The organism is Achromobacter sp. MUI-25009338 (assembly GCF_057359325.1).
This window is the reverse complement of record NZ_CM170627.1, coordinates 110,976-221,850: the sequence shown is the minus strand read 5'-3', so window position 1 is coordinate 221,850 and position 110,875 is coordinate 110,976. Positions and strand designations below refer to the sequence as shown.

Annotated in this window: 105 protein-coding genes and 2 tRNA genes (1 of these 107 running past the window's edge); 72 read left to right on the top strand and 35 right to left on the bottom strand. The window is 66.8% G+C overall.

Annotated elements, in window-relative coordinates; translation table 11 throughout:
* Window positions 1–54: 54 nt before the first annotated feature.
* From AC1IQ6_RS01040 to AC1IQ6_RS01025, 4 genes are read left to right on the top strand one after another with little or no spacing between them, the layout of a single operon-like run.
* The gene (locus tag AC1IQ6_RS01040; RefSeq protein ID WP_485865663.1) at window positions 55–972 is read left to right on the top strand and encodes a phosphoribosyltransferase-like protein; all 918 of its coding nucleotides are present in this window, start codon (window positions 55–57) and stop codon (window positions 970–972) included.
* A gap of 2 nt (window positions 973–974) precedes the next feature.
* Window positions 975–2,852: an ORC-CDC6 family AAA ATPase gene (locus AC1IQ6_RS01035; protein WP_485865662.1), complete on the top strand. Its 1,878-nt coding sequence runs from the start codon at window positions 975–977 to the stop codon at window positions 2,850–2,852.
* Window positions 2,845–3,816, top strand: a complete 972-nt coding sequence (locus AC1IQ6_RS01030; protein ID WP_485865661.1) for a hypothetical protein — start codon at window positions 2,845–2,847, stop codon at window positions 3,814–3,816. Before AC1IQ6_RS01035 ends, AC1IQ6_RS01030 begins: the two co-directional genes overlap by 8 nt.
* Window positions 3,816–4,889 (top strand): methyltransferase, encoded by a 1,074-nt coding sequence (locus AC1IQ6_RS01025; protein ID WP_485865660.1) that lies wholly within the window; start codon window positions 3,816–3,818, stop codon window positions 4,887–4,889. The genes AC1IQ6_RS01030 and AC1IQ6_RS01025 overlap by 1 nt, the downstream gene beginning before the upstream one ends.
* A 466-nt stretch (window positions 4,890–5,355) precedes the next feature.
* Here AC1IQ6_RS01025 and glmS read toward each other — a convergent pair whose 3' ends face one another.
* Window positions 5,356–7,188 carry a glutamine--fructose-6-phosphate transaminase (isomerizing) gene (gene glmS / locus AC1IQ6_RS01020; protein WP_102773081.1) on the bottom strand — a complete coding sequence of 611 codons (1,833 nt, stop codon included), beginning with the start codon at window positions 7,186–7,188 and terminating at the stop codon, window positions 5,356–5,358.
* Window positions 7,189–7,339: 151 nt separating this feature from the next.
* Here glmS and AC1IQ6_RS01015 point away from each other — a divergent pair, with 151 nt between their 5' ends.
* Window positions 7,340–7,828: an Lrp/AsnC family transcriptional regulator gene (locus AC1IQ6_RS01015; RefSeq protein ID WP_102773080.1), complete on the top strand. Its 489-nt coding sequence runs from the start codon at window positions 7,340–7,342 to the stop codon at window positions 7,826–7,828.
* Window positions 7,829–7,837: 9 nt separating this feature from the next.
* Here AC1IQ6_RS01015 and AC1IQ6_RS01010 read toward each other — a convergent pair whose 3' ends face one another.
* From AC1IQ6_RS01010 to AC1IQ6_RS00985, 6 genes are all read right to left on the bottom strand, one after another.
* Complete coding sequence (locus tag AC1IQ6_RS01010; protein WP_102773079.1) at window positions 7,838–8,896, bottom strand: glycosyltransferase family 4 protein; 1,059 nt, start codon at window positions 8,894–8,896, stop codon at window positions 7,838–7,840.
* Window positions 8,893–10,215: a UDP-glucose dehydrogenase family protein gene (locus AC1IQ6_RS01005; protein WP_485865659.1), complete on the bottom strand. Its 1,323-nt coding sequence runs from the start codon at window positions 10,213–10,215 to the stop codon at window positions 8,893–8,895. Before AC1IQ6_RS01005 ends, AC1IQ6_RS01010 begins: the two co-directional genes overlap by 4 nt.
* Before the next feature lie 91 nt (window positions 10,216–10,306).
* Entirely contained in the window at window positions 10,307–11,686 is a 1,380-nt protein-coding gene (locus AC1IQ6_RS01000) for an MFS transporter (protein WP_102773077.1), read from the bottom strand.
* On the bottom strand, window positions 11,686–13,059 hold the full coding sequence (gene glmU, locus AC1IQ6_RS00995; protein WP_102773076.1) for a bifunctional UDP-N-acetylglucosamine diphosphorylase/glucosamine-1-phosphate N-acetyltransferase GlmU: 1,374 nt from the start codon (window positions 13,057–13,059) through the stop codon (window positions 11,686–11,688). The genes AC1IQ6_RS01000 and glmU overlap by 1 nt, the downstream gene beginning before the upstream one ends.
* Window positions 13,060–13,126: 67 nt before the next feature.
* A complete protein-coding gene (locus tag AC1IQ6_RS00990; RefSeq protein WP_102773075.1) occupies window positions 13,127–13,861 on the bottom strand; it encodes a PhaM family polyhydroxyalkanoate granule multifunctional regulatory protein in 735 nt (244 codons plus the stop codon).
* Window positions 13,862–13,903: 42 nt separating this feature from the next.
* Window positions 13,904–14,569, bottom strand: a complete 666-nt coding sequence (locus tag AC1IQ6_RS00985; RefSeq protein WP_485865658.1) for an outer membrane lipoprotein — start codon at window positions 14,567–14,569, stop codon at window positions 13,904–13,906.
* A 132-nt stretch (window positions 14,570–14,701) separates the two neighbouring features.
* Here AC1IQ6_RS00985 and AC1IQ6_RS00980 point away from each other — a divergent pair, with 132 nt between their 5' ends.
* Entirely contained in the window at window positions 14,702–14,920 is a 219-nt protein-coding gene (locus AC1IQ6_RS00980) for a DUF3717 domain-containing protein (RefSeq protein ID WP_111826183.1), read from the top strand.
* Here AC1IQ6_RS00980 and AC1IQ6_RS00975 read toward each other — a convergent pair whose 3' ends face one another.
* The 5 genes from AC1IQ6_RS00975 to AC1IQ6_RS00955 form a co-directional block, all read right to left on the bottom strand.
* Entirely contained in the window at window positions 14,921–15,526 is a 606-nt protein-coding gene (locus AC1IQ6_RS00975) for an SCO family protein (protein ID WP_485865657.1), read from the bottom strand.
* Window positions 15,527–15,543: 17 nt separating this feature from the next.
* Complete coding sequence (gene cyoE, locus AC1IQ6_RS00970; protein WP_102773071.1) at window positions 15,544–16,437, bottom strand: heme o synthase; 894 nt, start codon at window positions 16,435–16,437, stop codon at window positions 15,544–15,546.
* Window positions 16,438–16,450: 13 nt separating this feature from the next.
* Window positions 16,451–17,491, bottom strand: coding sequence for a COX15/CtaA family protein (locus AC1IQ6_RS00965; RefSeq protein WP_479730783.1), 1,041 nt, complete (start codon window positions 17,489–17,491; stop codon window positions 16,451–16,453).
* A 161-nt stretch (window positions 17,492–17,652) separates the two neighbouring features.
* Complete coding sequence (locus AC1IQ6_RS00960) at window positions 17,653–18,228, bottom strand: SCO family protein (protein ID WP_102773516.1); 576 nt, start codon at window positions 18,226–18,228, stop codon at window positions 17,653–17,655.
* 57 nt (window positions 18,229–18,285) lie between these two features.
* Window positions 18,286–19,095, bottom strand: coding sequence for an SURF1 family protein (locus AC1IQ6_RS00955; protein ID WP_111826185.1), 810 nt, complete (start codon window positions 19,093–19,095; stop codon window positions 18,286–18,288).
* Window positions 19,096–19,131: 36 nt separating this feature from the next.
* On the opposite strand from AC1IQ6_RS00955, the gene AC1IQ6_RS00950 reads away from it, so the two are divergent.
* Window positions 19,132–19,332: a twin transmembrane helix small protein gene (locus AC1IQ6_RS00950; RefSeq protein ID WP_102773069.1), complete on the top strand. Its 201-nt coding sequence runs from the start codon at window positions 19,132–19,134 to the stop codon at window positions 19,330–19,332.
* A gap of 174 nt (window positions 19,333–19,506) precedes the next feature.
* Here AC1IQ6_RS00950 and AC1IQ6_RS00945 read toward each other — a convergent pair whose 3' ends face one another.
* The 5 genes from AC1IQ6_RS00945 to coxB form a co-directional block, all read right to left on the bottom strand.
* Window positions 19,507–20,382 carry a cytochrome c oxidase subunit 3 gene (locus tag AC1IQ6_RS00945; protein WP_102773068.1) on the bottom strand — a complete coding sequence of 292 codons (876 nt, stop codon included), beginning with the start codon at window positions 20,380–20,382 and terminating at the stop codon, window positions 19,507–19,509.
* A 38-nt stretch (window positions 20,383–20,420) separates the two neighbouring features.
* Window positions 20,421–20,645, bottom strand: a complete 225-nt coding sequence (locus AC1IQ6_RS00940; RefSeq protein ID WP_102773067.1) for a DUF2970 domain-containing protein — start codon at window positions 20,643–20,645, stop codon at window positions 20,421–20,423.
* Between the two features lie 8 nt (window positions 20,646–20,653).
* Window positions 20,654–20,779 carry a cytochrome oxidase small assembly protein gene (locus AC1IQ6_RS00935; protein ID WP_209165517.1) on the bottom strand — a complete coding sequence of 42 codons (126 nt, stop codon included), beginning with the start codon at window positions 20,777–20,779 and terminating at the stop codon, window positions 20,654–20,656.
* Window positions 20,780–20,808: 29 nt separating this feature from the next.
* Complete coding sequence (gene ctaD, locus AC1IQ6_RS00930; protein WP_102773066.1) at window positions 20,809–22,416, bottom strand: cytochrome c oxidase subunit I; 1,608 nt, start codon at window positions 22,414–22,416, stop codon at window positions 20,809–20,811.
* A 104-nt stretch (window positions 22,417–22,520) separates the two neighbouring features.
* Window positions 22,521–23,678, bottom strand: a complete 1,158-nt coding sequence (coxB, locus tag AC1IQ6_RS00925; RefSeq protein WP_102773065.1) for a cytochrome c oxidase subunit II — start codon at window positions 23,676–23,678, stop codon at window positions 22,521–22,523.
* 290 nt (window positions 23,679–23,968) lie between these two features.
* Between coxB and AC1IQ6_RS00920 the strand changes: the two genes are divergently transcribed.
* The gene (locus tag AC1IQ6_RS00920) at window positions 23,969–24,781 is read left to right on the top strand and encodes an NUDIX hydrolase (protein WP_102773064.1); all 813 of its coding nucleotides are present in this window, start codon (window positions 23,969–23,971) and stop codon (window positions 24,779–24,781) included.
* A 6-nt stretch (window positions 24,782–24,787) separates the two neighbouring features.
* Here the strand turns inward: AC1IQ6_RS00920 and AC1IQ6_RS00915 are convergent, their stop codons facing one another.
* Window positions 24,788–27,439: a cation:proton antiporter gene (locus AC1IQ6_RS00915; RefSeq protein WP_102773063.1), complete on the bottom strand. Its 2,652-nt coding sequence runs from the start codon at window positions 27,437–27,439 to the stop codon at window positions 24,788–24,790.
* A 234-nt stretch (window positions 27,440–27,673) separates the two neighbouring features.
* On the opposite strand from AC1IQ6_RS00915, the gene AC1IQ6_RS00910 reads away from it, so the two are divergent.
* Window positions 27,674–28,468, top strand: coding sequence for a phosphodiesterase (locus tag AC1IQ6_RS00910; protein WP_479731772.1), 795 nt, complete (start codon window positions 27,674–27,676; stop codon window positions 28,466–28,468).
* Window positions 28,469–28,744: 276 nt separating this feature from the next.
* Here AC1IQ6_RS00910 and rpoH read toward each other — a convergent pair whose 3' ends face one another.
* The 3 genes from rpoH to fghA form a co-directional block, all read right to left on the bottom strand.
* Window positions 28,745–29,629, bottom strand: a complete 885-nt coding sequence (rpoH, locus tag AC1IQ6_RS00905) for an RNA polymerase sigma factor RpoH (protein WP_102773061.1) — start codon at window positions 29,627–29,629, stop codon at window positions 28,745–28,747.
* Window positions 29,630–29,840: 211 nt separating this feature from the next.
* The gene (locus AC1IQ6_RS00900) at window positions 29,841–30,530 is read right to left on the bottom strand and encodes a hypothetical protein (RefSeq protein ID WP_102773060.1); all 690 of its coding nucleotides are present in this window, start codon (window positions 30,528–30,530) and stop codon (window positions 29,841–29,843) included.
* A gap of 63 nt (window positions 30,531–30,593) precedes the next feature.
* Entirely contained in the window at window positions 30,594–31,460 is an 867-nt protein-coding gene (gene fghA, locus AC1IQ6_RS00895; RefSeq protein ID WP_485865656.1) for an S-formylglutathione hydrolase, read from the bottom strand.
* 233 nt (window positions 31,461–31,693) lie between these two features.
* Here fghA and AC1IQ6_RS00890 point away from each other — a divergent pair, with 233 nt between their 5' ends.
* The 4 genes from AC1IQ6_RS00890 to AC1IQ6_RS00875 all read left to right on the top strand — a co-directional run bounded on the left by AC1IQ6_RS00890 (window position 31,694) and on the right by AC1IQ6_RS00875 (window position 39,860).
* Window positions 31,694–32,437 (top strand): hypothetical protein, encoded by a 744-nt coding sequence (locus AC1IQ6_RS00890; protein ID WP_111826189.1) that lies wholly within the window; start codon window positions 31,694–31,696, stop codon window positions 32,435–32,437.
* A 380-nt stretch (window positions 32,438–32,817) separates the two neighbouring features.
* Window positions 32,818–37,557, top strand: a complete 4,740-nt coding sequence (locus AC1IQ6_RS00885; RefSeq protein ID WP_111826190.1) for a glutamate synthase-related protein — start codon at window positions 32,818–32,820, stop codon at window positions 37,555–37,557.
* An 8-nt stretch (window positions 37,558–37,565) separates the two neighbouring features.
* Complete coding sequence (locus tag AC1IQ6_RS00880) at window positions 37,566–39,032, top strand: glutamate synthase subunit beta (RefSeq protein ID WP_102773053.1); 1,467 nt, start codon at window positions 37,566–37,568, stop codon at window positions 39,030–39,032.
* 189 nt (window positions 39,033–39,221) lie between these two features.
* Window positions 39,222–39,860 carry an OmpW/AlkL family protein gene (locus tag AC1IQ6_RS00875; protein WP_485865655.1) on the top strand — a complete coding sequence of 213 codons (639 nt, stop codon included), beginning with the start codon at window positions 39,222–39,224 and terminating at the stop codon, window positions 39,858–39,860.
* Here AC1IQ6_RS00875 and AC1IQ6_RS00870 read toward each other — a convergent pair.
* Entirely contained in the window at window positions 39,848–40,726 is an 879-nt protein-coding gene (locus AC1IQ6_RS00870; RefSeq protein ID WP_111826192.1) for a LysR family transcriptional regulator, read from the bottom strand. The two genes, AC1IQ6_RS00875 and AC1IQ6_RS00870, sit on opposite strands and share 13 nt — an antisense overlap.
* 65 nt (window positions 40,727–40,791) lie before the next feature.
* Here AC1IQ6_RS00870 and AC1IQ6_RS00865 point away from each other — a divergent pair, with 65 nt between their 5' ends.
* From AC1IQ6_RS00865 to AC1IQ6_RS00740, 26 genes are all read left to right on the top strand, one after another.
* Window positions 40,792–42,036, top strand: coding sequence for a YbfB/YjiJ family MFS transporter (locus AC1IQ6_RS00865; protein WP_485865654.1), 1,245 nt, complete (start codon window positions 40,792–40,794; stop codon window positions 42,034–42,036).
* Window positions 42,033–43,010, top strand: coding sequence for a Bug family tripartite tricarboxylate transporter substrate binding protein (locus AC1IQ6_RS00860; RefSeq protein WP_111826194.1), 978 nt, complete (start codon window positions 42,033–42,035; stop codon window positions 43,008–43,010). The genes AC1IQ6_RS00865 and AC1IQ6_RS00860 overlap by 4 nt, the downstream gene beginning before the upstream one ends.
* Before the next feature lie 18 nt (window positions 43,011–43,028).
* Window positions 43,029–44,090, top strand: coding sequence for an NAD(P)H-dependent flavin oxidoreductase (locus tag AC1IQ6_RS00855; protein ID WP_485865653.1), 1,062 nt, complete (start codon window positions 43,029–43,031; stop codon window positions 44,088–44,090).
* Window positions 44,091–44,335: 245 nt separating this feature from the next.
* Window positions 44,336–45,172: an ABC transporter ATP-binding protein gene (locus AC1IQ6_RS00850; protein ID WP_102773040.1), complete on the top strand. Its 837-nt coding sequence runs from the start codon at window positions 44,336–44,338 to the stop codon at window positions 45,170–45,172.
* A complete protein-coding gene (gene mlaE / locus AC1IQ6_RS00845) occupies window positions 45,169–45,957 on the top strand; it encodes a lipid asymmetry maintenance ABC transporter permease subunit MlaE (protein ID WP_102773038.1) in 789 nt (262 codons plus the stop codon). Before AC1IQ6_RS00850 ends, mlaE begins: the two co-directional genes overlap by 4 nt.
* A gap of 12 nt (window positions 45,958–45,969) precedes the next feature.
* Complete coding sequence (mlaD, locus tag AC1IQ6_RS00840; RefSeq protein ID WP_102773037.1) at window positions 45,970–46,467, top strand: outer membrane lipid asymmetry maintenance protein MlaD; 498 nt, start codon at window positions 45,970–45,972, stop codon at window positions 46,465–46,467.
* 79 nt (window positions 46,468–46,546) lie between these two features.
* On the top strand, window positions 46,547–47,359 hold the full coding sequence (locus tag AC1IQ6_RS00835; RefSeq protein ID WP_102773036.1) for an MlaA family lipoprotein: 813 nt from the start codon (window positions 46,547–46,549) through the stop codon (window positions 47,357–47,359).
* A gap of 40 nt (window positions 47,360–47,399) precedes the next feature.
* A complete protein-coding gene (locus AC1IQ6_RS00830) occupies window positions 47,400–48,026 on the top strand; it encodes an MlaC/ttg2D family ABC transporter substrate-binding protein (RefSeq protein WP_102773035.1) in 627 nt (208 codons plus the stop codon).
* A gap of 168 nt (window positions 48,027–48,194) precedes the next feature.
* Window positions 48,195–49,001, top strand: coding sequence for an ABC transporter ATP-binding protein (locus AC1IQ6_RS00825; RefSeq protein WP_102773034.1), 807 nt, complete (start codon window positions 48,195–48,197; stop codon window positions 48,999–49,001).
* Complete coding sequence (locus AC1IQ6_RS00820) at window positions 48,998–49,810, top strand: ABC transporter permease (protein ID WP_485865652.1); 813 nt, start codon at window positions 48,998–49,000, stop codon at window positions 49,808–49,810. The genes AC1IQ6_RS00825 and AC1IQ6_RS00820 overlap by 4 nt, the downstream gene beginning before the upstream one ends.
* A gap of 5 nt (window positions 49,811–49,815) precedes the next feature.
* Window positions 49,816–50,061 (top strand): BolA family protein, encoded by a 246-nt coding sequence (locus AC1IQ6_RS00815; protein ID WP_059376809.1) that lies wholly within the window; start codon window positions 49,816–49,818, stop codon window positions 50,059–50,061.
* Entirely contained in the window at window positions 50,061–51,329 is a 1,269-nt protein-coding gene (gene murA, locus AC1IQ6_RS00810) for a UDP-N-acetylglucosamine 1-carboxyvinyltransferase (RefSeq protein WP_111826195.1), read from the top strand. The genes AC1IQ6_RS00815 and murA overlap by 1 nt, the downstream gene beginning before the upstream one ends.
* Window positions 51,326–52,000 carry an ATP phosphoribosyltransferase gene (gene hisG / locus AC1IQ6_RS00805; protein WP_102773029.1) on the top strand — a complete coding sequence of 225 codons (675 nt, stop codon included), beginning with the start codon at window positions 51,326–51,328 and terminating at the stop codon, window positions 51,998–52,000. The genes murA and hisG overlap by 4 nt, the downstream gene beginning before the upstream one ends.
* A gap of 54 nt (window positions 52,001–52,054) precedes the next feature.
* A complete protein-coding gene (gene hisD / locus AC1IQ6_RS00800; protein ID WP_209165512.1) occupies window positions 52,055–53,359 on the top strand; it encodes a histidinol dehydrogenase in 1,305 nt (434 codons plus the stop codon).
* A complete protein-coding gene (hisC, locus tag AC1IQ6_RS00795; RefSeq protein ID WP_111826197.1) occupies window positions 53,356–54,456 on the top strand; it encodes a histidinol-phosphate transaminase in 1,101 nt (366 codons plus the stop codon). The genes hisD and hisC overlap by 4 nt, the downstream gene beginning before the upstream one ends.
* Window position 54,457: 1 nt before the next feature.
* The gene (gene hisB / locus AC1IQ6_RS00790) at window positions 54,458–55,045 is read left to right on the top strand and encodes an imidazoleglycerol-phosphate dehydratase HisB (protein ID WP_102773026.1); all 588 of its coding nucleotides are present in this window, start codon (window positions 54,458–54,460) and stop codon (window positions 55,043–55,045) included.
* Between the two features lie 32 nt (window positions 55,046–55,077).
* Window positions 55,078–55,776, top strand: a complete 699-nt coding sequence (locus AC1IQ6_RS00785; protein WP_102773025.1) for an imidazole glycerol phosphate synthase subunit HisH — start codon at window positions 55,078–55,080, stop codon at window positions 55,774–55,776.
* Between the two features lie 55 nt (window positions 55,777–55,831).
* Window positions 55,832–56,572: a 1-(5-phosphoribosyl)-5-[(5-phosphoribosylamino)methylideneamino]imidazole-4-carboxamide isomerase gene (gene hisA / locus AC1IQ6_RS00780; protein ID WP_102773024.1), complete on the top strand. Its 741-nt coding sequence runs from the start codon at window positions 55,832–55,834 to the stop codon at window positions 56,570–56,572.
* Window positions 56,569–57,372, top strand: coding sequence for an imidazole glycerol phosphate synthase subunit HisF (hisF, locus tag AC1IQ6_RS00775; RefSeq protein WP_102773023.1), 804 nt, complete (start codon window positions 56,569–56,571; stop codon window positions 57,370–57,372). The genes hisA and hisF overlap by 4 nt, the downstream gene beginning before the upstream one ends.
* Before the next feature lie 120 nt (window positions 57,373–57,492).
* Complete coding sequence (gene hisI, locus AC1IQ6_RS00770) at window positions 57,493–57,897, top strand: phosphoribosyl-AMP cyclohydrolase (protein ID WP_102773022.1); 405 nt, start codon at window positions 57,493–57,495, stop codon at window positions 57,895–57,897.
* Entirely contained in the window at window positions 57,894–58,244 is a 351-nt protein-coding gene (locus AC1IQ6_RS00765; RefSeq protein ID WP_102773021.1) for a phosphoribosyl-ATP diphosphatase, read from the top strand. Before hisI ends, AC1IQ6_RS00765 begins: the two co-directional genes overlap by 4 nt.
* Before the next feature lie 18 nt (window positions 58,245–58,262).
* Window positions 58,263–58,631: a histidine triad nucleotide-binding protein gene (locus tag AC1IQ6_RS00760; protein WP_102773020.1), complete on the top strand. Its 369-nt coding sequence runs from the start codon at window positions 58,263–58,265 to the stop codon at window positions 58,629–58,631.
* 14 nt (window positions 58,632–58,645) lie between these two features.
* Complete coding sequence (gene tatA / locus AC1IQ6_RS00755) at window positions 58,646–58,873, top strand: Sec-independent protein translocase subunit TatA (protein WP_102773019.1); 228 nt, start codon at window positions 58,646–58,648, stop codon at window positions 58,871–58,873.
* A 72-nt stretch (window positions 58,874–58,945) separates the two neighbouring features.
* Window positions 58,946–59,443 carry a Sec-independent protein translocase protein TatB gene (tatB, locus tag AC1IQ6_RS00750; RefSeq protein ID WP_102773018.1) on the top strand — a complete coding sequence of 166 codons (498 nt, stop codon included), beginning with the start codon at window positions 58,946–58,948 and terminating at the stop codon, window positions 59,441–59,443.
* On the top strand, window positions 59,440–60,231 hold the full coding sequence (gene tatC, locus AC1IQ6_RS00745; protein WP_102773017.1) for a twin-arginine translocase subunit TatC: 792 nt from the start codon (window positions 59,440–59,442) through the stop codon (window positions 60,229–60,231). Before tatB ends, tatC begins: the two co-directional genes overlap by 4 nt.
* Window positions 60,232–60,307: 76 nt before the next feature.
* A complete protein-coding gene (locus AC1IQ6_RS00740; RefSeq protein ID WP_479730772.1) occupies window positions 60,308–60,673 on the top strand; it encodes a helix-turn-helix transcriptional regulator in 366 nt (121 codons plus the stop codon).
* On the opposite strand, the gene AC1IQ6_RS00735 is transcribed toward AC1IQ6_RS00740, so the two are convergent.
* Window positions 60,670–61,830 (bottom strand): trypsin-like peptidase domain-containing protein, encoded by a 1,161-nt coding sequence (locus AC1IQ6_RS00735; protein ID WP_102773015.1) that lies wholly within the window; start codon window positions 61,828–61,830, stop codon window positions 60,670–60,672. The genes AC1IQ6_RS00740 and AC1IQ6_RS00735 overlap by 4 nt on opposite strands.
* Before the next feature lie 19 nt (window positions 61,831–61,849).
* On the opposite strand from AC1IQ6_RS00735, the gene AC1IQ6_RS00730 reads away from it, so the two are divergent.
* Entirely contained in the window at window positions 61,850–62,626 is a 777-nt protein-coding gene (locus AC1IQ6_RS00730; protein ID WP_102773014.1) for a Nif3-like dinuclear metal center hexameric protein, read from the top strand.
* A gap of 85 nt (window positions 62,627–62,711) precedes the next feature.
* On the opposite strand, the gene mscL is transcribed toward AC1IQ6_RS00730, so the two are convergent.
* Entirely contained in the window at window positions 62,712–63,158 is a 447-nt protein-coding gene (mscL, locus tag AC1IQ6_RS00725) for a large conductance mechanosensitive channel protein MscL (RefSeq protein ID WP_102773013.1), read from the bottom strand.
* Window positions 63,159–63,298: 140 nt separating this feature from the next.
* Here mscL and petA point away from each other — a divergent pair, with 140 nt between their 5' ends.
* The 9 genes from petA to AC1IQ6_RS00680 all read left to right on the top strand — a co-directional run bounded on the left by petA (window position 63,299) and on the right by AC1IQ6_RS00680 (window position 70,027).
* On the top strand, window positions 63,299–63,940 hold the full coding sequence (gene petA / locus AC1IQ6_RS00720; protein WP_102773012.1) for a ubiquinol-cytochrome c reductase iron-sulfur subunit: 642 nt from the start codon (window positions 63,299–63,301) through the stop codon (window positions 63,938–63,940).
* 70 nt (window positions 63,941–64,010) lie between these two features.
* The gene (locus tag AC1IQ6_RS00715; protein WP_102773011.1) at window positions 64,011–65,399 is read left to right on the top strand and encodes a cytochrome b; all 1,389 of its coding nucleotides are present in this window, start codon (window positions 64,011–64,013) and stop codon (window positions 65,397–65,399) included.
* A 23-nt stretch (window positions 65,400–65,422) separates the two neighbouring features.
* Complete coding sequence (locus AC1IQ6_RS00710) at window positions 65,423–66,274, top strand: cytochrome c1 (protein ID WP_102773010.1); 852 nt, start codon at window positions 65,423–65,425, stop codon at window positions 66,272–66,274.
* Window positions 66,275–66,428: 154 nt separating this feature from the next.
* Complete coding sequence (locus AC1IQ6_RS00705; RefSeq protein WP_006216817.1) at window positions 66,429–67,040, top strand: glutathione S-transferase N-terminal domain-containing protein; 612 nt, start codon at window positions 66,429–66,431, stop codon at window positions 67,038–67,040.
* A 12-nt stretch (window positions 67,041–67,052) separates the two neighbouring features.
* Window positions 67,053–67,502, top strand: a complete 450-nt coding sequence (locus tag AC1IQ6_RS00700; protein ID WP_102773009.1) for a ClpXP protease specificity-enhancing factor — start codon at window positions 67,053–67,055, stop codon at window positions 67,500–67,502.
* A 77-nt stretch (window positions 67,503–67,579) separates the two neighbouring features.
* Window positions 67,580–67,655, top strand: a tRNA-Thr gene (locus AC1IQ6_RS00695).
* Between the two features lie 208 nt (window positions 67,656–67,863).
* A complete protein-coding gene (locus AC1IQ6_RS00690; RefSeq protein WP_258231402.1) occupies window positions 67,864–68,622 on the top strand; it encodes a GAF domain-containing protein in 759 nt (252 codons plus the stop codon).
* 1 nt (window position 68,623) lies between these two features.
* Complete coding sequence (locus AC1IQ6_RS00685; RefSeq protein WP_111826202.1) at window positions 68,624–68,830, top strand: sulfatase; 207 nt, start codon at window positions 68,624–68,626, stop codon at window positions 68,828–68,830.
* Window positions 68,831–69,001: 171 nt separating this feature from the next.
* Complete coding sequence (locus AC1IQ6_RS00680) at window positions 69,002–70,027, top strand: ABC transporter substrate-binding protein (RefSeq protein WP_485865651.1); 1,026 nt, start codon at window positions 69,002–69,004, stop codon at window positions 70,025–70,027.
* 6 nt (window positions 70,028–70,033) lie between these two features.
* Here the strand turns inward: AC1IQ6_RS00680 and AC1IQ6_RS00675 are convergent, their stop codons facing one another.
* The 3 genes from AC1IQ6_RS00675 to AC1IQ6_RS00665 all read right to left on the bottom strand — a co-directional run bounded on the left by AC1IQ6_RS00675 (window position 70,034) and on the right by AC1IQ6_RS00665 (window position 75,630).
* Window positions 70,034–71,512: a surface lipoprotein assembly modifier gene (locus AC1IQ6_RS00675; RefSeq protein WP_485865650.1), complete on the bottom strand. Its 1,479-nt coding sequence runs from the start codon at window positions 71,510–71,512 to the stop codon at window positions 70,034–70,036.
* Between the two features lie 134 nt (window positions 71,513–71,646).
* A complete protein-coding gene (locus tag AC1IQ6_RS00670; protein WP_111826205.1) occupies window positions 71,647–72,534 on the bottom strand; it encodes a Slam-dependent surface lipoprotein in 888 nt (295 codons plus the stop codon).
* 63 nt (window positions 72,535–72,597) lie between these two features.
* Complete coding sequence (locus tag AC1IQ6_RS00665) at window positions 72,598–75,630, bottom strand: TonB-dependent receptor domain-containing protein (protein WP_485865649.1); 3,033 nt, start codon at window positions 75,628–75,630, stop codon at window positions 72,598–72,600.
* Between the two features lie 338 nt (window positions 75,631–75,968).
* On the opposite strand from AC1IQ6_RS00665, the gene AC1IQ6_RS00660 reads away from it, so the two are divergent.
* From AC1IQ6_RS00660 to AC1IQ6_RS00650, 3 genes are read left to right on the top strand one after another with little or no spacing between them, the layout of a single operon-like run.
* Window positions 75,969–76,760, top strand: coding sequence for an ABC transporter permease (locus tag AC1IQ6_RS00660; RefSeq protein ID WP_485865648.1), 792 nt, complete (start codon window positions 75,969–75,971; stop codon window positions 76,758–76,760).
* The gene (locus AC1IQ6_RS00655; protein ID WP_485865647.1) at window positions 76,757–77,536 is read left to right on the top strand and encodes an ABC transporter ATP-binding protein; all 780 of its coding nucleotides are present in this window, start codon (window positions 76,757–76,759) and stop codon (window positions 77,534–77,536) included. The genes AC1IQ6_RS00660 and AC1IQ6_RS00655 overlap by 4 nt, the downstream gene beginning before the upstream one ends.
* Complete coding sequence (locus tag AC1IQ6_RS00650; protein WP_485865646.1) at window positions 77,533–78,807, top strand: NnrS family protein; 1,275 nt, start codon at window positions 77,533–77,535, stop codon at window positions 78,805–78,807. The genes AC1IQ6_RS00655 and AC1IQ6_RS00650 overlap by 4 nt, the downstream gene beginning before the upstream one ends.
* A gap of 10 nt (window positions 78,808–78,817) precedes the next feature.
* On the opposite strand, the gene AC1IQ6_RS00645 is transcribed toward AC1IQ6_RS00650, so the two are convergent.
* A complete protein-coding gene (locus tag AC1IQ6_RS00645) occupies window positions 78,818–79,579 on the bottom strand; it encodes a Crp/Fnr family transcriptional regulator (RefSeq protein WP_102773000.1) in 762 nt (253 codons plus the stop codon).
* Window positions 79,580–79,733: 154 nt separating this feature from the next.
* On the opposite strand from AC1IQ6_RS00645, the gene AC1IQ6_RS00640 reads away from it, so the two are divergent.
* Together AC1IQ6_RS00640 and AC1IQ6_RS00635 are read left to right on the top strand one after the other, a co-directional pair.
* Window positions 79,734–79,809, top strand: a tRNA-Asn gene (locus AC1IQ6_RS00640).
* 106 nt (window positions 79,810–79,915) lie between these two features.
* The gene (locus AC1IQ6_RS00635; protein ID WP_485865645.1) at window positions 79,916–81,121 is read left to right on the top strand and encodes an aminotransferase class V-fold PLP-dependent enzyme; all 1,206 of its coding nucleotides are present in this window, start codon (window positions 79,916–79,918) and stop codon (window positions 81,119–81,121) included.
* A 21-nt stretch (window positions 81,122–81,142) separates the two neighbouring features.
* On the opposite strand, the gene AC1IQ6_RS00630 is transcribed toward AC1IQ6_RS00635, so the two are convergent.
* The gene (locus tag AC1IQ6_RS00630) at window positions 81,143–82,042 is read right to left on the bottom strand and encodes a DMT family transporter (protein WP_102773514.1); all 900 of its coding nucleotides are present in this window, start codon (window positions 82,040–82,042) and stop codon (window positions 81,143–81,145) included.
* 129 nt (window positions 82,043–82,171) lie between these two features.
* Here AC1IQ6_RS00630 and AC1IQ6_RS00625 point away from each other — a divergent pair, with 129 nt between their 5' ends.
* The 7 genes from AC1IQ6_RS00625 to AC1IQ6_RS00595 all read left to right on the top strand — a co-directional run bounded on the left by AC1IQ6_RS00625 (window position 82,172) and on the right by AC1IQ6_RS00595 (window position 91,670).
* Entirely contained in the window at window positions 82,172–83,065 is an 894-nt protein-coding gene (locus AC1IQ6_RS00625; RefSeq protein WP_102772998.1) for a helix-turn-helix domain-containing protein, read from the top strand.
* 78 nt (window positions 83,066–83,143) lie between these two features.
* Window positions 83,144–84,571, top strand: a complete 1,428-nt coding sequence (locus AC1IQ6_RS00620) for a DUF2868 domain-containing protein (RefSeq protein ID WP_485865644.1) — start codon at window positions 83,144–83,146, stop codon at window positions 84,569–84,571.
* A complete protein-coding gene (locus AC1IQ6_RS00615) occupies window positions 84,564–85,952 on the top strand; it encodes a GTPase/DUF3482 domain-containing protein (RefSeq protein ID WP_102772996.1) in 1,389 nt (462 codons plus the stop codon). Before AC1IQ6_RS00620 ends, AC1IQ6_RS00615 begins: the two co-directional genes overlap by 8 nt.
* Before the next feature lie 344 nt (window positions 85,953–86,296).
* Window positions 86,297–87,907, top strand: coding sequence for an ABC transporter substrate-binding protein (locus AC1IQ6_RS00610; RefSeq protein ID WP_102772995.1), 1,611 nt, complete (start codon window positions 86,297–86,299; stop codon window positions 87,905–87,907).
* Between the two features lie 116 nt (window positions 87,908–88,023).
* Window positions 88,024–88,995 (top strand): ABC transporter permease, encoded by a 972-nt coding sequence (locus AC1IQ6_RS00605; RefSeq protein ID WP_102772994.1) that lies wholly within the window; start codon window positions 88,024–88,026, stop codon window positions 88,993–88,995.
* 10 nt (window positions 88,996–89,005) lie between these two features.
* Window positions 89,006–89,932, top strand: a complete 927-nt coding sequence (locus AC1IQ6_RS00600; protein WP_102772993.1) for an ABC transporter permease — start codon at window positions 89,006–89,008, stop codon at window positions 89,930–89,932.
* Window positions 89,933–89,939: 7 nt separating this feature from the next.
* Complete coding sequence (locus tag AC1IQ6_RS00595) at window positions 89,940–91,670, top strand: dipeptide ABC transporter ATP-binding protein (protein ID WP_485865643.1); 1,731 nt, start codon at window positions 89,940–89,942, stop codon at window positions 91,668–91,670.
* A gap of 162 nt (window positions 91,671–91,832) precedes the next feature.
* On the opposite strand, the gene AC1IQ6_RS00590 is transcribed toward AC1IQ6_RS00595, so the two are convergent.
* A complete protein-coding gene (locus AC1IQ6_RS00590) occupies window positions 91,833–93,308 on the bottom strand; it encodes a YdgA family protein (RefSeq protein WP_102772990.1) in 1,476 nt (491 codons plus the stop codon).
* 305 nt (window positions 93,309–93,613) lie between these two features.
* On the opposite strand from AC1IQ6_RS00590, the gene AC1IQ6_RS00585 reads away from it, so the two are divergent.
* The 4 genes from AC1IQ6_RS00585 (at window position 93,614) to AC1IQ6_RS00570 (ending at window position 98,202) form a co-directional block, all read left to right on the top strand.
* On the top strand, window positions 93,614–95,110 hold the full coding sequence (locus AC1IQ6_RS00585; RefSeq protein WP_181390939.1) for a DEAD/DEAH box helicase: 1,497 nt from the start codon (window positions 93,614–93,616) through the stop codon (window positions 95,108–95,110).
* Window positions 95,111–95,151: 41 nt separating this feature from the next.
* Entirely contained in the window at window positions 95,152–95,781 is a 630-nt protein-coding gene (locus tag AC1IQ6_RS00580; protein ID WP_111826215.1) for a LysE family translocator, read from the top strand.
* 108 nt (window positions 95,782–95,889) lie between these two features.
* Complete coding sequence (locus AC1IQ6_RS00575; protein ID WP_485865642.1) at window positions 95,890–97,497, top strand: peptide chain release factor 3; 1,608 nt, start codon at window positions 95,890–95,892, stop codon at window positions 97,495–97,497.
* A gap of 24 nt (window positions 97,498–97,521) precedes the next feature.
* Window positions 97,522–98,202 carry a hypothetical protein gene (locus tag AC1IQ6_RS00570; protein ID WP_181390938.1) on the top strand — a complete coding sequence of 227 codons (681 nt, stop codon included), beginning with the start codon at window positions 97,522–97,524 and terminating at the stop codon, window positions 98,200–98,202.
* A gap of 69 nt (window positions 98,203–98,271) precedes the next feature.
* On the opposite strand, the gene bfr is transcribed toward AC1IQ6_RS00570, so the two are convergent.
* Window positions 98,272–98,748, bottom strand: coding sequence for a bacterioferritin (bfr, locus tag AC1IQ6_RS00565; protein ID WP_485865641.1), 477 nt, complete (start codon window positions 98,746–98,748; stop codon window positions 98,272–98,274).
* Window positions 98,749–98,976: 228 nt separating this feature from the next.
* Entirely contained in the window at window positions 98,977–99,885 is a 909-nt protein-coding gene (locus AC1IQ6_RS00560; protein ID WP_102772984.1) for a DMT family transporter, read from the bottom strand.
* Window positions 99,886–99,998: 113 nt separating this feature from the next.
* Between AC1IQ6_RS00560 and AC1IQ6_RS00555 the strand changes: the two genes are divergently transcribed.
* Window positions 99,999–100,856, top strand: a complete 858-nt coding sequence (locus AC1IQ6_RS00555; protein WP_485865640.1) for a LysR substrate-binding domain-containing protein — start codon at window positions 99,999–100,001, stop codon at window positions 100,854–100,856.
* Between the two features lie 27 nt (window positions 100,857–100,883).
* Here the strand turns inward: AC1IQ6_RS00555 and AC1IQ6_RS00550 are convergent, their stop codons facing one another.
* Together AC1IQ6_RS00550 and rpoN are read right to left on the bottom strand one after the other, a co-directional pair.
* Window positions 100,884–101,165, bottom strand: coding sequence for a (2Fe-2S)-binding protein (locus tag AC1IQ6_RS00550; RefSeq protein WP_102772982.1), 282 nt, complete (start codon window positions 101,163–101,165; stop codon window positions 100,884–100,886).
* Between the two features lie 121 nt (window positions 101,166–101,286).
* Window positions 101,287–102,714, bottom strand: coding sequence for an RNA polymerase factor sigma-54 (gene rpoN, locus AC1IQ6_RS00545; RefSeq protein WP_440130633.1), 1,428 nt, complete (start codon window positions 102,712–102,714; stop codon window positions 101,287–101,289).
* Window positions 102,715–102,730: 16 nt separating this feature from the next.
* On the opposite strand from rpoN, the gene AC1IQ6_RS00540 reads away from it, so the two are divergent.
* From AC1IQ6_RS00540 to leuA, 3 genes are all read left to right on the top strand, one after another.
* Window positions 102,731–103,351, top strand: coding sequence for a hypothetical protein (locus AC1IQ6_RS00540; protein WP_485865639.1), 621 nt, complete (start codon window positions 102,731–102,733; stop codon window positions 103,349–103,351).
* Window positions 103,352–103,521: 170 nt separating this feature from the next.
* Window positions 103,522–104,502, top strand: coding sequence for a tripartite tricarboxylate transporter substrate binding protein (locus AC1IQ6_RS00535; RefSeq protein WP_102772979.1), 981 nt, complete (start codon window positions 103,522–103,524; stop codon window positions 104,500–104,502).
* 404 nt (window positions 104,503–104,906) lie between these two features.
* On the top strand, window positions 104,907–106,619 hold the full coding sequence (gene leuA, locus AC1IQ6_RS00530) for a 2-isopropylmalate synthase (RefSeq protein ID WP_102772978.1): 1,713 nt from the start codon (window positions 104,907–104,909) through the stop codon (window positions 106,617–106,619).
* A gap of 62 nt (window positions 106,620–106,681) precedes the next feature.
* Here leuA and AC1IQ6_RS00525 read toward each other — a convergent pair whose 3' ends face one another.
* Window positions 106,682–108,010: an amidase gene (locus tag AC1IQ6_RS00525; protein ID WP_102772977.1), complete on the bottom strand. Its 1,329-nt coding sequence runs from the start codon at window positions 108,008–108,010 to the stop codon at window positions 106,682–106,684.
* A gap of 316 nt (window positions 108,011–108,326) precedes the next feature.
* Here AC1IQ6_RS00525 and AC1IQ6_RS00520 point away from each other — a divergent pair, with 316 nt between their 5' ends.
* The 3 genes from AC1IQ6_RS00520 to AC1IQ6_RS00510 all read left to right on the top strand — a co-directional run.
* Complete coding sequence (locus tag AC1IQ6_RS00520) at window positions 108,327–109,352, top strand: substrate-binding domain-containing protein (protein ID WP_102772976.1); 1,026 nt, start codon at window positions 108,327–108,329, stop codon at window positions 109,350–109,352.
* A 36-nt stretch (window positions 109,353–109,388) separates the two neighbouring features.
* Window positions 109,389–110,186, top strand: coding sequence for a phosphodiesterase (locus tag AC1IQ6_RS00515; protein WP_479730755.1), 798 nt, complete (start codon window positions 109,389–109,391; stop codon window positions 110,184–110,186).
* Window positions 110,187–110,307: 121 nt separating this feature from the next.
* Window positions 110,308–110,875: the 5' portion of an ABC transporter ATP-binding protein gene (locus AC1IQ6_RS00510; RefSeq protein ID WP_102772974.1), read on the top strand. Its footprint extends 488 nt past the window's final position; only the first 568 of its 1,056 coding nucleotides appear in the window; its start codon is at window positions 110,308–110,310; the stop codon falls past the right edge of the window.

Genomic DNA, 110,875 nt, shown 5'->3' with positions numbered 1-110,875 from the left:
CTTCGACCGTCGAGCTCTATCCGCGACTATTGCCAGAACTAAAAGAGGTCACCTGTGCCTGTTGAACTTCCCCCTACCGTTGCAGAAAACTGGAAGTTCTTCGTCAATGCGCAACTGTGGCCACGGGCGGCTAGATTTGACCCAAGAGGTTGGTTAGAGAACTTCGAAAAAGGCGATCAGAAGTACGCTATACGGCTATTGGAAGGATTCACGTATTTCTCAAGTGAGTTGGTGGAGGCGCTCTTCTGCGGTGCATTTCAAAATCTTTCACAGTTAGTTGTGCAGAATAAGGATAATTATTTCTCCGCCAGCACCCAGTGGAATCAGTTCGTCGAATCAGCCCTTGTGGTTCGCGTTGAAGGGCACCATAGCAGCGATGCCGATAGCGGTTTCATCTTTACTCGGATAGCTCGGGATATTATCGGAGTGCAAGAGGAGCAGATTCTTCCGCCCGCCAAAGCGTTGGAACGACTGCGGGCAGCGCCTCGGGGAAATGTGATATTCGTGGACGATTTTGTCGGGTCCGGCGAACAGTTTGAGAACACGTGGACTAAGATTCACCAGCTTTCGGACTTTGCAACAGGCTCATTCAAATCGCTCGTCGCGACTATCGGATCTCATTCGGTGGGCTTCTATTACTGTCCTTTGGTCTGCACCGAAGTAGGACGCAAACACATCTCCGCAACATGCCCCCTGGTGAAAGTTGTGCCTGCCCACGTACTCCCAGATACTTACAGTGCTCTTTCGGACAACTCTGTCATTTGGCGCGATGACATGCGAGTCACCGGACCCCAGTTCGTAGAGCGCGCAAGCAATAAAGCAAGAATTCCTTTTAGAGATGGTCAGGAGGGATGCTGGAAGGGTTATCGAAAGCTTGGGTTGGCTCTCGCTTTTGCACATGGCTGGCCGGACGCAATCCTACCTATATTTACGCATCAAGAGAACGGCTGGAAGCCGCTCCTAAAGAAATAACCATGACTAACGAGACCGGCCATATCAACAAACTCAGCACGGTGCTCGGCCTATACAAGGCCGAGTGGCTTCGCGGAAAGTTGTTCGACCTGTTTACCGAACCCGGCTATTTCGATGAATTGAAGATGAATCGGCCGTGTGTGCTCATCGGTGGGCGCGGAACGGGCAAGACGACTGTGCTTCAAGGGTTGTCGTATCAAGGACAGTTCGCATTCGCCAACTCGGATAAGAGCGTCATTGACACCTGGCAGTTCTTCGGCCTCTATCACCGAGTCAACACCAATAGAGTAACGGCGTTTCGCGGCCCAGAGTTGAGCGAGGAAAGGTGGCGCGCCTGCTTTGCACACTATCTCAACCTGTTGTTCTGCACGCAACTTCTAGAGTTCGCATGCTGGTACGAGCTTCATACAGAACGAAGCCTTTCGCTTTCAGTAGCAGATTTGGCGGCGTTTCGCGCCACTCTTAACCTGCAGTCAGAGGGTGGACTGGCGGAGTTGGCACAAGAGGTTCGCGTTCAAGTTCTGATGTTCGAGTCGTCTATCAACTGCATCGTCGATGCTCCACCGCCCTTCTTATCGATGCAGGCGGCCCCGGTAGACACTCTCGCGAGCGCTCTGCTCAGTTCTCCCGCCCTAGCCGGTAAGCAGTTCTTTTTCCTCATCGATGAGTTTGAAAACTACGAGGATTACCAACAGCGGGTTCTAAATACCATCATCAAACACGCGCCAAGCTCATACACTTTCAAAGTTGGGGTTCGAGAGCTAGGGTGGCGTGAACGATCGACCTTGAACGCGAACGAGCAACTGACGTCGCCAGCAGACTATGCGCGGATCTCGATTTCGGAACGGCTTACTGACTCCCGCTTTAAATCCTTTGCGGAGCAGGTGCTTTCCGTCCGCTACCAGAATACTGTTGAGCTATCTACTGGCGCCGCAGATTTTCCTGCACTGTTCCCGAAGTTGAGCGAGTTGGAAGAGGCTGAAAGACTGATTGACAAGGCTCAGGCGGCTCGTGTACGCAAGGCGATTGAAAATGCAAGTTCGCCGGGACGTAGAGAGGCTGCACAGGCACTTCCGATCGGCGTGCAATATTTCTTGGATTATTGGTCAAGTGCCCATCCCGATACGACGCTTGGCGCCGAAATAGACTCGTGGCTCGACGGGAAAGCAGCCAGCAAGGACCGCTTTGACAACCACTTCCATGCATCGCTCTTTGCCATCCGCCGAGGCAAGCGAGGTATCCGCAAGTACTACAGCGGTTGGGACGTGTACCTTGCCCTTTGCGAAGGCAACATTCGATATCTGCTGGAGCTTGTCCACTCGGCGCTGCTTCTTCACATAGAAGAGGGCCGCACCGAGATATCGCCTATTAGCGCTGAGATCCAGACGCAAGCCGCCCAAGCAGTGGGCAGGAAGAACTTGTCTGAACTAGAAGGTCTCAGCGTGGACGGCGCTCGACTAACAAAGCTGCTGCTGAGCCTAGGACGGGTCTTCGGCGTGCTTGCCGAATCGCCGGCCGGGCATACCCCAGAGGCGAACCAGTTTCACCTGCGCGAAGAGGTTGCACCAGAAAGCGATGTACGCGCGACAGAGCTACTCAAGCACTCCGTAATGCACCTGGCGCTGGTCAGGTATGCTGGCAGCAAGTTGTTGGATGAACGAGATACCAAAGCCTATGACTACATGATTCATCCGATCTTTGCTCCATTCTTCGTCATCAGCCATCGAAAGAAGAGAAAGATTCTGCTGTCGAGTGCCAATCTATTAAGCTTGGTGGATCGGCCCAGAGAGGGTATTGAAGCGGTGTTGAAGCTGAATAATAGGCCTTCCGAAGCAGAACTCCCCGATCAACTCCAGTTGTTCGGCGATTTTTATGCATGACAAAAAGCACGAACCGATATTGACTGACACATTCGAGTCGGTCACTCTCTTCACGCCAGTGGCTGGGAGCGCATACATCTATCGGGTTAGCAACGAAGACAGGAGCAACCATGCAGCGAAATGGCGCCAAACTTGCACCAACGTGAAATTCATCGAGGTCACTGCGGAGACCGTCTCGGGATTTGAGGTGGCTGGCTTCAGCGAGCGCTTCCTTCTCAGAAGCGCGGCATCCCTGGAGAGGCTGCTCGCTCCGCTCGGTACTGGTCGGGTTCTCTACGTGGACATTACGGGGCTTAGCCATCCGACGTGGGCGGCTCTGATTCGTGCTGCTACGACTGCCCGCATGGAAGTGCGCGTTGTCTACGTGGAGCCGAATCGTTACAAGCGGAGTGCAGCGCCGATGGAGGGGCAAATCTACGATCTCAGCGCGCGCATCGCGGGCATCGCACCGATGCCTGGGTTCGCAACGATTGCGACTTCTGACGATTTCGTGTTTGTGCCATTGCTGGGCTTTGAAGGTGCGAGGTTTCGACACGTCATCGAACAGGTTCAACCAAGTCACGAACGGATAGTCCCGGTGGTTGGCATACCTGGGTTTAAGCCTTGGTACGTATTTGAAACCTATATGGGCAACAGAGCCGCTCTGGAGGAAACCGGTGCCTGGGAGCAAGTCCGATATGTTCCCGCAAACTGTCCTTTTAGCTGCTTCTACTTGTTGCAGAGACTGGCCCAATTTAACCCTGTTGCCGTTTTGAAGGTGGCAATGATCGGGACAAAACCGCACGCGTTGGGTGCCGTGATGTTTGCTCTCACGTCGCCCAGCCGCATCGAGCTCATTTACGACAATCCGATTCGCAAGGAAGGCCGCACTGACGGTCAGGAGAGGCTTCTTGTCTACCACGTGGGCGCGATTACCGCCGGGGCGGCCGTAATTCCGGCAGGCGTACAGGCTGCACGTCAATAATGGACCGTTTCTACACATCGCCCGAATTGGCGGACACATTGGTTAGTCTGGCGAGAAAGCGCCGCCGTGCCATCACAGTGGCCGACTTCGCTTGTGGGGAGGGCAGCCTGCTCTTTGCTGCTGAAAGACGATGGCCCTTAGCGTCGATGATAGCGAACGATATCTCTGCGTACGCAATAGCCAGTATTCGAAAGAATCGGCCGCAGTGGAAAACCTCATGTGCGGACTTTTTGAATCCTCGCTCAGTCAGGTCCTCCGCACTTCGGCAGCACGTCGGAAGCGTCGACCTGATACTACTAAATCCTCCCTTCTCCCGTAGAAATAGGCGCACCTATAACATCGTCTTCGGCGACGAGAAGCTGCAGGCCAGCATTGCACTCGCGTTCATTCTCAACAGTCTTCCGTTTCTTCGGCCGTCGGGAGCTATCCTGGCAGTACTACCCGACGGGTGCCTCATAGGGACGTACGATGAACCGGTCTGGAGAGCTCTCCGAACCTACTACGAAATAGAGGTAATTCGCGACAACGCGCGGTCTGCGTTCCACGGCGTGAGAGCCCGCACGTGCCTTGTTCGGATGACCAAATTAGAAAAGCAAGTAGCGCTCGTTCCTAGCGCCGTAGATAAGGCAGAGCTTCGGATTTTGCGGGGCCAAGTCCAAATGCACTCTCGAAAAACAGTTTCCACCAGGCAGGGCCAACCCTTGGTGCACACGAGTCATTTGACGGATGGCGTTGTAACGGATTCGGGTGAATGTGTCGAAGGTCGCGTTGTCACAGGCCCTGCTTTATTGTTTCCACGGGTCGGACTCATCACACCCGGAAAGCTATGTGTGCTGGGCGCGGATCGCCGCGTAGTCCTCTCGGATTGTGTTCTGGCAGTGACCTTAGAGTCTGTGGCGGAGGCGAAAGCCCTGAGGCGCCGGATTTTAACGGAATGGCCGGCTTTTGCTTCAGCGTATCGAGGTACTGGCGCTCCGTACATCACACTTGAGCGAGCATCAGCTGTGCTCTCCATGATCACGGGAGCTCGGCGCTTCGCTCCCAGGGAGTCTCAAATAGCGCAGTTGGCCTAGCGGTGGGTTCTAAGCATTGAAAAGCGCCTCCTTGGCTTTGCATGAAGTCATTGCAAGTGGTCGCGCTGCCGATCAGGCCACTTCACGTGTTAGCCTGAAATAGGCCCACGAGCAGTGGTCCGTCGAACAAAAATGTTCGGACGCGCAACCGAATGGTGGCTTGCGCTGCGTTGCTGCTATAGAAAAACCAGGATACCGAACTTCCGCTTTGGGTCGAAGGCGGGCATTCGAGATGGAGCAGTAAGTCCTTAGTCGATCAAAAGCCCCAAAAAATTCGCCGGGCGGAATACGCAAACAGCCTCCAGCCAACGCACATCCGAGCTTGTACTTCGCTACTTCTAAGCCCTAGTCACCGGCAAAGAAGAAGGCCGCCTTAAAGGCGGCCCAAAAATCACGAAATAACCAACTTCAAACGCAGAAAACGTTTTTCGCCGAGACTTGTCGAAATACCGGCTTTATCCCCGCCTCACTCCACCGTCACACTCTTAGCCAAATTACGCGGCTTATCCACATCAGTCCCCCGGGCGCAAGCCGTGTGATACGACAGCAGCTGCAGCGGCACCGTGTGCAGGATGGGCGAGAGCTTGCCGTAGTGTTCGGGCATGCGGATCACGTGCATGCCTTCGGCGCTTTGGATCTTGCTGTCGGCGTCGGCGAAGACGTACAGTTCGCCGCCGCGGGCGCGCACTTCCTGCATGTTGGACTTCAGCTTTTCCAGCAGTTCGTCCTTGGGCGCGATGGTGACCACGGGCATATGCTCGGTCACCAGGGCCAGCGGGCCGTGCTTGAGTTCGCCGGCCGGGTAGGCTTCGGCGTGGATGTAGCTGATTTCCTTGAGCTTGAGCGCGCCTTCCAGGGCGATCGGATAGTGCATGCCGCGGCCCAGGAACAGGGCGTTTTCCTTGGAGGCGAAGCGGTCGGCCCAGGCCATGATCTGGGGTTCGAGCGCCAGCACCGAGCCGATGGCCACCGGCAGGTGGCGCAGCGCCTTCAGGTGTTCGGCTTCCTGCTCGTCGCTCAGGCGTCCGCGCACCTGCGCCAGCGCCAGCGTCAGCAGGAACAGCGCGGTGAGCTGGGTGGTGAAGGCCTTGGTCGAGGCCACGCCGATTTCGACGCCGGCGCGGGTGATGTACGACAGCTTGCACTCGCGCACCATGGCGCTGGTGGACACGTTGCAGATGGTCAGCGTGTTTTCCATGCCGAGCGAGCGGGCGTGCTTGAGCGCGGCCAGCGTGTCGGCGGTTTCGCCGGACTGCGAGATGGTGACGACCAGCGAGCGCGGGTTGGGCACGCTGTCGCGATAGCGGTATTCGCTGGCGATTTCCACGGCCACCGGGATCTTGGCGATCGATTCGATCCAGTACTTGGCGGTCAGGCCGGCGTAGTAGCTGGTGCCGCAGGCCAGGATCAGCAGGGAGTCGATGTCCTTGAAGATCTTGTAGGCGTCGTCGCCGAAGAGTTCGGGCGTGATCGCCTCGATGTCCTGCAGCGTGTCGCCGACGGCGCGCGGCTGCTCGAAGATTTCCTTCTGCATGTAGTGGCGGTAGGGGCCGAGCTCGGCCGCGCCGGTGTGCACGTGCACGGTGTGGACTTCGCGCTGCACGTTCTTGCCGGCGGCGTCGACGATCCAGACGCGCGCCAGCTGCAGGTCGACGACGTCGCCGTCTTCCAGGTAGATGATCTGGTCGGTCGTGCCGGCCAGGGCCAGCGCGTCGGAGGCCAGGAAGTTTTCGTTCTGGCCCACGCCCACCACCAGCGGCGAGCCCTGGCGCGCGCCGACCACGCGGTGCGGTTCGTCGCGGCAGAACACGGCGATGGCGTAGGCGCCATGCAGGCGGCGCACGGCGTTCTGCACGGCTTCGAACAGGTCGCCGGCGTACAGGTGGTTGACCAGGTGGGCGATGACCTCGGTGTCGGTCTGGCTCTCGAACACGTAGCCCACGGCCTGCAGCTCGGCGCGCAGTTCGTCGTGGTTTTCGATGATGCCGTTGTGGACCAGCGCGATGCGCGGCTCGTCGTTGCCCAGGTGCGAGAAATGCGGGTGGGCGTTGTGGGTGGCGGGCACGCCGTGGGTGGCCCAGCGGGTGTGGGCGATGCCGGTATAGCCCTGCAGCTTGTCCTGCTCGACCTGGGCGGCCAGCTCGGAGACGCGCTGGGTGCTGCGCGTGCGGCGCAGGTGGCCGTCGGCGTAGACGGCGACGCCGCAGGAGTCATAGCCGCGGTACTCCAGGCGCTTGAGGCCTTCGACCAGGATCGGGGTGATGTCGCGCTGGGCGACGGCGCCAACAATGCCGCACATAGGAGGAGCTCCGGAAAGTTCAGGTACGGACGCATTGTGCTCGCGACGGCAAGAAATTTGATTTCTTTATCTGGCTATATATGTAAGTTAATTCCCTTACATATTTGTGATTAAATTATCTTTCGTATAGACGACGATTTTGAAATTAATCATGCAAAACCCGCCGATTACGCTGCCTGAGCTGGACGATCTGGACCGGCGCATTCTTGAACAGTTACAAGAAGACTGCTCGCTGACCAACCAGGACCTGGCGCTGCGCGTGCATGCCTCGCCGCCGACCTGTCTGCGGCGGGTGCGCCGGCTGGTGGACGAAGGCGTGATCGACCGGCAGGTGGCGATCCTGGCGCCCGAGAAGCTGGGCAGCACGCTGACGGCCATCGTGGAAATCACGCTGGACGTGCAGGCGGCCGAGCGCCTGGACGAGTTCGAACAAAGCCTGCAGGCCGAGCGCGCGGTGCTGCAGTGCTACCGGGTCTCGCCGGGGCCGGATTTCGTGGTGATCGCGCAGGTCCGGGACATGCCGGCCTATCACGCGCTGGCGCACCGGGCGTTCACCGCCCAGGCCAATGTGCGCAACGTGCGCACGTTCTTCTCGGTGCATCGCGCCAAGTTCGAGACGCGCATCGACCTGCGCGCCTGAACGCGGGCTTCAGCGGCGCGCCAGCAGGCGCTCGAACTGCGCCAGGTAGCGGTTGCCCATTTCCTGCACGTCGTGCTCGCTGCGCACGTATTCGTAGGCGCGCTCGGTGACTTCCTGGCGGAAGGCCGCGTCGTCCAGGCAGCGCGCCATGCCCTGGGCCATGGCCTTAAAGTCGCCCACGGCGACCAGCACGCCGCGGCCGTCGGCCAGGCTTTCCTTCAGGCCGCCGGCGTCGGTGGACACCACCGGCACCCGCTGCAGGAAGGCGTCGAGCACGCTGCTGCCCAGGGCTTCTTCCTCGGAGCTCATGACGAACACGTCGAGGATGCTGTAGAAGTCTTCCACGCCCTTGCGAAAACCCGCGAAGCGGTAGACGTCCTCGATGCCCAGCCTGCGCGCCTCGTCTTTGGCCTGCTGTTCGCGGTCGCCGCCGGCGCCGAAGTGCAGGAACACGAAATCGCGGCGCGTCCTGGCCAATTCGCCCACGGCGCGCACCAGCGTCACCGGGTCCTTGTCGCGGATCAGCGCGGCCGAGGTGGCCATGACCTTCTTGCCGTCCAGATCGAATTCGCGCACCAGGCCGGCGACGTTTTCGGCGTCGATCCGGTGCGGCTCGACGGCGCTGCGGATGATGACGGGTTCGATACCCAGGCGGCGCGGCTCGCCCGCGGCCATTTCGCTGATCGCCACGAACAGATCGGCGTGGCGCCATTTGAAGCCGGTCTTCCATTCGTCGCCGGGCTTGACCGCGAACGAGGTGCGGCGCGAGAACGCCACCGGGCGGCGGTGCAGCCATTTGGTCAGCACCGCCCAGGTGATGGTGTTGGCCGTCTGGGCGTGGACGATGTCGTAGCGCCCGGCCCCGGCCAGAAAGGCCAGCTGCCCCGGCACATTGCGGCAGGTGTGGGCGATGAAGCCTTCCTGGCGGGCGCGCTCGGCCAGCGGCGCGCCCTCGCGGCACATGACTTCGACTTCGTGGCCGGCCTTGCGGAACGCGCGCATGCAGTACAGGGTCTGCCGTTCGCCTCCGCGCCAGCCTTTCTCGAAGTTCAGCTGCAGGATTTTCATGCGCGCCCGATGCCGGAGTACTGGAAGCCCATCGCGCGCACGTCGGCCGGCGTGTACAGGTTGCGGCCGTCGATGATGAGCGGCGTCTTGAGCAGGGATTTCACGCGATCGAAGTCGGGCGCGCGGAACACTTTCCATTCGGTGGCGATGAGCAGCGCGTCGGCGCCGTCCAGCGCGTCGTACATGTCGGTGGCGAAGGTGACGCCGGACTGGCCGGCCAGCACGCGGGCGGCCTCGTGCATGGCCACCGGGTCGTAGGCGCGCACTTCGGCGCCGCGCCGCGTGAGTTCGGCGATCGCGGTCAGGCTGGGCGCTTCGCGCATGTCGTCGGTATTGGGCTTGAACGACAGGCCCCACAGCGCGATCCTGCGCCCGCGCAGGTCTTCGCCCAGGTGGCTCACCAGCTTCTCGGAGAGGCGGAATTTCTGCGCGTGGTTGGCGGCCTCGGCCGCCTCGATGACGCGCATCGGCAGCGCGTTCTCGGCGGCGGTGTTGACCAGCGCCTGCACGTCCTTGGGAAAGCACGAGCCGCCGTAGCCGGCGCCCGGATACAGGAAGTGGTAGCCGATGCGCGGGTCGGCGCCGATGCCGCGGCGCACCTGCTCGATGTCGGCGCCCAGCGCCTCGGCCAGGTTGGCCATTTCATTCATGAACGAAATGCGGGTGGCCAGCATGGCGTTGGCGGCGTACTTGGTCAGTTCGGCCGAGCGCACGTCCATCACCATCAGGCGGTCGTGGGTGCGCTGGAACGGCTCATAGATGCGGCGCATCACGCCGATCGTGTATTCGTCGTCGGCGCCGACCACGACGCGGTCGGGGCTCATGAAGTCGTTGATGGCCGCGCCTTCCTTGAGGAATTCCGGGTTGGACGCGACGCTGAACGGAATGTCCACGCCGCGCGCGGCCAGTTCCTGCGCGACCACTTCGCGCACCTTGTCGGCCGTGCCCACCGGCACGGTGGACTTGTCCACGATCAGCTTGCGCGCCGTCATGTGGCGCGCGATGTTGCGGGCGGCGGCCAGCACGTACTTCAGGTCGGCCGAGCCGTCTTCGCCCGGCGGGGTGCCCACGGCGATGAACTGCACGTCGCCGAAGGCCACGCTTTGCGCCACGTCGTCGGTGAAATGCAGCCGGCCGGCCTGCACGTTGCGGCGCACCAGGTCTTCCAGGCCGGGCTCGTAGATGGGGATGCCGCCGCGGCGCAGCAGGGCGATCTTGTCGGCGTCGAGGTCCAGGCACATGACGTCGTTGCCCATATCGGCCAGGCACGCCCCCGACACCAAACCCACGTAACCGGTACCCACGACCGTGATCTTCATGCCTGCACACCTTAAAAATGGACGAGTCCCGCGCCCGGCATCGGCAGCCGGGCGCAGGCCGCCATTATAGAAGCGGCGCGGGGCCGACGCCCTACAGCTTGGCGAAGCGCACCGTATTGACCACCACCGCCAGGCCGGCGCAGATCATGCCCAGCACCAGGGCCAGGGCCGGACCGTGGGCCAGGCTGATGCTGAACGCGATCGCCACCAGCGCGGTGCCGAAGCTCTGGCCGAACACCCGGGTGGTGGCCTGCAGGCCGCCGGCCGCGCCGCTGCGCGAGCGGGGCGCCGACGACAGCAGGGCGCGGTTGTTGGGCGTCTGGAAGAACCCGAAGCCGACGCCGGCCACGAACATCCCGAGGATGACCGGCCAGTTCGAGACGCTGGCCGGCAGCACGGCCAGCCACAGCATGCCGATGACCATGGTGGCCGCGCCCACGCCGCTGAGCGTGGCGGCCGAGTAGCGGTCGGACAGCCGTCCCGCCACGGGAGCGATGATGGCGGTGCCCACCGGCCAGGCGCCCATCAGCATGCCGACCTCCAGGTAGGGCCGGCCCAGCACCTGCTGGAAATAGAACGGCAGCGACACATACGACGCCATCTGCGCCGCGAAGGTACAGGCCGAGGCCGCCACGGCGAAGGCCAGCGGGCGGATGCGCAGCAGGTCCACCGGCACCAGCGGCGCGGGCTGGCGGCTGGCGCGGCGCACCAGCAGCAGGCCGACCACCGTGGCGATGGCCACCAGGCCGATGCCGCGCAGCAGATCCTCGCCCATCATGTCCACGCCGGAAATGAAGACGCCCAGGGTCAGCATGCACAGCAAGGCGCTGATCCAGTCCAGCTTGACGTCGTTGCGCGGCACTTCCGGCAGGTGGCGTAGCCCCAGCATGGCCAGCACGCAGATGGGCAGGTTGACCGCGAAGATCCACGGCCAGGGCGCCACCGAGAGAATGGCCGAGCCGATGGTCGGCCCCAGCACCGACATGATGGCCACGGTGGTGGCGTTGATGCTGATGCCGCGGCCCAGCAGCTTGAGCGGATAGATGTTGCGCACCAGCCCGCCGAACATGCACATCAGCGTGGCCGCGCCTATGCCCTGGAACACCCGCGCCGCCGTCAGCTGCCACAGCGTGCCGGCCAGGGCGCAGCCCAGCGAGGCCAGCGTGAACAGCGCCAGGCCGAAGGAGAACATGCGGCGGAAACCGATGCGCTCGGCCAGCGCCGACAGCGGCAGCAGCATGGTCACCACGGCCAGGTTGTAGGCGTTGACGATCCAGACCGCCTGGGCCGGCGAGGCATTGAGATCGACTGCGATGGTGGGCAGCGCGACGTTGGCGATGGTGGTGTCCAGCACCGACAGGCTGATGCCCGTCATCACCGTTGCCGCGGCCCAATAGCGCCGCGGCGTCGGCAGGCCGTCGGGCGGGGCGGGCTTGGCGCCGCCGCCCGGCGCCCGGTCTTGCTGTTCCATCACGATTTCTTGACCGGGCGCTGCCAACCGTCGATGGTGAGCTGCTTGGGACGCGAGACGGTCAGCTTGTCGGCCGGCGCGTCGCGCGTCAGCGTGGTGCCCGCGCCCAGCGTGGCGCCGCGGCCGACGCGCACCGGCGCCACCAGCTGGGTGTCCGAGCCGATGAAGGCGTCGTCCTCGATGACGGTGCGGTGCTTGTTCACGCCGTCGTAGTTGCAGGTGATGGTGCCCGCCCCCACGTTCACGCGCGCGCCGATGTCGGCGTCGCCGATGTAGGCCAGGTGATTGGCCTTGCTGTCCTCGCCCAGCACGCTTTTCTTGATCTCGACGAAGTTGCCCACGTGGCTGCGGTCGCCGAGCTCGGCGCCGGGGCGCAGGCGCGCATACGGGCCGACGCGCGCGTCGCTGCCCACCAGGGCCTGCTGCAGGTGGCTGAAGGCCTCGATCTGGGTGCCCGCGCCGACGCTGACGTCGCGCAGCACGCAGTGCGGGCCCACGCGCACGCCGTCGGCCAGCGTCACGCTGCCTTCGAACACGCAGCCCACGTCGATGAACACGTCGCGCCCGCAGGTGAGCGTGCCGCGCACGTCGAAGCGCGCCGGATCGGCCAGCGTGACGCCGGCTTCGAGCTGGCGGCGGGCCTGCTCGGCCTGCCAGCGGCGCTCCAGTTCGGCCTGCTGGACGCGGCTGTTCACGCCCAGCGTCTCCCAGGCCGCGCCCGGCTGCGCCGCGCCCACCGGCACGCCGTCGGCCACGGCCAGGCCGACCGTGTCGGTCAGGTAGTACTCGCCCTGGGCGTTGTTGTTGTCGATGCGGGACAGCCAGTCCTTGAGCCTGGCGGTGGGCGCGCTGAGGATGCCGGTGTTGACTTCCTTGATGGCGAGCTCGCCTTCGGAGGCGTCCTTGTGCTCGACGATGCGGCACACGTTGCCGGCGGCGTCGCGCACGATGCGGCCGTAGCCGGTGGAGTCCGCCAGCACTTCGGTCAGCACGGCGGCGCCGGCGCCGCGGGCCTGCAGCAGGCGGCGCAGCGTGTCGGGCTGCACCAGCGGCACGTCGCCGTACAGCACCAGCGTCACGTCGTCCTGGCCGCCGCCTTCCAGCAGCAGCGGCACGGCCTGCTGCACCGCGTGGCCGGTGCCCTGCTGCGGCTGCTGCAGCGCGAAGTGCAGGTCGGGCTGTCCTTCGAAAGCCTGCTTGACGCGATCCGCGCCGTGGCCGACCACGACGATGATGCGCGCCGGCTCGAGCGCGCGCGCGCTGTCCAGCACGTGGGCCAGCATGGGCTTGCCCGCCAGCGTGTGCAGCACTTTGGGAAGATCGGACTGCATGCGTTTGCCCAGTCCGGCGGCGAGAATCACTACGTTAAGCATAAGTTCCACGGTGTTGAGACGGCCCGGCGGCCTGGCGGCCGGCCGGGGCATCGATTGAAAGAGAGGGCTAGCTCGCGCCAGGCCCGGTTTTCTTGGCGGCCTTGGCGCCGCGGGCCGCGGGCTTGCGCGCCGCCGGCTTGGCGGCGCCCGCCTCGGGCGCGGGTTCCTGCGGTTTGGCCGGCGCGGGCGCGGCGGCGGGCGCGGCCGGCATGGAAGCGGCGGTGGCGGCCGCGATCTGGTTGAACTGCTGCTGCAGCAGGTCCCACCAGGCCTTGGAGGCCGACTGGGCCGCCGCGCCCATCTGCTCGCTCATGCCCGGTGCGCTGGCGGGCGCCTCGTCGGCCGCCGCCTGCGCCTGCCCGTCCTTGGCGCCGGCGCTCTCCGGCGCCTTGGCCGCTGCCGGCTTGGGCGCGGGCTTCAGCCCCAGCACCACTTCCAGCGGCGAGGCCGCGCCGCTGGCGCGCACGGCCGCCATGTCCATGTTGGCCGCGCTGTCGACGAAGGCGCGCAGCGTGCTGATGGTGGAGCGCTGCACTTCCATGCCCTGGATCGTGCTGGAGAGCATGCTCAGGTTCATGCGCAGCCAGTTTTCCACCGAGCGCAGTTCGGCGATGCGGCGGTCCAGGTCTTCGAGGTTCATCGGGGGAGCCATGGGCAGGCTGCTGGCCAGGCCGCCGGGCCCGGTCAGCCCGGCCCAGGCCTGGCGCATCATTTCCATGCTGGCCAGCAGCGGGTTGCCCGACAAGTCGGAATGCTGGCCCATGCCGGGCAGGACGAACGGGTTGGATTGTTGGTCGCTCATTCCTGGTCTCCCCAAAGACGGATGATTAGGCTCGCGCCGGGCTCATCCCGGCAGCAGCTGATTGTTTTCCACGCGCACGTGGTCGCCCGAAGCGAACGCGAACGGCTGGGCGCTGCGGAACTGGCGCTTGCTGCCGTCGTTCATGCGCACGGTGAGCTCATAGTGCGTCACCGTTTGTTGCTGTCTGATATTACGCTCAACTTCACGGCCTGCCAAAGCGCCGCCGACCGCGCCCAGCACGGTCAGCGCGGTCTTGCCGCTGCCGCCGCCGAACTGGTTGCCGACCACCCCGCCGGCCACGCCGCCGGCGATGGTGCCGACCAGATGGTTGCTATCGTCCTTGGCCGGCACCTGCACCTGGCGGATGGTTTCGACCACGCCGCAGTTGGCGCAGGCCTGCTTGGCGGGCGCGGGAGCGGGAGCGGGCGCCGGGGCGGGGGCAGGACGGGCCTTGGGCGCAGGCGCGGGCTGGGACGGCGTCTGGGCCGCGGCCTGCGCCGATTCGGCCGGCAGCGGGGCCAGGTTGGCGCCTTCCGGGCCGGCCTCGGCCACCGGTTCGTCGGCATGCGGATTGGCCGAAGGCGTGGGCAGCCAGCCCATCACGGCGGCCACGCCGACCGAGCACATGACGATGACGGCGATTGCGGCGGCCGCGACCAGCGGATGCAGGCCGCGGCGCGGAGAGTCGATTCGGGTAGGGGTACTCATGACGATGCTCCATCGTTACTAACCGGCAGTGGTATAGCACCCGCCCGCGGTTTCGGCATGTTGCGATGGTGACGCTTCTTTGCAGCCCGGCGCGCCGGTGGACAGCGCAGGCCAATCGTGGACAATAGGTCCATGGACTCCGTCATCACCCTGCCCCAGCTCGAACAGGCGATCAATTACTGGCGCAACGTATCGCCCTCGGTCGGCGACGAATGCCGGCTCTGCCCCGAGGCGGCCGCGCTGGCGGCGCCCTACGCGCTGATGATCATGGCCCACCGCCGCGAGATCGCCACCGCCGAACTCGGCGAGGCGGCGCGCGCCGCGCTGGACGGCTGGGCGGCGACGCTTTAGTTACTGCTTCAGCAGCGCCTGGATGTCGTGGGCCAGCGCGTCCACGCCGAGATTGTTGTTGGCCAGCACCCGCGATTCGCCCTTGCCGTCGAACAGGTAGAAGGCGGCGGTGTGGTCCATGGTGTAGCCGCCGTCCTTGGTGGGCGCCTTGGCGTAATAGGCCTTGAACGACGCCGCGGCCTTCTTGACCTGGTCCGGCGTGCCGGTCAGGCCCAGGAAGCGCGGATCGAAGGCGGTCACGTATTGCTTCAGGACCTCGGGCGTGTCGCGCTCGGGATCGACCGAAATCAGCAGCACCTGGACGCGGTCGGCGTCAGGCCCCAGCTTTTTCATGACTTCGCCCAGTTCGGCCAGCGACGTGGGGCACACGTCCGGGCACTGGGTGAAGCCGAAGAACACCACCACGACCTTGCCGGCGAAGTCGGACAACTGGCGCGTCTTGCCGTTGAAATCGGACAGCTCCATGCCACGGCCCAGCTGGGTGCCGCTGATGTCGCTGCCCTTGAAAGCGGGCGCGCTCTCGCCGCAGGCGGCCAGGGCGGCGGCGAAGGCGGCGGCTGCGCCCAGTCGCAGGGCCAGCCGGCGGCTGGCGGAAAACACGGACATCGACAACCTCCAGGACATCAGCGCAGCAGGCCGACCCAGTGGTCCGCCAGCAGGGCGCCGAACAGCAGCGCCAGGTAAAGAATGGAAAAACGGAACATGCTGCGCGCCAGCTCGTCGCTGTAGGCGCGGTACAGCCGCCATGCATACGACACGAACATGCCGCCCAGCGCCAGCGCGCTGGCCAGGTAGAGTTCACCGCTCATGCGGATGGCGTAGGGCAGCAGCGTGGTGGCCATCAGGGCCACGCTGTAGAGCAGGATGTGCAGGCGCGTGAACTGGTTGCCGTGCGTCACCGGCAGCATGGGCAGGCCGGCCTTGGCGTAATCGTGGTTGCGGTACAGCGCCAGCGCCCAGAAGTGCGGCGGCGTCCAGATGAAGATGATGAGGACCAGGACCCAGGCCTCGGCCGGCACGGAATCGGCCACCGCGGCCCAGCCCAGGGCCGGCGGCATGGCGCCGGACAGCCCGCCGATGACGATATTCTGCGGCGTACGCGGCTTGAGGATGACCGTGTAGATGACGGCGTAGCCGACGAAGGTGGCGAAGGTCAGCCACATGGTCAGCGGGTTGACCAGGTGGTACAGCACGAACATGCCGGCCCCGCCCAGCAGGCCCGACAGGCTCAGCACCTGGAACGCCGAGATCGTGCCGCGCGCGGTGGCGCGGCGCGCCGTGCGCAGCATGCGCGCGTCGACTTCCTGTTCGATCAGGCAGTTGATGGCGAAGGCGGCGGCGGCCAGCAGCCAGATGCCGATGGTGCCGAACAGCACCCGGCGCATGTCGGGAATGCCGGGCGCGGCCAGGAACATGCCGATCACGGCGCAAAACACCGCCAGCTGCGTCACGCGCGGCTTGGTGAGGACGAAATACTGGCGGAGCAATCCGGATTGGGGAGCGGCAATACTGGTCATGATGAGCCCTATTTTAAACGCGCACCAAATCGGGGCCGTAATTCCCCGCCGGCGCACGCCCTGCCGTGGACAAACGCACCATCAATACGACCGCGGCCAGCGTCAGGCCGGCGGCGCCGCCGTTGTGCAGCACCGCGATCAGCAGCGGCCACTGGAAGAAGATCGTGGTCAGGCCGGTCAGCAGCTGCGCCGCCAGCAGCGCCAGCATCAGCGTGGCGGGGCCGCGCAGGCCGGGCTCGGCGCGCAGCCGCCAGGCCAGCGTGCCGAGGTACAGGAACACCACGAAGGCGAAATTGCGGTGGACCCAGTGGATCGCGGTGAGCGCCGGCTGCGAAATCATCTCGCCCGAGGGCAGCTCGCCCAGCGCGCGGATCACCGAATAGCCGCCGCGGAAGTCCATTTCGGGCACCCACTGGCCGTGGCACATGGGAAAGTCCATGCAGGCCAGCGCGGCGTAGTTGGTGCTGACCCAGCCGCCCAGCGTCACCTGCACCAGCAGCAGGGCGAAGCCCCCGGCCACCCACGGCCTCCAGCGCGCGGCGGCCGCCGACAGGGCCAGGTGCGGACGCTCGCGCGCCGACAGCCAGGTCATCAGCGCCAGCACCGACAGGCCGAACACCAGATGCGCGGTGACGACGGCGGGCATGAGCTTGTGGGTCACGGTCCAGGCGCCGAACGCGCCCTGCACGCAGACGGCCACCAGCGTGGTCACGGCCAGGGCCGGCGAACGGCCCAGTTCGCGGCGATAGCGCCAGGCCATGTAGACGATGCCGATGATGAGCATGCCCAGGATGGAACCGACATAGCGGTGGATCATCTCGATCCAGGCCTTGGACAGCGTGACGGGACCGAAAGGCATGGCCTGCGACGCTTCATGGATATCGCCCATGGCGCCCAGCGGCGTCACGCTGCCGTAGCAGCCCGGCCAGTCGGGACAGCCCAGCCCCGAATCGGTCAGGCGCACGAAAGCGCCGAACATGATGAGGTCCAGCGTCAGGAACCAGGTGAAAAAAACCAGCTTGCGATAACGCGTCCGAAGGCGTTCGATATCCATAAAAACAATAAAAAAACGGCAAAAAATCAAATTACGCGCCACAAAACCGCACGCCGCATCAAACCAACGCCCCACAACCCAGGCCGCACGGATCCGGCTCCGCCGGTCCGTAGCGGCGCCCCCCTGGGGGGGAAGCGCCAAAGGCGCTTCGGGGGGGGGACCTACCCTACTCTTGAGTTATAGACCAGTTTGCTGATGTCCTTGCGGACCTTCACCCCGTCGGCCTCGGCCGGGAACTGCATCATCAGGTTGCCCAGCGGATCGATCACCCAGATCGGGTCCTGCAGGCCGGGCTGGCCGGCGGCGCGCTCGCGCGCCAGCAGGAAGCGCGCCAGCTGGTCGGGGTCGGCGCGCACCATCACCGTGCCCTTGTAGGCCTCCAGCACTTTTTCCGGCACCGGCGCGTCGTCGGTGATGAACCAGATGCGCGCCAGGCGCTCCACGTTCTTGCCCTGGCTGGCGTGGCTGTTGCGCGTGATGAAGAGCTTGCGCGCGCAGCTGTCGGGGCAGGCGCCGCCGTCGGCGGCCACCAGCAGCCATTTTCCTTTCAGGCTCTGCAGGTCGAAGGGCCGGCCGTCCAGCGTGGTCAGGCGCAGTTCGCCGGCCGCGGGCATGGGCCGCTGCGGCTCGATGAGCGCGCCGTAGTTGCTGGACTCGGCGGGCCACCACTGCGGGTTCATGTACACCACGACGGCGCCGACGATGGGCGCCAAAGAGCACAGGAACACCAGCAGCATGGGCAGCAGCGAACGCTTGCCTGCGGGCCGGTTGGAAGAAATGTCGCGAGCCACTTTTTATCCTGTGTTGCGGGTTGCGGATGAGCGCCTCATGCGGCGGATGGCGCCCCCCAGCACCACCAGCCACGCGATGGCGGCGATCGAGGCGAAAGCGAACCACTGTACGGCATAAGAGGTGTTCTGCTGGAAATCCACCGAGGGCTGCGGCCAGTCGCGCACCAGGCCGTCGCCGGCGCCGTCGTCCGACTGCATCAGCACCGTGGGCAGCAAGGCCAGGCCGGTCGCCTTCGCGTATTCCTCCAGCGGCAGGTTCTGCACCTGCGGCGCCGCGCCGCCCGCCGCCGGCAGCGCGGCCGGCAGGGCCGACTCGTCGGACCCGCCCAGGGACCAGATCTCGAACAGCCGCGGCACGCGCGGCGAAAGTTCGCCCGCCACGGTCTGCGGCCCGGCGGGCGCGGCGGGCAGGTCGGGCTGCGCCGGCCCCTGTCCGGGCGCGGCCATGACGCGCGGCAGCCAACCGCGCAGCACCAACACGGCGCGGCCTTCGGGGCCGTCGAGCCGCAGCGGCGTGGCCAGCCAGTAGCCGGGCTTGCCGTCCTGGTTGCGGTTGTCCAGCAGTACACTGAATTGCGGCAGCCACACGCCCGTGGCCCGCGCGGCGCGCCATGCCGTCATGGCGGCGGGGTCGGTGGCCGGCGTCAAGGGCAGCGGCGCTTGCTTGCGGCCGGCCTCGATAGCCGCCAGAATGGCGCGTCGCTCGTCGCCGCGGCGCAGCTGCCATTGCCCGAGCGACGCCAGAACCACCACGGCGGCGCCGAGCAGCAGCAGGGCAGCTACCGTGTTGCGGGTTGAATGCGGTCGGGCCATCTTTCTTCAATAACTCTGATTTGTCCGGAGACCACCATGCGCGTTTTCGTCGTCCTGGCCTTTATCGGTATTCTGGCCAGTCTGGCATCCGCCCTGGTCTACCTGATGCGGGACAAAGGCACCACCAACCGCACGGTGAACGCGCTGACGGTACGCATCGGGCTGTCCGTGGCCCTTTTCCTGTTCGTGCTGTTCGCCCACCACATGGGCTGGATCGAGAGCACAGGCCTTAGATAGGCCTGGCCTGGCGAGGTTCCCCGCCGCCGGGCGGCCGTCGACATGACGGCATGACGACACGACGGCGTAGGATGGGTGCCGCGCGAGAATTCTTAAGCAAGAACTCAACCCCCCAACGCGCAACCCATCAGCCGACGCCAGCCGCCATCTCCCGCGGCCAGCGCACTCCCCACCTCAGAACCAATACACAAACAAGTACAGCCCCAGCCACACCACGTCCACGAAGTGCCAGTACCACGCCGCCCCTTCGAACCCGAAGTGGTGGTCGGCGGTGAAGTGGCCGCGGATCAGGCGCACGAGGATCACGGTCAGCATGGTCGCGCCCAGCAGCACGTGGAAGCCGTGGAAGCCGGTAAGCATGTAGAACAGCGAGCCGTAGGCGCCGGAGTTGAACTTGAGGTTCAGCTCGGTGTAGGCATGGTGGTATTCATAGGCCTGGCAGGCGACGAAGACGAAGCCCAGCACGACCGTGGCCAGCAGCCAGAAAATGGCCTTGCCGCGGTGGTTTTCGCGCAGCGCGTGGTGGGCGATGGTCAGCGTGACGCCGGAGCTCAGCAGCAGCGCGGTGTTGATCGTGGGCAGCCAGAAGGGGCCGACGGTCTGGAACTGCTCGACCACGCCGGCCGGGCCGAAGTTCGGCCACACGGCCTGGAAGTCGGGCCACAGCATCAGCCGGTGGTCCATGTCGCCCAGCCACGGCGTGGTGACGGTGCGGGTGTACCAGAGGGCGCCGAAGAACGCCGCGAAGAACATGACTTCGGAGAAGATGAACCAGCTCATGCCCCAGCGGTACGAACCGTCGATGCGCTTGCTGTTCAGGCCGGACTCGGATTCCTGGATGGCGTCGCCGAACCAGAAGTACAGCACCGAGATCAGGCCGACGAAGCCCACCAGCAGGGTCCATTTGGCCCAGCCCACGCCGTTGAACCAGGCCGTGGCGCTCAGGGCCATCACGAGCAGCGTCACGGCCGTGCGCACGGGGTGACCCGAGTCGGCGGGCACAAAGTAGTACGGTGCCTCTTTACCTTGAACCGAGTGGCTTGCACTCATGGCTTTCTCCCTGGTACAGATTTATAGAATCAAGTGAGTCAAGTCAGGCTGGAAACGGCCCAACGCACAATTAATACCAGCACAGTAACGAAGATGGCCGCTGCCAGCAGTCCGCCCAGGATCACGTGGACCGGGTTGAGCTTGGCGATGTCCTCCCGGTGGCCCGCCCCCTTGCGGACCCCGAAGAATCCCCATGCCACCGCCTTCATGGTTTGCAGGAAGCTCAGCTTGCGCTGGGCGGTCTCGCGCAGGTCGTCGCTCATGGCCGGGCCTATTTGAGCGCGATGCCGGACATCAGGGCCGAGCCGCGCAGCACGGTCCAGGCGAACACGGCGATGACGAAAGCCAGCAGGACCAATCCTGCGATCTTGTTGCGGCGGCGCTGCTCGGGTGTCATGGCTGTGCTACCTGGAACGTGAAAGCGGTTTACTTCACTTCGGGCGGAGTCTCGAAGGTGTGGAAGGGCGCGGGCGAGGGCACCGTCCATTCCAGGCCTTCGGCGCCGTCCCACGGCTTGGCGGCGGCGACTTCGCCCTTGCCGCGGTAGCAGCGCAGGATCGCCCACAGGAAGATCAGCTGCGACAGGCCGAACCAGAACGCGCCGATGGTGGCCATCTGGTGGAAGGTCGTGAACTGCCCTGCGTAGTCGGCGTAGCGGCGCGGCATGCCGGCCAGGCCCAGGAAGTGCATCGGGAAGAAGGTCACGTTGAACGAGATCAGCGTGGACCAGAAGTGCAGCTTGCCCAGCTTTTCGCTGTACATGCGGCCGGTCCATTTGGGCACCCAGTAGTAGGCGCCGGCGAACAGCGCGAACAGCGAGCCGGCCACCAGCACGTAGTGGAAGTGGGCCACCACGTAGTAGGTGTCGTGCACCTGGATGTCGATCGGGGCCACCGACAGGATCAGGCCGGTGAAGCCGCCCATGGTGAACACGAAGATGAAGCCGATCGAGAACAGCATCGGGGTCTCGAACGTCATGGAGCCGCGCCACATGGTGGCGACCCAGTTGAACACCTTCACCCCGGTCGGGATGGAGATGAGCATGGTGGCGTACATGAAGTAGAGCTGGCCGGTCACCGGCATGCCGGTGGTGAACATGTGGTGCGCCCACACGATGAAGGACAGCACGGCGATGGAGGCGGTGGCGTACACCATGGAGGCGTAGCCGAACAGCTTCTTGCGGGCGAAGGCGGGAACGATGGCCGACACGATGCCGAACGCCGGCAGGATCATGATGTAGACCTCGGGGTGCCCGAAGAACCAGAACACGTGCTGGTACAGCACCGGGTCGCCGCCGGCGGCGGCGTTGAAGAAGCCCGTGCCGAAATGGCGGTCGGTCAGCACCATGGTGATGGCGGCGGCCAGCACCGGCATCACGGCCAGCAGCAGGAAGGCGGTGATCAGCCAGGTCCAGCAGAACAGCGGCATCTTCATCAGCGTCAGGCCGGGCGCGCGCATGTTCAGGATGGTGACGATGATGTTGATCGCGCCCATGATGGACGAGGCGCCCATGATGTGCAGCGCGAAGATCGCCAGATCCATGCCGGGGCCCATCTGCAGCGACAGCGGCGCGTACAGGGTCCAGCCGGCCGCGGTGGCGCCGCCGGGCACGAAGAACGAGGCCGTCAGCATGATGGCGGCCATGGGCAGCAGCCAGAAGCTGAAGTTGTTCATGCGCGCGAAGGCCATGTCGGAAGCGCCGATCTGCATCGGGATCATCCAGTTCGCGAAGCCCACGAAGGCCGGCATGATGGCGCCGAACACCATCACCAGGCCGTGCATGGTGGTGAACTGGTTGAAAAGCTCGGGGCGGAAGAACTGCAGGCCGGGCTCGAACAGCTCGGTGCGCAGCAGCAAGGCCAGCGTGCCGCCTTCCAGCAGCATGACGAACGAGAAGATGAGGTACATCGTCCCGATGTCTTTGTGGTTGGTGGCGAAAAGCCAGCGGCGCCAGCCGGTGGGGATGGCGTGGTGGTGGTCATCGTGACCGTGGCCGTGGCCCGGCGACACGTGGTCTACAGTGACGCTGCTCATGATGGACTCCTTCCTGCTGAGTGCCGGGCCCGATCCACGGGGCCGGCAGGGTATCTCTAACTAAACGGAACCGGTTCTGCGTAGGCGTGGCTGGGCGCGCGCGATCAGCGCGCAGCCGTCACGTCCTTCGGCTGAACCGTCGGGTCCTGCCCCTTGCCTGCATTGCTCCAGGCATGGCGCGTATAGCTGATGACCGCCGCGATCTCGACATCGTTGAGCTGGCCGCCGAACGGCGCCATCGCGGTGCCGGGCTTGCCCTTCAGCACGGTGTTGATCTGTTCGGCCTTCGGCCCCAGAACAACCTTGTCTCCGTCGAGCGGGGGGAAGCTGCCCGGGATGCCCTTGCCGTTGGCCTGGTGACAGGCCACGCAATTCGCCGCGAAAACCTTCTCGCCGCGGGCAACCAGTTCGGCTTCCGTCCACTCCTTGTTGGGATCGTCGGCGTTCGCCGCCATCTTCTTCTTTTGGTCTTCGACCCACTTATCGTAGTCGGCTTGCGCCATAACTTCCACGACGATGGGCATGAAAGCGTGATCCTTGCCGCAGAGTTCCGCGCACTGGCCGCGGTAAATGCCGGGTTTGTCGGCATTGAACCAGGCATCGCGCAGGAAGCCGGGGATGGCGTCCTGCTTGACGCCGAAGTCCGGAATCATCCAGGAGTGGATGACGTCGGCGGCGGTCAGGACGATGCGGACCTTTTTATTCACCGGCACCACCAGGTGATTGTCCACTTCCATCAGGTAGAACTCGCCCTTGGGCTCGCGGTTCTCGATCTGCGCGCGCGGGGTCGACAGAGTGGACAGGAACTTGACGCCGGCGGCCGGGCCGTCGAGGTACTCGTAGCCCCACTTCCATTGATAGCCGGTGACCTTGACGGTGAGATCGGCGCTGGAGGTGTCCTTCATGGCGACCACGGTCTTGGTGGCCGGCAGCGCCATGGCGATGACGATGATGAACGGGATGACCGTCCATGCGACTTCGACGCCGAGGTGTTCGTGGAAGGTGGCGGCCTTGTGGCCGCGCGACTTGCGGTGCGCCCAGATGGAATAGAACATCACCCCGAACACACCGATGAAGATCACGATACAGATCGTGAGCAGCATCCAGTGCAGCCACATGATGTCGCGCGAAATCGACGTCACGCCCTCATGCAGGTTCAGCTGGTTGACCTTCGGGCCGCCGGGCATGTCTTGCACCTGAGCACTCGCCACGCTGGCCATCAGCATCGCACAAGTCCCCAGTATCCCTCTCCACTTCTTCATGCTTACCTCGAAACACGGCGCGTAGGTCCGTTCTCTAGTGGCGGAAGTCACCGGAAACGGGCAACACGCAATTATTAGATGGCAGGGGCGAGGCAGGGAGATAGAGCGGCCCCTGTCGTTCCCACTCGAAATCACAAAGAAACTGCCGGATTATAGCGGACGCGCAAACAGATGTAAGTTAGCGCCCTTGAATTCGTAGGCGCCGCCCCCATTTGGCCTCGCCCTCTTGACCTGGGGCTGAAAACAGGCTGGCATAAAATCGTCGGTAACATCAACACCACGATTCCCCGATGCCACAACAGTTGCCCGATCTGTACGCCGCCCTTTGCGCACGCGCCCAGGAGCCCGCTCCCGACGGCGCGCGCGCTTTATATATAGCGGGGCGCCGCTGCGGCTGGGCCACGCACGCGGCGTGCGACGCGCTGCGCGGCGCGGCCGATATCGACGCCGACGGCGAGACCCTGCGCATCGGCGCGGGTCTGGAGCCGGGCGCGCAACTGGATGGCGTGCTCGAACGGGCCGCGCAACTGTTGCGCCAAGCCAACTGCCTGCGCGGCTGGCGCGACGAATTGCTGGACGTCATGGACGGCGACACTGCCCTGGGCGTGATCGAACGCGCCGCGGTGCGCCCCCTGGGCCTGCTCACCAAGGCCGTGCACCTGAACGCGTGGACGCCCGACGGCCGCCTGTGGGTCGCGCGCCGCTCGCTCAGCAAATCCACCGATCCCGGCATGTGGGATACGTTGGTGGGCGGCCTGGCCGGCAGCCGCGAGGACCTGGAACTGGCGCTGGTGCGCGAATGCGGCGAGGAAGCCGGGCTGGACGAGCCCGACCTGGCGCGTCGCACGCCGCTGCGCACCATATTGCGCATCCATCGGCGCCTGCCCGAGGGCTATCAGGTCGAGGACGTGCTGACCAGCACCTGCGTGCTGGAAGCCGACGCCCGGCCCGCCAACCGCGACGGCGAAGTCATGGAGATCGCCACGCTGGACGTGGCCACGGTGCTGCGCCGCATCGCCGAGGGCGAATTCACGCTGGAAGCGGCGCTGGTGATCGTCGAAGACATCATGCAGCGCCGCGCGGCCGGCGAAATCCCGGCCTGAGGCCCGTCAGCCCGGACGCGCCGCGTCCAGCATGCCCGCGGGCGGCGGATCGGCTTGCGGCGCCTCGCCGGCGGGCGGGGTTGCGCCCGCGGCCTCGGCGGCTTCCGCGGCCTGGGCCGGGCTGGGCGCGGAGGCCGGCGCGGGCGCCGGTGCGGCCGCGGCATTGGCCTGCGAGAACTGCTTCCACACCTCGATGGCGCGCAGGCGCTGCTTGGCCACCAGCTGGATGCGCTCGCGCAGGTTCTCGTCGCGCGCCAGCAGCGCGTGGAAATCCCGCGACGACAGCATGAGCAGCTTGCTGTAGCCCAGCGAGGTCACGTCGGGCTCGATCTGCTGCTCGCCCAGCAGCCCCAGTTCGCCGAAGAATTCGCCGCTGCCCAGTTCGATCAGGGTGTTGTCCGGCAGGTGCACGGCCACGGCCCCGGAGGCCACGAAGCACATTTCGCCGCCGTGCCGGCCCTTGGTGAGCACGCGCTGGTCCGGCAGCGACAGCCGCGGCTTGAGCAGCTTGCTGATGGCGCGCAGCGAATCGGCCGACAGCCCCTCGAACAGCGGCACGCGCTTGATCAGCTCGGCCGCGCTCATTTCGATGTCCAGCGGCGGATGGCGGTCGATATGGGCCCAGCGGCTCTTCAACTGCGCCATCAGGTCGGCGTACACCTCGCCGCTGATCAGGAACTGCTCCAGCATGTCGCGGTAGCGGATGCGCTCCATTTCGCGCGCCACGCGGCCCAGATAGCTTTCCTGCAGCCATTGCGCGTAGGACGGATATTGCAGATTCAGCGCCTGTATGGCGTTTTCGATCAGGTCCAGGCGGCGCTGGTGCAGGGACACGATGCGCGCGGTGGCCTCTTCGCCCAGCAGCGGCGTGATCTGTTCGCGCGCGAACGCGATCAGGCGCTGCGCGACCGACCGCTTGCTCATCAGATTGGCGAAACGCTGGGCCAGTTCGCGCGCCAGCCAGCTCTGGAAGCCGAACACGTAGTGCAGCCGCAGCGCCAGCCGGAAACCGGGCGAATAGCGCACGTCGTCGACGATCCCGCGCTCGAAGCCCGCGACGCCGCCCTGCCGGATCGCGTCCTCCAGCCGCTCGGCCCGCGCCAGCAGCGCCTCGGCCATGCGCCAGTCCACGATCTGCGCCTTCAGGATGTCGAAGAACATTTCCTCTTCGCGCTGCGCCACGATGGCCAGGCCCACCGCCACGCGCTGCTCGTCGCTCATCTGGCCGACCTGGCCGTCGTGCACGCTGGTCAGACTGGCGTCGAACACCGCGCGGATGCGGTCGCGCACCTCGGCGCCGATGTGCTCGCTGCGCGCGACCTCTTCCGTCTTGCCCTGCAGGTCTTCCAGCGCCACGGCCAGGGCCTGGTTGCGGATGGTGCGCTCCACCGGCGAGAGCTGGTTCAGGCCCAGCGCGCGGATCAGCGGACGCAGGCTGATGCCGTTGACGAACAGCGTGAGCAGCACGAAGCTGGTGGTGGCGACCGCGATGAACTGGCGCGCCTCTTCGGGCACGCCGGTCTGTTCCGTGACGGCCAGCGCCAGCGCCAGCGAGACCGCGCCGCGCAGGCCGCCCCACAGCATCACCACCTTGTACGGCCTGCTGACCTTGGTGCCCAGCCGGGTCAGGCCCAGCAACGGCAGCAGGCCGAACACCACGATGGCGCGCGCCGCCAGCGTGGTCACGAACAGCACCACCACCAGCAGCAGTTCCTGCCAGTCGGCCGCCGCCATCAGCTTCGGGATCAGCATGGCCGCGAACAGGAAGATCAGCGAATTGGCCCAGAACCCGAACTGTCCCCAGGCGCTGGACAGGTATTCGAACGTGGTGGGCGACATGCGGGTGCGGCCGGTGGAGCCGACCACCAGGCCGGCGATCACCGTGGCGACCACGCCCGAGACGTTCAGGTAGTGCTCGGAAATGAAGAAGGACAGATAGGCTAGCGTCAGCGTCAGCGTGATTTCGGCGGTGGGAAAGCCGCGCAGCCACGCGAACAGGAAGCAGGCCAGCCGCCCCATCGCGTAGCCGGCCAGGCCGCCGCCCAGGAAGTGCACGATGAAGTCGTTGAAAATGCCGCTCACGGTCAGTTCGCCGTGGCCGCCCAGCACCGCCAGCAGCACCGAGTACAAGGCGATGGAGGCCGCGTCGTTGAACAGGCTTTCGCCCTCGACCAGCGTGGTCAGGCGCTTGGGCGCGCCCACCTCGCGGAAAATGCCCACCACCGCCACCGGGTCGGTCGTGGCCACGATGGCGCCCAGCAGCAGGCAGACCACCAGGCCGTAGGACGACACGGCGTCCAGCGCCACCCCGACGGCCACGGTGCACACCACCACGGCCACGATGGCCATCATCAGGATGGGGCCGATGTCGTCCATCAGGCGCCGCACGTTCATCGACAGCGCGGTCTCGAACAGCAGCACCGGCAGGAACACCATCAGGAAGGTTTCCGACGAGATCTCGAAGCGTTCCAGCGAATCCAGAAAATCGCCGATCCAGCGCGGCGCCCAGCCGTGCAGGTGCACGATGATGCCCAGCAGACAGCCGACGATGGCCAGCAGCACCGAGTACGGCAGCTTGAGGCGGCCGGCCAAAGGCGGCATGAAGCAGACCAGCGTGAGCAAACCGGCCAGGCCGAATACGAGAAAACCGACATCCATGGATAGCGCCGCGTCTGAGGCTAGGGAGAAATTTCACAAGAATAGCGGCTTTTTTCCCCAAGTCCGGGCGGCGAACTGTAGAGAATCGTAGAGAATGCACGTTTGGTTACCCCAATACGCAAGCGCGATACGCGTGGCGACGCGTTTTTTGGGTAATGTGGAATCGCTTCAACTTTTCAGGAGCGGCACTTGGCCCGCATCCATGCCCTGACCCGGCGCGACGACGCGCCCGCCATGCTGGTCCAGCTCACCGACAGCCACCTGTTCGGCGAGCCCGGCACCGTGATGCTGGGCGTCGACACCGACGCCAGCCTGCGCGCCGTGCTGCGCCAGATCGAGGCCGACGGCCGCCATCCCGACCTGCTGCTGGCCACCGGTGACCTGTCCCAGGACGGCGCGGCGGCGGCCTACCGCCGCTTTGCCTCCATCCTGTCCGAGGCGCCGGCGCTGGACCGCGCCACCATCCGCTGCCTGCCGGGCAACCATGACCTGCCTGCCGTGATGCGCGAGGAACTGGCGCAGTGGTCCGAGCCGGTCACCGACGTGGGCGCCTGGCGCGTCGTGACGCTGGACACCACGGTGCCCGGCTCCGACGCGGGCCACCTGCCCGCCAGCCAGCTGGATCTGCTGGAGGCCGCCCTGGCCGAAGCGCCCGGGCGCCACACGCTGGTCGCGATGCACCACAACCCCATGCAGATCGACAGCCACTGGCACGACACGATGATGATCGACAACCCGCAGGCGCTGTTCAAGCTGCTGGCCCGCTGGCCGCAGGCCCGCGTGCTGCTGTGGGGACACGTGCACCACGACTTCGACCGCCGCCGCCATAACCTGCGCATGCTGGCCACGCCGTCCACGTGCTTCCAGTTCAGCATCCGCGACGGGCAGCACGTGGTGGACAACATGGCGCCGGGGTATCGCTGGATCAAGCTGTACCAGGACGGATCGCTGGCGACCGGCGTGCGGCGGGTGCAGGACGCGTTGTGGCGTCCGGCGCTGGCGGCGTCGGACAAGGTGCAGGCGGCCTAGGCATAAAAAACGGGGCACCAATCATAGATTATTGGTGCCCCGCAAACATCCGTCTCATAGGGGAGGGGAAAGAGGAGAAGCCGAGACGGACGACTAGACAGCCAACCGGAGTTCGCGGTCTACATGAAGTTAGTCGGCGCGGCCCGCATTAAGTTTCTGGCGCGGCGCAAAAATTCCGGGTGAATTTGTATCAATTCATGTAACGGCCGCCAGGCGCGCCGCCAAAGACAAAGGCCGCTCGAAAGCGGCCTTTTGCATGGGCGTGCGGCAGGCGTGTCAGGCCTGGAGATTGCCGCGCATTTTCTTGAGGGCGGCGGCCTCGATCTGGCGGATGCGCTCGGCTGAGACGCCGAATTCCTGGGCCAGTTCGTGCAGCGTGGCGCCGCCGTCGTCCTGCAGCCAGCGCGCCTCGACGATGCGGCGCGAACGCGGGTCCAGCGCTTCCAGCGCGTCGCTCAGCCCGCTGCCCTGCAGCCGGTCGCGCGCGGCGCGCTCCAGGACCCGCGTGGGTTCCTGGCGGCCGTCGTCGGACAGATAGGCGATGGGCGCGTAGCTCTCATCGTCGTCGTCCTGGTTTTCCAGCGACATGTCGCGCCCGGACAGGCGCACTTCCATTTCGCTCACGTCTTCGCGGCGCACGTTCAGCTCGCGCGCGATGTGATCGACCTGCTCGGGGTCCAGCGTCTGGCCGTCGGGCCGCATGCTGCGCAGGTTGAAGAACAGCTTGCGCTGGGCCTTGGTGGTGGCCACCTTGACCAGGCGCCAGTTGCGGATGATGTATTCGTGGATTTCCGCCTTGATCCAGTGCACGGCGAACGACACCAGGCGCACGCCGCGCTCGGGGTCGAAACGTTTGACGGCCTTCATCAGGCCGACGTTGCCTTCCTGGATCAGGTCGGCGTGGGGCAGGCCGTAGCCCAGGTACTGGCGGGCCACGGACACCACCAGGCGCAGGTGCGACAGGATCAACTCGCGCGCCGCGCCCAGGTCTTCCTGGTCGCGCAGGCGGCGTCCCAGCTCGGTTTCTCGTTCAGCCGACAGCACCGGCAGGCGATTCACCGCGGAAATGTATGCGTCGATCGTGCCGAGCGCGCCCGGATTGCCGATGGCCAACGCCAGGGCGTTGCCGGAAGTGGCCAACGAGGTACTGGGTTGTTTCATAACGGGAGTCTCCGGAAGGCTTAAGGATGACGACATGAATTCGATGTTAGCACTCTAGTAAAGGGAGTGCTAATTCGACTATTGCGGCGCATCAAAGTTCCACCACACATGATTCGCCCCCAATTTTTTTGGCCCGAGAAGTTCGAGCCAGCGCAAGAATGGCCGCGCCGCCGCCGGGCCGCCCCAAGGCGGCGCAGCGTGGGTGTTCACACTACCAGCCCAGGCGCTTGAGGCCGTCGACCGTAGCCTGGCCGTCGGGGCGGATGAACAGCGCCCCGCGCGGGTCCAGGAAGACCTGGTAGCGGGCGCCGTCGAACAGGGGCATGTAGGCGCCGCTGCCGAATTGGACATCGACGAAGGGGAACCAGTTCGGGAAGTTTTTCTTCAGCGAACCGAGGTCGGGCGCGGGCCAGTCGTCCAGCGGATGCACCGAACGGGTGGCCGAGGCCTCGCGGGCCGCGTCGCTGTAGCGGCCGGACAGCCGCTCCAGGCGGTACAGCGGCGGCACGCCCGCCATCAGCGCCGGCACCTTCCAGCGCACCACCCGCGCGTCGATCTGCCACTGGTCGCCGTACAGCACGTACTGGCGGCTGCCGATGGCCGGCGCGCTGGCGTCCACCTGGAACTGGCCCTCGGCCAGCTGGCGGATCTCCACGCGGGCCACCGGCTCGTCGGTGGTCAGGCGGAAGAACTGCACCAGCGACAGGGCCAGCAGGCCGGACACGCAGCCCAGCAGCACCAGCATCAGCCCGAACAGGCGGCGCACCGGCCGGAGCTGGAACATTTTGCGGCCGCGCTCGTCGCGTGGGCCGCCCTTGCCCAGCAGCATGACGATGCCCGGCAGCAGGACGACGATGGCGCCCAGCAGTATCCAGACGAAAGGAGCGATTCCGTTGATCAAATCAGCCGTTCCCGATTAGGTAAGAACCGCCGCGGGCGGTGGCCGGCCAGTATAGAAGCGGCCTCAGGCCGCGGGTTTTCCAAGCCGCTCGACGTGAAACCGGATGTGATCCTCGATAAACGTCGAGATGAAGTAATAGCCGTGGTCGTAGCTCTCGTGGCGACGCAGGGTCAACGGCTGGCCGGCGGCGGCGCAGGCCTGCTCGAATACCTCGGGATACAACTGTTCCGCCAGAAACTGGTCCGATTCTCCCTGGTCGATCAGAATGCCCCCGGGAAACGGCTGGCGGGCCTGGCGCATCAGCGCCGACGCGTCGTAGGCGGCCCAGTCCTGGACGTCGGCGCCCAGGTAGGCGCCGAAGGCCTTCTTGCCCCACGGGCACAGGCTGGGCGCGGCGATGGGCGCGAAGGCCGACACCGAGCGGAATTTGGCGGGGTTGCGCAGCGCCAGCACCAGCGCGCCGTGGCCGCCCATGGAATGGCCGAAGATCCCGGTGCGCGATGCGTCGCCCGGCAGCGCGCCGCCGGTGACGATGGCATGCAGTTCTTCGGTCACGTAGCTGTACATGCGGTAGTGCGTGCGCCAGGCCGGCGTGGTGGCGTCCACGTAAAAGCCCGCGCCGGTGCCCAGGTCCCAGTTTTCGTCCTCGCCCGGCACGTTGGCCCCGCGCGGGCTGGTGTCCGGGGCCACCAGCATGACGCCCAGCTCCGCCGCCAGGCGCTGGGCGCCGGCCTTGATCATGAAAGTCTCTTCGGTGCAGGTCAGCCCGGCCAGGTAGAACAGGACGGGTACCGGGCCTTGCTCGGCCTGGGGCGGCAGATAGACCGAGAACCGCATGGGCAGGCCGATCTGCGCGGATTCGTGGCGGTAATAGCGCTGCCAGCCGCCGAAACAGCGGTGCTGCGAGATGAGTTCGAGGGCCACGGCCATAGATCTGCTCCAGTCGTAGGGGATGAAAAAACGCCCGCGGGTTAGGGTATATCCACGGTACGACGTTCCGTCGCCGAATGTTAACCTGCACGTATTCGGGTACGGACGACGAAAAAAATGACGGATCCTTGCCCATATCGCGATCACGGGACTTGACCGCCGCCTACCGTGGCACTATTTATATACCGTGAGAGAAGACAACCCGTTCTTCCGGATACGCAAGTCCTGACACTATGGCCCGTCTGCCCCGTCTGTACGCCCCTGGGCTGCCCCAATTGGTGCAGGCCAATTTCATCCAGCCGCTGGCGGCGCCGTCTCAACCCGCGCCGGCCGACATCCTGAACCAGCTGGCCACGTGGCTGGGCGAATCCGCCCAGCGCCATCGGGTCTCGGTTCATGGCTGGCTGCTCGCCAACGACCGCATCCTGCTGCTGGCCACGCCGGCCGACGAAGAAGGCCTGCCGCGGCTCATGCAGACGCTGGGCCGCAACCTGGCGGCGCGGCTGCGCGGCGGGCGCGTATTCGCCGGCCGCTACCGCTCGGCCCTGCTGGAACCGGGCGCCTGGGTGCTGCCGGCCCTGGTCTGGCTGGAAACCTATCCCGTGCGCAGCGGCGCCTCGCAGGACCCGGACTCCTGGCCCTGGTCCTCGGCCTCCAGCCACACCGGCAACACCACGGCCGCCCCCGCCCAATGGCAGTCGGACCACGCCGATTACTGGGCCTGCGGCAACACGCCGTTCGACCGCCAGGCCAATTACCGCAAGCGCCTGCAGGACGGCCTGTCGCGCGAGGAAAGCCAGCGCATCGACCAGGCGGTTTCCGGCCAGTGGGCGCTGGGCGGCCCCGCCTTCATCGCCAGCCTGGCCCACACCGCCAGCCGGCGCGTGGCCCCGGGCCAGCGCGGACGCCCGCGCAAGAAGCCGGCCGCAGCCGCGCCGGCCGACGCCGAACCTTCCTCTTCCACGTCCAATTCCTGATCCGCCCCGTCCCGGGCGGATTCCTTTCCCCGTTTTCCTGCATGCATGACGCGCCCCGGGGCGCGTCGCGGCGCTCGCCATTGCGATTGCGCAACACCGGATTGCGGATACGATCGGCCTAGATATCCAAAATTATCGGGGACGCATAGCAGCAAAAATAGCCAAATCCCGGCCGAGTGTCGCTTCTCCGTCTGCACCCCTTTCCGGAAACCCGCGCCAGGCAACGATCTAGATACGTCACCGAATAATTTTCCTATGAGCGTCCCTAAATATAATTAGGGACATACCCTGTTTATTCCTATTGCACCCTGCTCCTGTCAGGGGTATTGTCCGTCTCCTGCACTGCAACATCACGACGCAGGCCTACTGCGGAGCGCGCCATGCCCCAAAACACCCAGATCGAATCCTGTCTCCCGCCCAAGGCGACCCCCATCGATGCGAGCCGCATCGGTCTGCCTCCCGCCCAGGGCCTGTACCACCCCAAGAACGAACATGACGCCTGCGGCGTCGGTTTCGTCGCCCACATCAAGGGCAAGAAAAGCCACGCCATCATCCAGCAGGGCCTGAAGATCCTGGAGAACCTGGACCATCGCGGCGCGGTGGGCGCGGACAAGCTGATGGGCGACGGCGCCGGCATCCTGATCCAGATCCCCGACGCGCTGTACCGCGACGAGCTGAGCCAGCAGGGCATCGTCCTGCCGCCGCCCGGCGAATACGGCGTGGCCATGGTGTTCCTGCCCAAGGAAACCGCCTCGCGCCTGGCCTGCGAGCAAGAGCTGGAGCGTTCGGTGCGCGCCGAGGGCCAGGTCGTGCTGGGCTGGCGCAATGTGCCGGTGGACGTGGACATGCCCATGTCGCCCGCCGTGCGCGCCTGCGAGCCGGTGATCCGCCAGCTGTTCATCGGCCGCGGCGCCGACGTGATGGTGCCGGACGCGCTGGAACGCAAGCTGTACGTGATCCGCAAGACCGCCAGCCACGCCATCCAGAACATGCATCTGGCGCATGGCAAGGAATACTTCGTGCCCTCGGCCTCGGTGCGCACCGTGGTCTACAAGGGCCTGCTGCTGGCCGACCAGGTCGGCCGCTACTACCGCGACCTGGCCGACACCCGCACCGTCTCGGCCCTGGCCCTGGTGCACCAGCGCTTCTCCACCAATACCTTCCCGGCCTGGCCGTTGGCCCACCCGTACCGCATGATCGCCCACAACGGCGAAATCAACACGGTCAAGGGCAACTTCAACTGGCTGCGCGCGCGCGAAGGCATGATGCAGTCGGCCGTGCTGGGCGACGACCTGAAGAAGCTGTACCCCATCGTCTACGAAGGCCAGTCCGACACCGCGACCTTCGACAACTGCCTGGAACTGCTGGTGAACTCGGGCTACTCGCTGGCCCACGCCATGATGATGATGATCCCGGAAGCCTGGGAGCAGCACACGCAGATGGACGAAAGCCGCCGCGCTTTCTACGAGTACCACGCCGCCATGATGGAGCCGTGGGACGGCCCGGCCGCGGTCGCGTTCACCGACGGCCGCCAGATCGGCGCCACGCTGGACCGTAACGGCCTGCGCCCGGCGCGCTACCTGGTCACCGACGACGACATGGTGATTCTGGCCTCCGAGGCCGGCACGCTGTCCATCCCCGAGAACCGCATCGTCAAGAAGTGGCGCCTGCAGCCGGGCAAGATGTTCCTGATCGACCTGGAGCAGGGCCGCATCATCGACGACGCCGAGATCAAGCTGCAGCTGTCCAACAGCCGCCCCTACCGCCAGTGGATCGAGCGCCTGCAGATCAAGCTGGAATCGCTGCCGGCGCCGCGCCAGGCCGCCACGGCCACGCAATCGCCGGTCTCGCTGCTGGACCGCCAGCAGGCTTTCGGCTGGACCCAGGAAGACTACAAGTTCATCCTCGAGCCCATGGCCGCCAGCGGCGAGGAAGTGATCGGCTCGATGGGCAACGACGCCCCGCTGGCCGTGCTGTCGGACCGCGCCAAGCCGTTCTACAACTATTTCCGCCAGCTGTTCGCGCAGGTCACCAACCCGCCGATCGACCCGATCCGCGAGCAGCTGGTGATGTCGCTGGTGTCGTTCATCGGCCCCAAGCCCAACCTGCTGGACATCAACAACGTCAACCCGCCGCTGCGCCTGGAAGTGTCGCAGCCGGTGCTGGACTTCGCCGCCATGGCGCAGATCCGCGACATCGAGCAGGTGACGGGCAAGAAGTTCCGCAGCTTCGAGCTGGACATCACCTATCCGGCCGCCTGGGGTCCCGAGGGCATCGAAGCCCGCGTGGCCGCGCTGTGCGCGCGCGCCGTGGACGCGGTGCGCAGCGGCTACAACATCCTGATCGTGTCCGACCGCCTGGTCGACAGCGAACGCGTGGCCATCCCCGCGCTGCTGGCCACCTCGGCGGTGCACCAGCACCTGATCCGCGCCGGCCTGCGCACCAACACCGGCCTGGTCGTGGAGACCGGCTCGGCGCGCGAGGTGCACCATTTCGCGCTGCTGGGCGGCTATGGCGCCGAAGCCATCCACCCCTACCTGGCGCTGGAATCGCTGGGCAAGATGAATGACCCCGAAAAGGCGGTCAAGAACTACATCAAGGCGATCGGCAAGGGCCTGAACAAGGTCATGTCCAAGATGGGCATTTCCACCTACATGTCCTACACCGGCGCGCAGATCTTCGAAGCCGTGGGCCTGCAAAGCGCCCTGGTGAACAAGTACTTCACCGGCACCGCCTCCAATATCGAAGGCATCGGCATCTTCCAGGTCGCCGAGGAAGCGCTGCGCCAGCACCGCGCCGCCTTCGGCACCGATCCGGTCCTGGCCAACGACCTGGACGCGGGCGGCGAATACGCCTATCGCGTGCGCGGCGAAGAGCACATGTGGACGCCGGACTCCATCGCCAAGCTGCAGCACGCCTCGCGCGCCAACAACTACCGCACGTACAAGGAGTACGCGCAGATCATCAACGACCAGAGCCGCCGCCACATGACGCTGCGCGGCCTGTTCGAGTTCCGCTTCGATCCGTCGCGCGCCATCCCGCTGGACGACGTCGAGCCGGCCAAGGAGATCGTCAAGCGCTTCGCCACCGGCGCCATGTCGCTGGGCTCGATCTCGACCGAGGCGCACTCGGTGCTGGCCGTGGCCATGAACCGCATCGGCGGCAAGTCCAACACCGGCGAAGGCGGCGAGGACGAACTGCGCTACCGCGCCGAGATGCGCGAAGGCAAGAGCCTCATCAAGGACGGCGACACGCTGGCCTCGGTGCTGGGCGCCGAGCGCATCGAAGCCGACGTCGCGCTGAAGAAGGGCGACTCGCTGCGCTCGAAGATCAAGCAGGTGGCCTCGGGCCGTTTCGGCGTGACCGCCGAATACCTGTCCTCGGCCGACCAGATCCAGATCAAGATGGCCCAGGGCGCCAAGCCCGGCGAGGGCGGCCAGCTGCCCGGCCACAAGGTGTCGGAATACATCGCCAAGCTGCGCTATTCGGTGCCGGGCGTGGGCCTGATCTCGCCCCCGCCGCACCACGACATCTATTCCATCGAAGACCTGGCCCAGCTGATCCACGACCTGAAGAACGTCAATTCCAAGGCCTCGATCTCGGTCAAGCTGGTGTCCGAAGTGGGCGTGGGCACGGTGGCCGCGGGCGTGGCCAAGGCCAAGGCCGACCACGTCGTGATCGCCGGCCATGACGGCGGCACGGGCGCCTCGCCGGTGTCGTCCATCAAGCACGTCGGCACGCCCTGGGAGCTGGGCCTGGCCGAGACGCAGCAGACGCTGGTGCTCAACCGCCTGCGCAGCCGCATCCGCGTGCAGGCCGACGGCCAGATGAAGACCGGCCGCGACGTGGTCATCGGCGCGCTGCTGGGCGCCGACGAATTCGGCTTCGCCACCGCGCCGCTGGTCGTCGAAGGCTGCATCATGATGCGCAAGTGCCACCTGAACACCTGCCCGGTGGGCGTGGCCACGCAGGACCCGGTGCTGCGCAAGAAATTCCAGGGCAAGCCGGAGCACGTCGTCAACTTCTTCTTCTTCATCGCCGAGGAAGTGCGCGAAATCATGGCCCAGCTGGGCATCCGCAAGTTCGACGACCTGATCGGCCGCGCCGACCTGCTCGACATGCGTTCGGGCGTGGAGCACTGGAAGGCCCAGGGCCTGGACTTCACCCGCGTGTTCCACCAGACCCTGTCCGACGCCGAAGTGCGCCAGACCGAAGAGCAGGACCACGGCCTGGCCGGCGCGCTGGACCACCAGCTGATCGAGCGCAGCAAGCCGGCGCTGGAGCGCGGCGAGAAGGTCTCGTTCATCGTGCCGGTGCGCAACCGCAACCGCACCATCGGCGCCATGCTGTCGGGCGCGGTGGCCGCGCGCTACGGCCACGAGGGCCTGCCGGACGACACCATCCACATCCAGTGCAATGGCACCGCCGGCCAGAGCTTCGGCGCCTTCCTGGCCCATGGCATCACCATGGACCTGGTGGGCGAAGGCAACGACTACGTCGGCAAGGGCCTGTCGGGCGGCCGCATCATCGTGCGCTCGCCCAACGATTTCCGCGGCTTCGGCCCGGATCACATCATCGCCGGCAACACCGTGCTGTACGGCGCGCTGGCGGGCGAGGCGTTCTTCAACGGCGTGGCCGGCGAACGCTTCGCGGTGCGCAACTCGGGCGCGGCCACCGTCGTGGAAGGCACCGGCGACCACGGCTGCGAATACATGACCGGCGGCACCGTCGTGGTGCTGGGCGCCACCGGCCGCAACTTCGCGGCCGGCATGTCCGGCGGCGTGGCCTATGTGTGGGACCCGGAGCGCACGCTCAAGCACCGCGCCAACCTGTCCATGGTCGAACTGGAACCCGTGGTCCCGCACGCCGAACAGGCCGCGCAGGACAACATGGACACCTGGCACAGCGCCCAGCGCGGCGGCGAACGCGAAACGGACGAAACCATCCTGCGCCGCCTGGTGGAAGACCACTTCCGCTACACCGGCAGCTTCCGCGCCCGCGAAATCCTGGGCGACTGGGAAGCCTCGCGCGGCAAATTCGTAAAGGTCATGCCGACGGACTACCGCCGCGCATTGGGTGAAATGTGGCGTGCAGCCAACCCGCAACAACTGGCTGCGTGAGGGAAATCATGGGAAAGATCACCGGATTCATGGAATACCAGCGCCTGCAGGAGGCCTCCGAGGCCCCGCAGAAGCGCCTGAAGAACTGGCGCGAGTTCGTGCTGCACCTGACCGACGAGCAGGCCAAGCAGCAGGCGGCGCGCTGCATGGACTGCGGCATCCCGTTCTGCAACAACGGCTGCCCGGTCAACAACATCATCCCGGACTGGAACGACCTGGTGTACCGCCAGGACTGGAAGCGCGCGCTGGACGTGCTGCACTCCACCAACAACTTCCCGGAATTCACCGGCCGCATCTGCCCGGCGCCGTGCGAAGCCGCCTGTACCTTGAACATCAACAGCGAGGCCGTGGGCATCAAGTCCATCGAGCACGCCATCATCGACAAGGGCTGGGCCGAAGGCTGGGTCACGCCGCAGGTGCCGGCGCGCAAGACCGGCAAAAAGGTCGCGGTGGTGGGCTCCGGCCCGGCGGGCATGGCGTGCTCGCAGCAGCTGGCGCGCGCCGGCCATTCCGTGACCCTGTTCGAAAAGAGCGACCGCATCGGCGGGCTGCTGCGCTACGGTATCCCCGACTTCAAGCTGGAAAAGCACCAGATCGACCGCCGCATCTCGCAGATGGAGGCCGAAGGCGTGGAGTTCGCGCCCTCGACCTATATCGGCAACCCCAGCGACCCGGTGGCCGACGGCCTCACGGTGCGCACGCCCGAATCGCTGCTGGCCGAGTTCGACGCCGTGGTGATGAGCGGCGGCTCGGAAACCCCGCGCGACCTGCCGGTGCCGGGCCGCGAGCTGTCCGGCGTGTACTTCGCCATGGACTTCCTGCGCCAGCAGAACAAGGCCGTGGCCGGCGACCGCCTGGCCAACCAGACGCTGGCCAAGGGCAAGCACGTGGTGGTGATCGGCGGCGGCGACACGGGTTCGGACTGCGTCGGCACCAGCAACCGCCACGGCGCGGCCTCGGTCACGCAATTCGAGCTGATGCCCCAGCCGCCCGAGTCGGAAAACAAGGCCATGACCTGGCCCTACTGGCCGCTCAAGCTGCGCACCTCGTCCTCGCACGAGGAAGGCTGCGAGCGCGACTGGTCGGTGACCACCAAGCTGCTCAAGGGCAGCAACGGCCGCGTCGAGAAACTGGTCGGCGCGCGCGTCGAATGGTTCAAGGACGAAGCCACCGGCCAGATGAAGATGCGCGAAGTCGAAGGCTCGGAGTTCGAGATCAAGGCCGACCTGGTGCTGCTGGCCATGGGCTTCGTGTCGCCGGTGCAGACCGTGCTCGACGCCTTCGGCGTGGACCGCGACGCGCGCGGCAACGTGCGCGCCAACACCGACGACTACCGCACCAACGTGGAAAAGGTCTTCGCCGCCGGCGACATGCGCCGCGGCCAGTCGCTGGTGGTCTGGGCCATCCGCGAAGGCCGCCAGTGCGCGCGCGCCGTGGACGCCTACCTGATGGGGTCGAGCGAACTGCCGCGCTGAGCCTGGCGCAGCATGCGACGCCGCCGGCGCGAAAGCGCGCGGCGGCGTTTTTCATGGGTCGTGCTACGACTTGTTGCAACATAACCACTTTTTCCTTGCGGTCTTTTCACGGTTTGACACGCGTCAACCGGGGTCCGGAGCAGGTTTGAGAACCTAGCTGCTCAACCCCAGAAAAGATCGGAGAGGAAAATGTTTTCGCTGCACAGCCACGTCCGCGCCACCGCCATCGCCGGCCTGATCGCCGCCGCCTCGCTCGCCGCCCCCGCGCATGCGCACGAGGCCGGGGACGTGCTGGTCAAGGTTGGCGCCACCAGCGTCATGCCGGCCTCCAACAACGGCAGCGTGCTCGACGGCAGCGTCAAGCTCGACGTCAACAACAACGTCCGCCCCAGCTTCACGCTCACCTACATGGCCACGCGCAACATCGGCATCGAACTGCTCGGCGCCTGGCCCTTCCAGCACGACATCCGCGGCAGCGGCCTGGGCAAGATCGGCACCACCAAGCACCTGCCGCCCACGCTGAGCCTGCAATGGCACATCCTGCCCGACAGCATGATCCAGCCCTACATCGGCGTCGGCATCAACTACACCACCTTCTTCGACACCCAGATCAAGGGCGCGCTGAGCGGCTCGGACCTGAAGCTGAAGGATTCGTGGGGCGTGGCCGCGCAGCTCGGCGCGGACATCAAGATCAATGACCGCTGGTTCATGAACGCGGACATCCGCTACATCGACATCTCGTCCAAGGTGAAGCTGGACGGCCAGCACATCGGCACCGCCCGCATCAACCCGTGGGTCGCCACGGTGGGCGTGGGCTACCGCTTCTGAGCGGCCTGTTGCAAGGCCTGGCGCAACGCCTGCAGCGCCGGCGTGTCGTCGTCGGCGCGCCAGACCAGCTGGGTCAGGGCGCGCGCATGGGAGCCGGGCAGGGCGCCGATGCGCACCGAATGCGCCGGCCCCAGCACCTCCAGCACCGAACGCGGCACGATGGCCACGCCCGATCCGGCCGCCACGCAGGCCACGATGGCGTGATACGACGCGAACTCCATCACGTTGGCCGGCGTCACGCCTTCCTGGTTCAGCCATGACTCCAGGATGCGGCGGTACGAACACCCCGCCGCGAACGCGATGACGCTGCGCCCGCTCAATTCCTGCGCCCGCCCGACCGGCCCCCAGGCCGCGGGCGAGATCAGCGCCAGCTCTTCGCGAAACGCGTCCATCGCCGCCAGCCCCTGCGCCGGAAACGGCCGGGCCACGAAAGCGGCTTCGATGGCGTAGCCGCGCACCTGCTCGGCCAGCGCCGCCGAAGTGCCCGTCACCAACTCGATGCGCACCTGCGGCCAGGCCGCGTGGTAGGCCGCCAGAATGGGCGGCAGGCGCGCTGCCGCGGTGCTTTCCATGGTGCCGATGCGCAGCACGCCGCGCGGCGCGCCCTCGCGCACCGCGGCCTGGGCCTCGTCCGACAGGCGCAGCAGGCGGTCGGCGTAGGACAGCAGCACGCGGCCCTGGTCCGACAGCACCAGGCGGCGGTTCTGGCGCCGAAAGAGCGGCGTCTGCAGCTCGGCTTCGAGTTGCTTGAGGCGGGTCGACACATTGGACTGCACGCGGTTCAGGTGCGCGGCGGCGCGCGCCACGCCGCCCTGGTCGGCCACCGCCTTGAATATCTGCAGCGCGTCGAGGTCCAAGTTTCTCATTTCAAGAACTCGTGTTCTGAATAATTCACTATTAAAGATATTAGTACAGCCTTAGAGTAGGGGGCATGTCAACGCCTGCTTCGCCCCTCCCGCCGCCCCGCGGCGCTGCCGCGCTGGCCTGGCCCGCGGCGCTGGCCCTGGCCGCCGCCATGGGCATCGGCCGGTTCGCCTTCACGCCGGTCTGGCCCGCCATGGCGCAGGAAGCCGGGCTGTCGCTGGCGCAGGGCAGCTGGCTGGCCTCGGCCAATTACGCCGGCTACCTGCTGGGCGCCCTGGCCGCCGTCGCCTGGCCGCCGCGGCGCCTGCGCGGCATGCTGGCCGCCAGCCTGCTGGCCGTGGCGGCGCTGACCCTGGCCATGCCGCTGTGGCCGGGAATGGCGGCCTGGTGCGCGCTGCGGCTGGCCGCGGGTTACGCCAGCGCCAGCGCCTTCATCTGCGTGGCGGCCTGGCGGCCCGTGCCGGCCGGCGACCCGCGCGAGGCGGGCGCTTCGGCCGTGGCCTATGCCGGCGTGGGCGCGGGCATCGCGCTCACCGGCCTGGCCTGCCTGGCCCTGACCGCGCTCGGCGCGAACGCGGACATGCTGTGGATCGCCCTGGGCGCCCTGGCGCTGGCGCTGTCGGCGGCGGCCTGGTCCGGCATGCGCCGCCGCGCCGCGCCCGTGGCGCCCACGCCCGCCGCCGCGGGCGCCGCGCTGCCTGCCGGCATACCTGGGCTGGCCCTGCATTACGGCGTGTTCGGCGTGGGCTACATCATCCCCGCCACCTTCCTGCCCGTGATGGCCAAGCAGGCCATTGCGGACCCGGCCGTCTTCGGCTGGGCCTGGCCGCTGTTCGGGCTGGCCGCGGCGGCCTCCTGCCTGCTGGTCCCGCGGCTGGGGCGTGGGCGCGACCACAGGCAGGTCTGGCGCGCCGCGCAGGCGCTGATGGCCCTGGGCATGCTGGCCTCGGCGCTGTGGCAGCACATCGCCGCCGTGATCCTGGCCGCGTTGCTGGTGGGCGGCACCTTCATGGTCATCACGCAGGCCGGCATGCTGGCCGCGCGGCGCGGCGCCGGCGCGGCCGCCCCGCGCGCGGCGGCCCTCATGACCGCCGCCTTCGCCGCCGGCCAGATACTGGGTCCGCTGCTGGCCGCGGCGGCCGCGCACTGGGGCGCGGGCCTGCCGCAAGTGCTGGGCGGCAGCGCGGCGCTGCTGGGCCTGTCGGCCTGGCGCCTGGGAAAAATCACGACAGACGACGGAAGTGCTGGGCATAATGCGGTCGGCCCGCAGGGCTGTTCCACAAGAAAGCATAAAGAGGAGTTCCCAGCATGAAACCGTTGCGTCCCCTGATCGCCGCCATCGCCGCCGTCGCCGCCCTGGGCAGCGCCGCCCAGGCCCAGCCGGCCGACTGGCCGAGCAAACCCATCACCATGATCGTGCCCTACGCGCCGGGCGGCTTCGCCGACACCCGCGTGCGCCTGCTGGCGCGCAAGCTCGGCGACTCGCTGGGCCAGCCCGTCGTGGTCGAGAACAAGGCGGGCGCGGGCGGCGTGGTCGGCACCAACCTGATCGCGCGCGCCGCCGCGGACGGCTACACCATCGGCACCGGCAACCTGGCGCCCATGGCCGTCAACCCGACCCTGATGAAGGACATGCCCTACGATCCGCAAAAGGACCTGGCGCCCATCGTCCTGATCGAAAACAGCCCGCTGGTGCTGAGCGTGAACAACGACCTGCCGGTCAAGACGCTGGCCGACCTGATCGCGCTGGCCAAGAAAGAGCCCGGCAAGCTGACCTTCGGCTCGTCCGGCGTGGGCGGCGCCCACCACCTGTCCGGCGAGATGTTCCGCGAGCAGGCCGGCATCGACATCATCCACGTGCCCTACAAGGGCGGCAGCCTGGCCGCCACCGACCTCATGGGCGGCCATATCTCGATGATGTTCGAAATGGGCTACTCGGCGCTGCCGGCCATCCAGGGCAAGAAGATCCACCCGATCGCCGTGACCTCGGCCAAGCGCCTGGCCGTGCTGCCCGACGTGCCCACCATGGCCGAATCGGGCCTGCCCGGCTTCGAGTCGTACAACTGGCAGGGCATCGTCGCCCCGGCCGGCACCCCGGCGCCCATCATCGCCAAGCTCAACGCCGAGTTCAACCGCATCCTGAAGGACGCCGAGGTGCAGAAGGCCATCGCCGACACCGGCAGCCAGGCCGGCGGCGGCACGCCCGAGGAATTCGGCGCCTTCATCAAGAGCGAAACCGAGAAGTGGGCGAAAGTCATCAAGGCCGGAAACATCCAGCTTCAATAACCTTCCAGGAGTCCCCCCATGGCATCCCGACTGATTGATCTGCTCAAGCTGCTCCACCCCATCGTCCAGGCCCCCATGGCCGGCGGCGCCACCACGGTGGAGCTGGTGTCCGCGGCATCGGCGGCGGGAGCCCTGGGTTCGCTCGGAGCGGCCTACATGACGCCGGCCCAGATCGAGGCCGCGGCGCAGGCGATCCGCGCCCGCACGCCGCGGCCATTCGCCATCAATCTGTTCGCCTCGGTGCCCGAGCAGCCCATGCGCGGCGACGCCGCGCGCATGCTGGCGCTGATGGCGCGCTACCACCAGCAGCTGGGCCTGGACGCGCCGGCCGCGCCCGAACCCCAGCCCGATCCGCTGGCCGAACAGATCCAGGCGGTGCTGCGGGCCCGCCCGGCGGTCTTCAGCTTCACCTTCGGCCGCATGCCGGCGGCGGCGCTGGCGCGCTGCCGCGAGCTCGGCATCCTGACCGTCGGCACCGCGACCACGGTGGCCGAAGCGGTGGCGCTGGAGCAGGACGGCGTGGACGCCGTGGTGGCCCAGGGCGCCGAGGCCGGCGGCCATCGCGGCACCTTCCTGGGCGGCTTCGAGGAATCGCTGATCGGCACCATGGCGCTGGTGCCGCAGGTGGCCGACGCCGTCTCGGTGCCGGTGATCGCCTCCGGCGGCATCATGGACGGACGCGGCATCGCCGCCGCGCTGGCGCTGGGGGCCGACCTGGCGCAAATGGGGACGGCCTTCCTGACCACCGAGGAATCCGGCATCGGCGAGGCCTACAAGGCGGCCCTGCCGGTGTCGCGCTCGGAACAGTCGCGCGTGACCCGGGCGTTTTCCGGGCGGCCGGCGCGCGGCATCGAGAACGCCTTCATGCGCGACGCCGAGGCCATCGCCGCCGACATCCTGCCGTATCCGCTGCAGAACGCGCTGACCCGGCCCATGCGCACGGCCGGCGGCAAGGCGGGCAACCTCGACGTGCTGTCCCTGTGGGCCGGCCAGGGCGCGCCGCTGGCCCGCCGCGAAAGCACGGCGGACCTGATCGCCCGCCTGTCCCGGGAGACGGCGGCCGCCCAGGCGCGGCGCTAGGCAGGGATTGTTCCCCGAGTCGAAAACACTGTTCCACGAACAGCCTGTCGCGTTGTGATTGCTATGCGTCGGGCTACAATGGCGCCTCGCCGTCGGGAGCCAGGGCCTCGCTTTGTCTCCCGGTATCTGAGTAACAGGGCGCTTCCCGACGCCGCCTGTCTTGTCCGCGCCGGCCCCATGCTTCGCCAGACGTGTCGAACAGACAGCAAGGCAAGCTCCGCCGCCGAAATACGCTTTCGTTGCCCATGCCCGCTCAAACCAGCAGCACCCCGGAATTCGCCCTGCGCCTGGAAGGCGTGGCGCTCGGCTATGGCGACTTCACCGTGCTGCGCGACATTTCCATGGACGTGCGCGCCGGCCAGGTGGTCGCCATCATGGGCGGCTCGGGCTCGGGCAAGACCACGCTGCTGCGCGCGGCCACCGGCCAGCTCACCGCGCAGCGCGGCCGCGTGCTGGCCTTCGGCCAGGACATGGCCGGCGTCAGCCGCGCCGAACTGCAGTCGCTGCGCACCCGCATGGGCGTGCTGTTCCAGCAGGGCGCGCTTTTCACCGACCTGAACGTCTTCGAGAACGTCGCCTTCCCGCTGCGCGAACACACCCGGCTGGCCGAGGCCGAAGTCACCGAACGCGTGCTGGACAAGCTCGACGCGGTGGGCCTGCGCGCCGCCGCGCACCTCAAGGTTTCCGAAATCTCCGGCGGCATGGCGCGGCGCGTGGCGCTGGCGCGCGCCGTGGTGCTGGAACCCGAACTGATTCTGTACGACGAACCGTTCGCCGGCCTGGACCCGATCTCGATGGGCATCACCGCCCGCCTGATCCGCAACCTGGCCGACCGCCTCGGCTGCGCTTCCGTGCTGATCACGCACGACGTGCAGGAATCCTTCGCCATCGCCGACCAGGTCTACCTGGTGGGCCAGGGCCGGCTGGCCGCCGCCGGCACCCCGCAGACGCTGGCGGCCTCGCAGGACCCCTACGTGCAGCAATTCCTCAAGGGAGAGCCCGACGGCCCGGTCGCTTTCCAGTACCCCGAAACGCCGGCTTTCCAGAAGTGGCTTTCGCAACAACAGAGGCGCAAGGCATGAGCGGATCGCGCAATCCCATCGGCGCGCTGGGCGGCTGGGTGCACGCCCAGGTGACCGGCATCGGCTACTTCACCCGCTTCGTCAACGCCTTGCTGGCGCGCAGCGGCATCGCCCTGTCGCGCCCCCGCCTGGTGTCGCAGCAGGTTCATTTCATCGGCAATTATTCGCTGCTCATCATCGCCGTGTCCGGCATGTTCGTGGGCTTCGTGCTGGGGCTGCAGGGCTATTACACGCTGAACCGCTACGGTTCCGAAGAAGCGCTCGGCCTGCTGGTGGCGCTGTCGCTGGTGCGCGAGCTGGGCCCGGTCGTCACCGCGCTGCTGTTCGCCGGCCGCGCCGGCACCTCGCTGACCGCGGAAATCGGCCTCATGAAGGCCGGCGAGCAGCTCGCGGCCATGGAAGTCATGGCGGTGGACCCGATACGCCGGGTGCTGGTGCCGCGCCTGTGGGGCGGCGTCATCGCCATGCCCATCCTGGCCGCGGTGTTCTCCATGGTGGGCATCCTGGGCGGCTGGGTGGTGGGCGTGGTCCTGATCGGCGTGGACGCCGGCGCCTTCTGGTCGCAGATGCAAAACGGCGTGGACGTCCTGAAGGACGTGGCCAACGGCGTCATCAAGAGCTTGGTGTTCGGCGTCGCGGTCACGCTGGTCGCGCTTTACGAAGGCTGGCAGGCCAAGCCGACTCCCGAGGGCGTCGCCCGCGCCACCACGCGCACCGTGGTGGTGGGCTCGCTGGCGGTGCTGGGGCTGGACTTCCTGCTCACCGCCTTGATGTTTGGAAATTGAAACGGATCGATCATGTCACGCGAAAAAACCGACTTCTGGGTAGGGCTGTTCGTATTGCTGGGCGCGGTCGCGCTGGCTTTCCTGGCGTTGCGCGCCGGCAACTTGAGCACCTTTTCCTTCGCCCCGACCTATACGGTCACGGCCAACTTCGATAACGTAGGCGGCCTCAAGGTCCGCGCGCCCGTCAAGAGCGCGGGCGTGGTGGTGGGCCGCGTCGACGGCATTTCGTTCGACGACAAGACCTTCCAGGCGGTCGTATCGGTCAAGCTGGAAACGGCCTACCAGTTCCCCAAGGACTCGTCGGCCTCCATCCTGACCTCCGGCCTGCTGGGCGAGCAGTACCTGGGCCTGACGGCGGGCAGCGACGAGGAGAACTTCGCCGACGGCGGCAAGATCCGCTACACCCAGAGCGCCGTCGTGCTCGAACAGCTGATCAGCCAGTTCCTGTACGGATCGGCCGAGAAGCAGGGCACGAGTTCGCCGGAATCGGCCGCGCCCGCGCCAAATTGAAGACAATGAGAAAGACGCGGTAACAAGCCGCGCCCTAGCACGCAATATCATAAGAAATACCGAAACGGATGCCCTGATCATGAATAAGAAAGCGATTTCCCGGATTGCCACCGTCGCGGCGGCTGGCGCGCTGCTGGCGGGCTGCGCCGCGCCGCAGAACCCGGACCCCCGCGATCCCTGGGAAGGCATGAACCGCGGCATCTACAAGTTCAACGACACGGTCGACCGCGCGGTCTTCAAGCCGGTGGCGCAGGCCTACACCTACGTCACGCCGGAACCGGTGCGCAGCTGTGTGCACAACATCTTCAGCAACGTCGGCGACCTCTGGTCCGGCGCCAACAGTTTCCTGCAGGGCCGCGGCCACGACTTCGTCAACACGCTGGGCCGCTTCCTGTTCAACACCACCATGGGCGTGGGCGGCTGCTTCGACGTGGCCTCGGCCAACGGCGCGCGCCGCATCCCGAACGACTTCGGCACCACGCTCGGCGTCTGGGGCTTCGGCCAGGGCCCGTACCTGGTGCTGCCGTTCTTCGGCTCGTCCACCGTGCGCGACGGCGCCGGCCTGATCGGCGACTACGCCGGCACCACCTACGGCTACATGGGCGTGGACGCCATCGACAACGTGCGCCTGCGCAACTCGCTGTGGGGCCTGCGCATCGTCGACACGCGCGCCAGCCTGCTCGACGCCACCGACACGGTCGACCGCGTGGCGCTCGACCCGTACAGCTTCGTGCGCGACGCCTACCTGCAGCGCCGCGCCGCCATGGTGCTGGGCCACAAGGTGGACGACGAGTCCTCGCTGCCCAACTACGAAGACGACGAGGGCGAGGACGCCGCGGCGGCGCCTGCCGCCCCTGCCGCGGCCCCCGCGCCGCAACCCGCGGCCCAGTAAGGCCGCGCAACCGCGCCATCAGTACCTGTAAGGAGTCCCGATGCGAATTTCTTTTGTTTCCCTGCTGCAGCGCCTGGCCTTTGCGAGCCTGCTGGGCCTGGCCGCCGCCGGCGCGCAGGCCAAGCCCGACCCCAACGGCCCGCCCGAGCAGTTCGTGCTGGCCGCCGCCAACGAAACCCTGGACGTGCTCAAGGCCGACGGGGCGGTCAAGGCCGGCAACACGGCCCGCATCAACGAGGTCGTCAACCAGCACATCCTGCCCTACGTCGACTTTCAGAAGACCACCCGCCTGGCCGCCGGCCGCTACTGGCGCCAGGCCACCGCGCAGCAGAAGACCGCCCTGGCCGAAGCCTTCCGCGGCACGCTGGTGCGCACCTACAGCGGCGCGCTAACCCGCGTCACGCCCAGCACCACCGTGCGCACGCTGCCGTTTCGCGGCGACCCCAAGGCCGACGACGTGGTCGTGCGCACGCTCATCAGCCAGGCCAACGGCCAGCCGACCGGCGTCGACTACCGCCTGGAAAAGACCGCCCAGGGCTGGAAGATCTACGACATGAACGTCGAAGGCATCTGGCTGATCGAAAACTACCGCAACCAGTTCGCCCAGCAGATCAACCAGAACGGCATCGACGGCCTGATCCAGGCGCTGAACCAGCGCAACCAGTGATCCCGATGCAGGCTGGTCCGGCCCGGCGCGCCCTCAGGCCCGCCGGGCCGATTATTTCAGGGACAGATAAACCATCCGTCCCCACGCGCGCCGGGGCCATCCCCATATGCCGCGGCAGGGCGCTTATATAATGATCAATTCGCTCTTTTCGGGCCACTCCCTCCCGTCATGTCAGCCGTCTGTCTAGAAAACGTCTCCAAGATCTACTCGCCGCGCGCCAGCGGCTGGCGCAAGCTCCTCGGGCATGCGTCCGGATCGGGCTTCCAGGCCCTGGACAACGTCAGCCTCAACATCGAGCACGGCGAGTTCTTCGGCCTGCTCGGCCCCAACGGCGCCGGCAAGACCACCCTGATCTCCATCCTGGCCGGGCTGGCGCACGCCACCGCCGGGCGCGCCACGGTCTGTGGATACGACGTCGTGGCCGACTACAAGTCGGCACGGCGAGCCCTGGGCGTCGTGCCGCAGGAACTGGTCTACGACCCCTTCTTCACGGTGCGCGAGACCCTGCGCATCCAGTCCGGCTATTTCGGCCTGCGCAAGAACGACGACTGGATCGATGAAATCCTCTTCAACCTGGGGCTGGCGGACAAGGCCGATTCCAACATGCGGGCGCTGTCCGGCGGCATGAAGCGCCGCGTGCTGGTGGCGCAGGCGCTGGTGCACCGCCCCCCCGTGATCGTGCTCGACGAGCCGACCGCGGGCGTGGACGTGGACCTGCGCCGCACGCTGTGGGAATTCATCTCGCGCCTGAACCGCGCCGGCCACACCATCATGCTGACCACCCACTACCTCGAAGAGGCCGAGGCCCTGTGCGGGCGCATCGCCATGCTCAAGGGCGGACGCATCGTGGCGCTGGACACCACCCAGGCCCTGCTGGCCCGCGTGGGCGGCGTGGACCTGGAAGACGCGTTCGTGCGCATCATGCACCAGGACGACCCCGCCGCCGCCCCGCAACCCGAAGAGATCCCGTCATGACCCAGCCCATCGCAAGCGCCGGCCAGCCGCTGGTGCAGCCCCTCCTGGACGCGGGCTCCGGCTTTCCCACCCTGCTGCGCAAGGAACTGCTGCGCTTCTGGAAGGTGAGCTTCCAGACTATCGCCGCGCCCGTCATCACGGCGCTGCTGTACCTGCTGGTGTTCGCCCACGTACTGGAAGGCCGCGTGATGGTGTACGGCAGCGTGCCCTACACCGCATTCCTGATCCCCGGGCTCATGATGATGAGCATGCTGCAGAACGCGTTCGCCAACCCCTCGTCCTCGCTCATCCAGAGCCGCATCACGGGCAACCTGGTGTTCATGCTGCTGCCGCCGCTGTCGCACCGCGACATCTTCGCGGCCTACGTGCTGGCGGCGATCGTGCGCGGCCTGGCCGTGGGCCTGTGCGTGTGGGTGGTGGCGCTGTTCTTCGTGTCGCTGGTGCCGGCCAATCCGCTGTGGCTGATCGTGTTCGCCGTGCTGGCCTGCGGCATCATGGGCGTGCTGGGCCTGATCGCCGGCCTGTGGTCCGAGAAATTCGACCAGCTCGCGGCCTTCCAGAATTTCCTGATCATGCCGGCCACCTTCCTGTCCGGCGTATTCTATTCAATCCATACGCTCCCGGCCTTCTGGCAGGGCGTGTCCCACTGGAACCCCATCTTCTACACCATCGACGGTTTCCGCTACGGATTCTTCTCGGTGTCGGACGTCTCCCCCTGGCGCAGCCTGGCGGTGGTGACGGGGGTGTTCCTCGCGCTTACGCTTTACGCGCTGCGGCTCCTGGCCAGCGGCTACAAACTCAGGAACTGACGTCCATGCTTCCCACTCCCGCGCAAGTCCGCCAATACATCGCGGACGGCCTGCCCTGCGAACATCTCGACGTGCAGGGCGACGGCTCGCATTTCGACGCCGTCATCGTCAGCGCCGCCTTCGAAGGCAAGCGCCTGATCCAGCGCCACCAGCTGGTCTACGCCGCGCTGGGCGACCGCATGAAGGCCGAGATCCACGCGTTGTCGATGCGCACCCTGACGCCCGCCGAATACCAGCAAGCGGGCAAATAATGGACAAGCTACGCATCACCGGCGGCGCGCGCCTGCACGGCGAAGTCGCCGTCTCCGGCGCCAAGAATTCGGCCTTGCCCATCCTGTGCGCCGGCCTGCTGACGGCCGACGCGGTGACGCTGCGCAACGTGCCGCACCTGAACGACACCGGCACCATGCTGCGCCTGCTGGGCCGCATGGGCATGCGCGCCGAGCGCGGCGCCGACGCGACCGTGACGCTGCAGGCCAACCAGGTCGACAATCTCGAAGCGCCCTACGAACTGGTCAAGACCATGCGCGCCTCGATCCTGGTGCTGGGCCCGCTGCTGGCGCGCTTCGGCGAGGCCCGCGTCAGCCTGCCCGGCGGCTGCACCATCGGCCAGCGTCCTGTGGACCAGCACATCAAGGGCCTGGCCGCGCTGGGCGCCGAAATCAGCATCGAACACGGTTTCGTGGTGGCGCGCGCCAAGCGCCTGAAGGGCGCCACCGTGCGCACCGACATGGTCACCGTCACCGGCACCGAAAACCTGCTGATGGCCGCCGTGCTGGCCGAAGGCCGGACCGTGCTGGATAACGCCGCCTGCGAACCCGAAGTGGTCGACCTGGCCGAGCTGCTCATCAAGATGGGCGCGCGCATCCAGGGCCACGGCACCAGCCGCATCGTGATCGACGGCGTGGACCGGCTGCACGGCGCCGACCACCGCGTCATCTCCGACCGCATCGAGGCCGGCACCTTCCTGTGCGCGGTGGGCGCGGCCGGCGGCGACATCGTGCTGCGCAACACCGACCCCGGCATCCTCGGCGCCACGCTGGACAAGCTGGCCGAGGCCGGCCTGGCCATCGAGACCGGCCCCGACTGGATCCGCTGCGCCATGTCCTCGCGCCCGCGCGCCGTGGGCTTTCGCACGCAGGAATACCCCGGCTTCGCCACCGACATGCAGGCCCAGGTCATGGCCCTGAACGCCGTGGCCGAAGGCACCTCGGTCATCGTCGAAACCATCTTCGAGAACCGCTACATGCACGTGCAGGAACTGCGCCGCATGGGCGCCGACATCAGCATCGACGGCCACACCGCCATCGTGCGCGGCGTGCCGCGCCTGTCGGGCGCGACCGTCATGGCCACCGACCTGCGCGCCTCGGCCAGCCTGGTCATCGCCGGCCTGGCGGCCGAAGGCGAAACCCTGGTCGACCGCATCTACCACCTGGATCGCGGCTACGACCAGATGGAAGTGAAACTGCGCGCCCTGGGCGCGAACATCCAACGCGTTACCGGCAAGGAAACGGCATGAAAGAGGCCACGCCCGCCCCCCTGACCCTGGCCCTGTCCAAAGGGCGCATCTTCGAAGAGACCATGCCGCTGCTGGCCGAGGCCGGCATCGACGTGCCTGAGAATCCGGAAAGCTCGCGCAAGCTCATCCTCCCGACCAGCGATCCCGGCCTGCGCCTGATCATCGTGCGGGCCTCGGACGTGCCCACCTACGTGCAATACGGCGCGGCCGACCTGGGCATCGCGGGCAAGGACGTGCTCATCGAGCACGCCAAGGAACAGCCCGGCGGCCTGTACCAGCCGATCGACCTGAACATCGCCAAGTGCCGCCTGGCCGTGGCCGTGCGCAAGGGCTTCGACTACGAAGGCGCGGTGCACCAGGGCGCGCGCCTGCGCGTGGCCACCAAGTACGTGCATTCAGCCCGTGAACACTTTGCGTCCAAGGGCGTGTACGTCGACATCATCAAGCTGTATGGTTCGATGGAGCTGGCGCCGCTGGTCGGCCTGGCCGACTGCATCGTCGACCTGGTGTCCACCGGCGGCACGCTGCGCGCCAACGACCTGGTCGCCGTGGAAGACATCATGCCGATCTCCTCGCGCCTGATCGTGAACCAGGCGGCGCTCAAGACCCGCGGCGCGCGCCTGCAACCGCTGCTGGACGCCTTCGAAAGAGCCTCCGCCCGCAACGCCTGATTTCCGCCCGCCGCGACGCCGCGGCGGCCGCCACCCCGCCTGCCCCATGACGCCATGGCCCTGATCAATCGTCTCGATTCCCGCGATCCCGGATTCCAATCCGCCCTGTCCAAGCTGCTGGCCTTCGAGGCCACCGAGGACGAATCCATCGACCGCGCCGCCGCCGGCATCCTGGCCGACGTGCGCGCCCGCGGCGACGCCGCGCTGGTGGAATACACGCAGCGCTTCGACCGCATGCCCGGCGCGTCCGCCGCCACGCTGGAGATTCCCAAAGCCGACTGGCAGGCCGCGCTGGCCGCGCTGCCGGCCGCCCAGCGCGACGCGCTGCAGGCCGCCGCGGCCCGCGTGCGCAGCTACCACGAGCGCCAGCGCGCCGAGACCTGGACCTACACCGAAGCCGACGGCACCATGCTGGGCCAGCAGGTCACCCCGCTGGACCGCGTGGGCCTGTACGTGCCCGGTGGCAAGGCCGCCTATCCCTCGTCCGTGCTGATGAACGCCATCCCGGCCAAGGTCGCCGGCGTGCAGGAACTGGTCATGGTCACGCCCACGCCCGACGGCGCGCGCAACCCTATCGTGCTGGCCGCCGCCGCCATCGCCGGCGTGGACCGCGTGTTCGCCATCGGCGGCGCGCAGGCCGTGGGCGCGCTGGCCTACGGCACCGCCACCGTGCCGGCCGTGGACAAGATCGTCGGCCCCGGCAACGCCTATGTCGCCGCCGCCAAGCGCCGCGTGTTCGGCGTGGTCGGCATCGACATGATCGCCGGCCCCAGCGAAATCCTGGTCATCTGCGACGGCAAGACGCCGGCCGACTGGATCGCCATGGACCTGTTCTCGCAGGCCGAGCACGACGAACTCGCGCAGTCCATCCTGCTGTGCCCGGACGCCGCCTTCATCGACGAGGTCGAGGCCGCCATCGCGCGCCTGCTGCCCACCATGCCGCGCGCCGACATCCTGCGCGTCAGCCTGGCCAACCGCGGCGCGCTGATCCAGGTCCGCAGCCTCGAAGAGGCCTGCCGCATCGCCAACGACATCGCCCCCGAGCACCTCGAAATCTCCACCGAGCAGCCCGAGCAATGGACCGCGCAGATCCGCCACGCCGGCGCGATCTTCATGGGCCGCTTCAGCTCCGAGGCGCTGGGCGACTACTGCGCCGGCCCCAACCACGTGCTGCCGACCTCGCGCACCGCCCGCTTCTCGTCGCCGCTGGGCGTGTACGACTTCCAGAAGCGCTCCAGCCTGATCCAGGTCTCGCACCAGGGCGCCCAGACGCTGGGCCGCATCGCCGCCGAACTGGCGCTGGGCGAGGGCCTGCAGGCGCACGCCGCCAGCGCCCAGTACCGGATCGACCAGCCATGAGCCCGGCGGCAGGCGTGGCCGGCCGCATCGCCGGCACGGTCCGCGCGGACATCCGCGAACTGGCCGCCTACCCCGTGGCCCACGCCGAAGGCTGCATCAAGCTCGACGCCATGGAGTGCCCGTACGAGCTGCCGCCGCAAGTCCGCGACGACATCGCCCGCGCCGTGCGCGACACGCCGCTGAACCGCTATCCGGCGGCGGACCTGTCGGCCCTGCGGCAGGCCGTGAAAACGGCTTTCGGCGTGCCCGAGGCCGCCGGCCTGCTGTTCGGCAACGGCTCGGACGAGCTCATCCACCTCATCGTGCAGGCCTGCTGCAATCCCGGCGAGGCCGTGCTGTCGCCGTGGCCCTCGTTCGTGTATTTCGACATGGCCGCGCGCTTCGACCACGCCCGTTTCGTCGGCGTGCCGCTGACCGCCGATCTGGAGCTGGACCTGCCCGCCATGCTGGCCGCCATCGAAGCGCACCAGCCCAAGGTGGTGTTCCTGGCCGTGCCCAACAATCCCACCGGCGGCCTGTGGCCCGACGACGCCATCGCCGCCATCATCGCCGCCGCCCCCGGGCTGGTGGTGCTGGACGAGGCCTACCAGCCGTTCACCGACGCCACCTGGATGCCGCGGGTGCTGGACGCCCCCAACGTGCTCGTCATGCGCACGGTGTCCAAGATCGGCCTGGCCGGCCTGCGCTTCGGCTACCTGGCCGGCCACCCGGACTGGATCGCCGAACTGGACAAGGTCCGCCCGCCCTACAACCTGGACGTGCTGACCCAGGCCGCGCTGACCGCGGTACTGCGCCACAAGCCGGTGCTCGACGAGCAGGCCGCGCGCCTGCGCGCCGACCGCGAACCGCTGGCCGCGGCCCTGGCGGCGCTGCCCGGCGTGCGCGTGTTCCCGTCCGCGGGCAACTTCCTGCTTGTACGCTTTTCCGGCAAGCTGGACGGCAACGCCGTGCATCAAGCCCTGAAAACGCGCAAAATATTGATTCGCAACTTTTCCAACGCCCATCCGCTACTGGCCGACTGCCTGCGCATCTCGGTGGGCGCCCCGGCCGAAAACGCCGCCTTGCTCTGTGCCCTGCAAGAGATTCTGAGTGCTTAACATGCGTACCGCAGAAATCACCCGCAACACCAACGAAACCCGCATCCGCGTGGCCGTCAACCTCGACGGCACCGGCAAGCAGACGATCGACACCGGTGTGCCCTTCCTCGACCACATGCTGGACCAGATCGCGCGCCACGGCCTGATCGACCTCGACATCAAGGCCGAGGGCGACCTGCACATCGATGCGCACCACACGGTGGAAGACGTGGGCATCACGCTGGGCATGGCCATCGCCAAGGCCGCCGGCACCAAGGCCGGCCTGCGCCGCTACGGCCACGCCTACGTGCCGCTGGACGAAGCGCTGTCGCGCGTGGTGGTGGACTTCTCCGGCCGCCCCGGCCTCGAATACCACATCCCGTTCACGCGCGCGCGCATCGGCGACTTCGACGTGGACCTCACCCGCGAATTCTTCCAGGGCCTGGTCAACCACGCCCTGATCACGCTGCACATCGACAACCTGCGCGGCTTCAACGCCCACCACCAGGCCGAAACCGTGTTCAAGGCCTGTGGCCGCGCGCTGCGCATGGCCCTGGAAGTCGATCCCCGCATGGGCGACGCCGTGCCCTCCACCAAGGGCGTGCTGTAACGTTCGCGATCCACCGCTCCAGGCAGAAAGAAGTGACCACTATCGCCATCGTCGACTACGGGATGGGCAATTTCCATTCCGTCGCGCGCGCCCTGAAATACGCCGCCCCCGACGCGGACATCCGCATCTGCAGCCAGCCCCAGGAAATCGCCGCGGCCGACCGCGTCGTGTTCCCCGGGCAAGGCGCCATGGCGGACTGCATGCGCACCCTCAATGAGTCCGGCCTGCGCGAGGCCGTCGTGCGCGCCGCGCGCGAAAAGCCCCTGCTGGGCGTGTGCGTGGGCGAGCAGATGCTGTTCGAATCCAGCGAAGAAGGCGGCACGGCCTGCCTGGGGCTGTTTCCCGGCGTGGTGCGCCGCTTCGCCGGCCCGCGCTTCGCCGACCCGCTGCCCGGCGGCGACGAGGCCTGCCTGGCCGACGCCGGCGCCGCCGGCGCGGCCGGCACCGGGGCCGAACGCCTCAAGGTCCCGCACATGGGATGGAACAAAGTGCGCCAGACGCGCTCTCATCCTATCTGGGCCGGCATTCCGGACGAAACGCACTTCTATTTCGTCCATAGCTATTACGCCGACCCGGCGGACGCCGGCCTGACCGTCGGTGAAACCGATTATGGCCTTGCCTTTACCTGCGCAGTGGCGGCAGCTAACATTTTCGCGGTGCAGTTCCATCCCGAAAAGAGCGCCGAGCACGGTTTGCGCCTGTATCGCAATTTTGTAGACTGGCAGCCGTAGGCACTGGCCTGCGTCCGCCCGCCCATTCAACCCCTATATTTTCTCGCTGCCCACCATGCTGCTGATCCCCGCCATCGATCTCAAAGACGGGCGCTGCGTGCGCCTGCGCCAGGGTGACCTGGACGATGCAACGGTGTTCTCCGAAGACCCCGCCGCCATGGCCACCCGCTGGCTGGACCAAGGCGCCCGCCGCCTGCACCTGGTAGACCTGAACGGCGCCGTCGCCGGCAAGCCCAGGAACGAAGCGCCCATCAAGGCCATCCTGAACGCCGTCGGCGACGACATCCCGGTGCAGATCGGCGGCGGCATCCGCGACCTCGACACCATCGAGCGCTACCTCGACGCCGGCATTTCCTACGTCATCATCGGCACGGCCGCCGTCAAGAACCCCGGCTTCCTGCAGGACGCCTGCGGCGCCTTCCCCGGCCAGATCATCGTCGGCCTGGACGCGCGCGACGGCAAGATCGCCACCGACGGCTGGAGCAAGCTGACCCGCCACGACGTGCTCGACCTCGCCAAGAAGTTCGAGGACTACGGCTGCGAGGCCATCATCTACACCGACATCGGCCGTGACGGCATGCTCTCGGGCGTCAACGTCGAAGCCACGGTCCGCCTGGCCCAGCACGTGCGCATCCCCGTCTACGCCTCCGGCGGCATCGCCGGCATCCAGGACATCGAAGCCCTGTGCGCCGTCGAGGAAGAAGGCGTCGAAGGCGCCATCCTGGGCCGCAGCATCTACGAAGGCACGCTCGACTTCCAGTCGGCGCAGGCCCGCGCCGACGAACTGGCAAAATGACCGACTCCAGCAGCACCCCCGCGGGCAGCGCGCTGACCCGCCGCATCATCCCCTGCCTCGACGTCACGGCCGGCCGCGTCGTCAAGGGCGTGAACTTCGTCAACCTGGCCGACGCCGGCGACCCCGTCGAAATCGCGCGCCGCTACAACGAGCAGGGCGCCGACGAGCTCACCTTCCTGGACATCACCGCCACCAGCGACGGCCGCGACCTGATCCTGCCCATCATCGAGCAGGTGGCCTCGCAGGTCTTCATCCCGCTGACCGTGGGCGGCGGCGTGCGCCAGGTCTCCGACATCCAGCGCCTGCTCAATGCCGGCGCCGACAAGATCAGCATCAACAGCGCCGCGGTGGCCAACCCCGAACTGGTGCGCGCCGCGTCCGACTACCACGGCTCGCAATGCGTGGTGGTGGCGATCGACGCGCGCCGCGTATCGGCGGCCGGCGAACCCGCGCGCTGGGAAGTCTTCACCCATGGCGGACGCAAGGCCACCGGCCTGGACGCCGTGGCCTGGGCCCGCCGCATGGCGGCCTACGGCGCCGGCGAAATCCTGCTGACCAGCATGGACCGCGACGGCACCAAGTCCGGCTTCGACCTGGAACTTACCCGCGCCGTCTCCGACGCCGTGCCGGTGCCGGTGATCGCCTCCGGCGGCGTGGGCTCGCTGCAGCACCTGGCCGACGGTGTCACCGCCGGCCGCGCCAGCGCGGTGCTGGCGGCCAGCATCTTCCATTTCGGCCAGCATACGGTCGGCGAGTGCAAACAGTTCATGGCTGGACTGGGTATCCCAGTCCGGCTGTAAGTACTCCCCCCGGAGCGCCTGCGGCGTTTGCTGGCAGAGGGCGGACGCTCGCGCACCTGCAACAAGGTATTGCCGTAAGATTACAGTTCAGTTGCGCCACGCGCGATTATGGATAGACAGATGAGCAACGAACCCGCCTGGATCGCCGACGTCGTCTTCGACGGCGACGGCCTCATTCCCGCCATTGCGCAGGACGCCGACAACGGCCAGATCATGATGGTGGCCTGGATGAACCGCGAATCGCTGGCCGAGACCGCGGCCACCGGGCGCGCCGTTTACTGGTCGCGCTCGCGCCAGCGCCTGTGGCGCAAGGGCGAGGAATCCGGCCACGTGCAGGAAGTGCGCGAGCTGCGCCTGGACTGCGACGGCGACGTGATCCTGCTCAAGGTGCACCAGAAAGGCGGCATCGCCTGCCACACCGGGCGCGCCAGCTGCTTCTACCGCCGCCTGGAAGGCCAGGGCGTCCAGGCGTCCTGGATCACCGTGGACCCCGTGCTCAAAGACCCCGAACTGATCTACAAATGACCGACCAAGCCGCAAGCGCCGCCGAGATCCTGGCGCGCATCGCCGATACCCTGGCCACCCGCCGTCCCGAAAACGGCGGCGATCCCAAGGCGTCCTACGCCGCCAAGCTGCTGGCCAAGGGCCCCGACGCCTTCCTCAAGAAAATCGGCGAAGAAGCCACGGAGCTGGTCATGGCCGCCAAGGATGGCGTGCCCGACCGCATCGTCAGCGAAACCGCCGACCTGTGGTTCCACTGCCTGGTCGCGCTGACCCACTTCAACCTGCGCCCCGAAGACGTGCTGGCCGAACTGGCCCGCCGCGAAGGGCTGTCGGGCCTGGCGGAGAAGGCAAGCCGCCCGCAAGACTGATCACGGAAACCCGCAAAAATGAGCGATAACTGTATCTTCTGCAAGATCGCCACCGGCGATATCCCGTCCAAGAAAGTCTATGAAGACGAGGATTTCGTCGCCTTCCACGACATCAATCCGGCCGCGCCGGTACATTTATTGCTTATCCCTCGACGTCATGTCATATCCATGCAGGATATTACGGCCGAGGACGCAGGTTGGTTGGGTAGAATGATGTCATTGGCGCCGCGGCTAGCCGCGGAAAACGGTTGCAGTCCAGGCCCCGATGGCGGATTTCGCATCATGATCAACTCCGGCGTCGAAGGCGGCCAGGAAGTCCCGCATCTGCATTTCCACATCATCGGCGGCCCGCGCCCCTGGAAAGGTCGCGTGGCCCCCACCGCGTAATTCGGAGAAACATCATGGGTAGTTTCAGCATTTGGCACTGGTTGGTCGTTCTGGTCATCGTGGCGCTGATCTTCGGCACCAAGAAGCTGCGCAACATCGGCTCGGACCTGGGCGGCGCCGTCAAGGGATTCAAGGAAGGCATGAAGGAAGCCAACGGCGACAAGCCGGCCGAGCCCATCGCTCAGCAGCGCGTCTCCGGCGACACCATCGACGTGCAGGCCAAGGAAAAATCCAACTCCTGAACCTCCGCCTGTCTCCCGGGCCCGTCCTGACCGGGCCGGCCCTCATCGCATCAACTTCCTAGCGGCCGTCGAATGTTTGATGTCAGCCTCACTGAACTGATGGTGATCGGCGTCGTCGCCCTGATCGTCATCGGACCCGAACGCCTGCCCAAGGTGGCCCGCACCGTCGGCCACCTGCTCGGGCGCGCGCAGCGTTACGTCAACGACGTGAAGTCCGATATCCAGCGCGAGATCGAGCTCGACGAGCTGCGCAAGTTCAAAAGCGAAATGGAAGACGCCGCCCAGGGCGTGCAGAAATCCCTGAACGAGACCCAGGCCTCGCTGCAGGAGCCGGTGCAGCAGTTCCGCGCCGAGCTCGACGAAGTCGCCCGCGCCGCCAGCGGCAAGGCCGACGCGCCGGCCGAGCCCGAACGCAGCATCGCCCCGCCCGGCCAGAACCACAGCCTGGACCTGGATCTTCCTCCGGCGGCCGAGCCCGCTCCGGCCGCAGCCCCGCAACCCGCCCCGGCGCCCAGCGCGCCCAAGGCTGACGAGGCCAAGCCCGTCTTGCCCTCCGGAACTCCGACGTGACCCAGGACGCCTCCCAAGAAGAAGGCCAGCAGGAGACCTTCATCTCCCACCTGGTCGAGCTGCGCACCCGGCTGCTGCGCGCCGTGGCCGCCGTGATCTGCGTGTTCATCGTGCTTTTCATCTACCCCGGCGCATCGGCCATCTACGACGTGCTGGCCCAGCCCATGCTGGCCTCGCTGCCGGAAGGCACGCGCATGATCGCCACCGGCGTGATCACGCCGTTCATGGTGCCCGTCAAGGTCACCCTGATGGCCTCGTTCATCCTGGCGCTGCCGGTGGTGCTGTACCAGGCCTGGGCCTTCGTGGCCCCGGGGCTGTACAAGCACGAAAAGCGCCTGGCGCTGCCGCTCATCGTCTCCAGCACCTTCCTGTTCATCGCGGGCATGGCGTTCTGCTATTTCGTGGTGTTCCGCACGGTGTTCCACTTCATCGCCACCTTCGCGCCGCAATCGATCACGCCGGCGCCGGACATCGAGGCCTATCTCAGCTTCGTCATGACCATGTTCATGGCGTTCGGCATCACCTTCGAAGTGCCCGTGGCCGTCGTGCTGCTGGTGAAGATGGGCGTGGTCGAACTATCCAAGCTGAAGTCCGCCCGCGGCTACGTGGTGGTGGGCGCCTTCGTCATCGCCGCGGTGGTCACCCCGCCCGACGTGGTCAGCCAGTTCATGCTGGCCGTGCCGCTGTGCCTGCTTTACGAGGTCGGCCTGATCTGCGCCCGCATGGTCACGCCCAAACCGGACGAGGCCGACGAAGCAGCCTCCGGCTCCCTGACCGAACGCCAATAAGCCGCCCGCACGGTCCCGCAGCCATGCAGGACCGTTTCACGTTGTAGGCCCATGGCTGCAATCCTAGATTGCAGCCATGTCACTTTCCCAACGCCTGTACACCCTGATGCGGTGGCGCGGCATCAAAAGCCAGAGCCAACTGGCGCGCATCTCCGGCGTGCCGCAGTCCTGCATCCATCGCATCCTCACCCGCCGCGACGGTTATTCGCCGTCGCGCGCCACCTTGCTGCGGCTGGCCCGCGCGCTCGATACCTGCGTGCCCTGGCTGACCGACGGCGTAATGCCCGGCGCGGACGCATCCGGCTGCCCCGGCGCGGGGCCGGAAGACCATGCCGACGGCTACGATGCCGAAATCCGCGCGCTGCTGCGCCAGCAGCCGCCCGCCACCAAGAAAGCCGTGCTCATGGCGCTGCGCCTGATGCTCAAGACCCGCGCGTACTAGCGCGGCTTGCCCGGCCGCGTACCCACCACCAGCGCCAGTTCCGCCGCCTTGCCGCCGCGCAGGATGCCCAGCGTGGCGCGCTGGCCCGGCGGCAGCTGGGCGATCTCGGAGAGCAGGCCGGCGGTGTCGGCCACGCGCTTGCCGTTGACCGACTGCACGATGTCGCCCACCCGCAGCCCGCCGCGCGCGGCCGGCCCGTCACGCATCACGCCGGCGATGATCACGCCCGTCGTGTCGCGGTCCAGTTCGAACGCGCGCGCCAGCTCCGGCGTCACGTCCTGCGGTTCCACGCCAAGCCAGCCGCGCTTGACCCCGCCGGTCTTGACGATCTCGTCCATGACCTTGCGCGCGATCTCGATGGGCGTGGCGAAGCCGATGCCCATCGAGCCCCCGGACTCGGAATAGATGGCGGTATTGATGCCGACCAGATTGCCCGCCGCGTCGATCAGCGCGCCGCCCGAATTGCCCGGATTGATGGCCGCGTCGGTCTGGATGAAATGCTCGTACGTATTGATTCCCAGGCCGTTGCGGCCCAGCGCCGACACGATGCCCAGCGTGGTGGTCTGCCCCACGCCGAACGGATTGCCGATGGCCAGCACCACGTCGCCCACGCGCAGGCCGCGGTCCGGGGCCAGCGTGGCCGCCGGCAGCGATCGCAGCGTGGCCAGACGCAGCACCGCCAGGTCGGTGTCCGGGTCCGCGCCCACCACCTTGGCGACGTCGCGGCGGCCGTCGCTCAGGGCCACCTCGATCGCGTCGGCCGCCTGCACCACGTGATAATTGGTCAGCACATAGCCGTCCTGGTTGACGATCACGCCCGAACCCAGGCTGGTCGAGGCCTGCCGCCGGGTCACGCCCGGCATCTGGCCGAACAGCTGGCGCAGCACCGGATCGTCGGGCAGCGGAATCAGCGGCACGTTCACGTGCTTGGTGGTGTATACGTTGACCACGGACGGCGCTGCGCGCGCCACCCCGTCGGCATAGGACGCCACCGCCGGCGCGCGCGCGGCGGGCATGCCGCCCGCGGCGCTGGCCTGCCGCCCTCCCGCGGCCGGCCCGGCAAGCTGCAGCAGGTCGGGCCGCAAGGTCGTGACGACGAATAGAATACCCAGGCAGACCGTGACGGCCTGAGCGAATATCAGCCAATATCGGCGCATGTTTCTGATAGGACTAGCAATGAGTAAAGTGGACTCCCAGGTCCTGGCCAGCTGGCTGGACGACACCCTGCAGGCGGCGCGCTTCAAAGACTACTGTCCCAACGGGCTGCAGGTGGAAGGCCGATCCGGAATCGGACACATTATCGCCGGAGTGACGGCCAGCGAAGCCCTGCTGCGCGTCGCCGTCGAACGCGGCGCCGACGCGGTGCTGGTGCATCACGGCTGGATGTGGCGCAACGAGGATCGCCGCGTCATCGGCACGCGCCGCACCCGCATGGCGCTGGCCCTGAAGAACGACCTCAACCTGTACGCCTATCACCTGCCGCTGGACGCGCACCCGACGCTGGGCAACAACGCGCAACTGGCCCGCGTGCTGGGCCTGGCCCCGTCGCTGCGCGACGACGGCTCGCCGCAGACCTGCGGGCCGGACAATCTGGTGTGGCTGGGCGAGGCCGGCGGCCTGAAGACGCTCGGCGAGCTGGGCGAACGCGTCGCCCAACGCCTGGGCCGCCAGCCCTTGGTGGTGGGCGACCCCAAGCAGCCGCTGGCGCGGATCGCCTGGTGCACCGGCGGCGCCCAGGGCATGCTGGCCGACGCCGTGGACGCGGGCGCCAGCGCCTACATCACCGGCGAAGTGTCGGAATCGACCGTGCACCTGGCGCGCGAGACCGGCGTGGGGTTCATCGCCGCCGGCCACCACGCCACCGAACGCTACGGCGTGCAGGCGCTGGGCCAGGCGGTGGCGGAGCGTTTCGGCATCAAAGTCGAATTCGTCGATATCGACAACCCGGCGTAAGACGGCCCCCACGCCGCCGGGCTGTCCCGCCTTGGGACGGCCCGGCGGCGGGGCCAAAAAAAGCGCCCCGCAGGGCGCTTTTTCATTACTTCTTGAGCAGATCGCGGATTTCGCGCAACAGCGCCACGTCCTCCGGCGTCGCAGCCGGTGCGGCCGGCGCTTCCTCGGCCTTGGTGCGGGCCTTGTAGATGGCCTTGACCATCCAGAAGATCACGAAGGCCAGCAACACGAAGTTGATGATGATCGTGACGAAGTTGCCCCACGCGAAAACGTTGGCGCCTGCCTTGGTCAGGTCGGCGTACGTCATCGGGCCGTTGTAGCCATCCGGCATCGACAGGACCAGGAACTTGTTTGAAAAATCGACCGAACCGCCAAGCACGAAATTAACCAGCGGCATGACGATGTCCTTGACCAGCGAGTCGACGATCTTGCCGAACGCCGCACCGATGATGACACCGACCGCCAGGTCTACTGCATTCCCTTTTACCGCGAAATCTCGAAATTCTTTGACGAAACCAGTCGCTTTGCTCATAAAAGCACTCCCTTCGTGATACGCCCCCCAGTGGGCTGGCGCTATAATACGCGGTTGCTATGTTGTTACATATTCCCGCGAAGCCGATGCCGCAGAAGTGATGCTACTCGTAGAGCGGGCGCATCAACAAGGATAGGAAGATGAGTCAGGATACGCTGGTGCATGATGATGACGGTGCGGTTGATCCAAATCTGCCGCCCGATCCTTCGCGACGTTTCTGGGTAACCACCGCCTGTGCTGTGGGTGGCGTAGCAGGTGTCGCTACGGCAATACCGTTGGTAAGCACGTTTTCCCCTTCTGAAAAGGCCCGCGCGGCCGGCGCGCCCGTGGAAGTCGACATCGGCGACATTCCCGTCGGCGCCATGAAAACGGTCGAATGGCGCGGCAAGCCCGTCTGGATCATTCACCGTTCGCCCGAACAGATCGCCGGCCTCAAGAGCCAGGACGCCCTGCTGGCCGATCCTGATTCCAAGCGGCCCGGCTTCACCCCCGCCTACGCCGAAAACGAGGGCCGCTCGCGCAAGCCCGAGATCTTCGTCTGCGTCGGCATCTGCACTCATCTGGGCTGCTCGCCCACCGCGCACTTCGAAACGGGCGGCGGTGGCGGCATGGGCGCCAACTGGCAAGGCGGCTTCCTGTGCCCCTGCCACGGCTCCACGTTCGACCTGGCCGGCCGGGTCTACAAGAACAAGCCCGCCCCCGACAACCTCGAAGTTCCGCCGTACCAATATCTCAGCGACACCCGCATCATCGTGGGCGTCGACGAGGACAACAAGGCCTGACGCTCGCGTCGCGCTTTTTTCATTACGTAAGTAAATCCGCATTACGCCACGTGAGAGAAGGAGCCGTTAGATGGCTGGCGAGAAAACCGTCGAGACGACAGGCCTGTTGGGCTGGCTGGACCGGCGCTTTCCGGTGACCTCCACCTGGAAAGCCCACCTGTCCGAGTACTACGCACCTAAGAACTTCAATTTCTGGTATTTCTTCGGCTCACTGGCCCTGCTGGTGCTGGTGCTGCAGATCGTGACCGGCATTTTCCTGGTCATGCACTACAAGCCGGATGCCGAACGTGCGTTCCAATCCGTCGAATACATCATGCGCGAAGTCCCGTGGGGCTGGCTGGTGCGCTACATGCACTCCACCGGCGCGTCGATGTTCTTTGTCGTCGTTTACCTGCACATGCTGCGCGGGCTGCTCTACGGCTCGTACCGCAAGCCGCGCGAACTGGTGTGGATCTTCGGCGTCGCGATCTTCCTCTGTCTGATGGCCGAAGCCTTCTTCGGCTACCTGCTGCCCTGGGGCCAGATGTCCTACTGGGGCGCCCAGGTGATCGTGAACCTGTTCTCGGCCATTCCCTTCATCGGCCCCGAACTGTCGATCTGGATCCGCGGCGACTACGTCGTCTCCGACGCCACCCTGAACCGCTTCTTCGCCTTCCACGTCATCGCCATTCCGCTGGTGCTGGTGGGGCTGGTCGCCGCCCACCTGGTGGCGCTGCACGAAGTCGGCTCGAACAACCCGGACGGCATCGAAATCAAGCAGGGCCCGAAGGACAAGTACGGACGTCCCAAGGACGGCATCCCGTTCCATCCCTTCTATTCCGTGCATGACCTGATGGGCGTGGCCGGCTTCCTGCTGGTGTTCGCGTTCATCGTGTTCTTCGCCCCGGAAATGGGCGGCTACTTCCTCGAGTTCAACAACTTCATCCCCGCCGACTCGCTGAAGACGCCTCCGCACATCGCGCCGGTCTGGTACTTCACGCCGTTCTACTCGATGCTGCGCGCCACCACCGACGAATTCACCTGGGTGCTGGCGGGCGCTTCCGTGCTGGGCGCCATCGCGCTGCTCCTCAAGAGCAACCTGAAGGGCTTCATGCGCATCGCCGTCCCCGGCATCCTGATCGTCGTGGCCGTGCTGCTGCGCGTGATCGACGCCAAGTTCTGGGGCGTGGTCGCCATGGGCGGCACGGTCGTCATCCTGTTCTTCCTGCCGTGGCTGGACCATTCCCCGGTCAAGTCCATCCGCTACCGCCCCACCTGGCACAAGTGGATCTACGGCATCTTCATGGTCAACTTCCTGGTGCTCGGCTACATCGGTACGCAGCCGCCCAGTCCGCCGTTGAACCTCACGTCGCAGATCGGCACGCTGCTGTACCTGGCGTTCTTCTTCCTGATGCCGGTCTGGAGCCGCCTGGGCACCTTCAAGAAAGTGCCCGAGCGCGTTACGTTCCACGCCCACTGAGCCCACCAGATAACGGATTAACCATGATCAAGAAGCTGATTGGTGCCGTGGCCTTGATGCTCACGTGTACCGCCACTTTCGCCGCCGAGGGCGGCTACCCGCTGGACAAGGCCCCGTACCGCGTCAACGACATGGCGTCGCTGCAGAACGGAGCCAAGCTGTTCGTCAACTACTGCCTGAACTGCCATAGCGCGTCCTCGATGCGCTACAACAAGCTCAAGGACATCGGGCTGACCGACCAGCAAATCAAGGAAAGCCTGCTGTTCACCGGCGAAAAGGTCGGCGACATGATGACCGTCGCCATGACCGCCAAGGACGCCAAGCAGTGGTTTGGCACGACGCCCCCGGACCTGTCCGTGATCGCCCGCGCCAAGTCCGTGAACGCCGGCCCTTCCGGGTCCGACTACATCTACACGTACCTGCGCACGTTCTACCGCGACACCTCGCGCGCCACTGGCTGGAACAACCTGGTGTTCCCGTCCGTCGGCATGCCGCACGCCCTCTGGGAAGTGCAGGGTCCGCGCGAACTCACCACCGTCGCCATGCACGAGGTCGAAGGCAAGGAAGGCGCCCCCAAGACCTGGGAACGCGTCACCACGGTGTACGATGCACAGGGTTTTTCCACGGTCAAGGCCGAACCGGTAGCCAACTACCAGGGCCATGCCACCTTCGATGCCAAGTTCAAGGCCGCCAACCCGGCCCAAGTCGCAACATACGACAACGACGTCGCCGACCTGACCGCGTTCATGTCCTGGATGGCCGAACCCGTCCAGACATTCCGCGTCCGTCTCGGCGTCGGCGTCATGTTGTTCCTGCTGCTGTTCTTCCTGGTTACCTGGCGCCTCAATGCCTCGTACTGGAAACACGTACGCTAACCGCAACGCCCCGCCAGGTTTTACGCCGTCCCCCGCTGTAATTAGGGACGGACAAGGCGGATAGGGCAGTACGCCTATCCCGCCTGGCAATTGGGGCCAGCGCCTGCTAGATTAAGGCGCTGGCCTTTCGTTTTTCAATAAAGGACTTACCGCCATGATGGTGCTCTATTCCGGAACCACGTGTCCGTTTTCGCAACGCTGCCGCTTCGTGTTGTTCGAAAAAGGCATGGATTTCGAGATCCGCGACATCGACCTGTACAACAAGCCCGAAGACATCGCGGTGATGAACCCGTACGGTCAAGTGCCCATTCTGGTCGAGCGCGACCTGGTCCTGTACGAGTCGAACATCATCAACGAGTACATCGACGAACGCTTCCCGCATCCGCAGCTCATGCCCGCCGATCCGGTCATGCGCGCCCGCACCCGCCTGTTCCTCTACAATTTCGAAAAGGAACTGTTCGTCCACGTCTCGACGCTCGAAGACCGCAGCGCCAAGCCCGACGAAAAGAAGCTGGCCAACGCTCGCCAGAACATCCGCGACCGCCTGGCCCAGCTCGCCCCCATGCTGCTGAAGAACAAGTACATGCTGGGCGAAGAGTTCTCCATGCTGGACGTGGCCGTGGCCCCGCTGCTCTGGCGCCTGGACCACTACGGCATCGAACTGCCGAAGAACGCCGCCCCGCTGCAGAAATACGCCGAACGCATCTTCTCGCGCCCGGCCTATATCGAAGCGCTGACGCCTTCGGAAAAAGTGATGCGTCGCTAAGGTTGTTTTGTAATGGGTGAAACTTCGACCAAACCATATCTGATCCGCGCGCTGCATGAATGGTGCACCGACAACGGCTACACGCCGTACATCACCGTGCAGGTCGACGAGCACACCATGGTGCCCGTCGCCCACGTGCGCGACGGGCAGATCACACTGAACGTCGGCACGCTGGCCACCAACCGCCTGGTGCTGGGCAATGAATTCATCGAATTCCAGGCCCGCTTCAGCGGCGTGACCGAAAACGTCTACGTACCCGTAGGCGCCGTCAGCGCCATCTACGCGCGCGAAACCGGCGCAGGCATGGGCTTCGAAGTGCAGCCCTACGAACCGCCGGAAGCCGGCGCCCAGGGCGCCGCGGCCCCCGCCGCCCCCGAAGGCTCCGACGCCGTCGCCGCCTCCGGCGACGATGGCGGCGACGACGACGAACCCAAGCGCCCGCGCCTGACCATCGTCAAGTAACGCCCTGGCGGGCGCCCCACGCGGGGACTGCGTTTTTTCATTACAATGCGGTCCCTGCGCGTGCCCCTGCACGCATCGCCGGTGTAGCTCAGTTGGTAGAGCAGCTCACTTGTAATGAGAAGGTCGAGGGTTCGATTCCTTTCACCGGCACCAATGTTTCCAAGCGCTTGGCCCAGCCGCGAGGTTGGGCTTTTGCTTTTCCGGGCGATGCCGAGCCAGCCATATGCGCCCGGCGGCAACGACAAGTCGCAGTCCTGGACTCGTCCGGTTCTTACCCGCACCAGACGGGAATCCCTGCCATCCCTGCTGCTACGCGACGATACAATCATGTCGGCTCTATGGCTCCAGGAGGCTCGGCCGCATGCGTACAAACCATCTTCCAGGGGCAGGGCAAAAACGCTTCTGGCAAAAAAAATGGCCCCGAGAAGCCTTGTTCAACGGCCCGCCCATTATTGTCGCCGGTTCGGCCGCAGTAAAAAGCTGGCGTGATCCCCAATTCGATCAATGGATGTTCGGGCTTGCCACGGCCGCCTGCGTCTGGCTGGTCTTGTCGGCCATAGTCCGGATTGTGATCGCTCGCGCCGAAGACCAGAAAGATGGCCCGGATGTCGTCCATGAAGGGCTCTATGCAGCGGTGTCAGCAGTGCATACCCTGCTTTCCGAATGGTGCACCAAACGCCGATGCGGCGCTGACATTCGAGCAACCTTCCATCGAGTCGTTCCGCCCATTCATGAGCCGCAGGAGATCGAGCAGATCATCAACTATGCCGGCGCCAATGGCGAAGGCGTTGGCCGGACGTTCTCCATCCATACCGGCATAACCGGCAGAGCCATCCGAAGCAAGAAGCCGCTGGTAATGTCCAGTCAGGATGGGACGGAGGAGCAACTTCGTACCGAACTGGTGCGCGAATGGGGATACACGGAAGCGGAAGCCCGCAAACTGGGTCCCGGCCGCTACTCGGCAATGGCCGTGCCCGTTCTGGACCGATCTGGACAGCATCCCATTGGCGTGATCTACTTTGATTCAAGTGACCGTGCGCTCTTCGAACGCGACGATGTTGTGGAGATTGTCGGTGCTGGCGCCAAGGCCATTAGCGACTTTGTCACGAAAAGGTATTGATATGAACCTTGCCACCAAGAAGTCGTCCGAGACTTTCGTCAAAGAGTCCAAGCTCATTTCGAAACCGGGTGCAGTCATCAAAGTTCGCGAACTGACGCTTACCGAATTCGGAATGCGGGCAATTACGAGCGGAAGCGCCGGCATCAGGCAAGGGGCGCTCGAGGACGCCGGTCCGCCATCGCCGCTAAAGCAGCGGGTTCCCACCTGAATTCAAAAAGGAAGTCCGTGGACTTCCTTTTTTACGCGCGATAGATCTCCCGGCGCAGTCGCATCTGTTCGCCTACGTATCGGCCACCACGCCAAGTTGATAATTATCATTCGCATTTGAACGTAAAGCACAAAGACTGCGGGTTGGATACCAACCGGAGGGCTTTGCGGCATGCATACTCAACACTCACATCAGGAACTGCCCGTTTCACGCAGCCGGCGCGCCTTGCTGGCGGCGGCGGCCTTGGCGGCGCTGCCGGCCGTGCGCGTGCGCGCCGCGGCCGCTACGGACCGGCTGGTGCTGGCCGGGCCGCCGATCACGGTGTCGTTCCCCCTGATCCACATGGTCGAGTCCGGCGCGCTGGCCGAAGAGGGCGTGACGCCCAAGTTCGCGCTCTGGACCAATCCCGACCAGATGCGCGCCTGGGCGGTGGAAGGCGGCGCCGACTTCATCGCCTCGCCCACCAACGTGGCCGCCAACCTGTACAACCGCGGCGTACCGCTGCGGCTGTTGAACGTGTCCGTGTGGGGAATATTGTGGCTGGTCACGCGCAATGGCGAAGCGGGCTCGCTGGCCGACTTCCGCGGCCAGGAAATCGCCGTGCCGTTTCGCGGCGACATGCCCGATATCCTCTTCGGCGTGCTGGCGCGCGCGCAAGGGCTGGACCCGCAGAAGGACTTCTCGCTGCGTTACGTCACCACCCCATTCGATGCGGTCCAGCTGCTGGTCCTGCGCCGCGTGAGCCACGCGGTGCTGCCCGAGCCCGCCGTGTCCATGGCGCTGCGCAAGACGCAGTCCCTGCCCGTGTCCGCCGTGGCGCCCAAACTGCATCGCGGCCTGGACCTATCCGCGGAATGGGGCAGGGTCTTGAAACGCGAACCGCGCATTCCCCAGGCCGGACTCGCGGCGTTGGGCAAGGCGCTGGGCAATGCCGCACTGTGCGAACGGGTGCGCCGGCAATACGCCGCATCGCAGGCCTGGTGCCTCGAAAACCCCGAGGCCTGCGGCGAACTGGTCGCCAAGCATATCCGCATGCTGACCCCGCAGGCCGTGGCCGACGCCTTGAAGGCCTCGCGCGACAAGCCCATGGCCGCGGCCAGCGTGCGCGCCGAACTGGAGTATTTCTTCCAGCGCGTGCATGAAGTCCAGCCCGGCTTGATCGGCGGCAAGCTGCCCGCCGCGGATTTCTACGGCTGAGGCGGCTCAGAACACGCGGCGCAGCGTCAGCCCCACTTCGTTCTGGGCGTAGTTGTAGGCCCAGTCCGGATTGCTGCGATTGATGCTGCGCCGCAGCCGCAACTCCGGCGTCATGCCGCCTATCTTCCAGCCCTCGGCGCCCAGCGTCACCAGATAGACCTGCAACCGGTCGCCTCGGCGTCCCCCCAGGAATCCGTCGTAGGCGTCATTACGGCCGATGCGGAAAATGCTTTGCGCATTCAGGTAAAAACCGGGCTTGCCCCTGAAAGCATGAAAGACGCCGGCGCGCAGCACCACTTCCTTGCCGCTGGCCGGCTTGAGCGCAAACGCCTTGCGCACCACGTCCACGCCGGCGGTGATCGAGGTCGAAGCCCGCGGCAGGTAACTGACCGACAACCCGGCCTGGTATTGGCTGTAGTCGCTGTTGATGAACCGCGCCCGCGCGCGATAACGAAAGCGGCGCGCGTCCAGCAGAACGCTCATCTGCCATTTTCTTGCGAGGCTGCGACGCCACTCCCATTGCAGCCCGCCGGCCAGATAATAGGTGTAGCCGTCGCGGAAATAGTGCTCCACATAGGGCAGCAGGCTGATGTTGTTGCGCGCGTCCAGGTACTGGTAGCCCAGATACAGCACCGAGGTGGCGCTGCTGTAGTTGCGGACCAGCGAACTGGCGTCCGCGTCGCCGCGGCGGTAATAGGTTCCGTAGCTGATCGGCCGCAACAGCAGGTTGTGGTTGCCGGCCAGATTGTCGCGGCGCTCCAGCACAAGCTCATAGTTCACCAGGCTGGAACCGATGGGGTCCGGCATCTTGCGGTCATTGAGGCACAGGCTCAGGAACCGGCTCAAGCAGGTGCGGGCGCCGTTGGCCTGATTGATGTTGCTGTCGTAGCCCGTGCCGACCGCCACACCACCATGCCAGCCGGCGCGGGCGCCCAGCGCGGACAGGTACTGCTGCGTCTGCATGCGGCCGTAGTCGGGCAGCATGCCGCGCTGCACCTGCTCGAACATGGCGCGCGCCTCGGCATCGCGATTGTCCTCGAACAGCAGCCGCGCCAGTTCCAGGCGGATGCGGGCGTCCTCGGGATCGGCGGCGTGCGCGGCCTGCAGCCGGCGTACCGCCAATGCGATAGCGCCAGCCTGGCGGGCCAGCAGCCCTTCGGCCATATCGACCAGCGCCGGACGATGGTCGCGCAACAGCCGATAACGGCCGACGAATTCGACCAGCCGTTCCCACTGGCCGGTATTCAAGGCGATATAGATGGCGGGTTCCAGATCCTGCAGGTTCGTCTGCACTTCGTAGATCTTGCCTTCGTGCACCACCGCGCCGGGCGGCGCAACGGGCTCGCCGAATTGCCGCACGCGCTGCTCGGTCGCGCGGCGTGTCCGTTCGAGCAGGTAGCGGGTATCGTCGTCGCTGGCATACGCAGCGGGCAGGCAGGTCAACAGCAGGCACAGCGCGGCGCCGCGGCGAAAAATCATGGGCATGGGGTATCGGGCCGGGGAAGGAATGAGTACGAAGTTCAGCAGGCCCTTTATGCGCCGCCGCAACCGACGGTTTCCGGTGCGGCGGCGCGAGGCCCGTGCTCGTCCTCCTGTTGCTTCAGTTGTGGGCCTGGGGTTTAACGGCGTGAGCCCCCGAACGCGACGTGGTCGGCGGCGGTCTGGCCCTTGTAGATGCCGGCCAGCGCCTCCGCGTTGTTGTAGAAGCGGCCTTCGATCGCGCCACCCTTGGTGAACTTGCCGTTGGAGGCAATGGTGGTGCCGGCGAAGTCGACACGGTCGCGGCCCCGTGCGATGGCGCCATCGATCGTGCCACGGCCGCCGCTGTAGTTGGCGGTGAGCACACCCTTGTACAGCTTGGGCGCGTACGGCATGTTGTCGCCCACGCCGGTCTGACGGATGCCGGTCACGTCATACTTGGCGGCGACCAGCGTCGGCATGCGGGTAACGGCGTTGTCGCCCGCGTACCATACGGTGCGGCTGCCGCTGGTCATGTTCAGGTCGGTGCTGTTGCCCGCGTTGAGATAGGGAACGGACCTGGACCATTCGCCGAAGTACACGCCGTTGCCCTTGGAGGTGCCCTTGACCTGGCCTACGACCAGGCCGCCGAATTGCGGCCAGAACGGCAAGTAAGGGGTCATCACCTGGCGGATGCTGTAGACATTGGCCGCGCTATCGCGGGTGCTGTGCCAAACCTGAGCGATTCTGAGGAACGTCAGCACCGGGAAGTTCACATAGTACGGACCGGACTTGTTGGGAACTGAATTGTTTCTGACGATGGTGACTGGCCCTCCGTGGACATCGATATAGGAGGAGAACCAGCCATCCGTGCGCTTCATGCTCAGCCCGGTATAGCCCAGGGTGGTGATGAACAGCGGGAAGTTGGAGTAGCCGACTGCGACCATCGTATTGTTCGACGAGCCGCCCTGCACGTTGGCCGCTTGCGCGTGCATCGCCGACGAGGCGGCCACGGCCAGGACGGCGGTGGCGATAAGGGTTTTCTTCATGATGATTCTCCATAGAGAGGAGTGGGAAGGCGCCGGTTTTCATGAACACCGGCAAAAACGCTTTCAATAGCGCAGCGCCACCTCCAGCCGCACGGTGCGGCCCGGTCCTGGGGCGGCAACTTTGGTCAGCGGATCGAGGTAGTACAGATCGGTCAGGTTTTCCACGCTCAGCCGCGCACTGGCCCGGCGGCTGAAGTTGTATTCGGCGTACAGGTCGAACAACATCACCGGGTCCCAGTAGTAGGGCCGCGCGTTCAACACGCCGCCAGCTCGCGTGCTAATTCGCTCCAACGGCTTATTGTCGGCACGACTGTGGTAGCGCATCCGCATGCCCAGGTTCAGCTTGCGTTCCAGCAGGCGCGTGCCCAAGTCCAGGTTGATCGAATATCGGGGCTGCAGAGCGTAGTAGGACAGGCTTGCGGGAAAGCCGCCGGGCAGGCATTCGGGATAGCTGTTGTGGCTGGGTTCGAGCTGAACGGCAAAGTCGGCATCGCATATGTCTTGCCGCAGACGCAGGGTCGCCCCCAGATTGCCGTAGAAACGCCCGCTGTCGAAACGGCTCAGGAATTCCAGTCCGCTCATGGTCTTGCGGTCGAACTGGATGACGTTCATGTTTTCCGTGCGGCCGTAAAAGTCGCGGATGCTGTTGTAGTAGTAGGTCAGCTTGACATCAGCCTGCGGCACGCCTTGCAGCAGCCCGCCCAGGTTATAGGCGAGGCCGGCTTCCCAGGCCCGGCTGCGCTCGGGCTTGGTCGTAACCGGGAACTCGCCCCACAAGCCCCTGCGGTTGGCGGCCTCCAGGATGCTGGGAAAGCGCGCCGTGCTGGCCAGCCGTCCGTATACGCGGGCGCGCTCGGCCAACTGGTATGAGGCCACGATTTGCGACGACCAGGCGCGACCGCGCTGCTTGTCCGGGCGCCGCCACTGGTCGGCGGGCATGGTGCTGGCGAACCTGGTAGCCAGATTCCTCACCGCCTCGTACTTCGGGTATGTACCGCCCTGGGCAACCGCGGTTGCATCCAGATCGACCAGGCCGTTGTAGTAGGGATTTTCGTTGCGGTCGGCCTTGCCGTTCCTGACGGTGACCGGCATATCGATGGCCCAGTACATCGGACCCTCGTCTGCATCACCAATTGCCATACCGCGATTCTTACCCACTATGCCATGCGAGGCCCGGTAAGCGTCCCATTCGTCGTAGGAGTCCACGCCTTCTTCGGCTCGCTGCTCTCTGGCCAGTTCTTCGTCAGTGGCCAGCCGATGGTATTGGACGAGCTGACTGGTGATGACCTGAGTGCTGCCCCAGCCATCACGCTTTTCAGACCGACGCTTATCGGTTTCGTCATCGAAGCTCCAGTAGCTGCCGTAACGTACACCGGTGCTGATGCGCAGCTTCTCGGTAGCCTGCCAGTCCAGACTCATGCCGGTTCCGTACTCCTCGCGCCGGCCCGAGGCCGGGCCCAACGCCGTCGACGCGACGGCGGCCACCATGACGCCGCCAGTATCCACCGGCAGGTAGTCGGTCTTGCGCTCGTATTGCCAGTCGGCCGCCAGCGTCAGCGCCACGCTGTCGCTGAGCTGGAAGCGATTGCTCAAATCCAGCCCGGTACGAGTCGAGCGGGTGTCGTGCCGGTTACCGATGAAGATGTTGAAAAGGCCGTTGGTGTTGGGCGGCTTGGCACCCGGCTCGGCCGGATCCTTCAGGTCACCCTCGAGCAGACGCCTGCAGTGTTGACTGTTGCGATCAGGCGCACAATCTTGCGTCCATCTATCCCAGTTGCGGTCATTGCCACGGACCCGATACGTGACATCGCCGTTCTGGTAGCGCGTGCTGTCGTTGACCGCCCGCCACAATGACACGTTCAAATCCAACCAGCGCACGCCGTTGGGCTTGACTGCATAACCGAGTCGGTAAACGGACTGATTGACGTGCGAGACGGGAAAGGGATAGTGAAATTTGGAAGTCGAGAGATCGAGGTTGTATCCATCCACCATGTTCATCCACACTTCCGACGTGAACGCCGGCAGCTCACCGAACGTCAACCGGTTGCGGGTGTAAGCAAGGCTGATCTTCTGGCCGTGAGGCAGATACCATTGGTTCTTGGCCAGGAAACTTTCGACCGACGAACTGGTATAGGGCACTTCCGTAGCCGGGCCGTACAGCCGGGCCAAGTTGGGATACAGGTTCTGCGGCAGGAAGGTGCCGGGAGGCACCGGTCTGGAACGGTATTTGTCTGCCCCCCTGGTACCCGCAAAATAGTTGCCGCGGCGGGCATCGCTATAAGCCAGCATCAGGTCGAATACCTTGTGCCGGTATGCGCCGCTGACGAAGACCTTGCGGTCTTGCAGATTGAAGCGCGTGGTACTGCCGCGTTCGTGTCTTTCCACTCGCGGCTTCATGAAACTCACCCCTACATCCTTCGACACGGGCACGGAGGCGAAAGCCCCGGGAACATCGCGATAGTCCATGCCAACGATATCGAAGGGATCAGACGTATCCTTGACCGATCCGCTGGCGGTGCTGGCCTTGAATTCCAGGCCCCAGTTGCGCCCTTCGGGAATGATGTCCTTGGCTTCGATGGTGCGGATCGCCACCGAGCCGCCGATGCCGCTCTTGATGTCGCGGGTGAGGGACGGGCCTTTTTCCACTGTGATGCTGCGGAACAGGTTGGGGTCCACGTAGTTGCGATTGTTGATGCCGCGCAGCGCCATCCAGACGTCCAGCGACTGCTCGGTGCCGTCCACCGTGACGGGGATGCGGCCGTTGCCGGCCAGGCCGCGTATGTTCGGGAACAACGCCGAGCCGTTGCGGTTGTCGGTGTTGTAGACGCCGTTCATGCCGGCGAACACGTCGCCTACCGAGACGCCCTGATAGCGCTCCATGTACTGGCGGTCCACGTACAGATTCGAGACGTCCTTGTCGTAGACGTCGTCGTGCCCGGTTTCGTCCTCGGTGCGATCGCCCTTGACCACCACTTCCTGCAGCTCGTGCACGTTCTTGTTCTTGCCCGAGTCTGGCTGCGCCTTCGGCTTTTCCTCCGGATGGGCGGGCGCCGGCAGCGCGTGGACGCTGGTTGCGCCCAGCGCGGCAAGCAGCAAGCTCAAGGTCCTGGCGGTGAATCGATGTGGTACGTGCATGGGCCCCCCGGGCTTTCCTGTTTACGGTGATGGGTAGGGAAGAGCCGCGTGACCCGTTGTGCGTAGGGCTGCGTGGCGAGGCCATTGTGCGAATGCAGCATCGGTAACGATAATGATAATTATCAAGATTGAAAATTCGACGAAGCGGCGCATCGGGTTCGCGAGCCGGGCCGCCCGTTGATGACAATTGTCATTACGGCCGGGCTCCGGGGCCGCAGATACTCGCGGATCGAATTCGCGGCCTTCAAGGGAGTGACTTTCCATGCCGGATCTACCGATGCGCCACGCGCGGGTCAGCCATGCGCCGCTTGCTTGACGCGTGCGGCGCGGTGCTGGCGTATCTCTGGAGCGGCTGGGGCGCCATCGCCAGCCTGCTGCTGGTCTGCGCCCTGTGGGAATTGGCGGCGCGGCATTACGGCGCGCTGATCCTGCCGGGGCCGGCCGAGACCATGATGAAGCTGGCGGCCATGACGGCCGCGGGCGAGGCCGTGCCGGAGCTGGCCATATCGGCGCGCCGGGGCCTGGCGGGGCTGGGCGGCGCGGTGCTGGCGGGCAGCGTGCTCGGCATGCTGGCGGGCCGTTCGCTGACGGCGGCGATGGTGTCGCGCCCGCTGGCCACGCTGCTGCTGGGCATGCCGCCCATCGCCTGGCTGGTGCTGGCCATGCTGTGGTTCGGCGTGGGCGACGCGACGCCGGTGTTCACCGTGTTCATCGCCTGCCTGCCCATCGTGTTCGCCGGCGCCATGCAGGGCGCGCGCACGCTGGACAACCAGCTCATGGACGTGGCGCGGGTTTACCGCCTGCCGTGGTGGGCGGTGCTGGCCGACGTGCAGTTGCCGCACGTGGCCTCGTATCTGCTGCCGGCCTGGATCACGGCGCTGGGCACTTCCTGGAAAGTGGTGATGATGGCCGAACTGCTGGCGGCGGCCGACGGCACCGGCGCGGCGCTGGGCGCGGCCCGTGGGCAGCTCGACAGCACGGCCGCCATGGCCTGGGTCGTGGCCGTGCTGGGGCTGCTGCTGACGACCGAATACCTGTTGCTGGAACCCTTCAAGCGCATGGCCGAACGCTGGCGCAGCCTCGATCCATGAGCGCGCTGCACATCCGCGAACTGTCGCAGCGCTACGGGCTGTCCGAGGTCCTGGAAGGGATCGCGCTGGATCTGCGCGCGGGCGAGACGCTGGCGCTGATGGGGCCGTCGGGCTGCGGCAAGAGCACCTTGCTGCATATCGTCGCCGGACTGCTGGCGCCTTCCGAAGGCATGGTGCATATCGGGTTCCGGGGCATAGGCTGCATGTTCCAGCAGCCGCGGCTCATGCCGTGGAAGAACGTGGTCGGCAATATCGGCATGGGGCTGAAGGCGCTGGGCCTGCCCGCCGCGGCGCGGCGGCAGCGCGCCATCGAATGGGCCGGCCGCCTCGGGCTGGCCGAAGAGGACCTGCGCAAGTATGCGCACGAGTTGTCCGGCGGCATGCAAAGCCGCGTGGCGCTGGGCCGCGCGCTGGCGCTGGCGCCCGACCTGCTGTTGCTCGACGAGCCTTTCTCGGCCCTGGATATCGGTCTGAAACTCGAGTTCTACGCCATGCTGCGCCGGCAGGTCGAGCACAGCGGCACCGCCGTGCTGATGATTACGCATGACCTGATGGAGGCCGTTCGGCTGGCCGACCGCATCATCATGATGGCGCCGGGGCCCGGACGTATCCAGGACGAGTTCACCCTCGGCCTGCCGCAGTCGCGGCGCGATGAAGCCTGGATCTACCAGACGGCGGCGCAGCTCATCCAGACCCCGGCCATGCGCGCCGGCTTCGGCCTGCCCGACGCATCGCCGCAGGCGCCGGACCTTGCAACCGGGAGCGCGCGCGCATGAACCTGCGGCATCCTCTGTTCAGCTGCGGCTTTCGGCCGTTCTTCGTACTGACCACCGCGAGCGCGGTGCTGTTCCTGGCGATCTGGCTGCTGGCGCTGCAGTCCGCGCTGCCCGGGCTGGACGCCTGGCGGCCGCCCGGCGGCGTCTTGCTCTGGCATGGCCATGAACTGCTGTACGGATTCGGCATGGCGGCGGTAGCGGGGTTTCTGTTGACGGCGGTGCCGGAGTTCACGGGCGCCGCGCCGCCGCGGCCCGGCGTGCTGGCGGCGCTGACCGGGCTGTGGCTGGCGGCGCGCGTGGCCTACGCGGCCGCGCAATGGCTGCCCGGCGGCAGCGGCGTGGTGCTGGCGGGCGTCTGCAATCTGGCGTTCGTGCTGGCGCTGCTGCTGCGGCTGGCGCCGGCGCTGTGGCGCGATCCGGCGCGCAGCCACCTGGGCTTCGCCTGGGCGCTGGGCGCGCTGGGCGCGGCGCAGGCGGGCTATTTCACGGCCCTGCTGCGGCAGGCGGACGCGCTGGCCTGGCTGCACGTGGGCGTAGACCTGATGATGATTCTGATCGTGCTGGCCGGCAGCCGCGTATCCATGAACGTGGTCAACGGCTATATCGAAGCGGGCCGCCCCGGCGCGCCGCCGCCCGGGCTGGCCGGCTACGTGGCGCGTCCGCCGCGCAGGCATCTGGCGGTGTTCTGCATCGCGGCCTGCAGCGTGGCGCAATGGCTGCTGGGCGGCGGGCCGGTGACCGGCTGGACCGCGCTGGCGGCGGCGGCAGCCATGCTCAACCTGCTCAACGACTGGCATATCGGCAAGGCGCTTTTCACGCGCTGGGCGCTGATGCTGTATGCCAGCTACTGGCTGGTCGCGCTGGGCTACGGCGCGATGGGGCTGGCGTGGCTGACCGGACTGGCGCCGGCGTCGTCGGGACGCCATGTGTTGATGGCCGGCGCGATGGGCTTGTCCATCTTCACCATCATGAGCCTGGCCGGACGCATACACGCGGGACGCTGGCTGGATCGCCGTCCCTGGGTGCCCGTGGCCGCCGCCGTGCTGGCGCTGGCCGCCCTGCTGCGCGCCGCGGCCGGCCTGCCGGCGCTGGGCGCGTGGGCGTCATGGCTGCTGCTGGGCGCCGGCCTGGGCTGGACCGGCGTGTTCGCGGCCTATCTGTGGCACGCGTGGCCAGTGCTGTGCGGGCCGCGGACCGACGGGCAGCAGGGCTGCGCCGAACCGCTGGGCAAGCAGCGCAGCCCGATGTCGCGCCACGGCACGCGCTGCTGAAGCGCGGGCCTCAGTGCAGCGAGCAGCAGCGAAACAGCGCGCTGTCCTGCGCGGCCACGCTGTGGCGGCTGGCGAACTTCGGCCCCGGCGGCGGCAGGCGCGCATGGCGGCACATCGCGTCGACGTCGAGCAGCACCAGTTCGCGATTGCGTCCGCCGATCAGCCCGGCGCGCCGGAACGCGCCCAGCGTGCGCGACAGGTTTTCGGGCGTCATGTTGAGCTGGCGCGCCAGCACGGCGTGGCTGGCTGGCAGCGTGATCCATGCGCTGCCGTGTTCGCGGTACAGGTCCAGCAGATAGGTGACCAGGCGCTGCGTGGCGTTGGTGATGGTCAGCAGATCGATGCGGTTGATGGCGTGCACCACGTGGCTGGAGACGATCTGCAGCAGCGTATAGGCGAAGGCCGGCGAATGGCGCGCCATGTCGAGCAGCGGCTCGCGGTCCAGGCGGTAGAGCACGGTGCGCGCGCTGGCCTGCGCGGACAGCGGATAGTCGCGGTTGTCTGAGAACATGACGGTGGCGGCGACCAGGCAGCCGCCTTCCAGCGTCTGCACGACTTTCTCGTCGCCGTTGTAGCTGGGCAGGTACATGATGAGGCCGCCGCGCTCGATCCAGAAGAAGTGTTCCGCGGCCTCGCCCATATGGAACAAGTGCTGTTTGGGTGATAGCACCATGCGCCGCGCGCTCGAGGCGAGCGCCTCCAGGGTGCTCCGGTTGGCCTGCTTGAACGCCGGGAAGCTTAGCAGTGCCTTGTTCAGGAATGAGGAATGCATGGGGGTTCCTGTAGCGAGTAGTAGCACCTCGTCGGCACGCGCCTTATATTAATAAGAACGGTTATCAATCGCAATGATGTAAAAGTACCTTGCATCGTCCGGCCCGTTTTGCATTCTTTCCATTTTTTGTGCATAATTCGGCCCCTCTACCTGTTCCCCGATAGCTCAGTCGGTAGAGCGACGGACTGTTAATCCGCAGGTCGCTGGTTCGAGCCCAGCTCGGGGAGCCAAAGAATGCAGTACTGAAAGGCCCGCAATTCGTTGCGGGCCTTTTGCATTTGGACGAACGCCGCGCAACCGATAGCATGAGGGTTCCATCGCCTCGCCGGAGCCTTCATGCCCGCCTCCCAGACTGCTTCCCTTCTCACCGACTCCACCCTGGAATCGCTGCGCGCCCGGACGCCGGGCCTGCGAAGCACCGTGCACTTCAACCATGCGGGCGCATCGCTGCCTTCGACCGGCACGCTGGAGGTTATCCACGCGCATCTGCAGCGCGAAGCCACGATGGGACCGATGGAGGCCGGCGTGGCCGCGCGCGAACAGACCGAGCGCGCCCGCCTGCTGGCGGCGCGTCTGCTCAATGCACAGCCGGACGAGATCGCGCTGACCGGCGGCAATTCGCCCGGTTGGAGCGCGGCCTTCGCCGCGCTGCCGCCGTGGCGGCCCGGCGACCGCATCCTGGTCGGCCGCCACGAATGGGGCGGCAATCTGGCGGCCATGCGCCTGGCCGCGCAGCGCACGGGCGCCATCGTGGAAACCATTCCTTCCGACGAAAGCGGCTGCGTGGACCCGCAGGCGCTGGAGGCCATGCTGGACGAGCGGGTGCGCCTGATCGCGCTGACCTGGCTGCCCGCCAACGGCGGCCTCATCAACCCGGCCGCCGCCATCGGACAGGTGGCGCGGCGCCACGGCATCGCCTACTTCGTGGACGCGGCCCAGGCCGTCGGCCAGTTGCCGGTGGACGTGGCGGAGATCGGCTGCGACGTGCTGTCCGGCGCGGGGCGCAAAGCCTTGCGCGGCCCGCGCGGCACCGGCCTGTTGTACGTGCGGCGGGACTTTCTGGACAAGCTGACCCCGGCCTGCGTCGACACGCATTCGGCGCCGCTGGGCGCCGACGGCCAGCCGGTGCTGCGCCAGGACGCGGCGCGCCTGGAATCCGCCGAGAACTCGCTGGCGCTGCGCTGCGGCCTGGCCAACGCCTTGCAGGAAGCGCTGGATATCGGCGTGGACGCGATCCGCATGCGCATCGACGCGGCGGCCGAGACGCTGCGCGCCCAACTGGAGGACGTCGCCGGAATCACGGTGCTGGACCAGGGCCGCGAGCGCTCGGGGCTGGTGTCGTTCAATATGGCGGGGCGCGACGCCGTATCGGTGCAGCGCGCCCTGGCCGGACGCGGCGTGACCATCGGCAGCAACGGCGTGCCCTACACGCCGCTGGACATGCAGGCCCGCGGCCTGACGCAGATCGCGCGGGCGTCGGTCAGCTACCTGACCAGCGCGGAGGAGATCGACCGGCTGCTGGAGGCGTTGCGCAGCATTTAGGACTCAATCCCGACCCAGTTTCTAGGACGCAATCCCGGCGCGGCGCGCGAAGGGCGACCACTTCGTGAACACGAGCAGGTTGCCCAGCATCACCAGGCCCAGGCCGAGCAGCGCCGTCGGCGTCCAGTGATAGCCTTCGGCGTAGGCCGACACGCTCAGCGCCACGACCGGAAACAGCACCGTGCAGTACGCGGCGCGCGCCGGCCCCATGCGCCCGACCAGCGTCAGGTAGGCGGTGAACCCGATCACCGAGCCGGGAATGGCCAGGTACAGCAGGGCGCCCACATACGAGGCCGAGCCGTCGAACTCGAAGGGCAGGCCGGCGGCCAGGCAGCCGGCCAGCAGAATGGCCGCGCCGTACAGCATGCTGTAGGCATTGCCGGTCAGCGGCCGGATGCCGGCGCGCTGCTGCAGGGACGACAGCATGTTGCCGGTGGAGAAGCAGAACGTGCCCAGCAGCGCGAAGCCCAGGCCCAGCAGGGTTTCATGGCTGGCCTCCTGGCCGGCCAGTTCCGGCCAGAACAGCAGCACCAGGCCGCAGCAGCCGAGCGCGCCGGCCACCATCACGCGCGGCGCGATGCGCGTGCCGAACCACAGGCGTGCGTTCAGCGCGTTCCACAGCGTGGCCGCGGAAAACACCACCGACACCAGGCCGCTGGGTATCCATTGCGTGGCGGTGTAGAAGCACAGGAAGTTCAGGCAGAACAGGCACAGCCCCTGGCCGACGCACAGCCAGTGGCCGCGACGGTCCAGCCGCTGCAGCTTGCGGGTCAGCAGCAGGGCGCCGAAGAGGATCAATCCGGCCAGCGCGAAGCGGTAGAAGATCGATACCGGTATGGCGACCACGCCCAGCTGCAGCTTGATGGCGATCCAGGTGGTGCCCCAGATGACGACGGTGAGGAAATACAGGAACAGGTTCACGTTGAGGGCTTGCGGCAGAAACGGACGGCCAGTATGCGCGTCCGGGCGCGTTTTGGATTGCCGTTTCTTGCGGTTTTTTGGCGGTTCGCGCGCGCGCCGCACGCGAGATCGCAGTAGCATTTCAATCCTATGGCTCCCGTCGCATCGGCTCCGACCGACTTCTCCGTTTTCCGCACGCTGTCGCGCTCCACCGCGAGGCTGGCGCGCGCCGTGACGCTGGGCGAGGGCATGGCGATCTCGCAATGGTCGCGCAGCGCCTGCGAGACCATGGGCTACGACGCGCCGGGCCACCACACGCTGTCGCTCTACCTGCGCGGCGGCGACAAGTCCTTCCGCCTGGGCCACGATGCGCTGCACGGCGGCGCCGGCAAGTTCTGCGTGCTGCCGGCCGAGCATTACTCGCGCTGGAGCATGAACGATCCGGTGCATTTCCTGCACCTGTACATCGCGCCCGAACGCCTGGCGCGCGAGGCGGTGCTGCGGCTGGACCGCGAGCCGCGCACGCTGGAGCTGCGCGACCGCACCTATATCCAGGACGCGTCGCTGATCGACGTCTGCCGGCAGCTGCTGGGCACCGACTGGAACCAGCCGGCCGACCGCCTGGCGGCCAGCAGCGCCGCCGAGACCGTGCTGCACCACCTGCTCGACCAGGGCGTGGCGCGCAAGGCCGGCGCGCCGGCCCGGGGCGGCCTGGCGCCCGCCGTGCGCCGCCGGGTCATGGACTACGTCGAGGCCCATCTGGCCGAACCGCTCACGCTGGACCAGCTGGCCGGCGTGGCCGCGCTGTCGACCTATCACTTCGCCCGCATGTTTCATGCCTCTTTCGGCGAACCGCCGCACGCCTGGGTGCGGGCCAGGCGCATCGCGCGCGCACGCGGGCTGCTGGCGGCCGGCAAGGGCGACCTGGCCGGCATCGCCCAGGCCTGCGGTTTCGGCAATGCCAGCCACCTGGCGCGCGTGTTCCGCGACGCGGTCGGGGCCACGCCCGGCCAGTACCGCAGCGCCCACAGGACGGCGCACTAGTTCCGGCCCTGTTTCCGCGGCCGCGCGGTCTACAATGGGGGACCGCCCGTAGGGCCTGACCGCGCCTGCCCCGACGCGATGCCGTCTTCGACCTCTCGCGACCCTGAATCCGCCGATCCGAGCCGCCTGCGCGCGCACTGGCTGGCCGAACTCGTCCGCCTGCGCGAAGCGCACTGGGGCCCGCTGGAAGACGCCGACGCAGTGCGCCGCGTGCGCCAGCTGGACGCCGGCCTGCCGGCCCGCATCCTGGCCCGCGCCGCGCTGCTGGCGCAACGCGAGCAGCTCGTCCCGCTGGTCGACGCCTGGCGGCGCAGCGCGCTGGCCATCCTGGCCGCGCTGTTCGCGCTGGCCGCGGTTTCCGGCGCCGCCGCCGCGCTCGGCGCGCTGGGAGACGGCACGCGCCCGGTCAACGTGCTGTGGGCGCTGGGCGCCTTGCTCGGCCTGCACGCGCTGACCTTCCTGCTGTGGCTGGCGAGTTTTCTGTTCAAGGCCTCCAGCGCGACCGGGCTGGGCCGACTGTGGCTGTGGGCCACGCGCAAGCTCGCCCGCGGCCCGGACGGCGCGCTGGTGCCGCAAGCCTTCCTGAACCTGCTGGCCCGCGCCGGCGCGCTGCGCGGCCTGTTCGGCGCCGTCAGCCACCTGCTGTGGCTGACCGCCCTGTGCGCGGCCCTGGCCGCGCTGCTGGCGGTGCTGTCCACCGCCAGCTACCGCTTCATCTGGGCCACCACGCTGCTGGCGCCCGACACCTTCGTGACGCTCACGCAGGCCGTGGGATGGCTGCCGGCGCAGCTCGGCTTTCCGCTGCCGGACGCCGCGGTGGTGCGCGCCAGCGACGGCGCCCAGGTCCTGCCCGCCGACGCGCAGGTGCAGTGGTCGGTCTGGCTGATCGGGGTGCTGGTGGTCTACGGCATCGTGCCGCGCCTGCTGGCCGGGACGCTGTGCGCGGCCGCCGCCCTGCGCGCGCTGCGCCGCCTGCGCATCGATCCCGCGCTGCCCGGATTCGCGGCGCTGCGCGACCGGCTGGAGCCGCCCGCCCTGTCCAGCGGCATCGACCGCCCGGTCGATCCGCTGCACGAGCCGCGGGTGCGCGCGGCCCCGCCGCCCGCCCTGGACGGCCGCCCCGTGATCCTGGGGCTGGAGCTGCCGCAGGACCTGCAATGGCCGCCCGCGGACGTGCCGGCGGCGGTGCAGCAGGCCGGCAACCTGGACACCCGCGAAGAGCGCAACCGCGTGCTGGACGCGCTGGCCAACGCCACCGCCACGCGCCTGCTGATCGCCTGCGACGCGCGCCAGACGCCCGACCGCGGCACGCTGTCGCTGATCGCGGAACTGGCCGCGCACGCGGCCCAGACCCGCGTCTGGCTGATCCCGCCAGCGGCGCAGGCCCCTGCCGCCAGCCGCGCGCCGCTGTGGCGCGAACGCCTGCTGGCGCTGGGTCTGCCGGCCCAGGCTGTCGTGCAGCCGCCGGCCGCGCCCTATGCCTGGCTGGAGTCCGGCGATGGCTGACGCCCTCATCAAGATCGCGCTGGTCGGCCACACCAACACCGGCAAGACCTCGCTGCTGCGCACGCTGACGCGCGACACCGGCTTCGGCGAGGTCGCCGACAGCCCCGGCACCACGCGCCACGTCGAAGGCGCCCGCCTGCGCCTGGAAGGGCGCGCGGTGCTGGAATGGTTCGACACCCCGGGCATGGAAGACAGCATCTCGCTGCTGGAGTACCTGGAACGGCTGGACCGCCCCGGCGAACGCCTGGACGGCCCGGCGCGCATCCGCCGCTTTCTCGACACGCCCGAGGCGCATGGCCGCTACGAACAGGAAGCGCGGGTGCTGGCCAAGATGCTGGAGTGCGACGCCGCGCTGTACGTGATCGACGCGCGCGATCCGGTTCTCGGCAAGCACCGCGACGAACTCGCCATCCTGGCCGCCTGCGGCCGGCCGCTGCTGCCGGTGCTGAATTTCGTCAACGCGCCGGCGCACCGCGCCGATGAATGGCGCGACGCCATGGCCCGCCTGGGGCTGCACGCGGTGGTGGAGTTCGATACCGTCGCCCCGCCGCTGGACGGCGAGCAACAGCTGTACGCCAAGCTCGGGGTGCTGCTGGACCGCCACGCCGGCGCGCTGGCGCAACTGGCCGACAGCCTGGCCGCGCAGCGCCGCGCGCGGCGCGCGGCCGCCTACGAAATGCTGGCCGACCTGCTGGTCGACGCGGCCGCGCTGCACCTGGCCAGCGCCAGCGACGAAGCGGCGCTGGCCGCCGCTTCCGAGCGCCTGCGCACGCTGGTGCGCCAGCGCGAGCAGGCCTGCGTCGAAGCCCTGCTGGCGCTCTACAACTTCCGTCGTTCCGATTTTGCGGGCGATGCGCTGCCGCTGGCCGGCGAACGCTGGGGCATGGATCTGTTCCATCCGCAGGCCTTGAAAGACATGGGCGTACAGGTGGGCATGGGCGCGGCCGCCGGCGCGATGGCGGGCGCCGCGGTGGACCTGCTCAGCGCCGGCCTGAGCCTGGGCACCGGCATGCTGATCGGGGCCGCCGCCGGCGGCCTGTGGCAGGGCGTGGAAAAACTGGGCAAGCGCATGGCCGGCAAGCTGCGCGGCTGGCGCGAACTGAGCGTGGACGACGCCGTGCTGCGCCTGCTGGCGCTGCGCCAGCGGCAGTTGATCGAAGCGCTGGAGCGCCGCGGGCACGCCGCGCGCGAACCGCTGCAACTGGACCGCCCGGATGACGAGGCCTGGCGCAAGGGCCCGCTGCCCGAAGCGCTGAAAGAAGCGCGCAGCCGGCCCGAGTGGTCGGCGCTGGGCGAACACTACGAAGACAGCGAACGGCGCAAGCGCATCGTCGGCGAATTGGCGAAAACCCTGGCTTCGCAGCCGCCGCTCCCCGCCTGACCCGCAGGGCCGCGGCACGCACCATTCAAGGCCGGCGGCAAGCGCGTACTAACCCCAATCCAAACCGATTGACGCTTAAACGAATGCGTCTATAAGATTCGTTTTGCATCGGCGGGTCCGTCCCCGTCATGATAATCACAAGGGGTTGGATCGATCGTGAATTCGAAGTCCCACGCAGTGATTCCCGGCCGCGCCATCACCGGCCCGCGCGCGCTTCGCGCTGCATCCCGTTCGACCCCGCTCCGCCTTTCGTCGTAAGCAGCAACGCCATGCCCCGCCCCGATGGGGCCAGGGGCCTATCACTTCTGTCGCGCTATCCGCGCATCACACGGAGCATGAGGGCTATGCGTACTTTTCCCCACCTGAAGCAAGCGGCGCTGGCTGCGGCCGTCGCGGCATCGCTGGCGTTCAGCGCCAGCGCCGTCGCCGCCAAGACCTTCCATTGGTCGTACCAGGGCGACGCCACTTCCATGGACCCGATGGCCCTGAACGAAACGTTCACGCTGGGCTTCCAGGGCAATATCTACGAAACGCTGGCCGGCTACGACGGCAACCTGAAACTGACCCCGCTGCTGGCCGAAAGCTGGGAAAACCCGGAGCCCACGAAGTGGGTGTTCAAGCTGCGCAAGGGCGTGAAGTTCCATGACGGCTCGCCGTTCACGGCAGACGACGTGATCTTCTCGTGGAAGCGCAGCCTGACCCCCGGTTCGGACATGAAGGGCTACGGCGCCAAGGCGTCCGACATCAAGAAGATCGACGACTACACCATCGAGGTCATCACCCCGACGCCCAACCCGATCCTGCCGCGCGAGTGGGTGTTCCTGTACATCATGAGCAAGTCGTGGTCGGAGAAGAACAAGACCACCGAGGCCACCAACGTCAAGGGCGACAACCAGGGCAACTACGCCAACCTGCACGCCAACGGCACCGGCCCCTTCATGCTGGCCGAACGCCAGCCCGACGTGAAGACGGTGCTCAAGCGCTTCGACGGCTACTGGAACAAGAACATCAAGACCAACGTGGACGAGGTCATCTTCCAGCCGATCACGCAGGAAGCGACGCGCGTGGCCGCGCTGATCTCGGGCGAGATGGACCTGGTGCAGCCGGTGCCGGTGCAGGACTGGAAGCGCCTGGAAGACGCCAAGGGCGTCAAGCCGCTGACCGCGCCCGAAGCCCGCGCCATCTTCATCGGCATGGACCAGGACCGCGACGAGCTGCTGTTCTCGGACGTCAAGGGCAAGAACCCGTTCAAGGACCCCAAGGTCCGCGAAGCGGTGGTGCTGGCCGTGGACACCAAGGCCATCAACGAAAAGATCATGCGCGGCGCGGCCAAGCCGCTGGGCTCGCTCATCGCCACGGCGATCAACGGCTATGACGAATCCTTCGGCGCGCCCTACAAGCCGGACCCCGAACGCGCCAAGAAGCTGCTGGCCGAGGCCGGGTATCCCAAGGGCTTCACCGTCACCATGGACTGCCCGAACGACCGCTACGTCAACGACGAAAAGGTCTGCCAGGCGGTGGCCGGCATGCTGGCGCGCGTGGGCATCAAGATCAATCTGCTGGCGCAGACCAAGTCCAAGTACTTCGGCAAGATCCTGCTGCAGGCCGGCAATCAGACCAGCATGTACATGCTGGGCTGGACGCCAAGCTCGACCGACGCGCACAACACGCTGCTGAACCTGACGTCGTGCCGCGACGCCAAGACGGCCGCGGGGCAGTTCAACCTGGGCGGCTACTGCAACAAGAAGGTCGACGAACTCACCGCCAAGATCGGCGTCGAGACCGACCAGGCCAAGCGCAACGCGATGATCAAGGAAGCCTTCGGCATCGTGCGCAGCGACTTCGGCTATCTGCCGCTGCACCAGCAGCCCATGTCCTGGGGCGTGAAGGACAACATCCAGGTCGTGCAGCGCGCCGACGACGTGCTCGACCTGCGCGACGTCGTGATGCCCTGACGGCTTGACGCAAAGGCCCGGTCGGCGCGCGCCGCCCGGGCGCGCCCGGCCCAGCCCCGCTTTGCGCAAGCAGCGAAACGCGGCCCGGCGTTATCCGAACCAGAGGGGCACTCCTAATGCTTTCCTTTATTGCGCAACGGCTTATCCAGTCGGTGCTGGTGATGTTGACGGTGGCGCTGATCGCGTTCGCCATGTTCCGCTACGTGGGCGATCCCATCGCCAGCATGGTCGGCCAGGACACGACGCCCGAACAACGGGCGCAGCTGCGCGAGCAGCTGGGCCTGGACGATCCCTTCGTGGTGCAGTACGCGCATTTCGTGGCCGACGCCGTGCGCGGCGATTTCGGCATCTCGTACCGCCATCGCCGCCCCGTCAGCGAACTGCTCGAAGAACGCATGCCGGCCACGCTGGAACTGTCTTTCGTTTCCGCGGTGATGGCGCTGGTGCTGGGCATCCCGATGGGAATCTACACCGCGCTCAAGCGCCACGGCGTGCTGTCCAAGGCCTTCATGGCGATATCGCTGGCCGGCATCTCGCTGCCCACCTTTTTGATCGGCATATTGCTCATCCTGTTCTTCGGCGTGCAGCTGCGCTGGCTGCCCAGCTTCGGCCGCGGCGACGTGGTGAGCCTGGGATGGTGGACCACGGGCTTTCTGACCAAGTCGGGCTGGCAGGCGCTGATCATGCCGGCCATCACGCTGGCGCTGTTCCAGATGACGCTGATCATGCGCCTGGTGCGCGCCGAGATGCTGGAGGTGCTGCGCGCCGACTTCATCAAGTTCGCGCGCGCCCGCGGCCTGCCCGAACGGCTGATCAATTTCCGCCACGCGCTCAAGAACACCATGGTGCCGGTCATCACGATCACGGGGCTGCAGCTGGGCTCCATCATCGCCTTCGCCATCATCACGGAAACCGTGTTCCAGTGGCCCGGCATGGGGCTGCTGTTCATCCAGGCCATCAGCATGGTGGACATCCCCGTGATGGCGGCCTACCTGGTGCTGATCGCCTTCATGTTCGTGGTCATCAACCTGATCGTCGACCTGCTGTACTTCGCCGTCGACCCGCGCCTGCGCGTGCAGAGAAAATAAAGGAATCAGCATGATCGCCCGCATCGCCCCTTTCTTTTCGCGCGCCGCCGACAGCGACCTGTGGCACAGCTTCAAGCGCACGCCCGGCGCCATCATCGCCGCCATCGTCACGCTGGCCATCCTGCTGGGCGCGCTGTTCGCGCCCATCGTCGCGCCGCACAACCCCTTCGACCTGGCTTCCCTGAGCATCATGGACGCCAACACCCCGCCGTCCTGGGAAGAGGGCGGCAGCCCGGATTTCCTGCTCGGCACCGACGACCAGGGCCGCGACATCCTGTCGGCCGTGCTGTACGGCTCGCGCGTGTCGCTGCTGGTGGGCTTCGCTTCGGTGCTGTTCTCGATGGTGCTGGGCGTGACGCTGGGCCTGATCAGCGGCTATGCCGGCGGCCGGGTCGACAGCTTCATCATGCGCATCGCCGACGTGCAGCTGTCGTTTCCCGCCATCCTGGTGGCGCTGCTGATCGACGGCGTGGCGCGCGGCCTGCTGCCGCGCGACCTGCATGACCAGCTCGCGCTGTACGTGCTGATCTTCGCCATCGGCATCTCCGGCTGGGTGCAGTATGCGCGCACGGTGCGCGGCTCCACGCTGGTCGAGCGCAACAAGGAATACGTGCAGGCGGCGCGCCTGATCGGCATCGGCCCGATCACCATCCTGCGCCGCCACATCCTGCCCAACGTCATGGGACCGGTGCTGGTCATCGCCACCATCCACCTGGCGATCGCCATCATCACCGAAGCCACGCTGTCGTTCCTGGGCGTGGGCGTGCCGCCGACCGCGCCGTCGCTGGGCACGCTGATCCGCATCGGCAACAGCTACCTGTTCTCGGGCATGTGGTGGATCTCCATCTTCCCCGGCATCGCGCTGGTGGCGCTGGTGCTGTCGGTCAACCTGCTGGGCGACTGGCTGCGCGACGCGCTCAACCCCAAGCTGCGCTGAGGACGCCATGGCCCTGTTGAACATCGAAGACATCCGCATCGAATTCCCCAGCCGCCGCGGCACGCTGGTGGCGGTGGACGGCGTATCGCTGGCGCTGGAAAAAGGCGAAATCCTGGGCGTGGTGGGCGAATCCGGCGCCGGCAAATCGACCATCGGCAACACCGTGATCGGGCTGCTGGAAGCGCCGGGACGGCTGGCCGGCGGCGAGGTGCTGCTCAACGGCGAACGCATCGACACCCTGAGCCCGGCGCAGCAGCGCCGCGTGCGCGGCCGCCGCATCGGCATGATCTTCCAGGACCCGCTGACTTCGCTGGACCCTTTGCAGACGGTGGAAAGCCAGCTGGTCGAAACCATGCAGGTGCACCTGAACCTGTCGCACGCCCAGGCGCAGAAACGCGCCGTGCAGCTGCTGGAACAGGTCGGCATCGACCAGCCCGAACTGCGCGTCAAGCAATACCCGCACCAGTTCTCCGGCGGCATGCGCCAGCGCGTGGTGATCGCGCTGGCCCTGTGCTGCGAGCCCGAAGTCATCATCGCCGACGAACCCACCACCGCGCTGGACGTGTCGATCCAGGCGCAGATCCTGGAGCTGCTCAAGCGCCTGTGCCGCGAAGAGCAGGTGGGCATGATCATCATCACCCACGACATGGGCGTGATCGCGGACGTGACCGACCGCGTCGCGGTGCTGTACCACGGCAAGCTGGTCGAGCAGGGCCCCACCGCCAAGATCCTGGGCGACCCCGACCACCCCTACACGCGCAGCCTGATCTCGGCCGTGCCGCGCCCGGACATCAAGCTCAAGCGGTTTCCGCTGGTGACCTACATCGAGGACGTCAAGACGCCGTCGCAGCCGCTGGACCTGGCCACGCACTGGCTGGGGCAGCGGCGCGACTTCGGCGCGCGCACGGACGGCCCGCTGGTGCAGGTGCGCGACCTGAGCATGCGCTTCGTGCTCAAGAGCGCGTTCTTCAAGCGCAACCAGCGCACGCTGGACGCGGTCAAGCGCGTCAATTTTTCCATCGCCGAAGGCGAGGTGTTCGGCCTGGTGGGCGAATCGGGCTCGGGGAAATCCACCGTGGCGCGCCTGATTTCCGGGCTGTACACGCCCAGCGCGGGGTCGGTGAATTTTGGCGGCGTCGAACTGACCGCGCTCAAGGGGGAAAGGCAGCTCAACCCGTTCCGGCGGCAGATCCAGATGATCTTCCAGGACCCGTTCTCCTCGCTCAATCCGCGCATGCGCGTGCTGGACATCGTGGCCGAGCCGATCCGCTTCCACAAGCTGGCCGCCAGCGAGGCCGAGGCGCGCCGCATCGTGGCCGACCTGCTCGACGTGGTCGGCCTGGGCGGGCGCGCGGCCGAACGCTTTCCGCACGAGTTCTCGGGCGGGCAGCGCCAGCGCATCTGCATCGCGCGCGCCCTGGCCACGCGCCCCCGCTTCCTGATCTGCGACGAGCCGACCTCGGCCCTGGACGTCTCGATCCAGGCGCAGATCCTCAACCTGCTCAAGGACCTGCAGGAAGAGCTGGGGCTGACCATGCTGTTCATCAGCCACGATCTGCCGGTGATCCGCCAGATGTGCGACCGCGTGGGCGTGATGCGCTACGGCGAACTGCTGGAAGTCGCCGCCACCGAAGACCTGTTCGAGCGACCCCAGCATCCGTACAGCAAACATCTGCTGGGGCTCATGCCGCGCCTGCAGTCCATGTCCCGGGAGGGGCTGGACGTGGTGGCGGGTTGATGGGTGTCGCGCGCTCGATAACTGAGCTCTTGCTCAGGGGATCTCGCGCTATACCCATCCTACGGCCATGTTGCTCGTAGGATGGGTATAGCGCGAGACCGTACAGATAAGAACCCAAATCCCCAGCGCGCGACACCCATCAGGCAGCCCCAGCCGCCGCGCTCAGCGCCCCCCGCCCATCGCGCCGCTCAGCACCATCATCAGGAACTGCTCGACCGGCATCTTCTTGCCGTTGAAGTCCACCTGGCCGTCGGCGTAGTTCAGGTAGGTCACGATGTTGTCGTTTTCGATCTTGGCCAGGCCCATCGCCGTGGCCATGGTGCCCACCATCTCGGCCTGGCCCTTGGCGGTCTGCAGGGCCTGCTCGGCCGGCACGCCGCGCACCTGCGGCTCGATGGCCATCAGGTCGCTCAGGTTGGCCTTGGACAGCACCAGCCTGGCCGCGAGCTTGCGCACCACATCCTTGGCGGTGTCGGCGAACTCGCCGTCCATCGTGGCGGGCTTGGTCAGGTCCAGGTCCAGCGTGAAGGTCGAGGTGCCGTTGGCGGTGCGCACTTCCAGCGGCGCCACGTTCAGCGTCGGGTTGCCGGCCAGCAGCAGTTCGACGTTGGTCTTGAGCACCTGCTTCTCTTCATCGGTGAACTCGGGCGCCTGCTCTTCGTCATCGCTTTGCAGCATGCGGCGCGAAGCGGCTTCGTAGACGTCGTTGATGGCCTTGAACGCCTTGGCGTCCAGGCGCTGGGCGTCGATGACCAGCTTGGCGCCGGCCATGTCCTTTTCCTGGATGTTGATCATGCCCAGGTCGAGCACCATCTTGGCGCCCACGGTGGCGTCGGCTTCGGTCATGTCGACGGCCATGCTGGTGTCCTTGAGCTGGACCGGCGGCTTTTCCTTGGACGTGATGGTCCAGTTCTTGATGCCCAGCTTCTGGCTGCCCACATACATGTCGTTCTTGCCGGGCGTCATGTCGCTGGTCAGCGTCAGGCCCTGCAGGGCCATGCGCTCGATGTCGCTGTCCTCGGAGGCCGGGCCGGCGGCCACCAGGCTTTCGGCGGCCAGCGCGATGGTGCCGTGCTTGCTGTCGGTGGCGTAGGTGACGTCGCCCTTCATGCCCGAGAACGACAGGCTGGTGTCGTCCTTGGCGAACTCGACCGGCGCCATGTCGAACGTGCCGGCGACGTTCCTGGCGTAGCTGACGCTGTAGGCGCCCGACAGCGGCACGACGCCCTTGGTGGCGGCGAACCAATCCTTGACGGCGGGCGTTTCTTCGAGCTGGAAGCGGCTGGCCACCATGGCCGGGGCGAAGGAGCCGGACTTCAGGTTCGACAGCGGGAACGGGCCGTGGTCCAAGTGCTCGACGAACTGGATCTCATGTTCCTGGGCCGGCTTGCCGTCGGCCGCGGGCTCGGTGATCTTCACGCGGTAGCGCTCGGTCGACGAGAATACGCCGCGCTCGAACGACACCAGCTCGACCACGGCGGCCACGCCCCACTTCTCGCCGAATTTCTGCAGTTCGACGTTGGCCTGCTCGACCGATTGCTTGACGAAGGCCTCGGCCTTCTGGCCCGTGTACCACGCCGTGCCGGTCCAGACCGCGCCCAGCGCGACGACCACGCCCACTACTGCCGATTTCTTCATAACAACCCTTTGTTCTTCAAATATGGAGGAAAGCGCACGGATTATAGGGAGTGGAGCCTAGGGAAAACACTTATTTGGTGCACAGGCGCTGCTATTTGTTACCTGGTGATACGCATCCGCCCCCGTGAACCGGTGCTGCAGCGCCACATCGGCTACAATCGTTGCGTGTGTTTTGCCAATCTGCACACGTCCGCTAGGCCCTTCGCTGCCAAGCCTCGCCCATCAGGGCGCTTCCCTTTTCTCCTTGTTCGTCCGCCTGGATTGGAGTCTCTCAACTTGAGCGACGGGCTGCCGTTGGAGTTGTCTTGACTACCTCTTCCCCTTTCGCCGACCTCGGGCTGGCTGATTCCCTGTTGCGTGCCATCGCCGAGACCGGCTATACCGCGCCCACTCCCATTCAGGCCCAGGCCATTCCGCAGGTGCTCAAAGGCGGCGACCTGCTGGCCGCCGCCCAGACGGGCACCGGCAAGACCGCCGGCTTCACGCTGCCCATCCTGCATCTGCTGATGCAGAAAAAACCCGAGCAGAGAAAGCCCGGCCGCCCGCGCTGCCTGATCCTGACCCCGACGCGCGAACTGACCGCGCAGGTCGCGGAATCGGTGCAGACCTACGGCAAGTACACGTCGCTGACGTCCATGGTGATGTTCGGCGGCGTCAATATCAACCCGCAGATCTCCGCGCTGAGAAAACCGCTGGACATCCTGGTGGCCACGCCCGGCCGCCTGCTGGACCACTGCGGCCAGAAGACCATCGACCTGTCCGGCGTCGAGATCCTGGTGCTGGACGAAGCCGACCGCATGCTGGACATGGGCTTCATCCGCGACATCCGCAAGATCCTCGCGCTGCTGCCCAAGCAGCGCCAGAACCTGCTGTTCTCGGCCACCTTCTCCGACGACATCCGCACCCTGGCGCGCGGCGTGCTGAACAATCCCGGCGAGGTCTCCGTGACCCCGCGCAACACCGCCACCGAGCTGGTCACCCAGACCGTGCACATGGTGGAACAGCACCACAAGCGCGACCTGCTCAGCCACATCATCCGCGAAAGCGGCTGGCACCAGGTGCTGGTGTTCACGCGCACCAAGCACGGCGCCAACCGCCTGGCCGAAAAGCTGGTCAAGGACGGCCTGACCGCCGCCGCCATCCACGGCAACAAGAGCCAGTCGGCCCGCACCCGCGCGCTGGCCGGCTTCAAGGACAGCTCCGTGGCGGTGCTGGTGGCCACCGACATCGCCGCGCGCGGCCTGGACATCGACCAGCTGCCCCAGGTGGTGAACTTCGAGCTGCCCAACGTGCCCGAGGACTACGTGCACCGCATCGGCCGCACCGGCCGCGCCGGCGCCACCGGCGCCGCGGTCTCGCTGGTCGACAACAGCGAAATCAAGCTGCTCAAGGACATCGAGCGCCTGATCAAGAAGACCATCGAGCGCAAGCCGGTCGAAGGCTGGACCCCGCCCGCCACCAGCGCCGCCGCCTACGAGCGCCAGGAGCGCGAGGAAGACAACCGCAGCCCGCGCGGCGGCAACCGCAACGGCCGCGGCGGCAACGCCAATGGCGGGCGCGGACGTCCGGCCCAGGGCCAGCCCCGTTCGGCCGCCGGCGGGCGCGCGCCGGCGCCGGCCCGCGCCGGCGAAGGCCGCGCCAGCCACGCCCCGCGCGACGGCAAGCCCGCCGACCGCCCGGCCCACGCCGGCCGCAACGAAAACCGCCCGCAGCAGAACCATCGCCGTCCGGAAGGCGCCGCCCGTCCGGCCGGCAATGGCGGCGCGGGACGCCCCGCGCGCGCCGCGCTGCTGAGCAAGTAATATCACCGGCAACCCCAGAACCGCGATCACGGACCCGCGCCATGCCCTTATCCACCTGGTTGACGTTTTTCCTGGCCTCCTGGGCCATTTCGTTCTCGCCCGGCGCGGGCGCGATCTCGGCCATGTCTTCCGGGCTGAAGTACGGGTTCGCGCGCGGCTACTGGAACACGGCCGGCCTGATCATGGGCATCCTGTTCCAGTTCGTGGTCGTGGCCGTGGGCCTGGGCGCGGTGCTGGCCACCTCCGAGATGGCCTTCAACGTCGTCAAGTACCTGGGCGTGGCCTACCTGATCTACCTGGGCGTGCGCCAGATCCGCACCGACGCGGCGCCGGTCACGGTCGACGCCGGCGACCCCAAGCTGGCCTCGGTGCGCGAGCTGGTGCTGCGCGGCTTCCTGATCAACACCATGAACCCCAAGGGCACGGTGTTCCTGCTGGCCGTGGTGCCGCAGTTCGTCGACACCGCGCTGCCGCTGACGCCGCAGTACGCGGCGCTGGCGGCCACGCTGGCGTTCACCGACCTGGTGGCGATGGGCGTGTACACGCTGCTGGCGGCGCGCGTGCTGCGCATGCTGCGCGACGCCAAGCACATCCGCTGGATGAACCGGACCTTCGGCTCGCTGTTCATTCTGGCCGGCGTGTTCCTGGCCTCGTTCCGCCGCCATTCCTGAACCCTTGCGCGGGGCATGCGCCGGCGACGGCGCATGCCCCGCGCGCTTTCGTGCCCGATACCGGACCGCGCCGGGCGATGCAACGGCGCTGAGTAAAATCCACCGATCATGAACATCACCCAAGAAGTTGCGCGGCGCCGTACGTTCGCCATCATTTCCCACCCTGACGCAGGCAAGACCACACTGACCGAAAAGCTGCTGCTGTTCGCAGGCGCGATCCAGATCGCCGGCAGCGTCAAGGCGCGCAAGGCCTCGCGCCACGCTTCTTCGGACTGGATGGAGATCGAAAAGCAGCGCGGCATTTCCGTGGCGTCCTCGGTGATGCAGATGGAGTACCGCGACTGCGTCATCAACCTGCTCGACACCCCGGGCCACCAGGACTTCTCCGAAGACACCTACCGCGTGCTGACGGCGGTGGACGCCGCGCTGATGGTGATCGACGCGGCCAACGGCGTCGAGCCGCAGACCATCCGCCTGCTGCAGGTCTGCCGCGCCCGCAACACGCCCATCATCACCTTCATCAACAAGATGGACCGCGAGGTGCGCGAGCCGCTGGAACTGCTGTCCGAGATCGAGGGCCACCTCGGCATGGACGCGGTGCCGTTCTCGTGGCCGGTGGGCATGGGCAAGGCCTTCGGCGGCGTGTTCGACATCCGCCGCGACCGCATGCGCGTGTTCCGACCCGGCCAGGAGCGCCGCTCGGACAACGACGACTTCATCGAAGGCCTGACCAATCCCGAGATCGCGCGGCGCTTCGGCTCGGCCTTCGAGCAGGCCAGCGGCGAGATCGAGCTCATCAACGAAGCCGCGCCGGCCTTCGACCGCGACCAGTTCCTGGCCGGCAAGCAGACCCCGGTGTTCTTCGGCTCGGCCATCAACAACTTCGGCGTGCAGGAAGTGCTGGACGCCCTGGTCGAGCAGGCGCCGCCCCCGGGCCCGCGCACGGCCCTGCAGCGCGAGGTGCAGCCCGAGGAGCCCAAGTTCACCGGCGTGGTGTTCAAGGTGCAGGCCAACATGGACCCGGCGCACCGCGACCGCGTGGCGTTCGTGCGCGTCAGCTCCGGCCGCTTCGAGCGCGGCATGCGCCTGAAGGTCGCGCGCACCAACAAGGAAATGCGGCCCAACAACGTTGTGTCCTTCCTGTCGCAGCGGCGCGAACTGCTGGACGAGGCCTATGCCGGCGACGTGATCGGCATTCCCAACCACGGCGTGCTGCAGCTGGGCGACGTGCTGACCGAAGGCGAGACGCTGCAGTTCACCGGCCTGCCGTTCTTCGCGCCGGAACTGTTCCAGGCGGTGGAAGTGAAGGACCCGCTGCGCACCAAGCAGCTGCGCACCGGCCTGACGCAGCTGGGCGAGGAAGGCGCCATCCAGGTGTTCCGGCCCGAGGCCGCCGGCGGCGCGCTGCTGCTGGGCGCGGTCGGCCAGCTGCAGTTCGAAGTGGTGGCCCACCGCCTCAAGACCGAGTATGGCGTGGAGGCCCGGATGCTGCCGTCGCGCTACACAATGGCACGTTGGATTACTTCTGAAAACCCCAAGGCGCTGCGCAAGTTCATGGATGCCAATGCAGCCCATATCGCCTATGATGTGGTGGATGCGGCGGCGTTTTTGATCGGTTCTCCCGCGCAATTGCGCGTTGCCGAAGAACTGTATCCCGATGTGAAATTCCACGCCATGCGCGAGCACGGCGGCAAGGTTTTCGGAGACAAAGCGTAGGCCCGTTGGGGTTCCGCATGGCAGATGAGGGTAGCAATGTCTTGGCGTTTTTTATTCGCAACGCTCCTGGTCGCGCTCGGCGCGTCCGCCTGGGGCGGCATACAACTGGGTGACTGGCTGGTGGCGCATGCGCCGACCGCCGCGCCCGCTCCTGGCCAGGACACCCTGGCCTCGCAGCAGCCGGTGCTGGACGCCAATGGCCGTCCCTACGTGGCGCAGCCGCCCCAGCCCCGCATCGACGGCACGCTGGGCGTGCCGGACAAGCCCGCCGACCGGCAGTGGCAGGTCAACACGGTGTCGCTGTTCGACAGCGTGAGCGATCCTTCCGTGAAGATCTCGCGCGAGCGCATCAGCCCCGAACAGGCCCGCGAAATCGCCGCGAACTCGCAGGTGCCGCTGCCCTCGGGTCCGTCGGACGTCAGCACGCTGGACCTGCAGGCCCCCGGCACCTCCGCCGCCATCAACGGCGGCCAGATGCAGGCCGGCGGCTACGGCACGACCCAGATGGTGCAGGCGCCCCCGCCGCCGAATTCCTCGCAGGCGCCCGGCGCGCCGGGCTGGCAGGACGCCCTCAAGCGCGAACTGGCGCACTGCGCCACCCAGGGCTTCTTCGAGCGCCCCTCCTGTTCCTGGGCCGCGCGCAACAAGTACTGCGGACCCAACCGCGCCTGGGGCACCATGGCCGAATGCCCGGCCCGCCCCTGACGGCGCGAACCCGACCCTCCATGAAAAATGGCGCCCACCGGGCGCCATTTTCTTATCCGCGAGCGGCGATCATTCCGGCACGGACATCTGGCTCTGCAGGTAGTTCTGCAGGCCGACCTTGTCGACCAGCTCGATCTGCGTTTCCAGGTAGTCGATGTGCTCTTCGGTGTCGTCCAGGATGTCCTGGAACAGGTCGCGAGAAACGTTGTCGCGGACCGACTCGCAATGGGCGATCGCTTCCTTGACGGTGGCCTGGGCGGCCTGTTCGAGCTTGAGGTCACAGGCCAGCAGCTCGGGCACGTCCTCACCGATCAGCAGCTTGTGCAGGTCTTGCAGATTGGGCAGGCCGTCCAGCATGAAGATGCGTTCGATCAGACGATCGGCATGCTTCATCTCGCCTATGGATTCTTCGTACTCGTGCTTGCCCAGCTTGTCGAAACCCCAGTGGTTCAACATGCGGGCATGCAGGAAATACTGGTTGATGGCCGTCAGCTCGTTGGTGAGTTGCTTGTTCAGAAACTGGATGACGGTTTTATCGCCTTTCATGATGGACTCCTTGCAGTCAGGCGCGACGCGAATGCATCGCGACAAAGGAGCGCACGATGCCGCGCGTACGCAACCCCGGCAGACTACCATTTGTGACGTGGCCAAAGCTACCTTTGCCCTGCATTTGGTAAACCGCTTTAGGAGCACGACCATAAAGCGATAGGCCAATGAGAATGAGTATGCGTGCGGCTTGGCGGCCCGCGGATTACGGGTCGGCCACTGCGGAATTCAGCCGGCGCGCCGCGTCGCCAGCCAGATGCCGAAGGCGATCGGCACGATGCCCAGCAGGTCCAGCCACGACACCGCTTCGCCCAGCACCAGCCAGCCGAACAGCAGGCCCAGCGGCGGCATCAGGAAATGCAGCGCGCTGGCCGAGGTGGCGCTGGCGCGCCCCAATATCATGAACCACAGGTAGTAGCCGCCCATCGACACGGCGACGATCATGTAGGCCATGCTCCAGAAGAGGCTGGCCGTCAGGTGCGCGTCGCCCAGGCTCTCGCTGGCCAGCGCGAACGGCAGCAGCGCGGCCGCGCCGGCCAGCGACTGGATGCCGGTCGAGGTCCACAGACCGGTGGCGGGCGCAAGGCGCTTGTAGAGCAGCGTGCCGGCCACCAGCGCCGCCAGCCCGCCGGTGACCAGCAAAGTGCCGTGCAGGTCCTCCTGCATGCCCGACAGCCGCGAGCGCAGCACCAGCGCCACGCCGGCCAGCCCCAGGCACAGACCGGCCAGCTTGCGCCAGCCCAGCCGCTCGCCCAGCACCGGCCCGGCCAGCACGCCGATGAGCAGCGGATTGGTGCTGATCAGCACGGCGGTGAAGGCCGAGGACACCGTGGTCATGCCCGACCAGCTCAGCCCCAGGTACAGGGCGTTGTTCAGCACGCCCAGCAGCACCAGAACCGCCAGGTCGCGCGCCGGCGGCAGCCGCCAGCGCCCGCCCGCCGCGGCCAGGCCCAGCATCAGCGCGCCGGCGATCAGGAAGCGCAGGGTCAGCAAGGTCAGCGGCGGACAGTCGCGCACCGCGATCTTGGCGGCGGCGAAGGCCGAGCTCCAGAGCAGGCAGAACGCCGCGATGGGCAGCCAGCTCAGGCCCGGCGCGGCGGGCAGGGCGTTGGAGGACAAGGTGGAGACGGCCTTCATGGGAGATCCGAAATAGCGCGAACGATGGAGCGATTCTGCGCGGCGGCCGATCCATTGACAAACTCTTTATTCGGATCGAAAGTATTTGAAAATCAGATGCTTCGGGTGCGCCAATGGATCTCGATCTGCTCCATAGTTTCGTGTCGGTGGTCGACGCCGGCGGCTTTACCGCGGCCGGCGAACGCGTGCACCGCAGCCAGTCCACCGTCAGCCAGCAGATCCGCAAGCTGGAGGAATCGCTGGACTGCGCCCTGTTCGTGCGCGAAGGCCGGCAGGTCTTGCTGACCGAGGACGGCGAGCGCCTGCTGGGCTACGCCCGGCGCATGCTGGCGCTGTCGACCGAGGTGCGCGAGGCGGTCAGCGGCCGCAAGCGCGTGGACGTGATCCGGCTGGGCATCCCCGACGACTTCGCCGCCGACTCGCTGGCCGCCGTGATTTCGGAATTCGCGCGTTCGCAGCCCGGCGTGCGGCTGTCGGTGCGCTGCGACCTGACCGCCGCGCTCGTGCGCGGCCTGGAACGCGGCGACCTGGACGTGGCGCTGGTCAAGCGCGAACCCGGCGTCGGCCCCGCCGCGGCGGCCTGGACCGAACATCTGCACTGGATCGGCGGGACGCCGCAGGCGCCGGCGGCCGACGAGCCGGTGCCGCTGGTGGCTTTCCCGCAGGGCTGCATCTATCGCAACCGGGCGATCCACGCGCTGGAGGCCGCGGGCCGGCATTGGCGCATCGCCTACGAAAGCCCGAATCTCCTGGGCCTGCAGGCGGCGCTGAAGGGCGGGCTGGGGATCGCCTTGCTGGAGCGGCGCTGCATCGTGCCGGGCCACCACATCGTCGATGCGGAGCTGCCGGGTGTGCCGCCGACCGAACTGGCGCTATGCGTGCCCGACGCGGGACGCGCGCCGGTGCGCCGGCTGGCGACGGTGATCGAGGAGTTTTGCGAGAAGGAAATGACGCGGCCCGCCGCAAGCTAGCAGCGAGCCGGGAGAGGAATCCGCCGTTTAAGCCGTGGCGACGAGCGCGATGGGGAAGCTGCTGTTGGCAGCGGGCGCGCCCGGTTCGGCCACGGTGGCCGGCGGATTGACCGGAACGGCAATCGAGCGCACGTCGCACACGCTGGAGCAGCGGCCGCCCGGCAGGTATTCGGCGGCGGTCGCCGCGCAGCAGCCGCAGCACGTGGCCACGCCCAGCTCGAATTGCAGGTCGGAAAGCGTCGTCGCGCCGGCGTCCACGCTGGCGCGGACTTGGCGTTCGGTGATGGCATTACATACGCAAATGTACATGAGAATAATTATCGAAAATTATTCAATAACTGACAAGTCCCAGGCGTAAATAAATTTGCAACCAAAGTGTCACGCAAGTGCTTGAAATCAGGGACGAATTCGAATTTATCCGTCCCTGATTTCAGCGGGCGGCGGCCTGCGCCTTGCGCAGCGCGGCCGGCGCGATCCGCAGCGCTTCTCGGTACTTTGCCACCGTGCGGCGGGCGATGACGATCCCCTGATCGGCCAGTTTTTGGGTGATCTGGCTGTCGGATAAAGGCTTGGCGCGGTTTTCCTCGGCCACCATCTGGCGGATGAAGGTCTGCACCGCGGTGGCCGAGGCGGTGTCCCCGCCCTCGGTGGCCACGCCCGTGCCGAAGAAGCGCTTGAGTTCCAGCGTGCCAAACGGAGTGAGCATGTACTTCTGTGTTGTGGCGCGTGAAATCGTGGATTCATGCAAGCCCAGCTCGCCCGCGATGTCCTTCAGGATGAGCGGCCGCATGGCGCCCGGCCCCTGGCTGAAGAACGCGGTCTGGTGCTCCACGATGGCCTGGGCCACCCGCAGGATGGTGTCGAAGCGCTGCTCCACGTTGCGGATCATCCAGCGGGCCTGCTGCAGCTGGGCCTGCAGGCCGGCGTGCGCCGATTCCTTCTGGTTGCCCAGCATCTGGGCGTACAGCCCGTTGATCTGCAGCCGCGGCACGGCGGCGCTGTTCAGGGTGGCCTGCCAGCCGCGGCGGGTCTTGCGCACGATGACGTCGGGCACCGCGTAGTCGGCGGCGGGCACGGTCCAGGCCCGTCCGGGACGGGGTTCGAGCCGCAGGATCAGGGCATGCGCGGCGCGCACCGTGGCTTCGTCGCAGCCCACGGCGGCGCACAGCCGGGCGGTGTTGCCGGTAGCCAACAGCGCCAGGTGCTGCGCGCAGATTTGCCGCGCACAGTCCAGCACGGCGGCGTCGGCCGCCTCGGGCAGGCAGGCGAGATCGGGGTTGCGCAGTTGCAACAGCAGGCATTCGGCCATGTCGCGCGCACCGATGCCGGGCGGATCGAACGATTGCAGCAGCGACAGCGCGGCCTTCAGCTCGTCGAGGTCGGGCTCCATTTCGGCCGGCAGCCAGCCCAGGATCTCCTCCAGCGGCGAGCCCAGATAGCCGTTTTCGTCCAGCTCGTCGATCAGCAGCCCCGCCAGCGCCACGTCGCGGGCCTGCGCCCGGGTCAGGACCAGCTGGCCCAGCAGGTATTCGCGCAGCGTGTCGGGCCGGGCCGCCTCGGGCATGGAGGAGTCCTCGTCCGGATAGACGCCGCCCGAGCCGGGCATTTCCTCGGCCGGCGTTTCGCGTTCGAGCGGCGGCTCGTCGTCCTGCACGGAGGACTCGCGCTCGGACTCGGCCTGCGCTTCGGCCGGCTGGGGGTCCTCGTCCCGTTCCAGCAAGGGGTTTTCCGCGAGCACCTGCGAAATCTCGGCTTCGAGCTCGAGCGTGGACAGCTGCAGCAACCTTATGGATTGCTGCAGCTGTGGCGTCAGCGTCAGATGCTGGCCGGGTCGCAGTTCTAAAATAGGACGGGTCATAGGTACAATATTTTGCATGATGAATCTGACTTCGCCCGCAAGCGTCCGCCAGGACTGCCGCCTGATCGGCCAGACCCTGCTCAAACTGGCGCTACCCCGACTCATAGTGCGTGCGATCGTCATCGCCGTCGCCCTCGTCATCTGGTATCTGGTCGCCCAGTGGATACTGGCATTCGGCCGCAGCATGAACTATGACTTCCTGCACAGCCTGGGCCAGCCGACCGTGGACATGGTGCAGAAGGTCAACCCCTACCTCTGGTGGGCCGTCGCCGCCATCTGGTCTCTGATTGTATTTTTCACCGTCCGCGCCTGGCTGTCCGCCAGCCTGGCCGCCGGCAGCGCCACGCCGGTGGGCACCGACGTGCTGGCCGGCCTGGCGCCGCAGCTCTCGGATGAATCCCTGGGCGTGCTGCGCTGGACCTGGGGCGACCGCCAGGAACCGTTCACGGTCGGCGACCTGCGCCGCTCGCTGTCCGAACTGCGCCACCGCCGCATCGACAAGATCGCGATGGTGGCCGACCAGGCCGCCATCCTGGACAATCCGGCGGCGGCCGCCGGCCGCGATCCCGGCGAAATCCGCCGCCAGCCGCGCACCGACCACTACGTCGAACCGCGCATCGGCGGCCCCGCCGACTGAAGCCGCGCAGGCCGCCCACGGGCGGCCTGTTCGTTTCAGGCAGCCGCCAGCCGGCCGCTCCTATACTCGGACTCCAGGCTCGCATAACCGCCGGCCGCCTTCGCATCGACTCCAACCGACCGGCAGCGCAGACCTGCCGGATGCGCGGCCCGCCCCCTGGAGTTTTTTTCATGCATTTCTCTCCCAGCCGGTACGCCGCCGGCCTGCTGCTGGCCTGCTCGGCCGCCTTTGCCTGCGGCGCCGCCGGAGCCGCCGAATGGCCCGACAAACCGATCACTTTCGTCGCCCCGTTCACGGCGGGCGGCGCCAATGACCTGGTCGCGCGCATCATCGCCAAGGCGGTCGGGTCCCAACTGGGCCAGCCCGTGATCGTCGAGAACCGGCCCGGCGCCGGCGGCGTGATCGGCGCGGCGCACGTGGCGCGCAGCCCGGCCGATGGCTACACCTACCTGGTGGGCAGCAACGGCACCGTCACCAACAGTCTGATCCGCTCGGACCAGCCCTACAAGGACGACATGCTGACCCCGGTCGCGCTGCTGTCGATCACGCCCTCGGTCATCGTCGCCAACCCGTCCAATCCGGCCAAGGACCTCAAGGACTTCGTGGCCCGCGCCAAGCAGGCCAGGACCGACCGCATCACGTTCTCGACCGCGGGCAACGGCAGCACGCCGCATTTCGTCGCGGAAATGCTCAAGGAAGCCTCGGGCCTGCCGGTCGAGCCCATCGCCTACAAGAGCGGCTCGGAGGGCGTGACCGCGGTGGTCGGCAACCAGGTCGACGCGACCTCGGAGGCCAGCATCGTCACGCTGCCGCTGATCCAGAGCGGCAAGCTCAAGGCCCTGGCCACCACCTGGGACAAGCGCATGGCCAGCGCGCCGGACATCCCGACGACGGCCGAGCAAGGCTTTCCCGGCGTGCGCATCGGCCACTGGGCCGGCCTGTTCGCCCCGGCCGGCACGCCCGCCGACGTGCTGGACCGCATGAACGCCGCGGTGGACAAATCGCTGCAGACGGCCGAGGTGCGGGACGCGCTGCGCCAGAGCAGCATCGAGCCCGGCGGCGGCTCGCGCGCCAGCTTCGCCGAATTCGCCGCCAACGAACGCGAACGCCTGGGCAAAGTCGTGCAGAACGGCCACATGCAGACGCAATAAACGGCCGCGCAAAAAGCCGGGGAGCCATCCGTCCCCGGCTTTTTCATCGTATTTTGTTTGCGCTGCACGAAAAAATATGTTTGACTAGCAACCTATGGCCGCTTACCGCAACCCCCTCGCGATTGCTATCGGACGCTTTAACGCTCCGGTTGCCGGCCTGCGCGCTCGCACCTCCTCCATCGCGCTATCGCTATACCTACCGATCGGTTGCCGGGCCTAGTGTCCCCGTGGTAGCTCGGCAGCCACGCTTGCCACACGCGATTTTTCCCTTTTATCTCTGAATCCAGCCAGACGACGACGGTGAACCCGTCAAGGCAAACCCGCGCAGCACGCCGCAAACCGGCCGCGCAGCTTCCGGAACGACTCCGGATAGGGATTCAAAAGAAACCGATCGAGGTGTAGTCATGATGCTTGCCAACCCCGCCACCAAGTACGTCCCGTTCACGCCGTTTGCCCGCGATTTCTCCGAGCGCACCTGGCCCAGCCGCCGCATCACCGCCGCGCCGATCTGGATGAGCACGGACCTGCGCGACGGCAACCAGGCCCTGATCGAGCCCATGAGCGTCGAGCGCAAGCTCCGCTTCTTCGAACAGCTGGTGAAGATCGGCTTCAAGGAAATCGAAGTGGGCTTCCCGTCGGCCTCGCAGACCGACTTCGACTTCGTGCGCAAGCTCATCGACGAAAAGCGCATTCCCGACGACGTCACCATCATCGTGCTGACGCAGTCGCGCGAAGACCTGATCAGCCGCACGGTGGAATCGGCCGCCGGCGCCAAGCAGGCCATCGTCCACTTGTACAACGCCTGCGCGCCGGCGTTCCGCAAGGTCGTGTTCAACATGAGCAAGGACGAGATCAAGAACATCGCCACGACCGGCACGCGCCTGGTCAAGCAGTACATGGCCCAGCATCCCGAGACCAAGTGGCGCTACCAGTACTCGCCGGAAGTGTTCAGCACGACCGAACCCGAATTCGCGCTGGAAGTCTCCAACGCCGTGGCCGACGTATGGGAGCCCACGCCGGACTGCAAGATGGTGCTGAACCTGCCGGCCACCATCGAGGCCACCACGCCGAACATGTACGCCGACCAGATCGAGTGGATGCACAAGAACCTGGCGCGCCGCGACAGCATCGTGCTCAGCGTGCACCCGCATAACGACCGCGGCACCGCCGTGGCCGCCGCCGAATTCGCCGTGATGGCCGGCGCCGACCGCATCGAAGGCTGCCTGTTCGGCAGCGGCGAGCGCACCGGCAACGTCGACCTCGTCACGCTGGCGCTGAACCTCTATACCCAGGGCGTGCATCCGGGCCTGGATTTCTCGGACATCGACGAAGTGCGCCGCTGCGCCGAGTACTGCAACCAGCTGCCGGTGCACCCGCGCCATCCGTACGCCGGCGACCTGGTCTTCACCGCGTTCTCCGGCTCGCACCAGGACGCCATCAAGAAGGGCTTCGCCCAGCAGCAGCCCGACGCCGTGTGGGAAGTGCCGTACCTGCCGATCGACCCGGCCGACCTGGGCCGCAGCTACGACGCGGTGATCCGCGTCAACAGCCAGTCGGGCAAGGGCGGCGTGTCGTACCTGCTCGAACAGGAGCACGGCCTGGTGTTGCCGCGCCGCCTGCAGATCGAATTCAGCCGCGCCATCCAGCGCGTGACCGACGAGACCGGCCGCGAGGTCACCGCCGACGATGTGCACACCATCTTCAGCCGCGAATACCTGGAGCAGAAGGCGCCCTGGAAGCTGGTGCGCCACCGCATCGACGGCAACCCGGCCGCCGGCGAAGGCCAGCATTTCAGCATCGAGGCCGAACTGGAATACAACGGCGAACGCCGCGTCGTCACCGGCAAGGGCGACGGCGCCATCTCGGCTTTCGTGGCGGCGCTGGACGTGCCGGTGCGCATCATGGACTACCATGAGCACGCCATCGGCACCGGCACCGACACCCGCGCCGCATCCTACGTGGAGCTGCGCGTGGGCGATTCCGGCACGGGCTTCGGCGTGGGCATCGACCGCGACATCGTGACGGCCTCGTTCCAGGCCGTGCTGAGCGCCGTCAACCGCCACATCAACGCCGGCGCCGTGACCACCACCGAGCAAGAGACTGCCGAGACCGCGTGATCCGCGACCCGGCATGAAAGCAGCCCGCCGCTACCCGGCGGGCTTTTTGTTTCCGAGCGACGTCAGCCGCGCGGCCACATGTCGGATGCGCCGATGTCGGGCGAGTTGGCGGCCAGCAGGCGCTGATGCACCCAGGCCGCGATGGCCAGCATGGCGTGGTCGCCGTGGCGCTTGCCGATCAGCTGCAGGCCCACCGGCAGGCCCTGCGGGCCGGTGGCGAACGGCAGGTTCAGGCAGGGCAGGCCGAACAGCGTCCAGGCCCGCGAGAACTGCGGATCGCCCGTGCCCAGGTCCGCGAAGGGCGCTTCGCCGGCTGCGCTAGGCGCGATCAGCACGTCGTACGTGTCGAGCCACGAGTCCACGCGCGCGCGCGGCTCGGCGGCGCGGGCCAGGTTCTGCTGGTGTTCTTCGGCCCCGATGCGCATGCCCGCCTCGATGATGGCCTGCAGCTTGGTGCTGAGCTGGCCCATGTGCTCGATGCGCTCGTAGGCCAGCGCCTGCGACAGCTCGAACGCCATGATGTCCGCGTGCAGCTGCACCAGCGCGCAGTGTTCCTGCGGCTGCGGCACTTCTTCCACCACGGCGCCGGCGCGCGACAGGATGGCCGCCGCCTGCGCGAAGGCCTCCTTGGTTTCGGACTGGGCATGGCGCCACTGCAGGGTGCGGAACATGCCGATGCGCGGCTTGCCGTCGTACGACAGGTCCAGCATGCGCGGGTCGCGCATCAGGACCGAGGCGAACAGCGCCACGTCCGGCACCGAACGCGCGAAGCCGCCGACCGTGTCCAGCGACTCGGCCACGCTCTTGACCCCCGCGCGCGAAATGCTGCCGAAGGTGGGCTTGTAGCCGACCACGCCGCAATAGGAGGCGGGGCGGATGATGGAGCCCGCGGTCTGCGTGCCCAGCGCGAATGGCACCATGTCGTCGGCCACCGCGGCCGCCGAGCCGCTGGAGGAGCCGCCCGGCGTGTAGGCCTCGTTGCGCGGATTGCGCGTGGGACCGGCATGGTAGGTGGCGAATTCGGTGGTCACGGTCTTGCCGATCACGATCGCGCCGGCCTCGCGGCACTGCGCCACGCTGGCCGCGTCCAGGCCCGGGCGGTGGCGTTCGTAGATGGGCGAGCCGTAGCGGGTGGGCAGGTCCGCGGTGTCGAACAGGTCCTTGACGCCGATGGGCAGGCCATGCAGCGGGCCGCGCAGCGCGCCGCGGTCCAGCGTCTGCGCGCGTTCCAGCGCAGCCTGCTTTTGCAGCGCGGTCCAGGCATGCACGGTGTTCTCGCGCTGCTCGATGCGCGCGAAGCAAGCGCGCACGAGCTGCTCCGCGGTCAGTTCGCGCCGTTGCAGCTTGCGCGCGGCTTCGAGCGCGCCAAGCTTGTTCAAGGCTATAGACATGGTCCTTTCCTCTTTACCGGCGCCGCGCATGGCGCGCGGCGGCTGAGCGACGCACCCGGTCCCCTTGACCGGGGGTTCGCCGGAAGACGCGGCGGGCAAATTCCGCCGCGCATTTCGGACCAACCGACTGCTGCCAATGTCCACCACGCGTCAATTGGGAAAAACACGGAAATCACCGCTTTTCTCCACGGAAACCGCGCGTCGCGCCTTGGCTTTTCTGTTGCGTCGGCACCAGCATAGCGCAAACCCGTGCAATACAAAGGTCATATTTGTCTAGTAAGATGAAATCGTTTTCACGACCCGACAGCAATTCCGCATGGCATCGCGCCCGTCGCCCCGATTCTCCATCATTGAAGTGGCCCGCAAGGCCGGGGTTTCGCCGGCCACGGTGTCGCGCGCCTTCAACCAGCCGGACATCGTGCATCCCGACACGCTGGCCCACATCCGCAGCGTCGCCAAGCGCGCGGGCTTTCGCCCCAACCGCGTGGGCCGCAGCCTGCGCTCGGGCAGCACGCGCACCATCGGGCTGATCCTGCCCACGCTCTCCAACCCGGTGTTCGCAGAATGCTTCGAAGGCGCCGAGCGCCGCGCGCGCGAATCGGGCTACAGCGTGATGCTGACGGCCACCGGCTACGATCCGGCGGTCGAATCGGCCGCGGTCCAGGGCCTGATGGACCACCAGGTCGACGGGCTGATCCTGACGGTCGCCGACGTGGCCAAGAGCGCGACGCTGGACGACCTGGACAGCGCCGGCATTCCCTATGTGCTGGTCTACAACGAATCGGCCGCCCATCCCTATGCCTCGGTGGACAACCGCGCCGCCGCCAGCGACATGGTGGCCCATCTGGCGGCGCTGGGCCATCGCCGCATCGCGCTGGTCACCGGGCCGCTGACCGCCTCCGACCGCGCGCGCCGCCGCCTGACCGGCGCGCGCGCCTGCGCCAAGCGCCTGGGCCTGGATGCCATCCAGCACATCTCCATGAGTTCGCACACCGGCAGCGACGCCGACGCCCTCAAGGCCGCGCTGCGCGGCAAGCAGGCGCCCACCGCCCTGTTCTGCTCGAACGATCTGCTGGCCACGGCGGTGATCGCCGACCTGGTCGGGCTGGGCCTGTCCGTGCCGGCCGACATCTCGGTCTGCGGCTTCGACGGCATGCGTTTCGGCGCCTTGCTGACGCCGCCGCTGACCACGGTGGCGCAGCCCAGCGACGGCATCGGCGTGGCGGCCTGCTCCAACCTGCTGGCGCAGATCCACGGACAACCGCCGCAATCCGACCGCCTGCCGCATTGCATCGTGGTCGGCGGCACCGCGGCGCCGGTGCGGCGCAAGGCCGCCGGCTAGGCGCCGCCACTTCAACGCTTTCGATATCCAAGCATCATGCTCATCGCACAGATTACCGACCTGCACATGCGCACCCCGGGCGACAAGGCCTACGGCATCATCGATCCGGCCGCCTTCCTGGCGCCGGCCGTGCGCGCGCTCAACGCCCTGACGCCGCGGCCCGACTGCGTGCTCATCACCGGCGACCTGACCGACCTGGGCCGGCCCCAGGAATACCAGGCGCTGCGCGAGCACCTGCAGGCGCTGGAGATTCCGTACTTCCTGCTGCCCGGCAACCACGACGACCGCGCCCAGCTGCGCGCCGCGTTTCCCGACCACGACTATCTGCAAGGCGACGGGCCGTTCATCCAGTACGCCATCGAAAGCTATCCGCTGCGCCTGCTGGCGCTGGACACCGTGGTGCCGATGAAGAGCCACGGCGAACTGTGCCAGGACCGGCTCGACTGGCTGGCCACGCGCCTGGCCGAACAGCCGCAGCGGCCCACGCTGGTGCTGATGCACCATCCGCCATTCCTGACCGGCATCGAGCACATGGACGCCATCGGCCTGCTGGCCGGCGCGCCCGAGCTCGAGCGCATCGTGGCGCGTTTCCCGAACGTGGAACGCGTGCTCTGCGGCCATCTGCACCGCACGATATTCCAGCGCTTCGGCGGCACCATCGCCTCGACCTGTCCGGGCACCGCGCACCAGCTCGCGCTGGAGATCGGGCCGCGCCCGACGCTGCAATACATCATGGAGCCGCCGGGCTATCAATTGCACTGGTGGCATGGCGGCAACCTGGTCACGCACCACGCCGTCATTGGGGAATACCCCGGACCTTACCCATTCGCCTGAGGCCTGCGGCTAGACTATCGGGCCTCGCCTTGCCATACATCCGTCATGTTTGCGCTGCACAATGAAAAGGATTTCATCGCAGGCAACAATGCGGATCCAACTATCGGATCTTCGAGACAGCATGTCATCCATCGTTCTGGATAACCTCACCAAGCAGTACGGCGCCGCCGCCGCGATCCATGGCGTCAGCTTCACCGTTCCCGCCGGCAGCTTCACGGTCCTCCTGGGTCCGTCGGGCTGCGGAAAGTCCACCACCCTGCGCATGATCGCCGGGCTGGACACGCCCACCTCGGGCAGCATCCGCATCGGCGACCGCGACGTGACCCAGCTGCCGCCTTCCAAGCGCCGCATCTCCATGGTGTTCCAGTCGTATGCGCTGTTTCCGCACCTGTCGGTGCGCGAGAACATCCTGTTCGGCCTGAAGGTGCGCAAGGAGCCGGCGCGCGACTACGACCGCCGCCTGCAGCGCGTGGCCGGCCTGCTGGGCCTGAACCACCTGCTCGACCGCAAGCCCTCGCAACTGTCCGGCGGCCAGCAGCAGCGCGTGGCGCTGGGCCGCGCGGTCATCTCCGAAGCCCCGGTCTGCCTGATGGACGAGCCGCTCTCCAACCTCGACGCGCAGCTGCGCCACGAAATGCGCCGCGAGATCCGCGCGCTGCAGCAGGAGCTGGGCATCACGATGGTGTACG

Coding starts and splice junctions, on each gene's coding strand:
- AC1IQ6_RS01035 (WP_485865662.1), top strand. CDS start 975: ATGACTAACGAGACCGGCCATATCAACAAACTCAGCACGGTGCTCGGC.
- AC1IQ6_RS01030 (WP_485865661.1), top strand. CDS start 2,845: ATGCATGACAAAAAGCACGAACCGATATTGACTGACACATTCGAGTCG.
- AC1IQ6_RS01025 (WP_485865660.1), top strand. CDS start 3,816: ATGGACCGTTTCTACACATCGCCCGAATTGGCGGACACATTGGTTAGT.
- glmS (WP_102773081.1), bottom strand. CDS start 7,188: ATGTGCGGCATTGTTGGCGCCGTCGCCCAGCGCGACATCACCCCGATC.
- AC1IQ6_RS01015 (WP_102773080.1), top strand. CDS start 7,340: ATGCAAAACCCGCCGATTACGCTGCCTGAGCTGGACGATCTGGACCGG.
- AC1IQ6_RS01010 (WP_102773079.1), bottom strand. CDS start 8,896: ATGAAAATCCTGCAGCTGAACTTCGAGAAAGGCTGGCGCGGAGGCGAA.
- AC1IQ6_RS01005 (WP_485865659.1), bottom strand. CDS start 10,215: ATGAAGATCACGGTCGTGGGTACCGGTTACGTGGGTTTGGTGTCGGGG.
- AC1IQ6_RS01000 (WP_102773077.1), bottom strand. CDS start 11,686: ATGGAACAGCAAGACCGGGCGCCGGGCGGCGGCGCCAAGCCCGCCCCG.
- glmU (WP_102773076.1), bottom strand. CDS start 13,059: ATGCTTAACGTAGTGATTCTCGCCGCCGGACTGGGCAAACGCATGCAG.
- AC1IQ6_RS00990 (WP_102773075.1), bottom strand. CDS start 13,861: ATGAGCGACCAACAATCCAACCCGTTCGTCCTGCCCGGCATGGGCCAG.
- AC1IQ6_RS00985 (WP_485865658.1), bottom strand. CDS start 14,569: ATGAGTACCCCTACCCGAATCGACTCTCCGCGCCGCGGCCTGCATCCG.
- AC1IQ6_RS00980 (WP_111826183.1), top strand. CDS start 14,702: ATGGACTCCGTCATCACCCTGCCCCAGCTCGAACAGGCGATCAATTAC.
- AC1IQ6_RS00975 (WP_485865657.1), bottom strand. CDS start 15,526: ATGTCCGTGTTTTCCGCCAGCCGCCGGCTGGCCCTGCGACTGGGCGCA.
- cyoE (WP_102773071.1), bottom strand. CDS start 16,437: ATGACCAGTATTGCCGCTCCCCAATCCGGATTGCTCCGCCAGTATTTC.
- AC1IQ6_RS00965 (WP_479730783.1), bottom strand. CDS start 17,491: ATGGATATCGAACGCCTTCGGACGCGTTATCGCAAGCTGGTTTTTTTC.
- AC1IQ6_RS00960 (WP_102773516.1), bottom strand. CDS start 18,228: ATGCTGCTGGTGTTCCTGTGCTCTTTGGCGCCCATCGTCGGCGCCGTC.
- AC1IQ6_RS00955 (WP_111826185.1), bottom strand. CDS start 19,095: ATGGCCCGACCGCATTCAACCCGCAACACGGTAGCTGCCCTGCTGCTG.
- AC1IQ6_RS00950 (WP_102773069.1), top strand. CDS start 19,132: ATGCGCGTTTTCGTCGTCCTGGCCTTTATCGGTATTCTGGCCAGTCTG.
- AC1IQ6_RS00945 (WP_102773068.1), bottom strand. CDS start 20,382: ATGAGTGCAAGCCACTCGGTTCAAGGTAAAGAGGCACCGTACTACTTT.
- AC1IQ6_RS00940 (WP_102773067.1), bottom strand. CDS start 20,645: ATGAGCGACGACCTGCGCGAGACCGCCCAGCGCAAGCTGAGCTTCCTG.
- AC1IQ6_RS00935 (WP_209165517.1), bottom strand. CDS start 20,779: ATGACACCCGAGCAGCGCCGCCGCAACAAGATCGCAGGATTGGTCCTG.
- ctaD (WP_102773066.1), bottom strand. CDS start 22,416: ATGAGCAGCGTCACTGTAGACCACGTGTCGCCGGGCCACGGCCACGGT.
- coxB (WP_102773065.1), bottom strand. CDS start 23,678: ATGAAGAAGTGGAGAGGGATACTGGGGACTTGTGCGATGCTGATGGCC.
- AC1IQ6_RS00920 (WP_102773064.1), top strand. CDS start 23,969: ATGCCACAACAGTTGCCCGATCTGTACGCCGCCCTTTGCGCACGCGCC.
- AC1IQ6_RS00915 (WP_102773063.1), bottom strand. CDS start 27,439: ATGGATGTCGGTTTTCTCGTATTCGGCCTGGCCGGTTTGCTCACGCTG.
- AC1IQ6_RS00910 (WP_479731772.1), top strand. CDS start 27,674: ATGCTGGTCCAGCTCACCGACAGCCACCTGTTCGGCGAGCCCGGCACC.
- rpoH (WP_102773061.1), bottom strand. CDS start 29,629: ATGAAACAACCCAGTACCTCGTTGGCCACTTCCGGCAACGCCCTGGCG.
- fghA (WP_485865656.1), bottom strand. CDS start 31,460: ATGGCCGTGGCCCTCGAACTCATCTCGCAGCACCGCTGTTTCGGCGGC.
- AC1IQ6_RS00890 (WP_111826189.1), top strand. CDS start 31,694: ATGGCCCGTCTGCCCCGTCTGTACGCCCCTGGGCTGCCCCAATTGGTG.
- AC1IQ6_RS00885 (WP_111826190.1), top strand. CDS start 32,818: ATGCCCCAAAACACCCAGATCGAATCCTGTCTCCCGCCCAAGGCGACC.
- AC1IQ6_RS00880 (WP_102773053.1), top strand. CDS start 37,566: ATGGGAAAGATCACCGGATTCATGGAATACCAGCGCCTGCAGGAGGCC.
- AC1IQ6_RS00875 (WP_485865655.1), top strand. CDS start 39,222: ATGTTTTCGCTGCACAGCCACGTCCGCGCCACCGCCATCGCCGGCCTG.
- AC1IQ6_RS00870 (WP_111826192.1), bottom strand. CDS start 40,726: ATGAGAAACTTGGACCTCGACGCGCTGCAGATATTCAAGGCGGTGGCC.
- AC1IQ6_RS00865 (WP_485865654.1), top strand. CDS start 40,792: ATGTCAACGCCTGCTTCGCCCCTCCCGCCGCCCCGCGGCGCTGCCGCG.
- AC1IQ6_RS00860 (WP_111826194.1), top strand. CDS start 42,033: ATGAAACCGTTGCGTCCCCTGATCGCCGCCATCGCCGCCGTCGCCGCC.
- AC1IQ6_RS00855 (WP_485865653.1), top strand. CDS start 43,029: ATGGCATCCCGACTGATTGATCTGCTCAAGCTGCTCCACCCCATCGTC.
- AC1IQ6_RS00850 (WP_102773040.1), top strand. CDS start 44,336: ATGCCCGCTCAAACCAGCAGCACCCCGGAATTCGCCCTGCGCCTGGAA.
- mlaE (WP_102773038.1), top strand. CDS start 45,169: ATGAGCGGATCGCGCAATCCCATCGGCGCGCTGGGCGGCTGGGTGCAC.
- mlaD (WP_102773037.1), top strand. CDS start 45,970: ATGTCACGCGAAAAAACCGACTTCTGGGTAGGGCTGTTCGTATTGCTG.
- AC1IQ6_RS00835 (WP_102773036.1), top strand. CDS start 46,547: ATGAATAAGAAAGCGATTTCCCGGATTGCCACCGTCGCGGCGGCTGGC.
- AC1IQ6_RS00830 (WP_102773035.1), top strand. CDS start 47,400: ATGCGAATTTCTTTTGTTTCCCTGCTGCAGCGCCTGGCCTTTGCGAGC.
- AC1IQ6_RS00825 (WP_102773034.1), top strand. CDS start 48,195: ATGTCAGCCGTCTGTCTAGAAAACGTCTCCAAGATCTACTCGCCGCGC.
- AC1IQ6_RS00820 (WP_485865652.1), top strand. CDS start 48,998: ATGACCCAGCCCATCGCAAGCGCCGGCCAGCCGCTGGTGCAGCCCCTC.
- AC1IQ6_RS00815 (WP_059376809.1), top strand. CDS start 49,816: ATGCTTCCCACTCCCGCGCAAGTCCGCCAATACATCGCGGACGGCCTG.
- murA (WP_111826195.1), top strand. CDS start 50,061: ATGGACAAGCTACGCATCACCGGCGGCGCGCGCCTGCACGGCGAAGTC.
- hisG (WP_102773029.1), top strand. CDS start 51,326: ATGAAAGAGGCCACGCCCGCCCCCCTGACCCTGGCCCTGTCCAAAGGG.
- hisD (WP_209165512.1), top strand. CDS start 52,055: ATGGCCCTGATCAATCGTCTCGATTCCCGCGATCCCGGATTCCAATCC.
- hisC (WP_111826197.1), top strand. CDS start 53,356: ATGAGCCCGGCGGCAGGCGTGGCCGGCCGCATCGCCGGCACGGTCCGC.
- hisB (WP_102773026.1), top strand. CDS start 54,458: ATGCGTACCGCAGAAATCACCCGCAACACCAACGAAACCCGCATCCGC.
- hisA (WP_102773024.1), top strand. CDS start 55,832: ATGCTGCTGATCCCCGCCATCGATCTCAAAGACGGGCGCTGCGTGCGC.
- hisF (WP_102773023.1), top strand. CDS start 56,569: ATGACCGACTCCAGCAGCACCCCCGCGGGCAGCGCGCTGACCCGCCGC.
- hisI (WP_102773022.1), top strand. CDS start 57,493: ATGAGCAACGAACCCGCCTGGATCGCCGACGTCGTCTTCGACGGCGAC.
- AC1IQ6_RS00765 (WP_102773021.1), top strand. CDS start 57,894: ATGACCGACCAAGCCGCAAGCGCCGCCGAGATCCTGGCGCGCATCGCC.
- AC1IQ6_RS00760 (WP_102773020.1), top strand. CDS start 58,263: ATGAGCGATAACTGTATCTTCTGCAAGATCGCCACCGGCGATATCCCG.
- tatA (WP_102773019.1), top strand. CDS start 58,646: ATGGGTAGTTTCAGCATTTGGCACTGGTTGGTCGTTCTGGTCATCGTG.
- tatB (WP_102773018.1), top strand. CDS start 58,946: ATGTTTGATGTCAGCCTCACTGAACTGATGGTGATCGGCGTCGTCGCC.
- AC1IQ6_RS00740 (WP_479730772.1), top strand. CDS start 60,308: ATGTCACTTTCCCAACGCCTGTACACCCTGATGCGGTGGCGCGGCATC.
- AC1IQ6_RS00735 (WP_102773015.1), bottom strand. CDS start 61,830: ATGCGCCGATATTGGCTGATATTCGCTCAGGCCGTCACGGTCTGCCTG.
- AC1IQ6_RS00730 (WP_102773014.1), top strand. CDS start 61,850: ATGAGTAAAGTGGACTCCCAGGTCCTGGCCAGCTGGCTGGACGACACC.
- mscL (WP_102773013.1), bottom strand. CDS start 63,158: ATGAGCAAAGCGACTGGTTTCGTCAAAGAATTTCGAGATTTCGCGGTA.
- petA (WP_102773012.1), top strand. CDS start 63,299: ATGAGTCAGGATACGCTGGTGCATGATGATGACGGTGCGGTTGATCCA.
- AC1IQ6_RS00715 (WP_102773011.1), top strand. CDS start 64,011: ATGGCTGGCGAGAAAACCGTCGAGACGACAGGCCTGTTGGGCTGGCTG.
- AC1IQ6_RS00710 (WP_102773010.1), top strand. CDS start 65,423: ATGATCAAGAAGCTGATTGGTGCCGTGGCCTTGATGCTCACGTGTACC.
- AC1IQ6_RS00705 (WP_006216817.1), top strand. CDS start 66,429: ATGATGGTGCTCTATTCCGGAACCACGTGTCCGTTTTCGCAACGCTGC.
- AC1IQ6_RS00700 (WP_102773009.1), top strand. CDS start 67,053: ATGGGTGAAACTTCGACCAAACCATATCTGATCCGCGCGCTGCATGAA.
- AC1IQ6_RS00690 (WP_258231402.1), top strand. CDS start 67,864: ATGCGTACAAACCATCTTCCAGGGGCAGGGCAAAAACGCTTCTGGCAA.
- AC1IQ6_RS00685 (WP_111826202.1), top strand. CDS start 68,624: ATGAACCTTGCCACCAAGAAGTCGTCCGAGACTTTCGTCAAAGAGTCC.
- AC1IQ6_RS00680 (WP_485865651.1), top strand. CDS start 69,002: ATGCATACTCAACACTCACATCAGGAACTGCCCGTTTCACGCAGCCGG.
- AC1IQ6_RS00675 (WP_485865650.1), bottom strand. CDS start 71,512: ATGCCCATGATTTTTCGCCGCGGCGCCGCGCTGTGCCTGCTGTTGACC.
- AC1IQ6_RS00670 (WP_111826205.1), bottom strand. CDS start 72,534: ATGAAGAAAACCCTTATCGCCACCGCCGTCCTGGCCGTGGCCGCCTCG.
- AC1IQ6_RS00660 (WP_485865648.1), top strand. CDS start 75,969: ATGCGCCGCTTGCTTGACGCGTGCGGCGCGGTGCTGGCGTATCTCTGG.
- AC1IQ6_RS00655 (WP_485865647.1), top strand. CDS start 76,757: ATGAGCGCGCTGCACATCCGCGAACTGTCGCAGCGCTACGGGCTGTCC.
- AC1IQ6_RS00650 (WP_485865646.1), top strand. CDS start 77,533: ATGAACCTGCGGCATCCTCTGTTCAGCTGCGGCTTTCGGCCGTTCTTC.
- AC1IQ6_RS00645 (WP_102773000.1), bottom strand. CDS start 79,579: ATGCATTCCTCATTCCTGAACAAGGCACTGCTAAGCTTCCCGGCGTTC.
- AC1IQ6_RS00635 (WP_485865645.1), top strand. CDS start 79,916: ATGCCCGCCTCCCAGACTGCTTCCCTTCTCACCGACTCCACCCTGGAA.
- AC1IQ6_RS00625 (WP_102772998.1), top strand. CDS start 82,172: ATGGCTCCCGTCGCATCGGCTCCGACCGACTTCTCCGTTTTCCGCACG.
- AC1IQ6_RS00620 (WP_485865644.1), top strand. CDS start 83,144: ATGCCGTCTTCGACCTCTCGCGACCCTGAATCCGCCGATCCGAGCCGC.
- AC1IQ6_RS00615 (WP_102772996.1), top strand. CDS start 84,564: ATGGCTGACGCCCTCATCAAGATCGCGCTGGTCGGCCACACCAACACC.
- AC1IQ6_RS00610 (WP_102772995.1), top strand. CDS start 86,297: ATGCGTACTTTTCCCCACCTGAAGCAAGCGGCGCTGGCTGCGGCCGTC.
- AC1IQ6_RS00605 (WP_102772994.1), top strand. CDS start 88,024: ATGCTTTCCTTTATTGCGCAACGGCTTATCCAGTCGGTGCTGGTGATG.
- AC1IQ6_RS00600 (WP_102772993.1), top strand. CDS start 89,006: ATGATCGCCCGCATCGCCCCTTTCTTTTCGCGCGCCGCCGACAGCGAC.
- AC1IQ6_RS00595 (WP_485865643.1), top strand. CDS start 89,940: ATGGCCCTGTTGAACATCGAAGACATCCGCATCGAATTCCCCAGCCGC.
- AC1IQ6_RS00590 (WP_102772990.1), bottom strand. CDS start 93,308: ATGAAGAAATCGGCAGTAGTGGGCGTGGTCGTCGCGCTGGGCGCGGTC.
- AC1IQ6_RS00580 (WP_111826215.1), top strand. CDS start 95,152: ATGCCCTTATCCACCTGGTTGACGTTTTTCCTGGCCTCCTGGGCCATT.
- AC1IQ6_RS00575 (WP_485865642.1), top strand. CDS start 95,890: ATGAACATCACCCAAGAAGTTGCGCGGCGCCGTACGTTCGCCATCATT.
- AC1IQ6_RS00570 (WP_181390938.1), top strand. CDS start 97,522: ATGAGGGTAGCAATGTCTTGGCGTTTTTTATTCGCAACGCTCCTGGTC.
- bfr (WP_485865641.1), bottom strand. CDS start 98,748: ATGAAAGGCGATAAAACCGTCATCCAGTTTCTGAACAAGCAACTCACC.
- AC1IQ6_RS00560 (WP_102772984.1), bottom strand. CDS start 99,885: ATGAAGGCCGTCTCCACCTTGTCCTCCAACGCCCTGCCCGCCGCGCCG.
- AC1IQ6_RS00555 (WP_485865640.1), top strand. CDS start 99,999: ATGGATCTCGATCTGCTCCATAGTTTCGTGTCGGTGGTCGACGCCGGC.
- AC1IQ6_RS00550 (WP_102772982.1), bottom strand. CDS start 101,165: ATGTACATTTGCGTATGTAATGCCATCACCGAACGCCAAGTCCGCGCC.
- rpoN (WP_440130633.1), bottom strand. CDS start 102,714: ATGACCCGTCCTATTTTAGAACTGCGACCCGGCCAGCATCTGACGCTG.
- AC1IQ6_RS00540 (WP_485865639.1), top strand. CDS start 102,731: ATGATGAATCTGACTTCGCCCGCAAGCGTCCGCCAGGACTGCCGCCTG.
- AC1IQ6_RS00535 (WP_102772979.1), top strand. CDS start 103,522: ATGCATTTCTCTCCCAGCCGGTACGCCGCCGGCCTGCTGCTGGCCTGC.
- leuA (WP_102772978.1), top strand. CDS start 104,907: ATGATGCTTGCCAACCCCGCCACCAAGTACGTCCCGTTCACGCCGTTT.
- AC1IQ6_RS00525 (WP_102772977.1), bottom strand. CDS start 108,010: ATGTCTATAGCCTTGAACAAGCTTGGCGCGCTCGAAGCCGCGCGCAAG.
- AC1IQ6_RS00520 (WP_102772976.1), top strand. CDS start 108,327: ATGGCATCGCGCCCGTCGCCCCGATTCTCCATCATTGAAGTGGCCCGC.
- AC1IQ6_RS00515 (WP_479730755.1), top strand. CDS start 109,389: ATGCTCATCGCACAGATTACCGACCTGCACATGCGCACCCCGGGCGAC.